The organism is Spirillospora sp. NPDC127506 (assembly GCF_040302145.1).
GTDB lineage: Bacteria > Actinomycetota > Actinomycetes > Streptosporangiales > Streptosporangiaceae > Spirillospora.
In genome coordinates, this window is sequence record NZ_JBEORG010000008.1 from 55,410 (window position 1) to 168,579 (window position 113,170).

Genomic DNA, 113,170 nt, shown 5'->3' on the forward strand with positions numbered 1-113,170 from the left:
CAGCCCGAACCCGCGGTACCTCGTCGTCAACGCCGACGAGTCCGAGCCGGGCACGTGCAAGGACATCCCGCTGATGATGGCGAACCCGCACGTCCTCATCGAGGGCGTCATCATCAGCGCGTACGCCATCAAGTCGAACCAGGCGTTCATCTACGTGCGCGGCGAGGTCCTGCACGTGATCCGCCGCCTGCAGCAGGCGGTCGCAGAGGCGTACGAGGCCGGGTACATCGGCAAGGACATCCTCGGCTCCGGCTACGACCTGGACGTGGTCGTGCACTGCGGCGCCGGCGCCTACATCTGCGGCGAGGAGACGGCGCTGCTGGACTCCCTGGAGGGGTTCCGCGGCCAGCCCAGGCTGAAGCCCCCCTTCCCCGCCGTCGCGGGCCTCTACGGCGGACCCACCGTCATCAACAACGTCGAGTCGATCTCCTCGGTTCCCTCGATCGTCGAGAACGGGCCCGAGTGGTTCGCCTCGATGGGCACCGAGAAGTCGCAGGGCTTCGGGATCTTCTCGCTGTCCGGGCACGTCAAGCGGCCCGGCCAGTACGAGGCGCCGCTCGGCATCACGCTGCGGGAGCTGCTCGACATGGCGGGCGGCATCCGCGGGGGGCACCGGCTGAAGTTCTGGACGCCCGGCGGGTCGTCCACCCCGATCTTCACCGACGAGCACCTGGACGTCCCGCTGGACTTCGAGTCCGTCGGCGCCGCCGGGTCCATGCTCGGCACCCGGGCGCTGCAGATCTTCGACGAGACGACCTGCGTGGTGCGGGCCGTCCAGCGCTGGTCGGAGTTCTACGCGCACGAGTCGTGCGGCAAGTGCACGCCGTGCCGCGAGGGCACCTACTGGTACAAGCAGATGTTCGCGCGGCTGGAAGCGGGCGAGGGCACCGACGAGGACCTGGAGACCCTGCTGGACATCTCCGACAACATCCTCGGCCGCGCGTTCTGCGCCCTCGGCGACGGCGCCACCAGCCCGGTCGTGTCGTCCATCAAGCTGTTCCGGGACGAGTACCTCCAGCACTTCGAGCAGGGCGGCTGCCCGTTCGACCCGGCCAAGTCCACCCTCTGGGGAGGTGCCAAGTGACCGTCACCGACGACAAGTCGGCGGTGGAGAAGCGTGAGGAGATGGTCTCCTGCACCATCGACGGCTTCGAGATCGAAGTGCCCAAGGGCACGCTGATCATCCGGGCCGCCGAGCTGCTCGGCATCCAGATCCCCCGGTTCTGCGAGCACCCGCTGCTCGACCCGATCGGCGCGTGCCGGCAGTGCCTGGTGGAGATCCCGGACGCGGGCAACGGCCGCGGGATGCCGAAGCCGCAGGCGTCCTGCACCACCGCCGTGATGCCGGGCATGGTCGTGAAGACCCAGCTCACCTCGCCGGTGGCCGACAAGGCCCAGCACGGCATCATGGAGTTCCTGCTCATCAACCACCCGCTGGACTGCCCGATCTGCGACAAGGGCGGCGAGTGCCCGCTGCAGAACCAGGCCATGTCCAACGGGCGCGGCGAGACCCGCTTCACCGGGACCAAGCGGACCTGGCCGAAGCCGATCCCGCTGTCCAGCCAGGTGCTCCTCGACCGGGAGCGGTGCATCCAGTGCACCCGCTGCACCCGGTTCTCCGAGCAGATCGCCGGCGACCCGTTCATCGACCTGTTCGCGCGCGGCGCGAAGGAGGAGGTCGGGACCGCCGACGGCAACCCGTTCCACTCCTACTTCTCCGGCAACACGGTGCAGATCTGCCCGGTGGGAGCGCTCACCGGCACCGCCTACCGGTTCCGGTCCCGGCCGTTCGACCTGGTGTCGCAGCCGAGCGTCTGCGAGCACTGCGCGTCCGGCTGCGGGCTGCGCACCGACCACCGGCGCGGGAAGGTCACCCGCCGGCTGGCCGGGGACGAGCCGCAGGTCAACGAGGAGTGGAACTGCGACAAGGGCCGCTGGGCGTTCACCTACGCCACGCAGCCGGACCGGCTCACCACCCCGCTCGTCCGCAACGAGGACGGGGTGCTGGAGCCTGCGTCGTGGCCCGAGGCGCTGACCATCGCGGCGCGGGGCCTCGCCGCGGCGCGCGGCTCGGCCGGGGTGCTCACCGGCGGCCGCGTCACCCTTGAGGACGCCTACGCCTACGCCAAGTTCGCCCGGGTCGCGCTCGGCACCAACGACGTCGACTTCCGGGCCCGGCCGCTGTCGGACGAGGAGTCGCAGTTCCTCGCCTCGTCGGTCGCGGGACGCTCCATCGAGGTCTCCTACGCCGACCTGGAGAAGGCGCCCGTCGTCGTCCTCGCCGGCTTCGAGCCGGAGGAGGAGTCGCCGATCGTGTTCCTGCGGCTCCGCAAGGCGTTCCGCAAGAACGGGCTGCCGGTGTACGCCGCCGCCCCGTTCGCGACCCGCGGGCTGACCAAGGTCGGCGGCACGCTGCTGCCGACCCCGCCCGGCGCGGAGGCCGAGACGCTCGGCTCCCTCATCGGGGACGCCGACCGCGCCGACGTCCGGACGCTGCTGGAGACGCCCGGCGCCGTCATCCTCGTCGGCGAGCGGCTCGCCACCAGCCCCGGGGCGCTGACCGCGGCGGTCCGGCTCGCGCAGGTCACCGGCGCCCGGCTGGCGTGGGTGCCGCGCCGGGCCGGGGAGCGCGGCGCGCTCGAGGCCGGGGCGCTGCCCGGCCTGCTGCCGATCGGCCGCCCGGTCACCGACCCCGCCGCGCGCGCCGAGGTCGCCCGCACCTGGGGCGTCGCGGAGCTGCCCGCCGGGCCCGGCGAGGACACCGCCGGCATCATCGCGGCGGCGGCGCAGGGCCGGCGCGGCGCGCTGCTCGTCGGCGGCGTCGACCCCTACGACCTGCCCGACCCGGAGGCGATGCTGCGGGCGCTGGAGGCCACCCCGTTCGTGGTGAGCCTGGAGCAGCGCCCGTCCGCGGTCACCGACCGAGCCGACGTGGTGCTCCCCGTCGCGGCCGTCGCGGAGAAGTCCGGGACGTTCGTCGACTGGGAGGGCCGCGGCCGCCCGTTCGACATCGCGCTGAAGTCGGCCGGGAAGCTGCCGGACCTGCGGGTCCTGGACGCGCTCGCCGACGAGATGGACGTCCACCTGGGCCTGCCCGGCCCGGAGGCGGCCCGCCGCGAGCTCACCGAGCTCGGCGCCTACCGCGGCGAGCGCCCGGAGCCGCCCAACGTGGCGCAGGAGCTGCCGCCGCACCCCGAGCAGGGCGAGGCGCTGCTCGCGACGTGGCGGCTGCTGCTGGACCGGGGCCGCCTGCAGGACGGGGAGCCGTTCCTCGCGGGCACCGCCAAGCCGGCGGTCGCCCGGCTGTCGCCCGCGACGGCCGCGGAGATCGGCGCGACCGACGCGGTGACCGTGTCGGGGGCGCGCGGCGAGGTGACGCTCCCGCTGGAGATCACCCCGGACATGCCCGACCGGGTGGTGTGGCTGCCGACGAACTCGGCCGGCTGCGCCCTCTACCGGGATCTGGGCACGGCCGCGGGCGACGTCGTCAAGATCGCGAGCGGGGTGCTCGCGACCGCGACCGAGATCGCTGGAGGCACCGAATGAGTCCCCTCGCCGCTGCCCCGGCGGCCGACCCGTCGCTGCAGGACTTCGGCAAAGACCCGTGGTGGCTGATCGGCGGCAAGGTCGTCGTCATCTTCGCGTTCCTCGTCGTGACCGTGCTGCTCACGATGTGGATCGAGCGCCGCGTCATCGGGCGGATGCAGCTGCGCGTCGGCCCGAACCGCGCCGGGCCCTTCGGCCTGCTGCAGGGCCTCGCCGACGGCGTCAAGCTGGCGCTGAAGGAGGACATCATCCCCCGCCAGGTGGACAAGGTGGTGTTCATCCTGGCACCGGTGATGGCGGCGGTGCCGGCGTTCATCTCGTTCATCATCATCCCGTTCGGGCCGACGGTGTCGATCTTCGGGCACCAGACGGCGCTGCAGGGCACCGACCTGCCGGTCGCGGTCCTGCTGGTCCTCGCGATGTCGTCGATGGGGATCTACGGGGTGGTGCTGGCCGGCTGGTCGTCGATGTCGCCGTACTCGCTGCTCGGCGGGCTCCGCTCGTCCGCGCAGATGATCTCCTACGAGATCGCGATGGGGCTGTCGTTCGTCGCGGTGTTCATGTTCGCCGGCTCGATGTCCACCTCGGAGATCGTCGCCAAGCAGCACGACACCTGGTTCGTGGTGCTGCTGGCCCCGTCCTTCGTGATCTACGTGATCACGATGATGGGCGAGTCGAACCGCATCCCGTTCGACCTGCCCGAGGGCGAGGGCGAGATCGTCGGCGGCTTCCACACCGAGTACTCGTCGCTGAAGTTCGCGATGTTCTTCCTCGCCGAGTACATCAACCTCACCACCCTGTCGGCGCTCGCCACCACGCTGTTCCTCGGCGGCTGGCGCGCGCCCGCGCCGATCTCCACCGTCTGGGCGGGGGCCAACTCCGGCTGGTGGCCGGTGCTGTGGTTCCTGATCAAGATCTTCCTGTTCATCTTCTTCTTCATCTGGCTGCGCGGCACGCTGCCGCGGGTCCGCTACGACCAGCTGATGCGCCTCGGCTGGAAGGTGCTGATCCCGGTGTCGCTCGGCTGGATCCTGCTGGTCGCGGCGATCCGCGCCCTCCGCGGCGAGGGCTACGACACCCGGGAGATCGCCATCGCCACCGCGGTGGTGGCGGCGGTCGTGCTGGTCGCGACGGTGCTGTGGGAGATGCTCCGGGGCGGCGAGGACGAGAAGGAGATCGTCCCCGGCGCGGCCCAGGGCGAGGGGACCGACCCGGCCGCGGGCGGGTTCCCGGTGCCGCCGCTGGACGCGCCGCACTACCACGGCCGCGCCCGCGAGCCGGCCGCCCGGCCCGCCACGATCGAAACGTCCTCCGAGGAGGTCACCAGTGGGTCTCACTGATTTCCTGAACCCGGTCAAGGGGTTCGGGGTCTCGTTCCACCAGATGTTCATGAAGAGCGAGACCGTCCAGTACCCGGAGGTGAAGAAGCCGACCGCCCCGCGCTTCCACGGCCGGCACCAGCTGAACCGCTGGCCGGACGGCCTGGAGAAGTGCATCGGCTGCGAGCTGTGCGCGTGGGCCTGCCCGGCGGACGCCATCTTCGTCGAGGGCGCCGACAACACCGAGGACGAGCGGTACTCGCCCGGTGAGCGGTACGGCCGCACCTACCAGATCAACTACCTGCGCTGCATCCTCTGCGGGCTCTGCATCGAGGCGTGCCCCACCCGGGCGCTCACGATGACGAACGAGTACGAGCTCGCCGACGACAGCCGGGAGAGCCTGATCTACACCAAGGAGATGCTGCTGGCGCCGCTGCGCGAGGGCATGGAGGCGCCGCCGCACGAGATGCGGCTCGGCGACACCGAGGAGGACTACTACCGCCTCGGCCTCCAGTCCGACGAGGCGGCGGGCTCCGCCGAGACGCCCTCGGCCCCGAGAGTGCCGTCCGAGGGCGGCGGCCGGGCGAGCGCCGACAACGCGGTGAAGGCGGAGAAGCGCCGCAAGGGCGGTGAGGGCGAATGAACACCGCCGTCATCGCCGCCGAGGTCGCGGACAAGCAGTCCGGCGAGCCGTTCTTCTTCTGGCTGCTCGCCGTCGTCTCGGTGCTCGGCGCGCTCGGAATGATCTTCATGCGGAAGGCGGTGCACTCGGCGCTGCTGCTGGCGACCGTGATGCTCTCCCTCGCCGCGCTGTACGCGATCCAGAACGCGCCGTTCCTGGCGTTCGTCCAGGTGATCGTGTACACCGGCGCCGTGCTGATGCTGTTCCTGTTCGTGATGATGGTCGTCGGGGTCAGCTCCACCGACTCGCTGGTGGAGACGATCCGGGGGCAGCGCTTCTGGGGCGTGATCGCCGCGATCGGGTTCATCGCCCTGCTGACCGCGGGCATCGGCAACGCCGCCCTCGACGACTCGGCGGGCCTCGCCCAGGCCAACGCCGAGGGCAACGTGTTCGGCCTGGCGCAACTGCTGTTCTCCAAGTACGTGTTCGCGTTCGAGGCGACCAGCGCGCTGCTGATCACCGCGGCGCTCGGCGCGATGGTGCTGGCGCACCGGGAGCGCACCGAGCCGAAGAAGACGCAGAAGGACCTGTCCAAGGGCCGCTTCCTCACCGGCGAGCACCCGGGCCCGCTGCCGGGCCCCGGCACCTACGCCCGGCACAACGCCGTCGACATGCCGGCGCTGCTGCCGGACGGCACGCCGTCGGAGCTGTCGATCAACCCGGTCATCGCGGCCCGCACCGACACCGCCGAGCGGCACGCCGACCTGTACGGCGGCACCGAGGAGGAGGCGCTCGAACAGGACGTGGCCGCGGTCAAGGCGGTCACCGCAGAGGCCGAAGAGGCCGACGCCGAGTCGCGCTCCGTGAAGTCGGGGACGCCGGCCGCGGGCGGCGGCGCGAACGAAGGCGAGGCTGGTCAATGAGTCCGGGGCACTACCTGGCGCTCTCGGCGATCCTGTTCACCATCGGAGCGCTCGGCGTCCTCGTGCGCCGCAACGCGATCGTGGTGTTCATGTGCATCGAGCTGATGCTGAACGCGGCGAACCTGGCGTTCATCTCGTTCTCCCGCATGCACGGCAACCTCGACGGCCAGATCATCGCGTTCTTCGTGATGGTGGTGGCCGCCGCGGAGGTCGTGGTGGGCCTGGCGATCATCATGACCATCTTCCGGACCCGCAGGTCCTCGTCGGTCGACGACGCGAACCTGCTGAAGTACTGAGAGGTCGGGAATGCAAGCGGAAGGCATCCAGGCCGCGTCCTGGCTTCTCATCGCGCTCCCGCTCGCGGGCGCCGCGATCCTCCTGCTCGGGGGGAGGCGCACCGACCGGTGGGGACACCTGCTCGGCTGCGCCACGGCGGTCGCCGCGTTCGGCGTGGGCGTCGCGATGCTCGTGCAGATGCTCGGCTACGACGCCGCGGAGCGCGGCCGGACCGTGCACCTGTGGGACTTCATCGACGTCGGCTCGTTCAAGGTCGGCATGAACCTGCTGGTGGACCCGCTGTCCATCAGCTTCGTCCTGCTGATCACCGGGGTCGGCTCGCTGATCCACATCTACTCCATCGGCTACATGGCCGAGGACCCCGAGCGCCGCAAGTTCTTCGCGTACCTGAACCTGTTCGTCGCGGCGATGCTGCTGCTGGTGCTCGGTGACAACTACCTGGTCATGTTCCTCGGCTGGGAGGGCGTGGGTCTCGCGTCCTACCTGCTGATCGGGTTCTGGCAGCACAAGCCGACCGCGGCGACCGCGGCGAAGAAGGCGTTCGTCGTCAACCGCGTCGGCGACATGGGGATCATCATCGCGATCGCGCTGATGTTCGCCACGTTCGGCACGATCGACTACGGGCCGATCCTCGGCGGCGAGCAGGCGGGCATGGCGTCCCGGCTGAGCACCGGCACCGCGACCGCGATCGGGCTGCTCCTCCTGCTCGGCGCGTGCGGCAAGTCGGCGCAGCTGCCGCTGCAGTCGTGGCTGCTGGACGCGATGGAGGGCCCGACCCCGGTGTCGGCGCTCATCCACGCGGCGACGATGGTGACCGCCGGCGTCTACCTGATCGTCCGGTCCGGGCCGATCTTCGAGATGTCGGAGACCGCGCAGCTGGTCGTCACGATCGTCGGCGCGGCCACGCTGCTGTTCGGTGCGATCATCGGGTGCGCGAAGGACGACATCAAGAAGGCCCTGGCGGGCTCGACGATGTCGCAGATCGGCTACATGACGCTGGCCGCCGGGCTCGGCAAGGCCGGGTACGTGTTCGCCATCGCGCACCTCATCGCGCACGGCTTCTTCAAGGCCGGGCTGTTCCTCGGCGCCGGGTCCGTCATGCACGGCATGAAGGACGACGTGAACATGCGCCACTACGGCGCGCTCCGCGCGGTCATGATGACCACGACGGTCACGTTCGGGCTCGGGTACCTCGCGATCATCGGGTTCCCGCTGCTGTCCGGCTGGTTCACCAAGGACGCGATCATCGAGGCGGCGTTCGACAAGGGCGGCACGTCCGGGGCGGTCCTCGGCGCCTGCGCGGTCATCGGCGCGGCCGTCACCGCCTACTACATGTCGCGCGTGATGTTCATGACGTTCTTCGGCGAGAAGCGCTGGGCGGACGACGTCCACCCGCACGAGTCGCCGAAGGTCATGACGGTGCCGCTGATGCTGCTCGCGGTCGGCTCGGTCGCCGCCGGCGGGCTGCTGATCCTCGGCGGGTTCTCCGGCTTCCTCGAACCGGTCGTCGGGGCCCCCGAGCACGAGCACGAGTTCAAGTGGCTCACCGCCCCGGGCGCGGCCGTCTTCGTCCTGATGATCATCGGCGCGGCGATCGCGTGGCGGCAGTACGGCGCCCGCAAGGTGCCGCGTGAGGCGCCCAAGGGCTCGTTCGTCACGGTCGCGGCCCGCAAGGACCTCTACGGCGACGCGTTCAACGAGTCGCTGCTCATGCGTCCCGGGCAGTGGCTGACCCGGCTCGCGGTCTGGTTCGACGGACGCGGCGTCGACGGCCTCGTCAACGGCACCGCCGCCGGCGTCGGCGGCAGTTCCGGCCGCCTCCGCCGGGTGCAGACCGGCTTCGCCCGTTCCTACGCCCTCTCGATGCTGGGCGGCGCGGCCCTCGTGGTCGCGGCGCTCCTGGTGGTGAACGTTTCATGAGCGACTTTCCCTGGCTGAGCGTCCTCATCGGACTGCCACTGGTGGGCGCGCTGCTGCTCATCGCCATCCCGCGCGAGCGGGAGACGCTGGTCAAGCAGTTCGCGCTCGGCGTCTCCCTCGTCGTCGCGGCGCTCACCGGCGCCGTCGCGGCGGGCTTCGACGCGGGCGGGGCGCGCTTCCAGTTCGAAGAGAAGTACTGGTGGATCAAGGAGTTCGGGGTCCACTGGGCGCTCGGCGTCGACGGCGTCGCGCTGACGCTGATCCTGATGTCGGTGATCCTCGTCCCGCTGGTCATCCTCGCGTCCTGGCACGAGGCCGACCGCTCCGGCGGGTCGGACGTCCCGGCGAAGCGGTCGGTGAAGACGTACTTCGCGCTGCTGCTGACGCTGGAAGCGGCCATGATCGGCGTCTTCGCGGCGACCGACGTGTTCCTCTTCTACGTCTTCTTCGAGGCGATGCTGGTCCCGGTGTACTTCATCATCGGGTCCTACGGCGGCGCCCAGCGCTCCTACGCCGCGGTGAAGTTCCTGCTGTACTCGCTGTTCGGCGGGCTGCTGATGCTGGTCGCCGTCATCTGGCTGTACCCGCTGTCGGCCAAGTCCGCCGCGGACGGCGGCGTCGGGCACGGGACGTTCATGTTCGACGAGCTGTCGAAGATGAACATCGACCCGACGACGGCGAAGTGGCTGTTCCTCGGCTTCTTCGTCGCGTTCGCGATCAAGGCGCCGATGTTCCCGGTGCACACCTGGCTGCCGGACGCCGCGCAGCAGTCCCCGGCGGGCGCGCTGGTGCTGATCGTCGGCGTGCTGGACAAGGTCGGCACCTACGGGATGCTCCGGTTCTGCCTGGAGCTGTTCCCCGGCGCGTCGAAGTGGGCGACGCCCGCGGTGCTCGCGTTCGCGGTGGTCAGCATCATCTACGGCGCCATCCTCGCGATCGGGCAGGTCGACATGAAGCGGCTGATCGCCTACACGTCGATCTCCCACTTCGGGTTCATCGTGCTCGGCGTCTTCGCGATGACGTCGCAGGCGCAGTCGGGCGCGGCGCTGTACATGGTGAACCACGGGTTCTCGACCGGCGCGCTGTTCCTGATCGTCGGGTTCATGATCGTCCGGCGGCGGTCGGCGAAGATCTCCGACTTCGGCGGCATGCAGAAGGTGGCGCCCGTGCTGGCCGGGACATTCCTCGTCGCCGGCCTGTCGAGCCTGTCGCTGCCCGGCCTGTCGCCGTTCGTGTCCGAGTTCCTGGTCGTGGTCGGCACGTTCAGCCGCTACGAGTGGGCCGCCGTCGCGTCCATCATCGCCATCGTGCTCGCCGCCATCTACATCCTGTGGATGTACCAGCGGACGATGGGCGGCCCCACGGTCCCCGCGGTCGAGGGCATGAAGGACCTGTCCGCCAGGGAGAAGTGGGTCATCGCCCCGATCATCGCGATCATCGTGGCGATGGGCTTCTTCCCGCAGCCGGTGCTGCACGTGATCAACCCGTCGGTGGACCACACGCTGGCCCGGGTCGACCGGCACGATCCGGCGCCGGACATCACCGGTAACGTCGCCGAGAACGGAGCCCGTCCATGAGCACCCCTGACCAGGTGATCGCGGTCCTCGCGCAGCAGGACGACATCACCGCGCCGCACATCGAGTACGGCCAGATCATGCCGCTGCTCCTGGTGCTCGGCATGGCCGTGGTGGGCGTGCTCGTCGAGGCGTTCGTCGGCCGCGACGCGCGCTACTACGTGCAGGTGCCGCTCGCGTTCCTCGGGCTCGCCGGCGCGTTCGCGTGGACGGTCGCGCTCGGGTGGAGCGAGGACCCGCACCACGTCGCCGCCGAGGGCGCCCTCGGCGTGGACGGCCCCACGCTGTTCATCCAGGGCACCATCCTGGTGCTGGCGCTGGTCAGCCTGCTGCTGATCGCCGAGCGCGGCGGCGCCCGCGCCGACGGCGCGTTCACCGCGCAGGCGTCCGCGCTGCCGGGCAGCGAGGCCGAGCAGCGCACCGCGGAGGCCGGGGTCGTGCAGACCGAGGTCTTCCCGCTGATGATGTTCGCCGTCGGCGGCATGATCATGTTCCCGGCGGCCAACGACCTGCTCACGATGTTCGTGGCGCTGGAGGTCCTGTCGCTGCCGCTGTACCTGCTGTGCGGGCTCGCCCGCCGGCGCCGCCTGCTCTCCCAGGAGGCGGCGGTCAAGTACTTCCTGCTCGGCGCGTTCTCGTCGGCGTTCTTCCTGTACGGGATCGCGCTGCTGTACGGGTACGCCGGGTCGGTGCGGCTGTCGGACATCTCCGCGCAGATCAGCAAGGACACCGGCAGCGAGACCCTGCTCCTCGCGGGCGTCGCGCTGCTGTCGGTGGGGCTGCTGTTCAAGCTCGGCGGCGTCCCCTTCCACATGTGGAAGCCGGACGTGTACCAGGGCGCCCCCACCCCGATCACGGCGCTGATGGCGTCCTGCACGGTCGTCGCCGCGTTCGGCGGGATCCTGCGCGTCTACTACGTCGCGTTCGAGACGCTCCGGTGGGACTGGCGGCCCTTCATGTGGGGCGTGGCGATTCTCACGATGGTCGCCGGGTCGATCATCGCGATCACGCAGACCGACATCAAGCGGATGCTGGCCTACTCGTCGATCGCGCACGCGGGCTTCCTGCTCATGGGCGTGATCGCCAGCTCCCCGCACGGCCTGTCGAGCACCCTGTTCTACCTGCTCGCGTACGGTTTCACCTCGGTCGGCGCGTTCGCGGTCGTGACGATGGTGCGGGACGCGGCCGGCGAGGCCGGGCACCTGTCCCGGTGGGCGGGGCTCGGCAAGCGGTCCCCGGTCGTCGCCGGCGTGATGGCCTTCTTCCTGCTGGCGTTCGCCGGCATCCCGCTCACCAGCGGGTTCACCGGGAAGTTCGCGCTGTTCAAGGCGGCCGTGGAGGAGGGCGCGACGCCGCTGGTGATCGTCGCGGTCGTGTCGTCCGCCGTCGCCGCGTTCTTCTACGTCCGTGTGATCGTCGTCATGTTCTTCAGCGAGCCGGACGTGGACGGGCCGGTCGTGGTGGCCGGGCCGGCGACCGCGGTCGCGGTCGCCCTCGGCGTGACGGCTACTGTGGTACTCGGCGTGCTCCCGCAGCCGGTTCTGGACCTCGCGGGACAGGCCACGACCCACATGTTCGTCCGGTAGGGAGTCTTGGGTGAGCAACCCATCCGCTGAGAGGTCCGGCGGGCCGGCCATCGAGGAGACCGGCCCGTTCGGGCTTCCCATCGACGCCGCGCTCGCGTCCAGCGCCAAGGCGCGGCTGGCCGAGGTCGAGGCCCTGCTGCTCGACTGCGTGCGCGGCGAGGACCCGCTGCTCACCGAGGCGTCGGAGCATCTCGTCGAGGCGGGCGGCAAGCGGTTCCGGCCGATGCTGGTGCTGCTCGCCTCCCACTTCGGCGACCCGGCCGCGTCCGGCGTGGTCCCCGCCGCCGTCGTCGTCGAGCTGACCCACCTCGGCACCCTCTACCACGACGACGTGATGGACGAGGCGACCGTCCGGCGCGGCCAGGAGTCGGCGAACTCCCGCTGGACGAACACGGTCGCGATCCTCACCGGCGACTACCTGTTCGCCCGCGCGTCCGACCTGCTCGCCGACCTCGGCCCGGAGGCCGTCCGGATCCAGGCTCGCGCGTTCGCCCGGCTCGTCCGCGGCCAGATCCAGGAGACCGTCGGCCCCGGCGCGGGCGCCGACCCCCTCAAGCACTACCTGGGCGTCGTGGCCGACAAGACCGCGTCCCTCATCGCGGTGTCCGGCCAGTTCGGCGCGCTGCTGTCCGGCGCCCCGTCCCACGTCGTCGACACGGTCACCTCCGCCTGCGAGAAGATCGGCATCGCGTTCCAGCTGTCCGACGACATCCTCGACATCGACTCCGAGACGGAGGAGTCGGGCAAGACCCCCGGCACCGACCTCCGCGAGGGCATCCGGACCCTCCCGATGCACCACGTCCTCGCCGGGACGGGGTCGGGCCCCGACGACGCCCGCCTCCGCGAGCTGCTCGTCCAGGACCTCACCGACGACGCCCTGCACGCCGAGGCGCTCGCCCTGCTGCGCGCCCACCCGGCCATGGACCGCGCCCGCGCCGACCTCCGCCGGTGGGCGGAGGACGCCCGCGCCGAACTCCTCACCCTCCCCGACATCCCCGCCCGCGACGCCTTCACCAACCTCTGCGACTACGTCGTCTCCCGCACAGGCTGACCCTCCTTCACCGCCGCGCATTGGCAAGCCGGTAGCGGCCGCCGGCGCTTGCGGCGTGGTGCGCCTGTCCGTGCGCCGGAGGAGATTCGGCCCCCGGCGCACGGGGTGCTTCAGGCGTTCTGGGGTTCGGCTTTCTCGGCCAGGCCGCGGTACTTCATCGCGTGCAGGACGAGGTCGATGAGGACCTCCTTGCAGGATTCGAGGCTGCGCGCGTCGCAGAGCATGACGGGGACCTTGGGGCCCAGGTTGAGGGCCATCTGGATCTCCCCGAGGTCGTACTGCTTGGCGCCCTCGAAGCAGTTGACCGCGACGATGAAGGGTGTGCCGCGGCGCTCGAAGTAGTCGACCGACGGGAAGCAGTCGGACAGGCGGCGGGTGTCGGCGAGCACGACGGCGCCGAGGGCGCCGAGGGAGACCTCGTCCCACATGAACCAGAAGCGCTCCTGGCCGGGGGTGCCGAACAGGTAGAGGACGTACCCGTTCCGCATCGTGATGCGGCCGAAGTCCATCGCGACCGTGGTGGTGTCCTTGCGCTCCACGCCGGAGATGTCGTCGACGCCGACGCCCTGGTCGGTGAGGAGTTCCTCGGTGCGCAGCGGCTGCGTCTCGGAGACGGTGCCCACCATGGTGGTCTTGCCGACCCCGAAGCCGCCCGCGATCACGATCTTGACCGCGGTGGGGAGCCGGCGGGCGCGCACGCCCCTAGAGGGCCCGGAGACCATCGATCACCGCCTTGTAGAGCCTGATGTCGTGCATGTCCGCCTCCGGTTCGGGTTCCTGCATGGAGACGAACCCCTTGTCGAGCAGGTCGCCGAGCATGACCCGCACCGTGGCGACCGGCAGGTCGAGGTGCCCGGTGAGCTCGGCGACCGACATGACGTTCTGGCAGAGCCGGATGATGGCGAGGTGCTCGGGGCCGAGGCCGATCGCGCCCTCGGGCTCCGGGCCGTCCGCGACCACCAGGGTGATCAGGTCGAACTTGCCGCGGGTGGGCTCGATCCGGCCGCTGGTCATCACGTACGGCCGCACCATCGGGCCGGCCTGCTCGTCGAGGTACCGGTCGTGGTGGGCGGGCGGCGGCGCCGGGTCGTCCGTCCAGGGCTCCGGCGCGGGATCCTCGGGGGGCATCATGCCTGCCGTCCCTCCCCGGCGGACTCGGACCGCGCGGGCGAGGTCAGGTGGTGGCCCATGGCGGTGACGAGCATCGCCATCTCGTAGGCGATCAGGCCGACGTCGGCGTCCTCCTCGGCGAGGACGGCGAGGCAGGCGCCCTTGCCGGCGACCGTCACCAGCAGGAACGCCGACGCCATCTCGACGATCGTCTGCCGGACGGGCCCGCCGCCGAACCGGGTCCCGGCGCCCTTGGCGAGGCTCTGGATGCCGGCGGCGACGGCGGCGAGGTGCTCCCCGTCGTCCTGGGACATGCCCTCCGAGGACGCCATGAGCAGGCCGTCCGCCGACAGCACCACCGCGTTGCGGGCGTGCGGCAACCGGTGGACCAGGTCGTCCAGCAACCAGCCCAGATCGGATGCGGAACCGGTCTTCTGCGTCACTGCTCTTCCTCGCCTTTCGCTGCGTTGTGGCCGGCGTCGGCGCCGCCCTCGTCGGCGCGCGCCGCCTCGGTGCGGGCCGCGTCGGAGCGGCCCTGGCGGGTGCCGCGCTGGTAGGAGCCCATGATCCGCTGGATTTCTTCGGGGGAGCGGCCCAGGTCCTCCGGCTCGTCCGGCTCCTCGGCGGCGGCGGGCTCGTCGGCCCGCAGGGGTTCGGCAAGGTTCGCCTGCGGCACCCGGACGGGCAGGCCGGACGGTGTGGTGGAGATCTCGGGCACGGGTGGCTGGTCCTCCGGCTCGGTGGGGTGGGGACGCTCGCCGTCCGCGGGCACGTCGTCGTGCGGCGCGGGCGGTTCGGTCCTCGGGGCCTCGGGGTCCGGCTGGGGTGCGGCGTCGCCGCCTGGAGTCGGCGCGGTCGGCGCGGCCGACGCGGGCGGTTCGGACGCGGGCGGGGGCACCGCCACGAGCGCGGGCCCGGCGGCCGGCCGGCCGGTGCTCGCGGGGGGCAGCGTCGCGGTGGCGGCGGCCGCGCGCCCGGGGGCCGGGGCGCCGGCGCCGACGGCGGTCGGGCGGCGCACCTCCAGCCCGTTCTGCGTGGTGGCGCCGGCGGGCACGGGCGCCGGGCCCTGCTCGACGATCAGCTCGCGCGGGATGACGACGACGGCGGTGGTGCCGCCGTACGCGGACCGCTTCAGCGAGACCTGGAGGCCGTACCGCTCGGCGAGCTTGCTGACCACGAACAGGCCGAGCTGCACCGAGCTCTGCAGGTTGAAGTCGGGCGGGTTCGCGATCCGCTCGTTGATCTCGGCGAGCTTGTCGTCGGTCATGCCGAGCCCGCGGTCCTCGATGTCGATCGCGAAGCCGCTGGCGACGAGGTGCCCGCCGACCTGCACGACGGTGTCGGGCGGGGAGAACGACACCGCGTTCTCGATCAGCTCGGCGAGCAGGTGGGTGACGTCGCCGACGGCGCGCCCGGCCAGCTCCACCGGGCCGAACGGCAGCACGGTGACGCGGGTGTAGTCCTCGACCTCGCCGACCGCGGCGCGGACGACGTCCACCATCGGGACCGAGTTGCGCCAGCCGCGGGCCGGGAGGGCGCCCGACAGGACGATCAGGTTCTCGGCGTTGCGCCGCATGCGGGTCGCGAGGTGGTCGAGCCGGAACAGCTCCTCCAGCTCCTTGGTCTCGATGTCGCGGCGGCGCTCCATGGTGTCCAGCATGGTGAGCTGCCGGTGCACCAGCGTCTGGGTGCGCCGCGCCAGGCTCAGCAGGACGTCCCGGATGCCGCGGCGCAGCTCGGCCTGCTCGACGGCGGTGCGGATCGCGGTCTCCTGGACGGCGTTGAACGCGCGCCCCACCTGGCCGATCTCGTCGGTGCCGAACTCCAGCGGCGGCGCCTCCAGGGCGACGTCCACCTTCTCGCCGTGGCCGAGCCGCTCGACGACGCCGGGCAGCCGCTGCTCGGCCAGCTCCCAGGCGGCGTTGCGCAGCCGCTCCAGCTGGCGGACGAGGGCGCGGGCGGTGGTGATCGACACGATGATGGACGCGATGACCGCGATGAGCCCGAGACCGCCGGCCAGCAGCAGCCGGATGATCACGCCCGCGGCGATCGGGGTGGCGCGGTCGACCAGCCGGTCACCGGACGACTGGATCTGGTGGCGCATCTCCGCGAGGGCGGGCTCGGTCGCGGAGTTCCACTGGTCGGCGGTCACCGGGGGCCGGTAGGCGCCGCGGGCCTGCTGCGCGGTGAAGGTCCGGCGGTTCTGCATGATCTCGTCTTCGAGCGGCTGGACCTTGGTGATCCGCGCGTTCTTCGTCAGGCCGGTGTACAGCGTGGGGTCCGAGTCCTGAATGGTGATGAGCGCCTGCGCGGTGTTGTGCCGGCGGGTGCCGACCGTCTGGGTGAAGGTGACGAGTTCCTGCGGGGTGATGCGGCCCGCGGCGAGCGAGCCCGCCATCAATGCGTCTTCCTGGGAAAGCAGTTCCCACATGCGGTTCAGTTCGAGGAGCGTCCGGGTGTCGCGGGCGAAATCCTTGTCGTCCAGCGTGGCCAGCGAATCGTAGACGCGGAAAATTGACTCGACGACCTCGGAATACCCGGCGGCGACCCGGGCGCGGTCGGTGCTCCCGGCGTCGACCGCGCGGCGGGTGCCGTCCACCGCCTTCAGCCGGTCGAGCATCTGGTCGACGCGCCGTTCGAGGGTGCCGCCGCCGAACCGCCCGACGTTGCCGCCGCGGGCGAGGCGGACCGCCTCCGCGCGCGTCTTGTCGGTCTGCTCGCGCTGCGCGTTCAACGCCGCCCGCGCGGTGGCGCTCGGCCTCGCCATCTGCACCATGGTGAGCCGGCGCTCACGCTGCAGGTCGGCGAGGAGCGGGTCGGTCGGCTGCGCGAGGGCCTTGTCCAGCGTGCTGACGGTGAGCAGGTTGACGCCCTCGCGCAGGGTGACCCACGCGGCGAAAACCCAGAGTGCCACGAGGGAGAGCAACAGGGCCGTGATCTTGGTCCTCAGGCGCGAGTTGCGGAAACGCATTACTATCGCCCCAACAATATGTGAAATGGCTCGCAACCCGCTTCGGCCAGGATTAAGCCGGGCGGGTGGCGCGTGTGGTGGGTGCAAGGGCGACGGTGGTCCGCCGTTCCATACGGCTTAGAAGACTAGCAACATGACCATAACGCCTCAAGGTGAATCGTCAACGCCGAACACTTTGTCGTATTTGACGGACGTGTCGGGTTGCGCGGGTGTGGCCGATTTCACCTCACCGAAACATTGCGTCCGGCGCGGAAACGGTGCGGGCGAGGTGCAGCGCCGCCAGCACCCCGGCCCGGACGATCGCCGCGGGCCTGTAGAGGTCCTTGTCATGCCACAGCGCGGGCTCGTCCGCGCCGCCGCCGTCCGCCCTGTTCAGCGAGCGGAGCAGGTGCGGGACGGCGCGCGCGACGGCGTCCCGCACGTCCGCGCCGGGCGACGGGTCCGTCAACAGCAGGAGTTGGACCGCGTACGAGGTCTCCTCGGGCGTCCCGCCCCAGCGGCCCCAGGAGCCGTCTTCGCGCTGCGACCCGAGGACCCACGCGCGCGCCGCGCCGACCGCGGCGGCCGAGCCCGTCCCGCCGAAGCCCGCCAGCGCGATCGCGGCGCACGCCGTCGCGTAGAAGGGGGAGGCGTGCCAGCGGTCGTCCCAGCTGCCGTCCGGCCGCTGCTGCCCGCGGAGCCAGCCCGCGACCTTCGCGACGGCCGCGGCGTGCCGGGCGACGTCCGCGCCGGGCTCGGCGGCGGTGCGGCCGCGGGCGGCGATGTACTGGCCGATCGCCTCCAGCACGTGCGCGTTCGTCGTGACCGACGCGCCCTCCTCGCCGCGCCACGTGCAGAAATGGGTGTCGGTCTCGTAGGCGTAGAGGGGGTCCGGGCGGTGCTGCGCGCCGAGCAGCGCCAGCGCGTACAGGGCGCCGGCGGTGGTGTCGGCGTCCGCCGGCAGGCCCTCCGCCGCCGGGGTGCCCGCCGGGCCGAGCGGCGCGGTCAGGCTGAGGACCAGCTCCGGCGGGACGGCGACCGGGATGCCCGCGCGGACCAGCCACGCCAGCACCCAGCCGCGCTCGAACACCGTCAGCGGGAAGCCGCACGGCACGGGCCCGCCGTGCTGCGCCACCACGGTCTCCAGATACCAGCGGGCGGGGCTGCTCGGGTCGCCGGCCGCCCGCGCGCCCAGCCACGCGGCGGTCGCCGCGGGCGACGCGCCGATCGTGCCGGTCGGCTCGGGGCGCAGCCGCGGCGGCCCGGCCGTCCCGTCGCCGACCTCCAGGGCGTGCAGCAGCTTCTGCGGCACGTCCGCGCCGGAGGCGAGCAGCCCCCGGACGAGCGCCAGCTTCGCCCCGTCCAGCCCCGCCGGCGGGCCGAGCTCCCGTCCCGCCCACTCGGCCAGCCCGGGGACGGGGCGCTCGCGCAGCCGCGCCAGCGAGGCGTTGATCCGCTCGGTCAGGGCCGGCGCGATCAGCTCGATCGCGGGCAGGTCGGGCAGCTCCATGTCCGCGGCGGACGGGCCGCACATGCGGGCGGCGATCGCGCGCAGCCCGGCGGCCGCCGACCGCACCAGCAGACCGGTGTGCACCGCTCCGCCGTCGCTCGCCGCGCGCCGCTCGCCGGTCAGCTCGGCGAGGAGGGCCTCGACCGCGCTCAGGGTCGGGACGAGCGCGTACCCGTCGACCGGCGCCCCCCAGGCGCCGTCCGGCCGCTGCGACTCCACGAGGTAGGCGAGGCGCCGGTCGTGGTCGCGCAGCCAGGGGGCCAGCGTGACGATCCTGCCGGTCTCGTACACCGACGGGGAGACCTGCCCCCACGGGTGCGCGACGAGCCCGCCGATCAGCTCGCGCGCGGCGCCGGCCACGTCGACGCCGCCGGTGGACGGGGACCGGGGGGACGGGACGGTTCGCGGAACAGGACGGTCGTCGACGCTCACAACGTGCCCCAGAAGTCGGTCACTCCGTAGAAGCCCGCGCAGAAGTCCATCTGCCGCTCCATGTAGCGCGCCAGCTCCGGGACGCCTTCGGCGGCGTCCTTGAGCAGCGTCCGGGCCTCGGTGGTCAACTCCCCGATGCGTTCCTCGACCTCTGCGCGCGTCTTGTCGAGCAGCAGGCCGTTCAGGTCGCCCCACTGGACGTCCCGCTCGTACGTGCCGAGGTCGTTCAGCAGCCGGATGACCCGCTGGACGGCCCGGCTCGCCTCGCGCACCAGCGGAACGTTCCCACCGCCGCCCGACGCGATCCAGTGCGAGGCGAACACGAAGGAGAAGCCCAGGTTGTCGGCGTTCGCGAGGTAGCCGTCGAACGACGGGCCGGGCTCGCCCTTCTCCCGCGCGCTCTTCCAGTCCCATTCGAGGGCCATCGCGTCGAGCACGCGCTGCAGCTCGTCGCGCCACACGTCGCGGAGCTCCGGGTAGGCGGGCTCGGCCGCCAGCTCGTCGCGGACGTCGGCGAGGAACCGCGCCAGCTCGTCCTCCGCGGTGGTCCCGTCTCCGGGAGGGGCGCCGTCGGCGACGGCCGCGCACCGGCGCACCAGGCCCGCGACCTCGGCGCGGGACGACGCGGCGTAGTCGATCAGCCAGTCGAGGCCGAAGCACCACAGGCAGACGCGGTTGGCCATGCGCAGCCGGTCGGCGGTGAGCCCGGGGCCGCTGAACGCGGCCGCGAGCGCGAGCGTGCTGAACAGCGCCGGATCGAACGCCTTCGCGTCGTACAGCGCGGGGTGCTCGGCGGCCCAGGCGCGCATCTGCCGCTGCGCCTGGCCCGCGACGGCGCAGACCGTCCCGGCCTGGAGAGCCGTCAGGGGCGCCTCCGCCGTCCGGTGGCCCGGATGCGGAGGCTCGGTCACTTCGTCGGGAACGGCCTCCGTCATCGCGCCGGCTCCAGCTTCAGGTAGAGCGGCTGGTCGGGCCGGAGGGTCGCGCCGATCCGCGCCTCCACGGGGCCGTCCGTCGGCAGCAGCGACGGGCGGTACCGGCTCAGGATGGCGGTGAGGATCAGCTCGGCCTCCATGTGGAAGACGTGCCGCCCGATGCACTGGTGCGGGCCGCCGCCGAAGGGGTAGTAGGCGTAGCGGTGCCGGGTGCGGTTCGCCTCGGGGGTGAACCGCCCGGGGTCGAACTCGAGCGGCCGGTCCCAGACCGATTCGAGGCGGTGCGTGAGGAACGGGCTGGTCAGCACCGTCTGCCCGGCCTTGATGGGAACGCCTTCGATGTCGGTGTCGGCGAGCGCGATCCGCGGGAAGATCCAGCCGACCGGGTACAGCCGCAACAGCTCCTGGATGACCTGCTTCACGTAGGGCAGCCGGTGCAGATGGTCGGGCCGGACCTCCTCGTCCCCCACGACCTCGGTGACCTCCGCGCGGAGCCGGTCGATCACGTCGGGGTGCTGGGCGAGCATCGGCCACAGCCAGGTCAGCGCCACGGTCGTCGTCTCGGTGCTGGTGGCCCACATGGCGAGCAGGTTGTCGCGGACCCACTCGTCGCCGAGGCCGCTGCCCTCGGTCATCCGGGCCTGGCACAGCACGGTGAAGATGTCGTAGCCCTCGCCGGCGTCGTAGCGGAACCGCTCGACGAGCTCGTAGAGGGTCTCGTCCATGACGCGGAGCCCCTCGGCGAACGCGCGGTCTCCGGGCAGCGGGATCGACTTCGGGACGAACGGCAGCAGGAAGCGGAACGCGATGGAGGTGGCCAGCCGCTCCATCGCAGGGATCATCCGGTCGGCCTCCGCCTGCCGGATCTTGTTGCCGAACAGCACCTTGATCACGGTGTCGTGGACGATGCGCCCCATCTCCGGCAGCACCTCGATGGGTCGGTCCGCGCGGGCCGGCTCGTCCAGCTGCCGGACGGCTTCGTTGATCGCCTGCGCCATGTGGTCGCTGAGGGACCTGATGGTGCGGGTCGAGAACGCGGGCTGCAGGATGCGCTTGCTCAGCTCCCACTCGTCGTATTCGGACATGATGCTGTCGCCGAAGAGGCCGTGCAGGGGGCGCCAGAACGTCCCGTCCCGGACGAAGTTCTGCGACTGCTTCCGGAGCACCTGCTGGACGTGGTCCGGGTGGGTCACCAGGTAGGGATGGGACGCACCGAGGTCCAGCCGCGCGATCTCGCCTCCGGCGGCGGTGCTGATGCGGAGGATCTCCCGCAGCGGGTCTCGCACGAGCCTGGAGACCGTGCGGTAGAGCGGGAAGTTCTTGGCTCTCCTGACGGGAACGGCGGCACCAACGTCGACGGACACTTCCGACTGCCCCCCATGTGGGTGAAAGCAAATCGACCCTCCACCGTGACCGCCGCACCGGGTGTGCGGCAGGGGAGCAGAGGGCGATACGAGTTCTCTGTAGACGTCTGCGAGACTTGGGCGATTTGGTTATTTTGGGGGAAGTATCACATGATCAATTAACGCGATCAAGGGGATCGGCGTAAGAAATATCAGCCTGTTTCGAGTGACGTCTATCACTTGCTGGACGCGTTGTCTCGTTTGTTGAGATGTTCTGACAGTGTCCGCCCAGGTGGCAGGGCTAAAAGTCCGTTATGTCAGGACCTCAATACGTATGGTGACGATCACCGAGCGTGGTGATCGGTGGGCAGAATGTCCGGCCATGCCAGCCGGCCCGCCACCCGCACCTCGCCGGTCGCCTTCCTCGTCCCGCACCGCGCCACGACCGAGTAGGTGCTCGGCGCGGCGTCCGCCTTCACGGTCGCGGTCCCGCCCGCGGGCCGCCCGTCCAACACCTCGGACGTCACGCGCGCCCTGCCCCGGCACCCCGGCATCGAGACCCGGACCTGCTCGCCCGGCCGCGCCACGCCCGGCTCCACCACGACGTCCCCGTGCCCGGTCGCCTCACCCGGCGCGGGCGCGAGCATCCCCGCCACGACCAGTGCCGTTCCCAACACACTGACGGTGACCAGACGCAACAGGACTCCTCGAATCCGGCATTTGACGTCCCGGCACTTTAGCCCTTCAGCGCGGCTCCGGACACCGCTTCCCGCCGTCCCGGGCGCAGCCCCTCCCGCGTCAGCATCATCAACGCCAGCCACACCAGCAGGAACCCGGCCCAGCGGCTCGGCGGCATCTCCTCGTGCTGCACGAAGTACCCGATGAGGAACTGCAGCACGGGCGTCAGGTACTGCAGCATCCCGATGACGCTCAGCGGCAGCCGGATGGCCGCGGCGTTGAACAGCATCAGCGGCACCGCGGTCACGACCCCCGCCCCGACCAGCAGGGCCGCGTGGCCCATCCCGTGGTGCCCGAACGCAGCCTCGCCCCTCCCGTCCAGCACCAGCACGAACGCCAGGGCGGGCACGAACAGCACCGCCGTCTCGACCGCCAGGCTCTCCGCGGACGGCATGCCGGCGAACTTCTTGAGCAGCCCGTACGTGCCGAACGCCAGGGCCAGCACGAGCGCGATCCAGGGAGGCCGCCCGTAGTCGACCGTGAGCACCGCCACCGCCGCGGCCCCCATCCCGACCGCGCCCCACTGCCAGGGCCGCAACCGCTCCCGGAAGACGGCGACGCCGAGCACCACGCTGATCAGCGGGTTGATGAAGTAGCCGAGCGCGCACTCGATCGTCCGCCCCGTGTTGACGGCGTAGATGTACGTCCCCCAGTTGACGCTGATGACGACCGCGGCCAGGGCCAGCAGCAGCGCCTGACGCGCCCCCAGCCGCCGGATCCACCCCCGGCTCCGCCTCACCGCGAGCACCGCCGCGACGGCGACCAGCGACCACATGATCCGGTGCGCGAGGATCTCGCCGGCCCCCGCCGGCTTCAGCAGCGGCCAGTACAGCGGGAACAGCCCCCAGATCGCATAGGCCGCGACCCCGTACGCCACCCCCCGCTTCGCCACGACGAGCAACCTATCAGCCCGTAATCAGCCATCCACAAGCACGCTCATGACGCCATCGAGTTAACCTAAAGCCATGTTCGGCTTTGCGAAGACCCAGATGGTCTCTCCGGAGAAGGCACTCCCCGGCAGGGACGAGCCCATCCCGGTGCCGCCGCGCCACGAGGTCCTCGACGCCCCGCTGGCCCCGCCCTACCCGGACGGCGCCGAGATCGCGGAGTTCGCCCTCGGCTGCTTCTGGGGCGCCGAACGCAAGTTCTGGCAGACCCCGGGCGTCATCTCCACGGCGTCCGGCTACGAGGGCGGCTACACCCCGAACCCCACCTACGCAGAGGTCTGCAGCGGCCTGACCGGCCACGCCGAGACCGTCCGCGTCGTCTACGACCCCGCCAAGGTCACCTACGACGACCTGCTCCGCGTCTTCTGGGAGTCCCACGACCCGACCCAGGGCATGCGCCAGGGCAACGACGTGGGCACCCAGTATCGCTCGGTGATCTTCGCCCGCACCGACGTCCAGCAGAAGGCCGCCGAAGCCTCCCGCGACGCCTACCAGAAGGTCCTCACGAACGCCGGCTACGGCCCCATCACGACCGAGATAACAAGGGCCGCCGACTTCTACTACGCCGAGGACTACCACCAGCAGTACCTGGCCAAGAACCCCGACGGCTACTGCGGCCTTGGCGGCACCGGCCTCACCTGCCCCGTAGGCGTAGCCTCCGCTGAGTGACCTCGCGCGGCGTCCTCTATCACGTCGTCTGCGCCGCTCCAGCGGCGTCCGACGCCGAGACCTTCGTCGACTTGGCCCAGGCTGCGGGGTGGCGTGTCTACGTGATCGCCACCCCCATGGGCCTGCGCTTCATCGACGCCCCCCGCCTCGCCGAATTGACGGGCACACGGGTGCGGAGCGAGTTCCGCATGCCCGACGAGCCGGACGAGTTGCCGACCGCCGACGCCGTGGTGGTCGCTCCGGCGACGTTCAACACGATCAACAAGTGGGCGGCGGGCCTCTCTCCCAAGTAGTGGTGGCCGGTCTGGTCGGACGCTCGGAGAGCCGGCTCAGTCGGGTCGAACGCGGGCGGCGCTCGATCGACAGCCACTCGGTTCTCCTCCGCCTGGCCGAGGTGATCGTAGGTCGTGATGGCCGCCTACGACGGGATCGGCGGGGGTTGAGTCGGTGACGTGCAGGAGGACGGTAAGGCGGCGGCGCGGGGGCGATCTACGTTGCCCATGGAGGGCGGTTCAAGGAGGGCCAGGATGCCTCTTGACCGGCCGGCGCAGAGTTTCATGCGACTCGCGGCTTGAGCGGCAGGTGTGACCTCGGGCGTGTACTCATGGACGCATGGAACTCAAGGCGGGGCTGCGCGGCCAGGTGTCCATCGTCGTCGGGGACGACGACACGGCGATCGCCATGGGAAGCGGCGACGTGCCCGTTCTGGGGACTCCCCGGCTGCTGGCGCTCGCGGAGGCGGCGACGCTTGAGGCGCTCTCGGGGCGTCTCCCGGGCGGCAGGACGTCCGTGGGGACGCGGGCGGAGGTGGAGCACCGCGCCGCGAGCCCGGTCGGCGCGCGGGTGACCGTGGAGGCCGAGCTCGGCGAGGTCGACGGGAAGCGGCTGGTGTTCGGGTTCAGGGCGGTCGACGAGCGCGGTTCCGTGGTGGGGGCCGGACGCGTCGAGCGGGTCGTCGTCGAGCGGGAGCGGTTCCTGGCGCGGCTTCAGTAGGGGAGCAGGCGGCCCGAGGGGGTCCTCAGGTCGGGTTGGCTCGGGGGACGCGGGGGCTTGGGGCGTTTGATGAGCTGCTGCCGTGCCATGGTGATCATCTCCCCCCAACGGGGCGGGCTTAATCGTCGTCACCCCGTACGACGTGGCGGACGCGTCCGAGGTTCGCTGAGCTTATGCGACGAACACCGCCGTTTCGACCGATTTTTAGGAACGGTACATCAGCGGAGAGTTACTTTACGATTGCAGAATGTCGTCGAATTTCAGGAGACAATGTCGCGGGTTCGGAAGCGGCGGAACGCCGCGGCGAACAGAATCAGCGCGTAGGAAACGGATATCGCGGCGCCCTTCGCCATGCCCGTCCATTGGATCTGGGGCTGCAGGGCGTCCATCCAGGAGTACATCCAGTGCGTCGGGAGGAAGTCGCGCCAGGAGCCGAGGGCGGTGACCGCGTCCAGGATGTTGCTGACGATGACGAGGCCGACCGCGCCGCCGACCGCGCCGAGGGGCGAGTCGGTGGTGACGGAGAGCAGGAACGCCAGGGCGGCGACGACGAGCTGGGCGATCAGCGAGTAGCCGATGATGATCGCCATCCGGCCGAGCGCGGTGCCCACCGGGACGGTGCCGCCGGTGGGGAGTTCCACGTCGCCCCAGCCGAAGCCCACCGCCCCGGCCGCCAGCGACATCAGCGGCAGGCCGACGACGGCCACCACCGCGTAGGAGAGCGCGACGATCAGTTTCTGGCGGAGCAGGCGGGCGCGCGGCACCGGCGCGGCCAGCAGGTACCGCAGCGACGACCAGCCCGCCTCGCTCGCGACCGTGTCGCCGCAGAACAGGGCCACCGCGACCACCAGCAGGAAGCCCGTCGAGACGAACAGGGCGAAGAGGGCGAAGTTGAGCGCGGACGACGTGGCGACGTCGACCAGGCTGGGGACGCCGTCCGGGCCGGGGTCGCCGCCCAGCTTGAACGCGAGCACCAGCACCCACGGGAGGACGAGCAGGATCCCGAACGCGATGAGCGTCCGGCGGCGCCGGAACTGGCGGACGGCCTCGACGCGCAGCGGCAGCGTCCGCCGGACGCGGTAGGTCGTCATGACCCCTCCCCGATGATCTCCAGGAACGCGTCCTCCAGGCGGCGGCCGGAGCCGGTGATCTCGCTGACCGGCCCGGCGGCGACGCGGCGCCCGCCCGCCATGACGACCGCGTGCGTGCAGGTCTGCTCGACCTCGGCCAGCAGGTGGCTGGACACGATCACCGTCCGCCCGGCCGCGGCGTACCGGACGAGCACCTCCCGCATCTCGCGGATCTGCGGCGGGTCGAGGCCGTTGGTCGGCTCGTCCAGGACGAGGAGGTCCGGCAGCCCGCGCATGGCCTGCGCTATGGCGAGCCGCTGCCTCATCCCCTGCGAGTAGGTGCGCACAGGTCTGTCCAGAGCGGGGCCCAGGGCGGCTATCTGCAGCGCCTCGTCCAAGTGGGCTTCGTCCAAGGGGCGCCCGGTGGCGCGCCAGTACAGGTCCAGATTGTCGCGCCCGGACAGATGAGGCAGGAACCCGGGCCCCTCCACGAAGGACCCCAGGCGGGAGAGGACGGGTGCTCCGGGAGTGACGCGCTGCCCGAAGATGCGGATCTCGCCCGAGTCGGGGTGGATCAGGCCCATGAGCATGCGCAGGGTCGTCGTCTTGCCTGCGCCGTTCGGCCCCAGCAGCCCCAGCACCTGCCCCTTCTCGACACGGAACGACAGGTCGGCCACGGCCAGATGGCCGTTCTTGTAAGCCTTCGTCAGTCCCGTTATCTCCAGGGGGACGTCGCTCTCCGTGGACGACCCGCGCCTACGGCGTCCAGAGATGAGGATTCCGACGGCGACGACCGACGCCGCCGGAGGCAGAGCCCACACCCAGGCGGGCAGCGGGGCGGAGGCGGTGGCCAGTGAGGGCACCGTGGGCACGCTCAGCGGCGAGACCACCTGCACCTTGTAGGACGAGGGCGAAGCCGGCGTCGCGAACCCCATGTCGGTCGTCGCGATGACGAGGCGCAGGCGATGGCCGCGGTCGAAGCGGTAGTCCATCGCCGGGAGCGTCACCGTGACCTCGCCGTCCGACACCCGGAACGGCGCCGCGAGCCGCCGCGCCGGAGCGGCGCGTCCGCCGGGCGCGACGTCGTAGAGCTTCGCGAACAGCGGGCCGTCCCCCCGCACTTTCAACCGGACCGTCGCCGCACCGGTGAGCCGCACCGGATGCTCCAGCGGAGCCGTGTCGAATGCGGCGGCCTGCCCCGGCATGTCGGACGGCGCCGACCCGCCGAGCGCGCCGAGGGATCCCAGCGCGCCCAGCCCCGGCATCGCCGAGACCGAGGCCGGCGACCCGCCCGCCGGGTTGAAGATCGTCTGCTCGCCGCCGGTGAGCCGCATCGCCGCCGGGTCAGCGGAGAGCCCCGGATACCGGGACGTGGTCGCCTCCTCTACGACGACCTCCTGCGTGGACGAGTCGAGCCCGCCCGCCCGCGTCACCGTGAACCCGTCCAGGGCGGGGCCGGACCCGCGGAGCCGCGCGTCGAAGAAGTCGCGCACCAGCCCCTCGACTCGCTCCGTCTCCTGGTCGCCGCCGTCGTGCCCGCCCTGGAACCACACCACCGACACCGGCGCGCCGTTCCGGGCGATCGCGCGCGCGTTGGCGTCCGCCTGGTCCAGCGGGAACAGCGAGTCGGCCTGCCCTTGGACGAGCAGCGTCGGCACCGTGATCCGGTCGGCGACCGAGGCCGGGCTCGACCGCCGCAGCGTCTCGATCGCCGCCTCCGTCGGGCGGCCCTTCTCCGCCACCTCCTGGTACATCTCGCACAGCGACGGCAGGAAGCGCCCGCACGCCGTCCGCCCGGCGCCGCTCGTGAAGAACAGCCCCGCCCACAGCTTCTTGAACACGCCCTCCGCCGGCCCGGCGCCCGCGGCGGCGGTCGGGAACAGCGCGTCCGCGAGGCTGTTCCACGTGATCCGCGGCGCGATGGCGTCCACCCGCCGGTCGTACGCGGCGGTCATCAGCGCGATCGCGCCGCCGTACGACTCGCCCGCCATGCCGACGCGCGGGTCGCCCGGCCCGTCGAGGACGACCTCGGGGCGCTTCGCGAGCCAGTCGATGAGCTGCCGGACGTCCTTGACCTCGTAGTCGGGGGAGTTGAGCGCGATCTCCCCGGTCGACCGCCCGAACCCGCGCGCCGACCACGCCAGCACCGCGTACCCGGCGCGGGCCAGGTCGCGCGCCTCGCCCGCGACGTCCCGTTTGGAGCCGCCGAAGCCGTGCCCCAGCAGGACCGCCGGGCCCTTGGAGCGCCCGACGGGCCGGTAGAACGTCGTGTCGAGCGTGACGTGCCGGTCGTCCTTCGGGCCGTCCACCACCGCGATGCGCTGCTCGGACGCCCGGACGCCGGGCGCGTCGCCGGCCCCGGCGCCCCAGGCCGCGCCGCCGCCCGCCAGCACGAGCGCCGCGCCCGCCGCCGTCCAGCGGGCCGTCCGCCCCGTCCTGCCCCAGCGCGCCCGGACGGCGCCCCCCAGCCTCATGGTCAGCAACCCTATGCGCGGCGCGCGGCGCATCGCTCCGACCGGAAGACGATCCCGGCCGCGCCCGCTACGCCTCCCGGCGTACGGGCGCCTCCCGGTGGACGGGCGCCTCCCGGCGGACGGGCGGGGCGAGCGCGGCGGTGAACATGGCGGTGAGCCGGTCGGTGACCTCGGCCGGGTCGGCGGCGCGCAGGTCCTCCAGGCCGAACAGCCGCCGGACCGGGCCGCCGCCCATGATGATCGTGGACGCGAGCAGCGCGCGGGCGCGGGCGTCCGGCCCCTCCAGCTGCGCGATCATCGGCTGGACGATCACTTCCTCCAGGTACCGGAGCAGGATCTCCTTGACCTCGGGGTGGCCCGCCGACCGGTCCAGCATGCGGGACATGGCGGTGACGGGGCGCTGGTCGATCTGCCGGACGAAGTGCTCGGCGAGCCGCCGCGGCAGCCCCTCCGGGTCGCCCGCGATGACGCCGCGGATCACCGACTCCCCGGCCAGGACCTCGCCGAACAGCGCCGCCTTCGACCCGAAGTACCGGTTGACCAGGGCGACGTTCGCCTCCGCCCGCGCCGCGATCATGCGGACGGTGACGCCGTCGTAGCCGTGCTCGCCGAACAGGTCGCGGGCGGCCTCCAGGATGCGGCGCTCGGTCGCCTCGCGGTCCCGTTTGGGCCGGCGGTCCGCGCCCGCGCCGGCGGGCCCCGCGCGCTCGTCCTCGACCCGCATTCCCATCCCCGGCCTGTCGGTAACGGTCAGTGTCCAGTATCCAACGAGTTGCAAGTAAACAAGCGTCTACCTAGGATACATGCACGGCACAGGTAATACCCGTACGTATGGGGGCAGGGTGGCACAGACCAGCGTGACGTCGCACGACCCGGCGGCGTCCGGGCCGGCGAGGCCGCAGTACACGCACCGTCAGATCCTGGAGATCCTCGCCGGCCTGATGATGGCGATGCTGACGTCGATGATCTCGACGTCGGTCGTCGCCACCGCGCTGCCGACGATCGTCGGCGACCTCGGCGGCCAGGACCAGCTCGCCTGGGTCGCGAGCGCGTCGCTGCTCACGATGACCGCGTCCACCCCGCTGTGGGGGAAGCTGTCGGACATCGCCGGGCGCAAGCTGATGTTCCAGACCGCCCTGCTGATCTTCGTGCTCGCCTCGGTGGGCGCCGGGCTGTCGCAGAACATCGGCCAGCTCATCGCGGCCCGCGCGTTCCAGGGCCTCGGCGTCGGCGGCCTGTCCGCGCTCGCCCAGGTCATCCTCGGGGACGTCGTCGAACCCCGCCAGCGCGGCCGCTACGCCGGCTTCATGGGCGCGGTGTTCGGCGTCTCGACGGTCGCCGGGCCGCTGCTCGGCGGGTTCATCGTGGACGCCGACGGCCTCGGCTGGCGCTGGTGCTTCTACGTGTGCGTCCCGCTCGCCGTGGTCGCGTTCCTCGTCATCCAGCGGGTGCTGAAGCTCCCGAAGGTGCGCCGCGACACCCGCGTGGACGTGTTCGGCGCGTTCACCATCACCGGCAGCGCCGCGCTGCTGATGCTCGTGCTGTCCATGGGCGGGACGGAGTTCGCGTGGAGCTCCCGGTGGACCTACCTCCTGCTCGGCGGCGCGGCCGTCCTGCTCGTCCTCGCGGTCGTCGCCGAGCGCGCCGCGCACGACCCGATCCTGCCGCCCCGGCTGTTCCGGAACCGGATGTTCCTGCTGACGTCGTTCATCTCCATCTGCGTCGGCATGGCGATGTTCGGCGCGATGATCTACATGCCGCAGTACCTGCAGATCGCGAAGGGGATGAGCCCCACCGCATCCGGCCTGATGACGCTGCCGCTCGTCCTCGGCATGCTGGTCACCTCGACCGGCTCCGGGCAGGTCGTGACGCGGACGGGCCGCTACAAGCTCTTCCCCGTGATCGGCATGCTGTGCGTCGCGGTCGCGATGTACCTGCTGTCGCGGCTGCACACCGACTCCTCGGACCTGATCGTCGGCGCCGACCTCGCGCTCCTCGGCATCGGGATGGGCCTGACGCTGCAGATCCTGATCCTCGCCGCGCAGAACGCCGCCGCGCCCGCCGACCTGGCCTCGACGACGTCCGGTGTCTCGTTCTTCCGCAACCTCGGCGGCGCGATGGGCGTCGCCGCGTTCGGCGCGATCCTCACCAACCGGGTGGCGCACGAGATCACGGCGGGCTTCCGCGCGGCCGGCATCCCGCTGCCGTCCGGCAAGTCCGGCGGCCTCGGGTCGCCGGAGGAGATCCAGAAGCTGCCCGAGCCGGTGCACGGGATCGTCCAGGACGCGTTCACCAACGCGATGGAGGCCGTGTTCCTGGTCGGCGTCCCGGTCGCGGTGATCGGCTTCATCGCGGTCCTCGCGCTGAAGGAGCTGCCGCTGCGCGGGTCGGCGGGCCGCGGCAAGCCCGCCGCGCAGCCGCCGGACGGCACGCGCGCGGCGACGGCCACGTCCCCGACGCCGGGCTGACCGCCGTCGCCGCGCCCGACCGGGCGGCGCACGCGCGGGACGCGGAGAAGCCGCCCCGGGGTGAGCCCTACCGGCCCTTGAGGTCGCGCACGAGCTGGTTCGCCGCCGCCTTGGTCGGCGACCCCGTCACCACGACCTTCCCGTCCGTGATCGCCATGTCGACGCGGGGCAGGGTGACGAGCTTGTCGCGGACGACGAACGCGAGGTCGCGGCCGACCGTCGCGCGGGTCAGGTCGGCGAACGCCTGCCGGTCCACCGGCCGCAGCGTCACCGCCACGTCGTACCCGCCTGGCTTCACCCGCGACTTCTGCACCCGCAGGTCGGCGACCTTGTGGATGGCGATGCCCTGGGTGAGGTGGTAGCACGTCGGGCCGGTCGCGGCCTGCCCGGTGATCCCCTTCGTCCCGGTCGGGCACGGCCCCGGCGTCGCCTGCGCGACGGGGTAGATGTGCAGCGGCGCGGCCAGCGTCACCGGCCGCGTCCGCATCGAGGACGCGATCAGCCCGCCGGTCACCGCGACGGCCGCGATCAGCAGCCCCAGCGTGAGCACCATGACCAGCAGCGCGGACCGGTGCTGGTCGGCGGCCCTGGCCGGCGCCGGCGCCCGCTGCACCCGCGGCCTGCGCCGCCCCGCCCGGCTCCGCTTGACCTCCTGGGCCCGCCGGTGCCGCTCCGCCGCCCGCGCCCGCCGCCGCGCGGCCTCGCCGCCCGCGACCGGCAGCACGGCCGTGGTCGCCTCGGGCCTCGCCCCGCCGCGGAAGCTCTCCTGCCCGAGCGCCTCCGCCGGGTCCCGCCCCGCCGGCATGGGCCGGGTATCGCCCTCCGCGGGGACGTCTCCGCCCGGCCGGCCCGCTCCGCCGGGCACCGCCGGCGGCGTCCTGCCACCGCCCGCACCGGCCGGGGCGCCGAGCCCAGCGGTGGCGCCGGGCTGGCCGGTGGCGCCGGGTTCAGTGGGGCCGCCGGGCTGAGCGGCGGCGCCGGGCTCGGCGGGGGTGCCTGGGTCTGCGGCGGCGCCGGGTTCAGTGGTGGCGCCGGGTTCAGCGGGGGTGCCGGGCTGAGCGGGGGTGCCGGGCTCGGTGGCGCCGGCGGGCCGGGTGGCCGCGCCGCCCTCAGTGCGGGCACCGGGCTGTGCGGCGGCCCCGGGCTCGGCGGGCGCGCCGGGCTCGGCGGCGCCGGGCTCGGCCGGGGCGCCGGGGTCTGCGGGGGAGGGGGTGGGCGCGGGTGCCTCGTCGCGCGGACGATCCTTGCTGCGGCGCGGAATGACCCGCATCGTCACCTCCCCGGCTTCGTGATCACCGTCAGTCTTTCAGGATGAGACGCCGCCCCGCATGGCGTCTCGTCCGAAGACCGCCGCGAATCCGGCCCCTTGGTCATCATGTCCAACCGTGCCCCGTTCGCGGGCGTTCAATACGCGCGAAAAGGCCCGGCCCCGGGCGGACCGGGGCCGGGCCTGCGCGAAGGCGATTAATCGATTCGCCAGGTGTCTCCGGAGGCGAGCAGCGCGGCGAGGTCGCCCTCGCCCTGCTTCTCGACGGCCTCGTCGAGCTGGGCCCGCATCAGCTCGTCGTAGGACGGGCGGTCCACGTCCCGGAAGATGCCGATCGGGGTGTGCTCGAACGCCGGCTGGTCCAGCCGCGACAGCGCGAACGCCTGCGACGGGTCCGGGTTGTGGGCGTCGTGCACGGCGATCTCGGACGGGTCGACGTCCGCGACGCCGACCACCTCGAACGCGCCCGTCGGGGTGCGGCGCAGCGCCTTGTCACGGTCCGCCCCGAAGACGATCGGCTCGCCGTGCTCCAGCCGGATGGTGACGTCGTCGCGCACGGACGCGTCCTTCAGCGGCTCGAACGCGCCGTCGTTGAAGATGTTGCAGTTCTGGTAGATCTCCACGAGCGCGGTGCCGCGGTGATGCGCCGCCGCCCGCAGCACCGACTGCAGGTGCTTGCGGTCGGAGTCGATCGTGCGGGCGACGAACGTGCCCTCCGCGCCGATCGCGAGCGACAGCGGGTTGAACGGCGCGTCCAGCGACCCCATAGGCGTCGACTTGGTGATCTTGCCGAGCTCGGACGTCGGCGAGTACTGCCCCTTCGTCAGCCCGTAGATCCGGTTGTTGAACAGCAGGATCTTCAGGTTGACGTTGCGGCGCAGCGCGTGGATCAGGTGGTTGCCGCCGATCGACAGCGAGTCGCCGTCGCCGGTCACCACCCACACCGACAGGTCCGGGCGGGACGTGGCGAGGCCCGTCGCGATCGCGGGCGCGCGGCCGTGGATCGAGTGGAACCCGTAGGTGTTCATGTAGTACGGGAACCGCGACGAGCAGCCGATGCCGGAGATGAACGTGATGTTCTCCCGGCGCAGCCCGAGCTCCGGCAGGAAGGACTGGACGGCCGCGAGGATCGCGTAGTCACCGCACCCGGGGCACCAGCGCACCTCCTGGTCGGTCTTGAAGTCCTTCAGCGTCTGCCTCTGGTCGGTCTTCGGGACGAGGGACAGCAGCGACTTCCCGTTCCCGTTGACGGCGCCGTTCCCGTTGGAGGAGCCGTTCTCACTCACTGTCGATCACATCCTGGATGACGCCCTGCAGCTCGTCCGCCTTGAAGGGCAGGCCGCGGACCTGGTTGTAGCCGATCACGTCGATGAGGAGCCGGCCGCGCAGCAGCAGGGCGAGCTGCCCGAGGTTGATCTCAGGGACGATGACCTTGTCGTAGGAGCGCAGCACCTCGGGCAGGTTCGCGGGGAACGGGTTGAGGTGGCGCAGGTGCGCCTGCGCGACGTTCCGGCCGGTCGAGCGGACCAGCCGGGCCGCCGCGGAGATCGCGCCGTACGTGCCGCCCCAGCCGAGCACGAGGACGCGGGCCGCGCCGGACGGGTCGTCCACCGCGAGCGGCTCGATGTCGTTCGCGATGCCGTCCACCTTGGCCTGGCGCAGCCGGGTCATGGTGTCGTGGTTGGCCGGGTCGTAGGAGATGTTGCCGGACCCGTCGGCCTTCTCCAGCCCGCCGATCCGGTGCTCCAGCCCCGCCGTGCCCGGGATCGCCCAGGGGCGGGCGAGGGTCTCCGGGTCGCGCTTGAACGGCTGGAACCCGTCCTGCTGCGCTTCCGCGAAGTTCGGCTCGATCGTCGGCAGCTTCGCCACGTCCGGCAGCTTCCACGGCTCGGAGCCGTTCGCGAGGTAGCCGTCCGACAGCAGGATGACCGGCGTGCGGTACTTGACCGCGATGCGGGCCGCCTCGATCGCCGCGTAGAAGCAGTCCGACGGGGACTGCGGCGCGATCACCGGGACGGGCGCCTCGCCGTTGCGGCCGTACATGACCTGCAGCAGGTCGGCCTGCTCGGTCTTGGTCGGCATGCCGGTGGACGGGCCGGCCCGCTGCACGTCGATGACCAGCAGCGGAAGCTCCGTCGCGACGCCGAGGCCGATCGTCTCGCTCTTCAGCGCGATCCCCGGGCCGGACGTCGTGGTGACGCCGAGGGACCCGCCGAACGAGGCGCCGAGCGCCGCGCCGACCGCGGCGATCTCGTCCTCGGCCTGGAACGTCCGCACGCCGAACCGCTTGTGCTTGGACATCTCGTGCAGGATGTCGGACGCCGGGGTGATCGGGTAGGAGCCGAGGAAGATCGGCAGCCCGCTCTGCACACCCGCGGCGACCAGCCCGTAGGCCAGCGCGAGGTTCCCGGTGATGTTGCGGTACAGGCCGGGCTCGTGGTCGGCCGGCTTGACCTCGTACTGCACCGAGAACGCCTCGGTGGTCTCGCCGTAGGACCAGCCCGCCTGGAAGGCGGCGATGTTCGCCTTCATGATCTCGGGCTTGCTGGCGAACTTCTTCTCCAGGAAGCCGAGCGTCCCCTCGGTGGGACGGTGATACAGCCAGGACAGCAGCCCGAGCGCGAACATGTTCTTCGCGCGCTCGGCGTCCTTCTTGGAGATGTCGAAGTCCTCGAGGGCCTTCACCGTCATCGAGGTCAGCGGCAGCGCGTGCACGCGGTACTCGGCGAGCGAGTCGTCCTCGACCGGGTTGGCGTCGTAGCCGACCTTGGCGAGGTTGCGCTTGGTGAACTCGTCGGTGTTGACGATGACGTCGGCGCCGCGCGGCAGGTCCGCGAGGTTCGCCTTGAGTGCGGCCGGGTTCATCGCGACCAGCACGTTGGGCGCGTCCCCGGGGGTCAGGATGTCGTGGTCGGCGAAGTGCAGCTGGAAGCTGGACACGCCGGGCAGCGTCCCGGCGGGGGCGCGGATCTCGGCAGGGAAGTTCGGCAGCGTCGACAAGTCGTTGCCGAACGCCGCGGTCTCCTGGGTGAAGCGGTCACCGGTCAGCTGCATGCCGTCGCCGGAGTCGCCGGCGAAGCGGATGATGACGCGGTCGAGTCGCTGGACCTGTTTGGTCACAGAGGAAGACCTCCTCGACGGGCAGCACCGTCCCGGGGGAGGCACCCGGGATCGTGATGCTACTTAGGCTTGCCTTCATGGTATGTCCGGGATCGGGTGGTGTTATCGGGACGACCGCTCACCGGAAGGTACGACCTGGGGCGGTGCCCTAGTTCATCCCGGAACACAGGCTGCTGCGCTGCCGGCACAGGTCGACGTGCAGGCGCCGGACCAGCCGCGCGGCGCTCGTCGACGAGCCGCGGCTCCCCAGGGGCGTGGAGTTCACGACCCGAAGTGTAGACAGCGTCGGTTTCCGCCGCTGGCACCGCCCCTGGAACGCGCCCGTCACGATCTCCCAGGTGACCGGGACGCGGCGACCTCGGGGCCGTCCGTCCGCTCCGCCGAAGGCCCCTGCGTGCCGGACGGCGCGGACGTGGCCGGATCCGGCTTGAGCACCGCCTTGCGCTCCCGGTCGAGCCGCGCGAGCAGCTCCGGGACGTCCGCCGGGTCGAGCGCCTCGCCGTTGACGCGGGCCGCCGCCTCGTACGGGTAGGAGCCGGGGTGGTCGAGCGCCTTCTGCATCCAGTCGCGCCAGAGCCTGCTGGTGACGGTGCAGCGCAGCACCACCGACCGGTCGGCCTGCACCGGCGCCGACGCCCTGCACGAGCCGAGCGGCTCGCCGCGGGACGAGATGGACGCCCGCAGCGCCGCCCGCGCGCCGTCCGGCACCGAGCCCTGCGGCGCGGTCAGCGTGGCGGGCAGGCTCACGGTGCAGCCGTTGGTGTTCTGGTCGCAGTTCCTGAACGTCAGCGTCCCCGGCCGGAAGGCCAGGTTGGGGTCGGGCGCGCCGCCCAGCGCGGCCACCCTCGGCCGCAGCTCGGTGAACAGCGTCGCGGGCGCGGCGACGGGCGCGGCGGTGAGGCGCGGCGCGTTCTGCCCGGCGACCCGCACCGCCAGCAGCCGGTACGGCGCGGCCGCCGCGACCAGGTAGTCGGCGGCGGACGTCCTGACCCGGTAGGCGCGGACGCCGTTCACGTTCTCGGTCGGCGGCTCCCCGGACGTCTTGCGGAGCGCCGCGGCGATGGCGTCGGGCCCGAGGACGTCCGGCACGTCGAAGCCCGGCACCGACGCGGGCGCCTTCGACCAGCGGTCCGCGTAGTACTCGGGGTGCGCGATCTCCCCGGCGAAGTCGCGCCAGAACGCGAGGCCCGCCTTGAGGTAGGTGGTGCCGTCGATCGCTACGACGTCCGCGGCGAGGGCGCCCGCGACGATCCGCCCGCTCGCCGCCCCCGCCGGCGTCACCCGGATGTGCGCCTGGACGGGCCGCCCCTTCAGCGTCATCGCGCCGTCGTAGCGCAGGCCGGTCCCGGACTTGAGCCGGCGCCCGAGCGCGACCGTCCACGCGGGCGGCGGCGCCGACACGGTGGGCGTGGGCTTCTTCTTCGCCGGCTCGCCCTCCCCGCCGAGCGCGACCGCGGCCACCGCCCCGGCGGCGACCACGGCGACGGCCGCCGCCCCGGCGACGGCCACGGCCCGGGCCTTGCGGCCCTTCCGCTGCCGCCCGCCCTTCCCCGGCGCGACCGGCCCACCCGGCGGCATACCCGGCGGCATCGCGGCACCCGGCGGCATGGCGGCACCTGGCGAGACGGTGCCGCCCGGTGGAGTGGAGCCATGCGGCGGGGCGCCGCCGTTCGCCGAGCTGGGGCCGCCCGGCTGGGCGGGACCGTTCTGCCGGGCGGGACCGTTCTGCCGGGCGGGACCGTTCTGCGGGGCGGGGGGTGTTCCGCCGGTCGCCTGGCGTGGCGGGCCCGAGGCGACCTCGACGTCTCCGGTGTGCGGGCCGGGCCGCGGCTGGGCGGCGCCCGGCCCGGGTGGGAACGCTCCCGGGTCTGCCGGGGTGCCGTGCGGGGTGGAGGACGCCGGTGACGGATCGTCCTGTTCAGCGCTCACTGGGGGCTCACTCTGCTCACTTCCGGGGCCCTGTCTCGGCCCGACCGTCAGACACAAAGCAAGGGTTCGGGAGGCGTCCCCAGAGGGTGCCGGCGAGGCTCGGGACCGGTCCGGGAGGTGAGGGGCGGCCGCCGGGGCCCTGGAGGGCGTCTCCACAGAGCATAAGGGTGCCCGGCGGCACTTTCCCCGGACGGGGAGGAGCGCCACCGGGCACCCGGGTGGCCGAGGGCCGGCGCGCGGGACCGCGCGCCGGGCGCCTCACCTGCGCGTCATTCGCTGTCCAGGCCGTTCTGCAGGGCCTGGACCTCGGCGGACGTGGCGCCGATCACCTTGTACTGGGCGTGCTTGTAGAACGTGCCGCCGGTGGACTTGGCCCAGCTGCGCCAGGCGCTGGTGCTGACCCGGCAGCTCGCCCACTCCGAGGCGGAGGTCCGGATCGTGACCTTGGTCGTGCAGTTGCCCAGGTCGCGACCGGTCAGCGTGCCGGCGGTGAGCCGGTATCGCACCTCGATCGTGACGGGCTTCTCCACGCCGAACGGCGGGCGGATCTTCGCCTGGACGGTGCAGCCGGAGTCGCTGTTGCAGCCGCCCTTCTTCCACTCGTCGACCGAGGGCCGGGCGGAGCTGTTGAAGGAGTCGGTCAGCTCGCCCATGCTCTTGCGCATGTCCGAGATGAGGGTCGAGGCGTCACCGGAGTCCTTCGGGGTGACGTCCAGCGCGACGCGCGGCGTGGTCGCCTCGTAGCGCAGCAGCTTCGCGTCGTCCTCGTCGGTGATGTAGATCGTGGAGGAGAAGGTGCTGAACTTGAGGGCCTTCTTGCCCTGCCACGTGGTCTCGGCCGGCTTGACCCGCAACGTCCGGGCCGAGCGGATCTTGGACGCCAGCGCGGAGGGCGACAGCTGCGTCTTGAAGTCGAGGTTCAGCTCGTCGTCGTCCAGCCGGCCCCACTGCTCACCCGACTTGAGGTAGTACGGGTCGTCGATACTGATCTCCTTCTCCCAGTACGACTTGTCGGCCTTCACGAACAGCTTGCCGTCCGCCGCGAGGACGGTGACGTTGTCGCCGCCCCAGGTGACGGGCCCCATCGCGCGGCCGCCCTTGGTGACGTTCAACTCGCCGCGCAGCGTCTGCGCGCCGCCGAAGGTGCCCTTCAGCTCCACGGCGCGAGCCGTGTCCATGTTCGACGCGGCGGCGGTCAGCTTCTCCTCGGGGGACTTGCCGCCGCTCACGGTCACCGCGTACACGACGACCGCGATGATGATGAGGAAGACGAGGCCGCCGCCGATCAGCCCGATGATGAGGCCGCCGCCTCCGCCGCGCCTCGGCGGCGGCATGGGCGGCCCCATCGGGGCGCCGGGGGGCGGGGGGAAGAAGGGCGGTGGGGTTCCCGGGCCGCCGGGGCCGGGTCCGGTGCCTCCAGGTCCGCTCGGACCGGGGCCGCCCGGCCCCGCTGGCGGCGGCGGAGGCGGCCAGGAGGCGCCGCCCGGGGATTCCCAGCCCGGGGGAGGCGGGGGGTTGCTCATCCGGTCACGTCCTTCCAGGTCAACTTGACCCAATGAAAACCTAGTGTGCAGTAAAACCATGACATTGTGATCCTCCGGGGTGGAGGTACAAGGTCACACTCCCCTGACTCCGCGGCCGGGGATACTGGATCAGACGCACGCGAGGAGGACATGGTGCATAACTATTTCGACACGTATGTCGTTGTGGTCGTGCTGCTCCTCGTGGGCGCGGGGATCGTCGCCGGAGCGCTCGCCGCCAACCGGATGCTGCGTCCGGATCGTCCCACGGCAGAGAAACTGACCACGTACGAATGCGGCGTCGACCCGGTCGGCGAAGGCTGGGCCCACTCCTACGTGCGCTATTACGTCTTCGCCTACCTGTACGTCGTGTTCGCCGTGGACGCGGTGTTCCTGTTCCCCTGGGCGACGATCTTCTCCGCGCCGGGCTACGGGCTCACGACGCTCGTGGAGATGTTCGTGTTCCTCGCGTTCCTCGCGACCGGGCTCGCATACGCGGGGAAGAAGGGCGTCCTCTCCTGGGTCTGAGCCGCCCGCCGCTGTAACAATGGCGCTGTGGGCACCATCGATCTACCGCCGCCGAGCGTGGGACCGCTGTCGCGGCTCGCGCCCAAGCCGATCAAGTTCGTGCTCAACTGGGGCCGCCGCTACTCGCTGTGGGTCTTCAACTTCGGCCTGGCCTGCTGCGCCATCGAGTTCATCGCGACGTCGATGAGCCGGCACGACTTCATCCGGCTCGGCGTCATCCCGTTCGCGCCCGGCCCCCGGCAGGCGGACCTGATGGTCGTGTCCGGCACCGTCAGCGACAAGATGGCGCCCGCCGTGCGGCGCCTCTACGAGCAGATGCCCGAGCCGAAGTACGTCATCTCGTTCGGCGCCTGCTCCAACTGCGGCGGGCCCTACTGGGACTCCTACTGCGTCACCAAGGGCGTCGACCAGATCATCCCGGTGGACGTGTACGTGCCCGGCTGCCCGCCCCGTCCCGAGGCGCTGCTGCACGGTATCGTCCACCTGCAGGAGAAGATCGCCGCCGAGTCGCTCGGCGACCGCTACGACGGCGGCGACGCGCTCAGCCCGCCGCCCGCGCCGCGCCCGCTGTCGGCGACGGTGCTGCGCCGCCCGCTCCAGCCGCCCCCGCCCCCGCCGGACGAGGACGAGACGTTCGAGCACTGGGACGTCATGGGCGAGGAGGCCCGCCGGGAGGGCGCGGGCGCCGACGACGAGACGAAGCCCGTCCGGCACCTCGGCGACGCCCCCGCCGGATCCGCCGAGCCGGAACCGGCGCCCGTCCGGCCCGACGACGAGACGCGCCCCGTCCAGGCGGTGCCGGACGCCGAGGAGACCCGTCCCGTTCCCGCGGCCGGGGACGAGGAGGCCACGCGCCCGGTCCCGGCCGTGGAGGACCGGACGGCGACGCGGCCCGTCCGGCACGTCGAGCACGATCCGTCGATCATCCCCGGGCTGGTCGACGACGACGAGGACGACGGGCACGACTCCGACGACCACGACTCCGGAAATCACGACCACGGCCACAACGACCCCGACGACCACGACGACCGGATCGGGCGCGACCGGTGAGCGCCGAGCTGGCGGACGCCTGGACGGGCCGGTTCGGCGACGAGGTCACCACCGAGGAGACGTTCGGCGGCCTCGCCGTCGGCGTCCCGCCCGACCGCTGGGTGGAGGCGCTCACCTTCGCGCGCGACGACCTGGCCTGCGGCTTCTTCGACTGGCTGACCGGCGTGGACGAGCTGGAGGACGGGTTCGCCGTCGTCGTCCACGTGTACTCGCTGGAGCGTCGCCACCACCTGCTGGTCCGCACGCGCGTCCCGAAGCGGGCCCCGGTGCTGGCGACGGCCACGGGCGTCTACCGGGGCGCCGCGTGGCACGAGCGCGAGACGTCGGAGATGTTCGGGATCCTGTTCGAGGGCCATCCGAACCTCGTCCCGCTGCTCCTGCCGGACGGTTTCGAGGGCCATCCGCTGCGCAAGGACTTCGTGCTCGCCGCCCGCGTCGCCAAACCGTGGCCGGGCGCCAAGGAACCGGGCGAATCGGGCCACGGCGCCCCGAGCCGCCGCCGCGTCCGCCCGCCGGGCGTCCCGGAGGAGGGGCCGTGGGCCGCCGCGGCGGAGCGCCGCCGGCCCCCCGGCGCCTCGGAAGGGCGGGCGCCCGATGCTTGAGGTCGCGGTCAAGCTGGCCCTCGTCGCGGCGGCGTTCGCGCTGCTGCCGCTGCTGGTGGGGCAGGCCGAGCACAAGGTGATGGCGCACATGCAGGGCCGCCTCGGCCCCATGTACGCGGGCGGGTTCCACGGCTGGGCGCAGCTCGTCGCCGACGGGGTGAAGTTCGCGCAGAAGGAGGACGTGGTCCCGCGCGACGCCGACCGGTGGGTGTTCAAGCTCGCGCCGGGCGTGGCGCTCGTCCCGTACCTGCTGGTCCTGTTGGTGATTCCGGTCGGGCCGGGCGGGCAGGTCGCGCTCGACCTCGGGCCCGGCGTGTTCTTCGCGCTCGCCGTCATGGGCGTCGGCGTGATCGGCGCGATCATGGCGGGCTGGGCGTCGGCGAACAAGTACTCGCTGCTCGGCGGGATGCGGGTCGCGGCGCAGCTGATGTCCTACGAGCTGCCGATGGTGTTCGCGGCGTCGTCGGTGGCCATGGCGGCGGGGACGCTGTCCCTGCAGGGCGTCGTGGAGGAGTGGCGCTGGTGGTGGCTGCCCTGGCAGGCGGTCGGCGGAGTGGTGTTCTTCGTCGCGGGCCTCGCCGAGCTGCGCCGGCCGCCGTTCGACATGCCGGTCGCCGACTCCGAGATCATCTTCGGCCCGTACACCGAGTACGGCGGGCTGCGGTTCGCGCTGTTCCTGCTCGCCGAGTACGCCGGGATCGTGGTGCTGTGCGCGCTCACGACCGTGCTGTTTCTCGGCGGCTGGAAGGGCCCGTTCCTGAACACCGAGCTGGGCTGGCTGTGGACGCTCATCAAGATCGGCGTGCTGGCCTTCTGCGTGATCTGGCTGCGGGTCAGCTACCCGCGCATGCGCGAGGACCAGCTGCAGAAGCTCGCCTGGGCGTGGCTCGTCCCGCTGTCGCTCGCCCAGCTCGCGCTGACGGGCGTCGTCAGGGTCGCGCTCTGAGCGCCCGCGGCGTCTCAGGAAGCCCGTGTCACTTCAGGAAGATCGTGAAGTCGGCCATCAGCGGGAGGACGTCGGGCGGGATGTCGGCGTCCACGGCCATTTCCTCGGCGGACACGAACCCGCCCGTCTCCGCGCGGCGCCGCAGGACGCGGTCGGCCATCTCCGGCGTCATGCCGGGCAGCGCCTCGATGATCTCGCGCGGCGCGTGGTTGACGTCCACCAGGCCGCCGTCGTCGTAGGTGCGGGGCGCGTCGGGCCGCCCGATCCGCAGCTCGCGGGCGAGCGCCGGGTCCTCGGCGGCGAGCGCGCGGGCCTGCTCGCGCAGCGTCCGCCGGTACTTGGCGTACTCGACGGCGCGCTCGTTCTGCCGGTTGCGGGGGGTCTCGCGGGGGAAGACGGTCGTCCGGACGGCGAACGCGTGCCCGGTGCCGGCGAGCCACAGCATCGTCCCCGCGAACATCCCGAGCACGGTGAGGACCGGGTTGCCGGACTGCATCAGCGCCACGACGGCGGCCGTCGCGGCGCCGTATCCGGCGGCGGTGGCCCCGAGGCCCCACGATCCGCGCTTGATCGCCGCGTAGAGGAACGAGAACGGCGTGCCGTAGCCGAGTGTGATGAACGGCACGAAGGCCCACAGGACGCCGCTGGTGGCGTCCGCGGCCGGCATCGGCGCGGGCGGCGGCACCGGGGGCGGCGGGACGGGCGGCCCCGGAAGGTAGGGCGGGCGCCATCCGGCCGTCCCGTACGGGCGCGGCGCCGAGTGCCGGCCCGGCTGCGTGCGGCCGGGTTGCGGGCGGCCCGGCGGCAGGTGGCCGGGCGATATGCGGCCCGGCTGGGCGTGGCCCGGGGAGGGGTGCGGCGGGCGGCCCGGCTCGGGCTCGTGCGGGCGCTCTGCGTGATGAGTCACATGCCCTCCCTGCCCGTAAGCGCGCCACATACCACACGGCCTACTCCTGGTAGGACGAATGCCGGGCCCATCGCGTTCCCCCGGGGCGCAACGTGCGCAATCATGGGGCGCGTGGGACGGCTACCAGGAGGCGGGCTGGCCAAGGGGCTGGCGGTCACGTTGCGGACGATGACGCGGCGGTCCATAACGCGTCAGTACCCCGAAGTGAAGCCCGATCTGCCACCGCGCAGCAGGGGCGTCATCGCCCTGTTCGAGGAGAACTGCACCGTCTGCATGCTGTGCGCCCGCGAATGCCCCGACTGGTGCATCTACATCGACTCCCACAAGGAGACCCTCCCGGCGGAGGGCGGCGGGCGCCCCCGCACCCGCAACGTCCTCGACCGGTTCGCGATCGACTTCGCGCTGTGCATGTACTGCGGGATCTGCATCGAGGTGTGCCCGTTCGACGCGCTGTTCTGGTCGCCGGAGTTCGAGTACGCCGAGTACGACATCGCGGAGCTGACGCACGAGAAGGAGCGGCTGCGCGAGTGGATGTGGACCGTCCCGCCGCCGCAGGCCCACGACCCCGGCGCCGAGCCGCCGAAGGAGATCGCCGCGGCGGAGAAGGCGGCGGCGCGGGCCGCGCGCCGGTCTCCCGGGACGCCCGGATGAGCGGCCAGGAGATCGTGTTCACGCTGCTCGGCGTGGCCGCGGTCGGGTCGGCGGTCCTGGTGGTGACGACGCGGCGGCTCGTCCACGCGGCGCTGTGGCTGGTGGTGTCGTTCGGGGCGCTCGCGGGCGGCTACCTGGTGCTGACCGCGGAGTTCGTCGCCTGGGTGCAGGTCCTGATCTACGTCGGCGCGGTCATCGTGCTGCTGCTGTTCGGGATCATGCTGACCCGGGCGCCGATCGGCGAGTCCGCCGACCTCGACTCCGGCAACCGGTGGGCGGCGCTGGCCGTCTCCGCGGCCACCGCCGCCGTCCTGGTCACCGTGATGGTCATGGGGTTCCGGGACGAGCGGATGCCGCTGCGGGCGGGCGGCGGGTCGGCGGAGGAGCTGGGCGCCGCCGTGTTCCGGACGTGGGTGCTCCCGTTCGAGGTGCTGTCGGTGCTGCTGCTGGCCTCGCTGGTCGGCGCCATCGTCCTGTCGCGCTCCGACATCGGGCCGGGCGGGGACACCGCGCCGGGCGACGGCGTCAAGCCGGGCGCGGAAACCGCGTCGGGCGGGGACGGCGTGCGGGGCGCGGACGTCGCGCCGGGCCGGGACGTCGCGCCGGGCCAGGGGGAGGACTGATGCATCTCGCCTATCCGACGGTCGTCGCCGCGCTGCTGTTCTCCGCCGGCGTGTACGGGGTGCTCGCGCGCCGCAACGCGATCCTCGTGCTGATGTCGGTCGAGCTGATGCTGAACGCGGTCAACTTGAACCTCGTCACGTTCGACGTCTGGTACCGCGACAGGCTGCACGGCGGCCAGGTCCTCACGCTGTTCACCATCGTGATCGCGGCGGCCGAGGTCGGGCTCGGGCTGGCGATCGTCCTGCTGGTGTTCCGGAACCGCAAGATGATCGACATTGACCGGCTGCGGACGCTGGCCGAGGAGGAGGACGCCGCCCGGCCGCGTCCCGCCGAGCCGGAGGCCGAACCCGAGGCGGTCGACGCGCGATGATCTGGCTCGCCTCGACGGCGGCGCTGCTGCCGTTCCTCGCCGCGTTCGCCGGGATGTTGTCCGGGCCGTCGCTGACCCGCGTCCTGCGCGGCGTGCCGGGCGGCGGCCCGGCCGCGATCGCGTGCGCGCCGGTCGCGGTGTCGCTGGTGCTGTCGGCGATCGCCGCGTTCGCCGTGTGGCGCGACCCGGGCGCGCGGACCGGCGTCCTCACGCTGGTCGACACGGGGTCGGTGCCGATCCGGGTCGGGCTGCAGGTGGACGGCCTGTCCGCCGTGGTCGCGCTCATGGTGTGCTGCGTCGCCCTCGCCGTCCAGGCGTACTCGGTCGCCTACATGCGCGGCGACCGCCGGTACTCGTCCTACGCGGCGTTCATCTCGCTGTTCACGTCCGCGATGCTGCTGGTCGTCTACGCGGGCGACCTCCTCCTGCTGTACGTGGGCTGGGAGGTCATGGGCATCTGCTCGTACTTCCTGATCGGGCACCACTGGGAGGACCGGGCGAACTCGCGTGCGGCGGTCAAGGCGTTCCTCGTCACGCGGCTCGGCGACGCCGGCTTCCTGATCGGCGTGATCGTCCTCGGCGTCGGCGCCGGGACGTTCGAGATCTCCGCGGTCGCCGCGGCGGCGCCGGACCTGCCCGGCCCCACCGTCACCGCGGCGGCGCTGCTGCTGCTCGCCGGCGTCGCGGGCAAGAGCGCGCAGTTCCCGCTGCACACCTGGCTGCCGGACGCGATGGCGGGCCCGACGCCGATCAGCGCGCTGATCCACGCGGCGACCATGGTCGCGGCCGGCGTCTACGTCGTCGCGCGGGTGTACGGGGTGTTCGCCGCCGCCCCGGCCGCGCTCGCCGTCCTCGGCGTCGTCGCGGTCGTCTCCATGGTCGGCGCGGCGTGCGCGGCGCTCGCGCAGGACGACCTGAAACGCGTCCTGGCGTACTCGACGATCAGCCAGCTCGCCGTGATGGCCGCCGGGCTCGCGGTCGGCGCGGAGTCCGCGGCGGTCTTCCACCTGCTCACGCACGGCGCGTTCAAGGCGCTGCTGTTCCTCGCCGCCGGATGCGTCATCGTGACGGCCGGGTCGAACATGCTCGCCGACTACGGCGGGCTCCGGCGCGGCATGCCGATCACGTTCTGGTCGATGACGGCCGGGCTGGCGGCGCTCGCGGGCGTCCCCCCGTTCAGCGGCTGGTTCAGCAAGGACTCCGTCATCGAGGCCGCGCAGCACTCGGCGCTCCATGGGGGTGAACCGCTGGTCCCCTCCGCACTGGCGTCCGCGTCTCCCGCCGTCGCGTGGCTGGTGTATCTCGGCTTGCTTGCCACGGTCGTGCTGACGGCCGCCTACGCGATGCGCACGTGGCTGATGACGTTCTTCGGCGAGCAGCGCGGCTCCTACGAGGTGCGCGACCCGTCGCGGATCATGACATGGACGGTCGCGGCGCTGGCCGTCCCCGCCGCCATCCTCGGCTTCTTCGGGCTCGGCGCTCCAGAACTGCGTCCCCACCTCGGCGCGTCGCTGGCCGGCGTCCTGCTGGCGGCCGCCGGGGCGGGGGCCGCCTTCCTGGTGTGGAACCGCGACCCGGCACTGGATCCCGCGCGCGCGCTCGGCCCCGCCCGCCCCGTCTTCGCGCGGGCCTTCTTCGTGGACGAGCTCTATGCGGCGGCGATCGTCCGTCCCGTCGTGGCGCTGGCGCAGTACGTCGTCACCTTCGACAGGACGCGCGTGGACGCCGCCGTCGTCTGGACCGGACGCGGTTCGCGCCGTCTCGCCGAACTGCTCCGCGTCCCGCAGAACGGCAACCCGCAGGCGTACCTCACCGGCCTGCTCGCCGGCGTCGCCGCCATCGCCGCCGGGGTGGTGATCTTCCTGTGATCTTCGTGCTGATGACGGCGATCCCGCTGTGCGGGGCGCTGGCGCTGCTCGTCCCGGCGAACCGGTTCCTGCGCACGGACTTCGCCGTCCGCGCGTTCGGCGCCGCCGTGTCGGGCGCGACGCTGCTGGTCGCGGTGTCCGCGCTCACCGCGTTCGACTTCGGCGCCACGTCCCGCATGCAGCTGGAGGTCGACCGGGCCTGGGCGCCCGCCATCGGGCTGCGGTTCCACCTCGGCGCCGACGGGATCTCGCTGCCGCTGGTCGTCCTCACCGCGCTGCTGACGTTCCTGTGCTTCCTCTACACGCTGCGGCACCCGCCGGAGGGCGGGCGGACCAGGCTGCTGACCGCGCTCCTGCTCGTCCTGGAGATCGGGATGCTCGGCACGTTCGTCGCCCTCGACCTCGTGCTGTTCTTCGTGTTCTTCGAGACCGTCCTCGTCCCCATGTACGTGGTGATCATGCTGTGGGGCGGGGCGGGACGCCGCGCCGCCGCCTACAAGTTCATCCTCTACACCCTCCTCGGCTCCGGCCTCCTCCTCGCCGGGATGCTGCTCGTCGGCGCGACGTCCGGCACGCTCGACATGACCGCGCTCGCCGAGCGGCACGGGTCCGGGCTGACCCGCGGCGTCCAGATCACCGCGTTCGCGCTGATGGGGATCGGGTTCGCGGTCAAGGCGCCGATGTGGCCGCTGCACACCTGGCTGCCGGACGCGCACACCGAGGCGCCGACCGTCGGCTCCGTCCTGCTCGCCGGCGTGCTGCTGAAGATGGGCACGTACGGGCTGGTCCGCGTGGCGCTGCCGCTAGCCCCGGACGGGGCCGAGTTCTGGGCGCCCTGGCTCGGCCTCCTCGCCGTCATCGGCATCATCTACGGGGCGCTCGCCTGCCTCGGCCAGCGCGACCTCAAACGAATGATCGCCTACTCGTCCGTGGGGCACATGGGCTTCGTCCTGCTCGGCATCGCCACCCTCACACCGGTCGGCATCAACGCCGCGCTGTTCGGCAACATCGCGCACGGCCTCATCACCGGCCTGCTGTTCTTCCTCGCCGGGTCGGTCAAGGAGCGCTGGTCCACCACCGACATGGCCGCGATCGGCGGCATGCTCGGCACGTCCCCGCGGCTGGCCTCCATCCTGACGTTCGCGGCCGTCGCGTCGCTCGGGCTGCCGGGGCTCGCCGGGTTCTGGGGCGAGGTGCTCGCCCTCGTCGGCGCGTACCGGCCGCACGCCGGCCTGCCCCGCGAGACGTTCGTGACGTTCATGGCCGTCGCCGCGCTCGGCACCGTGCTCACCGCCGCCTACTTCCTGCGGATGCTCGCCAAGCTCACCCACGGGTCGCCCGGCGACGCCGGCCGCGGGCCCGTCGCCGCCGTCTCCGCCCAGGAGTACGCGGCGTGGGTGCCGCTGATCGCGCTCACGCTGCTCGTCGGCCTCTGGCCGAAGACCCTGCTGGACGTGACCACCGGGCCGGTCCGCGCGCTGTTCGGAGGCGGCTGATGATCCAGGGCATCGACTACGCGGCGATCGCGCCGCCGCTGATCCTCGCCGCCGCCGCGATCGGGCTGCTGCTCGCCGACGCGTTCGACGTCCCGCGGCGCGTCCTGTCCCTGCTCTCGGCGGGGTCGCTGCTGGCGGCGCTCATCGCCGTGGCCGCGCTCGCCGCCGGGGAGCGCCGCGCCACGTTCTGCCTGCCGGACGGGCTGCGCTCCGGCGGCCCGCCCTCCTGCTCCTACGTCGCGGACGGCTTCACCCTGCTGTTCCAGGGGATCGTCCTCGGCGCCGCCGTGATCGTCGTCCTGCTGTCCCTGCGGGAGATCACCGACTCGAAGATGCCGGCGGGGGAGTACCACTTCCTGCTGCTCGCCGCCGTCACCGGCGCGCTGGCCCTGGTCGCCGCCCGCGACCTCGTCCTGCTGGTGGTCGCGCTGGAGACGCTGTCGCTGCCGGTCTTCGCCCTGGCGGCGCTGCGCCGCTACGACGGGACGGCGTCCGAGGCGGCGCTGAAGCTGTTCCTCGTCTCCGTCGTCTCCACGGCGATCATGCTGTTCGGGATCAGCCTCGTGTACGGGGCGACCGGCGCCATGCACCTGGACCGGATCGCGCCCGCCCTGTCCGGGCTGGACGCCGGCCTGGACCCCGTCGCGTCGGTGGGCTCCGTCCTCGTCCTCGCCGGGTTCGCGTTCAAGGTCGCCGCCGTCCCGTTCCACTTCTGGGCGCCGGACGTCTACCAGGGCTCCCCGCTGCCCGTCGCCGCGTTCCTGTCCGTCGTGTCGAAGGCCGCCGGGTTCGCCGGCCTCGCGATCGTCCTCGCCCTCGGCCTGCCCGCGTACGGGCACGTGTGGGGGCCCGTGATCGCCGTCGTGGCCGCGCTCACCATGACGCTCGGCAACGTGCTCGCGCTCCGGCAGCGCACGCCGATCCGGCTGCTCGCCTGGTCGTCGGTCGCCCAGTCCGGCTACATGCTCGCGCCGCTGGCCGTCGGCTCGCACCGGCTCCCCGAGGCCGTCGCCGCCACCACCGCCTACGTCGCCCTCTACGCCGTCATGAACCTCGGCGCGTTCGCCGTCGTGATCGGCTTCCACCGGCGCACCACGCTGGACGACTACCGCGGCCTCGCCCGGCGCAGCCCCGCCGCCGCGACCGCGCTCGCCTTCTTCCTGATCTGCCTCGCCGGCCTGCCGCCCGGCGTCATGGGGCTGTTCGCGAAGGTCGTCGTGTTCCGCGCCGCCGTCGCCGGCGGCGTCACCTGGCTGGCCGTCGTGATGGCGATCAACACCGTCATCGGGCTGTACTACTACCTGGCGTGGGCCGTGCGCCTGTTCACTCCGTCCCCCGCGGGGGAGCACCCCGAGGAGGGACCCGGCCTGCCGGTCCGCGCCGCGATCGCGGCCACCGCCGCGGGCGCGGTCGTCCTGTCCGCCGCGCCGCAGATCGTGCTGCAGACGGTGTCGCAGGTCAGCTGACCGGGGGAACGTTCACCCAGGTCAAACCGTTGATGTTCATGCCGGAGTCGACGGGGAGGCAACGGAAGTGCGAAGCAACGGCGTCAAGACGGCAGCACTGATCGCCGCGCTGTCCGCCCTGATGCTGGTCGCCGGATGGGCGTTCGGCGGCGGAACCGGGCTGACGGTCGCGCTGATCATCGCGCTCGGCACCAACGGGGTCGCCTACTTCTTCAGCGACCGGATCGCGCTGCGCTCCATGCGCGCCCACCCGGTCGGCGAGGTCGAGGCCCCGGCGCTGTACCGGCTCGTCCGGGAGCTGTCCACCGCGGCCCGGCAGCCGATGCCGCGCCTCTACATCTCCGAGACGCGCCAGCCCAACGCGTTCGCCACCGGCCGCAACCCGCGCAACGCCGCCGTCTGCTGCACTCGCGGCATCCTGCACATCCTGGACGAGCGCGAACTGCGCGCCGTCCTCGGCCACGAACTCTCCCACGTCTACAACCGGGACATCCTGATCTCCTCGGTGGCCGCCGCCATCGCCACGGTGATCACGTACCTGTCCCACCTGGCGATCTTCCTGCCCATCGGCCGCTCCGAGGACGACGACGGCCCCGGCGTCCTCGGCGCCCTGCTGATGCTCGTCCTCGGCCCGATCGCCGCCGCGGTCGTCCAGATGGCGATCTCCCGCACCCGCGAGTACTCCGCCGACGCCGCCGGAGCGCTGCTCACCGGCGACCCGCTCGCCCTCGCCTCCGCGCTCCGCAAGATCGACGCCGGCACCCGCGCGATGCCGCTGCCCCAGGACCCGGAGCTCGCCACCACCAGCTCCCTGATGATCGCGAACCCCTTCTCCGGCGCCGGGATCGGGAGGCTCTTCTCCACTCACCCGCCCACCGCCGACCGGATCGCCCGCCTGGAGCGCATGGCCGGCCTCCGCTAGGACGCCGTCAGGACCACCGGCCCGTCGCCCGTGATCACGATGCTGTGCTCGAAGTGCGCCGCCCGGCTCCCGTCCCTCGTCGCGACGGACCATCCGTCGTCCAGGGTCACCGTCGCGTCGCGCCCGCTCTCGGTCACGAGCGGCTCGATGGCGATGGCCAGCCCCTCCCGGAGCCGCATCCCGCGCCCCCGGCGGCCCGTGTTCGGCACCGGCGGGTCCTCGTGCATCTCCGTCCCGATGCCGTGCCCGCCGGACCCGTCCGCGATGCCGTAACCGGCGTTCCTGGCGGTCTCCTCCACCGCCGCCGACACGTCGCCCAGCCGGTTCCCCGGCACGGCGCGGGCGATGGCCCGCTCCAGCGCGACCCGCGTCGTCTCGACGAGCCGCATGCCGGCCTCGTCGCCCGTCCCGACCATGAACGACACGGCCGCGTCCCCGCAGTACCCGTTGAGCCGGGCGCCGCAGTCGACGGTCACGAGATCACCCTCCCGCAGAACCCGCCCGTCCGGGATCCCGTGCACCACGACCTCGTTGATCGACACGCAGATGTTCGCCGGATACGGATAGGGCGCCCAGGACGGCTTGTAGTGCAGGAACGGCGACGTGGCCCGCTCCTCCCGCAGCACCCGCGCGGCAACCGCGTCCAGCTCCCTGAGCGGCACCCCGGCCTCGGCCGTCTTGCTCACGTCGCGCAGGATCCGGGCGACGACCCGCCCCGCGTCCCGCATGCGCTCCCACTCCCGTGGGCTCCGGTAGGTCACCATGGCGAAGATTCTAATACCAGTATTAGAATGCCAACATGGTGCGCACCCCACTGACCGACGAGCAGCGCGACCGGGGCAGGGCCCTCGGCCAGATCCTCCGCGCCGCCCGCGGCCCCCGCCCGGCCGCCGCCGTCGCCCACGAGGCCGGCATCTCCCTCGACACCCTCCGCAAGATCGAACGCGGCGCCATCGCCGTCCCCGCGTTCTTCACGGTCGCGTCCCTGGCCCGCGTCCTCGACCTGGACCTCACGACCCTCGCCGAGACTCTGTCCGAATTCGACCGAACCACTCCGGACGCGGCCGCGTCATAGAACACGAGAGCGCGCCGGCCCCTTCTGCGGGGGATGGGGCCGACGCGCTCCTCGAAACGAGATCACCGGTAGTTCACGAACTGCAGCGCCACGTCGAGGTCCTTGCCCTTGAGCAGCGCGATGACCTGCTGCAGGTCGTCCTTCTTCTTCGAGCTGACCCGCAGCTCGTCCCCCTGGATCTGGGCCCGCACACCCTTCGGCCCCTCGTCCCGGATGATCTTCCCGATCTTCTTGGCGTCCTCCTGGGAGATGCCCTCCTTGAGGCCGACGCCCAGCTTGTACAGCTTCCCGGACAGCTTCGGCTCGCCCGCGTCGATCGCCTTCAGCGAGATCCCCCGCTTCACGAGCTTGTCCTTCAGCACGTCCAGCACCGCGTTGGCCCGCTCCTCCGTGTTCGCCTGGATCTCGATCGACTCACCCGACCACTTGATCCCCGCGTCCACGTTCCTGAAGTCGAACCGGTTGGCCACCTCCTTGGCGGCCTGGTTCAGCGCGTTGTCGACCTCCTGCCGGTCGAGCTTCGACACGATGTCAAACGACGAGTCGGCCACGGCCCACACATCCCCTCAGCAGCAACATCCGGATCCCCCGAGCGTATCGATCAACCCCGCCCGCCTCGATGTCACACCCACTCCCACGGTCCGCTATCCTTTCCAGTGCCATCGCGAAGGCGGGTTGCCCGAGTGGCCAATGGGAGCGGACTGTAAATCCGTCGGCTTAGCCTACCCAGGTTCGAATCCTGGACCCGCCACCCCAGCAGAAACAGCCCCTGACCAGGCATGACCCGGTCCGGGGCTGTTCTCGTCATGTCCGGCTGTCTCTGGCTGTGAGTGGCGCTCTACGACCCTTCGGGCCAAATACGCGCCGAAGCCCTAAGGCGCCTTCAGCCTGGTCGCTTCACTGATTCGGCGCTTGGCGTCCTCCTCCTGACCGGCCACGCACTTGGCGTAGACGCGCAGCAGGACCGCCACACTGTGCCCTGCCCACTCGGCCACCTGAGCCGGAGGGACGCCCGCGCCGAGCCACGTCGACACGGCCTCGTGGCGGAGGTCGTACGGCGTCTTGGCCAGCGGCGAGGCCGCCTCACGCTCGCTCAGCGCCGCCGCCCTCGCCTTGTGCCAGGCCCCGAGATACGTCCGGTCAGTCATGATCCCGCCCCGCGGCCCGACGAACAGCCGGCCCCCGGCCGGGATGTGCGCGTGGGGAACCTCCGAGGTTCATCGAGCCACCAGGCCGTGCGTGAAGCGGGACCCGGCCCCCGCGGGTCGGAGGGTACGCCCGCGCAACTGTCTGTCACACTGTCTCGCTGCTCATGCGGGGCGTCCCCTCCGAACGGGGGGTGCTAGCAACGGGGTCGAACGACCTTGGACGGCTGTGTACGGGCGGAAGGTTGCCGCCCTGGTCAGGTGACCTGTGGGGACGTCCGTGGACGCTCCTGATCTGGTCGGACATCCCCACCGTGGTGTGGGCAGGTGGCAGTCCGCACACACCCCTTCATGAACATTGAGATCAGACGGGCTCACAGCCCGCCCCAGCCGAAGAACATTTCACGCCGTCGCGGCGTCCTCCAGGTTCCGCGTGACTTGCTACGGATAGACGGCGATGGTTTGCGCTCTACGATCGCCACTGCGTGGCCGAGGTGGGCTGAGTGGTTGGGGGCGATCGCTGCCGCGCGGCTTCCGGTGCTCGGGCCGTAGCCGGCCCTGCGCTGCGGGTCCAATTGCCCTCGGACGAGTGGGTGCTGTCGCCTTCCGAGCGGGCTGAAGACGCGCAGCTCAGAGGCGGCGGTGACGTGCAATTAGTCAGGGTGATCAAGGGGCAGTTTGCGGTCACTGGCGGTACGAGCGGAGGGCAGGTCAGGCGCTATGAGGGGCGGGATCGTTTGATTCCCAAGCTGAAGGTACGGGTTCAGTCATCGTCCTTGATCCTCGTACGGATGTACGTGATGAGGTGTTCTGGACATGTGGCGATCGACTCGCCCTCCGAGTACACGATTGTGAACTCCGCTTCACGCCCGCAGACCTCAGAACCTCCTTGGGCACATTTGCGCGCCCGGCTCTTCTCTGCCCTCGGTGTGTAGTGGTCGGCACTCCACCCCTTGACCTCGATCTGTGCCATGGCGCGTCCTTCAGCAGGTTGGCCGCTTCGAGACTCACGGTAGACCGCATCGGCTGAAGAGCGTAGAGCCAAAGGGAAGGTCGCCTTGCCACATACGGGCCGAAGTCCGGGGACTGTTTGACGTTGCTACAGGTCAGGAACGTTTGGCGGTGGGACTGTAAGTCAGCCGGCTTAGCCTACCCAGGTTCGAATCCTGGAGCCGCCACTCCAGCAACGACAGCCTCTGACCAGCGTGTTCGTGGTCAGGGGCTGTCTCGTTGCATCCGGTAGGTCCCGGCTCTCCCCGGCAATTGCCGGGTGTTCATGGAACAGGCGCGGGACACCGCCTTGTCGCCGATCTGGTATATCTGGCCGACGCCCAGCCCTCAGCGACTACGTCCAGGGATGCCCTGCCGTCGGATGGCGGGACGACTGCCTCGTCCACCGGGGTGGCAGGCCCGTCAAGCCTGGCCTGGGTATCTTGCCTAACCCTTTCCGGAACTCTTCATTACCAGGGTTGCCACGGCTGCAAGGCTTGACACGACTCCAGCCAGCCCGGCCAGGGTGGTCATCCCTTCACGTGGGGTTGCCCATAGGCCGCGGTTCAGTTCTGCCCAGGCGCGAGGAAAGAAGACCAGTTTGATCTTCTGCCATTTATGATGTCGATAGCTGCAGCCCATGAGTATGCCGTTGGCGTTCTTGCGACAGAGCCTGTTCTCCCTGGTCATGGCACCACACCAGACGGGTGCTCGGAAGAAGAAGTAGAACACTGCAGCGACTGATAGGACGATCAGGATGACAGGTGCCACGCCTCCCTTCCACCAGGCTAGTGCTAGGACGATGAGCAGGAGGTAGCCCCAGAACTGTCCGAGAAGTTTCATGCCGTGGAAGGTAGTTCGGCGGCGCCATGATTTGAAGCTCCAGGCCATTCTTGGACATGTGTGTCTGTGGTCACAATTTGAACGTGTGTGACTCGGGGTGTTGTTTCTAGAACTACTGCCGGGATCGGTTGGGGGGATGTCTAGGCTTACTGCTGCGAGTGACAAGCGGTAGGAAGAGCGTTTCTGAGAGGTAGTTGGTGCGAATCTTGGGGGCTTTGGTGCGGTTTGCTTTATGTTGATGCCGGTAACCGACGATCGTTTGGAGGTTCTGATGCCCGCGAGTCTGAAGCGGATCCGGGAGACCATGGACGTTCGGCCCACTCCACGGGACAAGGGGCTGACGCTCACCCTGAAGCTCACCGCCTACGACAACGGCATGCTGGAACTCGACACCGTGCCGCTGAACGATCATAAGAACGACGATGACGTCACCGGTTGGCTGGCGGCGGCGGAGGTCATCACGGCGACGCTCAACGAGTTCCATCGGCAGGTCGCGGCCCGGAACCGCGCAGCGGGATAGCCCGCGCCGGCGGAGGGGTGTTGAGTTCGCCGCCCGGCGGTGTGGTGAGTGCGACCTCCCTCGACCAGGAAAACTCTGGTCGAGGGCGGTCCGGTCGAAGCGCGGTGTGGCGCCGCAGGCCGTGCGGATGGCTGGTCTCGTAGGGCGGTGCGGCCGTCCTTCCCATGTTGATCTGCGTGCAGTCGGTGTAGCCCTGGCAGAGGAGGATTCGCTCGGCGCGGTGTCGGAGGGGTCTCAGTGAGAGCAGAGGCTCCTGTGCGCGGGCGGGTGCCGGCGGGAGGGCCACGTCACAGCGACGGGGGGTGGTTTTTTAGTTTTTACTAGTGCAAACTGGATAAATAGAGCGACGGCATCGTCGAGGAGGGATGCGCGATGAGGTATGTCGTCTACGGGGACTTCAACTGCCCCTACTCCTACCTGGCGAGTCTTCGCGTGGACGAGCTCGTCCGGCGGGGTGCTGCCGAGGTCGAGTGGCGGGCCGTCGAGCATGATCCGAAGCTGCCGCTGACCGGTGTGCCGAGCGGTGCGGCTCAGGACGAGTGGGCCCGTGAGCTGGGGGAGATCGCTGACATCTCGCGGCCCGGGGAGCGGGTGCCGGACGCGCCGCCGGCTCTTGTCAGCAACACCGGCTCGGCCGTGGCCGCCTACGCCGAGGCGCTGACCGACGGCATGGCCGACGAGGTGCGCCGCGCGATCTTCCGCGCGATCTGGGTGGAGGGGCGGCACGTGAGCAGCCCGTACGAGATCCGCCGGATCGTCGCCGAGCTGATGTACCCGCGGACGCCGCCGGACGTCCACCGGTACGGCCCCGACCTTCCGATGGCGATCGATACCGGACGGGTCGCCCTCGGGACGGAGCGGCGCTTCGGTGCCACGGTCAGCGTGCAGGGCGGGCCTCTGACGCTGGCGGGGCAGCGGCGGGTCGAGCAGTGGCGTGCGGAGTGGCAGAGCCGCACGCAGGTCGTCCCGGCCGTCGTCAGCCCGGACGGCGAACTGCTCCCCGGGCTCGCCGGCCTGGCCCGGCTGGCCGAACTACTGGACGGGCCGCCGCCCGCCGCGGCGGACGCGCGCGGCGATCGCGAACTCGCCAGGGCCGCCTGAGCGAAAGAAAGGCCGGGGCCGCGCGCCCCGGCCTTCCTGGAAGGTCAGCCCTTGCGGGCGGGGAGGATCCGCTTCACGGCCAGGCCCGCCGAGACCAGGGTGAACAGGGCCAGGCCGAGCCAGAGGGCCTGCATGCCGAGCCACGGGGAGGCCGCGGCGGCGCCGCCGAAACCCGCGGCGATGCCTCCGATGGGGGGTGTGTTGTACATGACCTACCATTTCCTTTCTTTGCGCCAGGCGGCCTGCCAGAAGGCGCGGGCCTGGACGATCTGGAGGAAGACGTCGAAGACCATTTCGACGACGATCGTGGCGGCGAGGGCCATCTGGAACTTGCCTCGCTGCCGGACGGTCACGACGCGCTCCACCATGAAGATCACCGTGACCGCGGCCCAGATGGGGCTGATCGTGATGCCGCCCAGCCAGATCGCCGAGTAGACGAGCGAGGACAGGTAGGCAGTGATCACCAGGATGCCGATCAGGGAGAGCAGCTGCCGTCCCCAGTAGGGGCGGGTGATCGGCGTCCAGCCGTAGTCGACGAGGTTCTCCAGGGCGCCGCGCTTCCAGCGGAGGCGCTGCTGGGCCAGTTCGCGCCAGGTCGGCATCACCTCGGTGGTGAGCGTGCATTCGGGCGGGCAGAGGATGCGGAAGCCGAGGTGGAGGATGGCCAGGGTGAGCTCGTTGTCCTCCGTCAGGACCCGGACGTCGTAGACGTGGGGCAGACCGGGGAGGCGCTTTGAGCGGCGGGCCGCGACCACTTCCTGGAGGGTCGTGGCGCGGAAGATGGTGGCGGTGCCGCCGCCCGGCTTGCCGGTGAACGTCCCGCCGACGGCCGCGTAGCGCCCGTCCGCCAGGTAGTCGATGCCGTGCCGGATGAAGCCGGGGTCGAGGGCCGAGTCGGCGTCCATCACCATGATCGCGTCTTCCGGGCCCAGGATCGGCAGCAGCCGGTCGAGGACCTGGTTCAGCGCCCCGGCCTTCTTGTGCTCGTTGCCCCGCGTCCCGACGATCTCCACGCCGCAGAGCTGCGCGAACGCGGCGGTGGCGTCGGTGCAGTTGTCGGCGATGACGACGATGTGGTCCGGAGGACGCTCCTGGCGGCGCAGCGAGGCGATCGTCTCGGTGATCTGCTTGGCCTCGTTGTGCGCCGGGATCAGGACCGTCACGCGCATCGCGTCCGCGGGGATGCGCGGCAGGTTCCGCTTGCCGTCCCGCCCTTTGGGGAGTGGCTCGGCGGCGGGCGCCGGCCGGGGCCGGGGAGGGGCATGCCGGACGGGCGGCATGGCGCGTCGGGGTGGGGTGGCGTGCCTGGGACGTGCCGGCGGCGCGATCAAGTGAGCCGCGTGGTCGGGCAGGGTTTCTGCCGGGGACGGGGCGTGTCCTGTCCGGTGCGCGCTGACCGGTCGCCCGGCTCCGGGGTAGGCCACGCGGTGGTGTCCGGCGCGGACGGCCCGGTCGGGGATGGTCACCGTGCATTCGGAGCCGGCGAACGCGGCGGGGTCGAACGTCGCGGGCATGTCAGCGTCCCCCCTCGGACCGCACCAGGTGACCGAAGGCGATGACGTTGTCGGTGTAGTGGCCGCTGCCGCGGTCGAACCGCCCGCCGCAGGTGATCAGGCGGATCGCCGCGTAGCCGGGGTCGCCGTAGACGCGCTGCGTGGGGAACCGGTCCTTGCCGACGCGTTCGACCGAGTCGATCCGGAACACCGCCGTGCGCCCGTCGGCGCGGAGGACGCGGGCCTGGTCGCCGGGACGCAGTTCGCCGAGCCGGTAGAACACGGCGGGCCCGCGGGTCGTGTCCACGTGCCCGATGACCACTGCCGCGCCGCGGCTGCCGGGGGCGGCGCCGAGCCGGTACCAGCCGGCTTCCTGGGCGCGGCTCAGCGGCGGGGTCTCGACGGTCTGGTCGGGGTTCTTGGCCAGCTTCATCAGCGGCGTCCGGACGTCGATCCGCGGCACCTCCAGGCGGACCGGCGCCGAGCGGGGGAGCGCCGGAGCCGCGGAGGGCGTCGCACGGCCGGACGCGGTGGACGCGGCGGGCGCGGGCATCGGCGGTGCGGCTGTGGCCGGATGCCCCTGGAACGCCTGGAACGCGAGGAGCGTCGCGACGGCGACCCCCGAGAGTCCGGCGGCGGCGGCCGCGAGGGCGCGCGAGCGCCGCGCACGACGTTCCACAGACGGCCCCCCATTCGCCGCTCGACCGGTGGTGCATCCGCCGCGAACGGCAGCGGACGGACGGCACGGTAACGCGTTGACGAGGGCTTTTGCGTCATCAGAGAGGTAACGGCCAGATGGGCGACATGTGGTGGATGAGGCGGGAGAGGACGTCTCCGCCGGCCCGCTGGATCCCTCGCCGGGCAGGTCCAACACGCTCCGTCATGGACCAAATTTCCTGGCCCATGCTGCGACCAGACGCCTCTGACCTGCAGATATGCGCTCTTGGGCCATGGTCTGCCGCGGCGGCGGCCCGTGGGAGGGCGAGGGCCGGCAGTCCGGTCGGAGCCGGGTGTGGATACAAAGATCGCTGACCGGAAGCGGTCATAATGATCAGCCCGAAACGGCGCTGGATCTGGACGGAGTATCCGCTTTTCCGCCTCTGATCAGCTATCTAGCGCCCCAACGTCCGTCCGAACAGAGGGCGCGAGACCGTCCGCTCTCGTTGTTCGGATGTCCAAAATTCGGCATCGGACGACCGGCCCTTCAGAGGACCATCGTGACGGACGGTGATCAGCGGCCGGTGTGTCAGGCGGCGCGAGCATCCCGGCGAGGCCCGTGCCGCCACCGTTCACACCCGTCCGTGCCTGAGCCGGGGCGCCTGCCGGGTCGTGCCCTGGGACGCGGTGGCTCACAGGGGTATTTGACCTTGACGTTGCGTCAACGTTTGTAATGAGCGCATGCGGATCGGCGAACTCGCCGCGCTGGTCGGGGTGTCGACCCGGACCGTGCGGCACTACCACCATCTGGGGCTGCTGCCCGAGCCGGAGCGGCGCGCGAACGGGTATCGGGAGTACCGGCTCCGGGACGCGGTGGTGCTCGCGCGGGTGCGGAGGCTGACGGAGCTGGGCCTCTCCCTGGACGAGGTCAAAGACGTCCTGGCCGACGAGCAGGGGCGCGAGCTGCGCGAGGTGCTCGCCGAGCTGGACGCCGACCTGGCCCGCCAGCAGAAGGCGATCGAGGCCAGGCGGGCGCGGCTGGCGGAGCTGCTCGCCGAGGCGGAGCTGCACCCGGATTCGGCCGTGTCGCCGCACATGGCGGAGGTCTTGCGGGGGCTGCCGCGCGGGTCGCGGTTCGCCGAGTTCGATCAGGAGCTGCTCGCGCTGGTCGACACCGCCGCCGGGCCCGCCGAGCGGGCGAGGTTCGCCGAGATGCTGCGTCCGCTGGCCGAGCCGGAGGCGCGCGGGAGGAGCGCCGAGATCTACGCCCGGCTGGACGAGATCGCGGACGCGCCGCCGGACGATCCGCGGGTCGCCGCGCTCGCCGAAGAGCTCGCCGACCACCTGCCGGAGGAACTCGCGGCCCTCATGGTCGAGCAGAACGCGGACGCCGGATGGATGCAGGAGATGTCCCCAGCGCAGCGTGAGGTCTTCCGACTGCTGTTGAGCATCGTGCGGGAGCGGACGTGCTGAGGGCGGCGAGGGCCGTCCTGTACCTGATAGCGCCGGCGGACCTGGTCGTCTTCGTGTTGCTCGCGTCGGGTGCGGTGTTGCCGCGTCCGCTGGTCGTCGCGGCGGAGGCCGCGGTTCTCGCAGGGCTTCTCGTGAATCTCGCGGCCGCAACCCAGTTGGTCATCGCCGCGCGGCGCGGCGGCGCGGGCCGGTGGGCGGCGTTCCGCAGCGTTGAGAAGCTGCTGCCCGAACGGGTGCGCCGGCTCGTGGGGTTCGACACGAAGGGACTCGTCAGCCTCGGGCTGCTCGCCGCGCGGAAGCGGCACGGGGTGCCGGCGGGCGCCGTGGCGGTGACGTATTCGGGCGCGCAACTGACGCTGCAGTTGTCGTTCCTGTTCGCAATGGTCGTGGAGGCCGGCGTCGTGGAGATGCTCCTCCGGGGCATCGGCGCGCCCGAGGGGCTTCGCATGGTGATCCTCGTCGTCGACGTGTACTCCATTCTGATCGTCCTGGCGATCATCGCTGCGTGCGTGACCAGGCCGCACGTGCTGTCGGACGAGGAGCTCCGCATCCGGTACGGGGCCTTCTTCGACCTCCGCGTGCCGCGCGACCGGATCTCCTCGATACGGGTGGCGCCCAACTTCAACGGGAAGGGCATGGTCAGGATCGAGGACGGCCGGCTGTCGGTGGCCGTGGCGTCCCAGACCAACGTCGTCGTGGAGCTGGACGAGCCGGTCACGGTCGTCCGCCCGCTGGGCAAGCGGGCCGAAGCGCGGACGCTCCGCTTCTTCGCCGACGATCCGCATCTCCTCGTCCCGCGGGGAGCGCGCTCGCGGGCTTGAGGCGCGCCCTGGTGCGAATCGCCCGACCTTGTGCGGATTCGTCGGTCAGACCTGCGGCCGGCGTCCGATACAGCAGTCCGGCGGGGCGCCGGGACGGGGAGTGCGGGATTGGTCTACCGGTGCCGACCTGGCCGTTCACCGGGTAGACCTGCAACTGTGCAGGTGAGTTATGTGAGCGAGCCGACGCCGGGACGGGAGAACGAGGACTTCGTGGCGGCCGGCCCCGGCTGGGTCGTGCTGCTGGACGGGGCGACGGCGCCGCCGGGGGTGGACAGCGGGTGCCGGCACGACCCGGCGTGGCTGGTGCGCAGGCTCGGCGGCCGGATCGCGGCGCTGCTCGCGCTGGAGGACGGCAAGCCGCTGCCCGACCTGGTCGCCGAGGCGATCAAGGTGACGGGGGAGGCGCACACCGCGACCTGCGACCTGCGGAACCCCGACAGCCCGTCCGCGACGGTGTCGCTGCTGCGGCGCCGCGGCGCGGCCGTCGAGTGGTACGTCCTCGCCGACTCCCCGATCGTGGTGGACGTCGGCGAGATCCGGGTCTTCCGGGACGACCGGGTCGACCACCTGCCCAGCTACACCCTCGAAGGCGTCCGCAGGTCGCGGAACAGCCCCGGCGGGTTCTGGGTGGCGAGCACGAAGCCGGAGGCCGCGTACGAGGGGCTGACCGGGGAGGTCCCGGTCGACGGCCTGAAGCGGGCGGCGGTGCTGAGCGACGGCGCGTCCCGGCTCGTGGAGCGGTTCGGCCACCTGGGGTGGGACGAGCTGCTCCGGCTCCTCGACGAGGAAGGCCCGAGGGAGCTCGTCCGGCGGACCAGGGCCGCCGAGGCGGCCGGCACCGGGCCGCGGGGCAAGCAGTACGACGACGCCACCGCGGTCTTCGTCCGGTTCTGAGGGCGGGGCCTCAGCGCGCCGCCGGCCTGATGTGCGGCCACCAGCCGGCGAGGTCCTCCGGCAGGTGCGCGCCCTCGACGCGCATCGTCGCCGGCATCAGCGGGAAGCGCCGCCCGGCCGGGAACGTCCGCTGGTAGGCGGGCGGGTCGATGACGACGACGCGGGTGCCGTTCACCACCGGGATGTCGGCCGGCACACCCTCGTTCCATATCCACTCGCCGTGCGCGTCGACCAGGTTCCACGGGCTGGACACGACCGGCGGCCCGGGCGGGGTCTCGGCGTCGAGGAAGCAGGCGAGGATCTCCGGCGCCGGTCGCTCCCCGGGCAGCCCGCCCGGACGCCCGATGAGGGCCCCGCCGAGCAGCACGTGCAGCTGGAAGTTGTCGCCGATGCCGCTGATCGCGACCGTCCAGCCCTTGCCGCTCGCGCGGTCGAGGACGAGGAGGCGTTCGCCGTTCAGGACGCGCAGCAGCGCCTGGTAGTGCTCCATCTGCCCGAGGTGGCGGGCGGCCTGCCCGGCGGCGCGGGCGCGGAGGTCCCGGTCGTCCAGCGAGGCCCGGAGGAGCGGCGCCATCTGCAGCACCGTGCAGCCGGCGAGCGCGTACTTCGGCAGCGCGAACCATGCCATCATCGCGGCCGCCGCGCCGTCCCCGAGGCCGGGTGCGACGGTGTCGAAGACCCGCTGGGACGGCTGGTCCTCCATGTCGGGCGGCGGCTTGCCGCCGGTCGCCTCCTCCCACGCGTTCGCGAACGCCAGCGCGGCGGCGGTGACCTCGCCGGTCCGCTGGACGACGGCCCGGCCGACCGGCGCGGGATCGGCGCCGCGCTCGATCCAGGCGCCGGAGATGACGGCGAGGAAGCCGCCGAGGTTCGGCGGCGCCTCCGCGATGCCCTCGGCGAGGCGCGGCAGCGCGGCGTCCATCTCGGCCGGGCCGGCCGTCTGGGACGCCCGCATGAGCCGGGGGAGGAGGTCGCTGAACGCCCGGTCCTCGGCGATCGCGGCACGGACGGTGTCGTCGACGACATGCTGGAGCGGCATGGTCGATCACCCTGGCACAGCGGTACGACACTCGCACACCCGCGGAACCCGCCCCCATCTTGGAATGTGATTCTAGAATGAATGCCATGGAGCCACAGGATTTCGCCGACGTGCTCAAGGCCGTCCGCAGCTTCGTCCGCGAGCAGGTCGTCCCCCGCGAGGACGAGATCGAGGAGACCGACGCGATCCCGGAGGCGCTCCGCCGCACGTCCCGGGACATGGGCCTGTTCGGGTACGCGCTGCCCGAGCAGTACGGCGGCCTCGGCCTGTCGCTGAGCGAGGAGGTGCGGCTCGTCTTCGAGCTCGGCTACGCCAGCCCCGCGTTCCGCTCCATGTTCGGCACCAGCAACGGCATCGCCGGGCAGGTCCTGGTGAACTCCGGGACGGACGCGCAGAAGGACGCCTGGCTGCCGAGGCTCGCGTCCGGCGACGTCATCGGCGCGTTCGCGCTCACCGAGGCCGAGGCCGGCTCCGACCCCAGCACGCTGACCACGACCGCCGCGCGCGACGGCGACGACTACGTCATCAACGGGGCGAAGCGGTTCATCACCAACGCGCCGGAGGCGGACGTCTTCATGGTGTTCGCCAGGACGGGCGGCTCCGGCTCCCGCGGCATCTCCACGTTCCTCGTAGAGAAGGGTGCGGACGGCCTGAGCGTCGGCCCGCCCGACCAGAAGATGGGCCAGCGCGGAGCCCACACGGCCGAGGTCTTCTTCAACAACGTGCGCGTCCCCGCCGACGCCATGGTCGGCCCAGAGGGGACGGGCTTCCGCACCGCCATGGCATCGCTCGCCCACGGCAGGCTCAGCATCGCGGCCGTCTGCGTGGGTCTCGCCCAAAGAATCCTGGACGAGACCGTGGCCTACGCCAAGGAACGCACCCAGGGCGGCAGGACGATCGGCGAATACCAGCTCGTCCAAGGGCTCATCGCCGACTCCCAGACCGAGCTGTACGCCGGACGCTCGATGGTGCTGGAGGCCGCCCGCGCCTACGACGCCGGCGAGGACACCAAGCAGGGGCCGTCCTGCGCCAAGTACTTCTGCTCCGAAATGGTCGGGCGTGTCGCCGACCGCGCCGTCCAGGTCTACGGCGGCATGGGCTACATGCGCGGCGTCGCCGTCGAGCGCTTCTACCGCGACGTCCGGCTGTTCCGCATCTACGAGGGGACGAGCCAGATCCAGCAGCTCGTGATCGCCCGCAACCTGCTGCGCTGACCAGCGCGGACGCCGGCGCCTCAATCCGGTTCGCAACACCCGCCGAGGCCGTGTATGGTTTCACTGCGCGAACGACGCAAGCCCCTTTAGCTCAGTCGGCAGAGCGTCTCCATGGTAAGGAGAAGGTCTACGGTTCGATTCCGTAAAGGGGCTCACGGCATCCCGGCCGCCATCCGGCACCATCGGACGGCGGCCTTCGTCGTCCTCCGGGGCGGCCCGCGCCCCGGACCCGGATCGCGTTGATTCGCTCCGTACAGGGCGCTGTGGTACCGTCCCACCGGTTCCAGCAGGACGTTTCGCAGCTCACCGGCACACCCGGTAACCTGAGAGGCGGTCACGCGGAACCCGCGAAGCCGAATCCCGATCTCGATCCGGGTTTTCGCGTTTCCAGGGTTCGGTGAGCATCCGGTATCCTGCAAACCGGTCACACCGACCATCACGGCGGGGTAGCTCAGTCAGGCAGAGCAAGCGGCTCATAATCGCTGTGTCGCCGGTTCAAGTCCGGCCCTCGCTACTACCCAGGTCTCTCACCCCCGTCCCCGGGGGTGAGCAGGCTGGGTCGAACCACCGGCCGCCCGACTCGGGCGGCCGTGGTCCGAAGGATCCATGTCCCTTACCCAGAAAGGCACTCCATCGTGGCTGCCACTGACGTCCGGCCGAAGATCACGCTGGCCTGCCAGGAGTGCAAGCACCGCAACTACATCACGCGGAAGAACCGGCGCAACGACCCGGACCGCCTTGAGATCAAGAAGTACTGCCCCAACTGCCGGACGCACCGTCCGCACCGGGAGACCCGCTAGCCGAGGCCCCGGACGGTGGAAGCGCTGCGCCTCCCGCCGTCCGCACCGGAGCATCCGAGGCGCCGCGAAGCCGGCGAAACAGCGACTTCTTGGCACGCTTGCCCTGACGACGTTCAGCCCGCCCACGCCACCGAGACCCGGCGAGGGCGGGCTGAACGTCGTTCTGTTACCGTCCGAGCGAAGACGGAACAGGCGTGCTCAGGCGGGCGCCCGGGCGACGCGGCCCCGTTCGACCTGGAGAGGGACGGATTGCATGGCACTCAACCGTGATTTCATCGGGCGGAGCTTCCCGCCCAGCGAGCCGTACGAGGTCAGCCGGGTGAAGATCCGCGAGTTCGCGGACGCGATCGGCGACCCCAACCCGATCTACCGGGACCAGGAGGCGGCGAAGGCGGCCGGGTACCCCGACGTCATCGCGCCGCCCACCTTCCCGATCGTGGTGTCCCTCGGGAACGCCGGCCTCGCCGACCCCGAGCTCGGGCTGAACTACGCGATGGTCGTGCACGGCGAGCAGCGCTTCGAGTACACCCGCCCGCTCCGCGCCGGCGACGTCGTGACCTGCACCGCGACGATCACCGAGATCAAGTCGATCGGCAGCAACGAGAAGATGGTCGTCGAGACCGACGTGAAGACCGTCGAGGGCGAGCTGGTCTGCAAGTCCTACAACACGATCGTGGAGCGGGGGGCCTGATGACCGCCAACGTGAAGTACGCCGACGTCGAGGTCGGCACCGAGATCCCCGCGCAGACCTACAAGATCGACCGGGCGAACCTCGTCATGTACGCGGGCGCGTCCGGCGACTTCAACCCGATCCACTGGCGCGAGTCGTTCGCGAAGGCCGTCGGCCTCCCGGACGTGATCGCGCACGGCATGTACACGATGGCGCAGGGCGGCCGGTTCGTCACCGACTGGGCCGGCGACCCGGGCGCCGTCGTCGACTACGGGGTACGGTTCTCCTCTCCGGTCGTCGTCCCCGACGAGGGCGGCGCGACGCTGGAGATCAGCGGCAAGGTGGAGGAGAAGCTCGACGACAACAAGGTCGTCGTGGCGCTCACCGCCAGGTCGAACGACCAGAAGGTCCTCACCCGCGCCAAGGCGGTCGTCAAGCTCGCCTGACGAGCCGTGCCGCACCGGCCGGGGCCGCCCCGGCCGGTGCGGAGGCCGGGGGCACGTACGGGAGGGAAACACGACGTGGCGGTGTTCGCCGAAGACGTGAACCTGGCGGGATACACCACGCTGCGGCTGGGCGGCCCCGCCCGCCGCTTCGTCGAGGCGACGACCGAGGCGGAGCTGGTCGCCGCGGTCCGCGGGGCCGACGAGGAGGGCGAGCCCGTCCTCGTGCTCGGCGGCGGCAGCAACCTGGTCGTCTCCGACGACGGGTTCCCCGGCACCGTCGTGCACGTCGGCACCCGCGGCACCGAGCGCACCGCCGCCGAGGGCGGCCGTATCCTCGTCCGCGTCCAGGCCGGCGAGGACTGGGACCAGTTCGTCGCCCGCTGCGTCTCCGACGGCCTCGCCGGCGTCGAGTGCCTGTCCGGCATCCCCGGCCGCGTCGGCGCGACCCCGATCCAGAACGTCGGCGCCTACGGGCAGGACGTCAGCGAGACGATCGTCGAGGTCCGCGCCTACGACCGCGAGGCGGGCGCCGTCGTCGCCCTCGACCGCGACGCCTGCGGCTTCACGTACCGGAACAGCGTCTTCAAGGGCAACGACCGCTACGTCGTCCTCGACGTGACGTACGCGCTCCACGAGGCCGAGGAGTCGCAGCCCATCGCCTACGCCGAACTGGCGCGCAAGCTCGGCGTCGAGCAGGGCGACCGCGTCACCCTCAAGGAGGCCCGCGACGCCGTCCTCGAACTGCGGCGCGGCAAGGGCATGGTGCTGGACCCGGCCGACCCCGACACCCGCAGCGCCGGATCGTTCTTCACCAACCCCATCCTCGACCCCGCGCGGCTCGCCGAACTCGAACGCCGCGTCGCCGAACGCCTCGGCCCGGACGCGGCGTTCCCCCGCTACCCGGAGAGCGGCGGCCGGGTCAAGACGTCCGCCGCCTGGCTCATCGACCGCGCAGGCTTCTCCAAAGGCCACGCCCTCGGCCCCGCCCGCATCTCCACCAAGCACACGCTCGCCCTCACCAACCCGGGCGGCTGCACCACCGCCGACCTCCTCGCCCTGGCCCGCGAAGTCCGCGCCGGCGTCCACGACGCCTTCGGCGTGACCCTCGTCAACGAACCCGTCATGGTCGGCGTCACCCTCTAGGACGGCGCGGCCGCCGGATTCTTTCGGCGCATCCAGCCCGCCGAGGGGCATCGCCGCCCGGCGGAGCGGGAACCATGGGGGCAGGGGTCCTTGCCACCCGCGAGGCGCGTCGCGGAAGGGCCCGGACTGGAGTACGACCGTGGCCCTACCCGCCCCCCTTCCCCCGCCCCGGCGGGCACTCGGCGCCCGGCCCCAGTTGAGCGACGAGGCCGCCGCCCGCATCCGCGAGCTGATCCTGGACGGCCGGCTCCGGCCCGGCGACTACCTGCGGCTGGAACGGCTGGCCGTGCGGTTCGGCATCAGCGTCACACCCGTCCGGGAGGCGCTGAAGTCGCTGCGCAGCGAGGGCTTCGTCGTGCTGGAGCCGCGCCGCGGGTTCGTCGTCGCGCCGCTCTCCGAACGCGACGTCCGCGACCTGTTCTGGGTGCAGGCGGGCATCGCCGCCGAACTGACCGCCCGCGCCGCGCCCCGCATCGGCGCCGCCGCCCTCCGCGAGCTGGACGGCCTCCAGCGCGCGCTGGAACGTGCCATGGCCGCGCGCCGCCCCGACCTGATGGAGGAGTACGACCACCTCTTCCACCGGGAGATCAACCTGGCCGCCGACTCCCCGAAGCTCGCCTGGTCGCTCGCGACGGCCGCCCGGTACGTCCCGCGCGGGCTGTACCGGAGGCTGGACGACTGGCCCGGCCTCGCCGTCCGCGACCACGCGCGGATCCTCGCGGCGCTCCGGGACGGGGACGGGCGGACGGCCGGCGCCGAGATGCGCGGCCACATCGTGCGCACCGGGGAACTGCTGACCGCGCACCTCGAACGCCGCGGCCTGTGGCGCCCGCCGGACCACTAACTTGGACGGCATGAGCCCGAGGATGAGCGCCGCGGAACGCCGCGAGCTCGCGGTGCGGGCCGCGATGGCCGAGTTCGCCCACGGCGGCTACGACGGCACGTCCACCTGGACGATCGCCCGGCGGATCGGCGTCTCCCAGCCCTACATGTTCCGGCTCTTCCCGTCCAAGCACGACCTGTTCCTCGCCGCCGCCGAACGCTGCTTCGACGACATCGAGGACGTCCTGCGGAAGGCCGCCGGCGGGTTGCGCGGCGGCGAGGCGATGGCCGCGATGACCGAGGCGTGCGCCCGCCTGCCGAGCGACGCGCCCACGCTGCCGCGCCTCCAGCTCAAGATCTACGCGATCGCCGTGCGGGACGAGGACGTCCGCAGGCTCGGCGGCGCCCGCTGGGCCCGGCTGTGGCGCGTCGTCAGCGACCTCTCCGGCGAACCGCCCGAGGAGGTCGCCCGGTTCCTCGCCGCCGGCCTGCTCGCGAACGTCCAGGCCGCCTTCGGCGCCCCCACCGGACCCGACCTGCCCCGCGCGGCGGCGCTCTGGGCGGAGAACCTGCGCGGCGCGGAGACCGCCGCCGACCGCCCCGCCGGACCGGACCGCTAGCCGCCGGCTAGCCCGCGAGCCACGCGTCGACCCCCGCCAGGAGGCGCTTGCGGACGTCGTCGGGGGCGGCCGACGCCCTGATCGACTGCCGGGCCAGCTCCGCCAGCTCGGCGTCGGAGAACCCGTGCTCGGTGCGGGCCAGCTCGTACTGGCGGGCCAGCCGCGACCCGAACAGCAGCGGGTCGTCCGCGCCCAGCGCGATCGACGCGCCCGCCTCGAACAGCCGCCGCACCGGGACGTCCGACGCCGTCGCCGCCACCCCGAGGCCCACGTTCGACGCCGGGCACACCTCCAGCGCCACGCCCCGGTCGATGATCGCCTCCAGCAGCCGCGGGTCCTCCACGGCGCGGACGCCGTGCCCGATCCGGTCGGCGCCCAGCGTCTCCAGGCACTCCCGGACGCTCGCCGGGCCGAGCAGCTCGCCGCCGTGCGGGTCCGACAGCAGCCCGCCGCGCTTGGCGATCCGGAACGCGCCCTCGAAGTCGTAGGCGCGGCCGCGCCGCTCGTCGTTGGACAGCCCGAACCCGACCACGCCCCGGCCGGCGTACCGGACGGCGAGGCGCGCGAGCGTCTTGGCGTCCAGCGGATGCCGGGTCCGGTTCGCCGCGATCACCACGCCGATGCCGACGCCGGACGCCTCCGACGCCTCCCGCGCCGCGTCCAGCACCAGCTCCACGGTCGGGGTCAGCCCGCCGAACTTCGACGCGTAGCCGCTCGGATCGACCTGGATCTCCAGCCAGCCCGACCCCTCCGCCGCCTCGTCCTCCGCGGTCTCGTGCAGCAGCCGGCGCAGGTCGCCGGGCGTCTGCAGCACCGAGCGCGCGATGTCGTACAGGCGCTGGAACCGGAACCAGCCCCGCTCGTCGGTCGCGTGCAGCTTGGGCGGCCAGTCCTCGACGAGGGCGTCCGGCAGGTGGACGCCGTGCTCGCCGGCCAGCTCCACCATCGTGGAGTGCCGCATCGACCCGGTGAAGTGCAGATGCAGGTGCGCCTTCGGGAGCAGGGCCACGTCCCGGCGGACGGAGCCGCGCGCGGCTGCGGGCTCGCGGTCGTCCGGCGGGGAGCAGCGCTGGGCCGGACGGGCTGAAACGGTACTGGCCTCCATGACCCAATGCTGCCGGATCGGCGGCCCGGCCGAATCCTCGTACGCGAAGGATCACCACACCGGACTACCTCGCATGACACGCGGTGGCCATCCGCCCCATGGCACCTCGGAAAAAAACTTCGGAACCGCGTGCAACCCCCTCCGGGCACCGTGCGTATACGAGGGGCGCCAGAGAGATACGGGCCATCCCCGCAGACGACCCCCGCAGAGAGGGAACACCATGATCACGCTGAAGGCCGCCTTGATCGCCGCGTCCGCCGTCGGGACCGTCGCCGTCGGCGGCGGCGCGACCTGGGCGATGACCGGCACCCACCACGAGGCGGGCCTCCAGTCGAACGGCGCCAAGGTCCCCGCCGCCGCGCGCCAGGACCCGGCCCCGGCGCCCAAGACGCTCCCGACGTGCCTCCCGGCCAAGGGCGACCTGCCCGGGACCGGCCTGCCCGAGGCGAAGCTGCCGGAGGCGAAGCTCCCCGAGACCGGCGCGAAGAAGCAGGTCGAGGGGCAGCTCAAGCAGAACCCCGTCACCAAGGACCTGCCCGAGACCGGCATCCCCGCCCAGGACCTCCCGAAGGCCGGCCTGCCCAAGACCGGCGTGCCCAAGACCGACGTGCCCGCGAACCTCAAGGGCAAGGTCCCGGCGGACCTGCCGGCCTGCGCGCCGTCCCCGGACCTGAAGAAGAGCGCACCGGCGGCCGCGCCGTCCGCGCGCGTCCCCGCCAAGCCGGGCCTGCCCGCCGTGCCGGAGCTCGACTGCAGCAAGCTGCGGCCCGCGGTCAAGGTCGGCGGCGCGGTCGAGAAGGCCGTCATGCTGCCGAAGGGCCTGCGCTACGCGTCCACCGTCCCCGGCTCCGCCGACCTGCGCAAGCGCGAAGTCTGCGCCGTCGTCCAGAAGTGGACCGGCAAGGCCGGCCGGTGGCTCACCGTCGAAACGCTGAAGACGCCCTCCGGCATGACGCAGAATCAGCTCCGGCAGGCCCTGCGGCTGCCCGAGGGCGGCACCCCGGTGACCGTGGCGGGCGCCGCCGGCTGGCAGGCCCCGAACGGGGGCGGCGTGCTGCTGTTCGACCCGAACGGCTACTCGCTGCTCGTCAACGGCAGCCCCGTCCTCGCCGGCGGGCTGCAGGACGTGGCCACCGCGCTGCGGCAGGCGCGCTGACGGCGCGGGCGGGCGGCTCCGGCGCGGGGGCCGCCCGCCCTCGGCAGCAAACGAACCGGAACCGCACCAGCCGGGACGGAGCACAGTGGGGCGTCGAGACGACGAGTCGTTCGTGGAGTTCGTGGCGGCACGCGGCGATGCCCTGCTGCGCACCGCGTCGCTGATGTGCGGGGCCCGGCAGGACGCCGAGGACATCCTGCAGACCGCGCTGGAGAAGGCCTACCGGCACTGGGGGCGGCTGGAGGCGGGCAGCGACCCGGAACCCTACGTCCGCCGCATCCTGGTCAACCTCGTGATCAGCCGGGCCCGCCGCTGGAAGGTGCTCCGGGAGATCCACATGGCGCGGCTCCCGGAGACGCCGTCCGCGTCGCCGAACCACGCCGTCGAGCTGCGCGGGACGCTCATGGACGAGCTGCGCAGGCTCGGCCCGCGGCAGCGCGCGGTCCTGGTCCTGCGCTTCTGGGAGGACCTCTCGGAGGCGGAGACGGCGCAGGCGCTCGGCTGCTCGGTCGGCACGGTCAAGAGCCAGGCGTCCCGGGGGCTCGCCAGGCTCCGGGAGCGCCTCGACACGAACCTGGCGCCACTGGGGAGATGAGCGATGGACCTGGAGAGCGAACTGCGCAAGGCCATGGCCGAGCGCGTGGCCGGGACGTCCGCGCCGCCGTCGCTCGTCGCCGACGTCAAGCGGCGGCACCGGCGCCGGAAGGCCCGGCTGCACGCCGCCGCGGGCGCGGCCGCCGCATCCGTCGCCGCGCTCGCCCTCGTGCCCGCCTACCAGTCGTTCCGGGCCACACCGGTCGGGAACTCCGCGACGGCGCGCCCCACCGCGTCCGTCCCGGCGTCCCGGCCGCCGGAGCGACCTCCCGCCGCGGGCCTCCCCGCGTCCCCGCCGTCCAAGGGGAGGCCCGGGGCGGGAGCCCCCTCGGAGCCGGCGGCGCACCCGTCGTCCGGCGCCGGGACGGAACCGAGCGGCCCCGGCGCGGCCGGCGCCGCCGGCGCGCTGCCGGACTGGATCACCTACATCCCGGGCGGCCTCACCGCCACCGGTCCGTGCCGCGTGGCCCGCGACCCCGGACGCGAGACGACGACGTGCGCCTGGCGCGGCGACACCGGATGGGTGGAGATCGCCCTGGTCAAGGGCGGCGGGCTGACCGGCCCGCGCGATCTCATGCGGACACCGGGCGTTCCCGGCCACACTTCCGTGCGGGGGATCCCCGCGCTGACCGGCGACCGGCCGGACTCGGCGCGCCAGATCTCGTGGCTGGCGCGGCCCGGGGTCGGCGTCACCGTGACCGCGAAGGGATCGGCCAAGGACCGGATCATGCGCATCGCCGAAGGAGTGCGCCCCTGAGACCCCGCCCCGGCGGGACGTTCCACGGCGGAAGAGGGGCCGCTGCGGACCGTCCCTCCGGGGCACTCCGGGACGGGGCCGGGCATGCCCCGTCCATAGAGAACCGGCCCCGGGCAGTGTGCGGCCCGGGGCCGGTTCTCATGCGCGTTTCATGCGCGCGGACGTTCCAGCGCGCGGACGGTCAGCTCGCCTCGGACAGCAGCTTCGCGACCCGCGAGACGCCCTCGGCGAGGTCGTCGTCGCCCAGCGCGTACGACATGCGGAAGTAGCCGGGCGTGCCGAACGCCTCACCCGGCACCAGCGCGACCTCCGCCTCGTCCAGGATCAGCGACGCCAGCTCCACCGACGTCTCCGGGCGCTTGCCGCGCAGCTCCTTGCCCAGCAGCGCCTTCACCGACGGGTAGGCGTAGAACGCGCCCTCCGGCTCGGGGCACACGACCCCGGGGATCTCGTTCAGCATCTTCACGATCGTCCGGCGGCGCCGGTCGAACGCCTTGCGCATCTCCGCCACCGCCGACAGGTCGCCGGACACCGCGGCGAGCGCGGCGGCCTGCGACACGTTCGCCACGTTGGACGTCGCGTGCGACTGGAGGTTCTGCGCGGCCTTCACCACGTCCGCCGGGCCGATCAGCCAGCCCACCCGCCAGCCCGTCATCGCGTACGTCTTCGCGACGCCGTTCAGGACGAGCGTCCGGTCGGCCAGCTCGGGCACCACGACCGGCATCGAGTGGAACTCGGCGTCCCCGTACACGAGGTGCTCGTAGATCTCGTCGGTGACGACCCAGAGGCCGTGCTCGTCGGCCCAGCGCCCGATGGCCTCGATCTCGTCGCGCGAGTACACGGCGCCGGTCGGGTTGGACGGCGACACGAACAGCAGCACCTTCGTCCGGCCGGTGCGGGCCGCCTCCAGCTGCTCGACGCTCACCTTGTAGCCGGTGGTCTCGTCGGCGACGACGTCGACGGGGACGCCGCCCGCCAGCTTGATCGACTCGGGGTAGGTCGTCCAGTACGGGGTCGGGACGAGCACCTCGTCGCCCGGGTCGAGCAGCGCCGCGAACGCCTCGTACACCGCCTGCTTGCCCCCGTTGGTCACCAGGACCTGGTTCGCCTCCACCGAGTAGCCCGAGTCGCGCCGGGTCTTCTCCGCGATGGCGGCGCGCAGCTCCGGCAGCCCGCCCGCCGGCGTGTACTTGTGGAAACGCGGCACCCTGCAGGCGGCGACCGCCGCCTCGACGATGTAGTCCGGAGTCGGGAAGTCGGGCTCGCCCGCGCCGAACCCGATGACCGGGCGGCCCGCCGCCTTCAGCGCCTTGGCCTTGGCGTCGACGGCCAGCGTGGCGGACTCGGATATCGCGGCGATGCGCTTGGAGATGCGAGGACGGTCAGTGCTCATGCCCCCATCGTTCCAGATCACCGTTCACGACCCGAGCGATATAACCGCGGCCGAGCGGAGCCCGTCCAGGTAGACGGGGTGGGCGGGGGCCGCAGGACGGCCCGCCGGATCGGCTTCGCCGCCGCACCGTGGACGATCCGTGGGTATCGGTTCGACGCGGGGCCGTCGGCCACGTAGACTCACCCTCCAAGTGACGCGTCACCGGTATACGAGCCTGTCCGCACGCGGGCATGCAGCGCGAGGCCGTAAGCTGGGACCCGGCACCGTCCCGGCCCCGTGGCCGGGTGTTCTCCTTAGCCGGAGAATGAAGGGCAGTGGCTCAATTGGTAGAGCTCCGGTCTCCAAAACCGGCGGTTGGGGGTTCGAGTCCCTCCTGCCCTGCGAGGTGCGGTGCGCGCACCCGTGCCGGTCGCGTCACGGCGGGCGCCGCGGCGGGCCGCGGCACGGGCCGCGCGGCAACCACGTGGTGGTTGGATCACGACCTATGAGGTGAACGGCGGCAAATGGCGACTGAGACTCGCGACGAGCCCGAGGCCAAGGATGAAGGCAAGGGCAAGGGCAGGAAGAAGTCCCCGTCCAGGCGGACCTCGCCCGTGCTGTTCGTGCGCCAGGTCATCGCCGAGCTGCGCAAGGTCATCTGGCCCACGCGCCGCGAACTGATCACCTACACGACCGCCGCGCTGGTATTCGTGCTGATCATGGTCGGGATCGTCTCCGGCTTCGACTACGGGCTGCAGAAGGGCGTCTACGCCATCTTCGGCTGACGCCGCGGCCGCCGGGCCGGCGGCCCGCCGCACCCTTGCAAGTCCATCACCGCAGACCGAGAGAAAGAGTCACCGTGTCCGAGCCCTCACAGCCCTACGACGAGGCCGTTGAAGAGGCCCAGTCCGCTGCGGCTGCTGCGGCCGACCAGGCGGCCGAGCCCGCCGACGAGACGGCCGAGGCGGTCGTCTCCGCCGGCGACGCCGAGCCGGCGGACACGAAGCTGGAGGGCGAGGGCGTCCCGGGCGACGCCGCCGAGGGCGCCGCCGACCTGGCCGAGGCCGTCGAAGGCGAGGACGAGGAGGAGGCCGAGCCCGAGCAGCCGGCCGACCCGTACGCCGACTTCAAGATGCAGCTCCGCCTCCAGCCGGGCGACTGGTACGTCGTGCACTCCTACGCGGGCTACGAGAACCGGGTCAAGACCAACATCGAGACCCGCACCCAGACCCTCAACATGGAGGACTACATCTTCCAGATCGAGGTCCCGCAGCACGAGGTGACCGAGATCAAGCAGGGCAAGCGGCAGAAGGTCAACGAGAAGGTCCTGCCGGGCTACATCCTCGTCCGGATGGAGCTGACCGACGAGTCCTGGGCCGCCGTCCGCAACACCCCGGGCGTCACCGGGTTCGTGGGCCTGCTGAACAAGCCGTCCCCGCTGAGCCTGGACGAGGTCGCCAACCTGCTGGCGCCCGAGCCCGAGGAGGGCGCCGCCAAGACCGCCAAGACGGAGGCGAAGGCCCCGGCCGCGGTCGACTTCGAGGTCGGCGAGTCCGTCACCGTCATGGACGGCCCGTTCGCCACCCTCCCCGCGACCGTCAACGAGATCAACGCCGAGCAGCAGAAGCTGAAGGTCCTGGTGTCGATCTTCGGGAGGGAGACCCCGGTCGAGCTGAGCTTCAACCAGGTCTCCAAGATCTGACCGAGCCGCTCCTGACAGGCCGTATCCTGGACGGGTTGTCCCTGCGGACGCGGGGATGGTCCAGTGCTCGCCTCGATCTTCGGGTGCGGGGCACTGGTGGGCCCCGCGCATGGGGGATGGTCCAAGCCGTCGCGCTCGTCAAGGTGCGGCTGCAGCGCTCCCCGCGCACGCGGGGTCGAGGCAACAAGGGTCCCAACACGGCGGTTATGTTCCGCCCGCCGTGTTGCCCGGACGTCCGGGAGTCGGGACCGCAGTGAAACGGAACACCGAGGGAGAGGCATGCCTCCCAAGAAGAAGATCGCGGCCTTGGTGAAGGTCCAGCTGCAGGCCGGGCAGGCGACGCCTGCGCCGCCCGTCGGTACGGCGCTCGGCCCGCACGGCGTCAACATCATGGACTTCTGCAAGCAGTACAACGCTGCCACGGAGTCCCAGCGCGGCAACGTCATCCCCGTAGAGATCACCATCTACGAGGACCGGTCGTTCAGCTTCATCACGAAGACCCCGCCGGCCGCGCAGCTGATCCTGAAGGCCGCGGGCGTGGAGAAGGGCAGCGGCGAGCCGCACAAGAACAAGGTCGGCTCGGTGACCCGCGACCAGATCCGCGAGATCGCCACGACCAAGATGCCCGACCTGAACGCCAAGGACCTGGACGCCGCCGAGAAGATCGTCGCCGGCACCGCGCGTTCGATGGGCATCGACGTCAAGTAGCACCCACCTGTGGGAGGGCCGGCGCTGGCCCGCACCACGAGTTCCTGGAGGAACGCACATGAAGCGCAGCAAGGGCTACCGCGCCGCGGCGGAGAAGATCGACCGCGATCGGCTGTACAGCCCGGCCGAGGCCGTGAAGCTCGCCAAGGAGACCGCGGTCACCAAGTTCGACGCGACCGTCGAGGTCGCGCTGCGGCTCGGCGTCGACCCGCGCAAGGCCGACCAGATGGTGCGCGGCACCGTCAACCTGCCGCACGGCACCGGCAAGACCGCCCGCGTGCTGGTCTTCGCCGTCGGCGCCAAGGCGCAGGAGGCGGAGGCCGCGGGCGCCGACCTGGTCGGCTCGGACGACCTGATCGAGCGGATCCAGGGCGGCTTCCTGGACTTCGACGCGGTCGTCGCCACGCCGGACCAGATGGGCAAGGTCGGGCGGCTCGGCCGGATCCTCGGCCCGCGCGGCCTGATGCCGAACCCGAAGACCGGCACGGTCACCATGGACGTGGCCAAGGCCGTGACCGACATCAAGGGCGGCAAGATCGAGTTCCGCGTCGACCGGCACGCGAACCTGCACTTCATCATCGGCAAGGCGTCCTTCGACGAGCGCCAGCTGGTGGAGAACTACGCGGCGGCGATCGACGAGATCCAGCGGCTCAAGCCGTCCGCCGCGAAGGGCCGGTACGTGAAGAAGGCGTCCCTGACGACCTCGATGGGCCCGAGCATCCCGGTGGACCCGAACGCGGTCCGCAACCTGACGGCGGAGCTCGAAACCGCCTGATCGCCTCACCGGAAGGGCGTCCCCGCGGCGGCGGGGGCGCCCTTCCGCCTTCCCGCCCGGCCGCTCCGTCCCACCCGGCGGTACCGGCGGCCCCGGCCCGCCGGGCCGGCGGTACATTCGCCCGCGTGGCGAGGAGGGCGATGCGACGGCTTCATGACGTGCTCGACGCCGCGGCGGCGGACGCGCCCGGCGCCCCGGCCCTGTCGGTGGACGGCACGACGTGGACGTTCGGGGAACTGCGCGGCAGGGCGGACGCGCTGAGCGCCTTCCTCTCGGCGCGCTGCCCGCGCGGCGCGCGGGTCGCGCTGCTGGCGCACAACCGCCCGGAGTACGTGGCCGCCTACTACGGGGTTCCGCGCGGCGGCCGGATCCTGGTGCCGCTCAACCAGCGGCTGCATCCCCGGGAATGGGCGGACCAGATCGCCCGCAGCGGCGCCGAGCTCGTCCTCGGAGAGCCGGACCTCCTCGCCCGCCTCGCCGCCGAGGGCGGCCTGCCGCCGGACCGCCCGTCCCTGACCGGCATCACCGACCTGCCCTGGGACGGCCCGGCGCCGGAGTCGGAGTCGGACCCGTCCGACGTCGCATGGCTGCTGTTCACCAGCGGCACGACGGGCCGCCCCAAGGGGGTGCGGCTCACGCACGGGAACCTGCTCGCGGGCCTCGACGCCTCCGCGCACGGCCGCCCGGTGCGGGCGACCGACGTGTTCTGCACGCCGTTCCCGCTCTGCCATGTGGCGGGCTACCAGGTCATGCTGCACCACCTGTTCCGCCGCCACGCCGTCGTGCTGCGCAGGTTCACCCCGTCCGCCCTGGTCGCGGCGGCGCGCAGGCACGGGGTGACGGGCCTGTCGCTGGCGCCGACGATGCTGGAGGACCTCCTCGCGCTTGACCCGGCGGAGCTGGACGTCCTGCGCGGCACCCTCCGCGTGGTCTACTACGGCTCGGCCCCGATGCCGGTCCCGCTGCTGCGCCGCGCCGCCGAGACGCTCGGCTGCGACTTCAACCAGGGCTTCGGCATGACAGAGCTGTCCGGCAACGCGACCTTCCTCTCCCCGGACGACCACCGCGCCGCCCTCACGACGCGGCCCGGGCTGGCGGCTTCGGCGGGACGCCCCGCCGGAGGCGTCGAGATCGCGATCCTGGACGAGGAGGGGGCGCTCCTCCCGCCCGGCGCGCTGGGCGAGGTCGGCGTCCGCGGCCCGCAGGTCACGACCGGCTACTGGGACGATCCGGCCGCGACGGCCGGCGCGTTCGCCGGCGGCTGGTTCCGCACCGGCGACGCCGGCCGCGTCGACGAGGACGGCTATCTCTACCTGGTCGACCGCCTCAAGGACGTGATCATCACCGGCGGCGAGAACGTCTCCTCGCGCGAGGTGGAGGACGTCCTGCGCACGGTCCCCGGCGTCGCCGAGGTCGCCGTCGTCGGCCTGCCCGACCCGCGCTGGGGCCAGACGGTCTGCGCCGTGGTCGTCCCCGACGGCGCCCGCCCGGCCGAGCGGGACCTGATCGCCGCGTGCCGCGCCCGCCTCGCCGGCTTCAAGACGCCCCGCCGCATCGAGTACGCCGACGCGCTGCCGCGCACCGGCACTGGCAAGATCCAGAAGTCCGCCCTCCGCGCCCGCCTGCGTGCCGGGCGACCGGGCTAGCACGGAACGCGGCGGATACAAACATCGCAGTCCGGATCTGGACAATCCGTTCCCTGGTTGCTTTGTTACCTGCGGGGAACTTGGTGTTGAATTGTCCTCGTGAAGCGTCGTACCGACCGGGCCATCGCCATCTCCGCCGTGGCGGCGGTGGCCGTCGTGCCCACGGCGATCCTGATGGTCGTCAAGGTCGGCGGTGACTCCGCCAAGGACGCGGGGGACATGCCCCCGGCCGCCGCCATGGCCCAGCAGGACGGGGCCAACCCGAACGGCTCGACGGCCGGCACCGTCACGCCGGGCGCGCCCGCCGCGCCGGGCGGCCCCGCGGGCGCCACTCCCGGACCCGGCGCACCGGGCGCCGGCACCGGCGGCGCGCACGGCCTGCCCACCGCACCGCCCCAGCCCGGCCCAAGCCTGCACTCCTTCACCCGCAAGACGGACATGAAGGTCACGATCGGGGCGAACGGCGACTACCAGCACGCCGTGGAGACGGCCTCGTTCACCCTGTGGCCGAAGTTCGCGATGAGCGCCACCGGCGTCACGACGACGGTGCAGAACGGCGAGGAGAGCAAGGTCACCCAGAAGGTGATCGTCAGCGGCACCACCCTGAAGGGCTTCGACGGGGAGAAGTGGACGCAGTCCACGCTCACCGCGGCCCAGCTGGGCAAGCTGCAGAACGACTCCGACCCCCGGCAGTTCACGTTCATGATCGGGACGCTGCCCGGGATGACCGCGAGCGAGCCGGACGCGTCCGGCAAGACCCACTTCTCGGCGCAGGCGCTGATGGGCAGCGTCTACGCGCTGCTCCCGCAGGACGCGGCGACCCGCTTCCGCACCTGGATCCCCGACTCCACCGGCTGCGGGCTCGACCTGTGGGCCGACAGCAAGGCCCGCCCCACCTCGATCCAGCTGAACGCGCAGGCCCCCGGCGCCGTGTTCGACGGCTCGATGACCTTCGCCTCCTACCGCTGAGCCGGCCCCCGCGCGCCGCCGTCCGGCAGTGCGCGGGCTACGCCGATGGTCGTACCGGCCGGGCGCCCATTCGTACCACCGGGGGATGCCCCTGATGTTGGCGCCCCGGAACACTGGGAACACCAGAAGGGCGACAAGGGAGGCTCAACCCTCATGAACCGACGACTCGTGGTGGCGGCCGGCGGCACCGCCGTGGGTGCCGCGCTCGTCCTGTCCGGATGCAACGGGGACGGGTCGGCGAACACGGAGAACATGAAGCTCAGCGCCGCGCAGGCGCTGGCCAAGACGTCCCAGAAGGCGGAGAAGGCCGACACGTTCAAGGCCGACCTCACCGTCGCGGGCACCGGCGGGGACGGCGCCGGCAAGATCCACGCCGACGGCCAGTTCCAGCTGCGCCCGTCGCTGAAGTTCAGCGCGAAGCTGGACGAGTTCAGCCGGAACGGGCAGAGCGTGCCGGGCGCCAAGGGCCAGGCCGTCTTCACCGACAACGTCCTCTACGCGAAGGTCCCGCAGCTCGCCCAGTTCGTCAGCAACGGCAAGCCGTGGGTGCGGATCGACGTGAACCGGGTCGCGCAGCGCACCGGGTTCGACGTCCAGGGCCTGGTCGGCCAGGTGCAGAAGGTGGACCCGGCCGAGCAGACGAAGATGTTCACCGGCTCCAAGGACGCCCGCCGGGTCGGCGCCGAGAAGGTCGACGGCGTGCAGACGGTCCACTACACCGGCACGGTCACCGTGCAGGACGCGCTGAACCGCCTCGACCCCGAGGCGCGCGCCAAGGTGAGCAAGTGGCTGCCGAAGGACCGCGGCAACGCCAAGATCAACTTCGACCTGTGGGCGGACGGCGACAACCTGCCCCGCAAGATCGTCTCGAAGACGAACGGGACGCAGGGCGAGAGCGGCTCGGTGACCGTGCTCTACAGCCACTACGGCGAGTCGTTCACCGTGAACCCGCCGCCGTCCGACCAGGTGGGCCAGTTGACCCTCGGCGCGCTCCTCGGCGGCGGCTGAGCGCGGCGCGCCGGCCGGAGCGGTGGAACCGAGTGGGGCGGCGCCGCGTCTGATCGGTCGTCCGGCCCGTGCGTGTCCGGCCCGCGCGCCCGGGCGACCAGACGCAAGAAGGAGAACCCCCACGATGATCCGCCGTTTCGCCGCCGGTACGGCGCTGGCCACCGGCCTCGCCCTGTCCCTGACCGGCTGCCTCGGAGACGCCGGCAAGAAGGTGGACGAGGCCGGCAAGAACATCAAGATGACGGCCGCGCAGGTGCTCGGCAAGGCCGCGGAGAAGACCGGCCAGATCGACTCGTTCAAGGCCGATCTGGCGATGCGGACCTCCGGCGCGGCCGGCGGCGACATGACGATGAACGGCACCATGCAGTACCGGACGAAGCCCGACGTCGCCTACAGCATGAACTTCACCGACATGACCATCGGGGGCAAGTCGGTGGGCGCCATGGAGCAGCGCCTGGTGGGCGGCAACATGTACATGAAGATGCCGGTGCTGTCGCAGCTGCCGGGCGGCGGGTCGCGCAAGCCCTGGATCAAGATCTCGCTGGACGAGCTCAGCCGGAAGTCCGGCATGAACATCGACGAGATGCTGCAGCAGTCCCGCCAGATGGACCCGGTGCAGAACACCAAGATGCTGACCGCGTCCAAGGACGCGCGCGAGGTCGGCGAGGAGACGATCGACGGCGTCAAGACGACGCACTACACCGGCACCTACCGGATGGAGGACGCGATCGCCAAGCTGCCTCCGAAGCAGCAGGAGGCGTACCGCAAGACGCTCGGCCAGATGGGCTTGGACAACATGCACTTCGACCTCTGGGTGGACGGGCAGCAGCTGCCCCGCAAGATGACGATGAACACCCCCCAGGGCGCCGAGGGCGACCTGACCGTGACGACGAAGTACCGCGACTTCGGCAAGCCGGTGCAGATCGTGGCCCCGCCGGCGAGCCAGGTCGCCGACTTCGGCGAGCTGATGAGCGGGCTCGGCTCCGGGGTGCCGCGCACCTGACCCGGGCACCGGCCGGACGATGGAGGGGCCGCGCACCCGCGAGGTGCGCGGCCCCTCCGCCGTTCCGCCGATTTGGTAAGTGCGATCGCGAGCACGTACTCTGTTCGATGCCGAAGACCGCCGGTCGTCGCCTCTGCGAGGCGACCGAAGGACCCGACTCCGTTCGGGCGGCCTGCGTAGGCGAGACGAGAGCTTCCGCATGGCCTCCGTGCCGTGCCTGGACGCCCCGTGCGCCTGCGCCGGGGCGTTTTTTGGTGGATCGGCGCCCCTCTCCCGCATCGCGCGGACGGGCGCGGATCGGACCACCCAGGTAATCGGAAGGAGGGCTATGGCCAAGCCCCACAAGGACGCGGCGATCGCCGAGCTCAAGAACGAGTTCGAGAGCTCCAGCGGCGCCGTGCTGACCGAGTACCGCGGGCTCAGCGTCGCGCAGGTCAAGGAGCTGCGCGACAACCTCGGCGAGAACGCGCGGTTCCGCGTGGTGAAGAACACGCTGACCAAGCGCGCCGCGAACGAGGCCGGCGTCGACGAGCGGTTCCGTGACCTGCTCGTAGGCCCGTCGGCCATCGCGTTCGTGCGCGGCGACGTGGTCGAGGCCGCCAAGGGCCTGCGCGACTTCGCCAAGGCGAACCCGATGCTGGTGATCAAGGGCGGATTCATCGACGGTCAGGCGATGGACGCCGCCGAGATCACCAAGCTGGCGGACCTCGAGTCGCGCGAGGTCCTGCTCGCCAAGCTGGCCGGTGCGATGAAGGGCTCGATGGCGAACGCCGCCGCGCTGTTCAACGCCCTGCCGACGCAGGCGGCCCAGCTCGCCGAGGCGCTGCGCGCCAAGCGCGAGTCCGGCGGCGAGGCCGCCGACGCGCCCGCCGCCGAGTAGGCACACCCGCGGTTCCCGTACACCCGAGATTTCAAGCCATAGCGGAGGAAACATCATGGCGAAGCTCAGCACCGACGAGCTGCTCGACGCTTTCAAGGAGATGACCCTTCTCGAGCTCTCCGAGTTCGTGAAGCAGTTCGAAGAGGTCTTCGACGTCAAGGCCGCCGCGCCCGTCGCGGCCGTGGCCGCCGCGCCGGGCGCCCCCGCGGCCGGCGGCGGCGAGGAGGCCGCCGCGCAGGACGAGTTCGACGTCATCCTCGAGGGTGCCGGCGACAAGAAGATCCAGGTCATCAAGGAGGTCCGCGCGCTGACGAGCCTCGGCCTCAAGGAGGCCAAGGACCTGGTCGACAGCGCGCCGAAGCCGCTGCTGGAGAAGGTCAACAAGGAGACCGCCGACAAGGCCAAGGAGGCCCTGGAGAAGGCCGGCGCCTCGGTCACCGTCAAGTAGGACGCTCCAGAGCTCCGGAGCCCGCGGCTCCACCGCTCTCCAAGGAGGCGGTCATCCCTTCGGGGGTGGCCGCCTCCTTCGCGTCCGCGCCGGAGTGCTCAAGCCCGCTCAGCCGGCGGCCGGTTTCCTGTGCGGGAGTGATAAAGGTCCGCGGAAAAGCGTGTGCCGCGGCGGGTTGTGTGGTCATCGGCGGGCGGCGTACCGTCCCGTTCTGACGCTGTGGTCACACTGGGCGGCTCCCGTCCCCGCCGCCCGGCCCGCCGGACGGCGGCCGGACCCGGTCTTGAGGCGCTGGTTCTTGGACCACTAGTCTCATAGGTGTCGTAAGTAACGATTGTCTTACGACGTCGCATTTAGCCGCTGATCTGGATCGGAACCCCTTCCATTTGGACGGCGGGCCGCTACGGTAGTGAAACCCGGCGCGGCTACCGGACGGTAGCAACACGGCGGACACGCCGTGTGACGACAGCAAGAGCCTGAGTGCTACTCGCTCATTGGTTCGGGATTCCCCCGGCCTGGACGAAAGGTGACGAGTGGGCGTCGAGATCAGAGTCGAGGGCCTGACGAAGTCCTTCGGCCGCCAGGTGATCTGGCAGGACGTGTCGCTGACCATTCCCGCAGGTGAGATCTCCGTTCTTCTGGGCCCGTCCGGTACCGGCAAGTCGGTCTTCCTGAAGTCGCTCGTCGGGCTGCTCAAGCCCGACCGGGGGCACATCTGGATCGGCGACAGGGACCTCCCCTACCTCCCCGAGTCGCAGCTCTACGAGACCCGCAAGCTGTTCGGCGTCCTGTTCCAGGACGGCGCGCTCTTCGGCTCGATGAACCTGTTCGACAACATCGCCTTCCCGCTGCGCGAGCACACCAAGAAGTCCGAGTCCGAGATCAAGCGCATCGTGCTCGAGAAGATGGAGATGGTCGGTCTCCTCGGCGCCGAGCACAAGCTCCCCGGTGAGATCTCCGGCGGTATGAAGAAGCGCGCCGGCCTCGCCCGCGCGCTCGTGCTGGACCCCGAGATCCTCCTGGTGGACGAGCCGGACTCCGGCCTCGACCCGGTCCGCACCGCGTTCCTCAACCAGGTGTTCATCGACCTGAACGCGCAGATCGGCGCGACGTTCCTCATCGTCACCCACGACATCAACACGGCGCGGACCGTCCCGGACAACATCGGCCTGCTGTACCAGCGCAACCTCGCCATGTTCGGGCCCCGGGAGATGCTGCTGTCCAGCGAGGAGCCGGTCGTCCGGCAGTTCCTCAACGCCAGCAAGGTCGGCCCGATCGGCATGTCGGAGGAGAAGGACGCCTCCGAGCTGGAGGCCGAGGCGAAGATGGGCCTGGACGCCGGCAAGCTGCCGCCGATCCCGCCGCAGCAGATGCCGAGCAACGGGATGATCCGGGCCGGCATGCACGCGCCCGGCGCGTGGTGCGCCGCGCACGGCGTCACCCCGCCGCCCGGCTCGTTCATCGACGACCTCGGCCGCAACTGGGTGGAGGAGTGGCCGCGGTACGTGGCGTCCATGACGCCGGTCGGCGCTCCCCCGCAGGGCGGCCCCGGCGGACCGCCGCCCGGCCCGCCCCCCGGCGGCTCCGGCGGCCAGTTCCCCGGCAACCCGCCGCCCGGCCGGCACGCGGGCGGTGCGAAGTACTGATGTCCACTCCTCAGGAATCCGGCATCGGCGCGGGCCGGCGAGAGGGGAAGGGCGGCGGCTCGGCGGCGACGTTCCGCAAGGTCGGGGACGGCGCGGCGAACGTGCTCGTCAAGGAGCCCGGACGGTTCTTCGCCCTGTGCCTCGACACCGCCCGCGCGACGTTCCAGTGGCCGTTCCAGTGGCGCGAGTTCGTCCAGCAGGCCTGGTTCATCGTCAGCGTCACCGTCGTCCCCACCATGCTGGTCGCCATCCCGTTCGGCGGCGTGCTGTCGCTGCAGGTCGGCGGGCTGATCCGGCAGCTCGGCGCGCAGTCCTTCACCGGCGCGACCGCGGTCGTCGCGATCGTCCGGGAGGCCAGCCCGCTGGTCACCTCGCTGCTGGTCGCCGGCGCCGCCGGGTCGGCGATGTGCGCCGACATCGGCTCCCGGAAGATCCGCGAGGAGATCGACGCGATGGAGGTGCTGGGCATCAACCCCCTGCACCGCCTGGTGGTCCCGCGGATGTTCGCCTGCGCGTTCGTCGCGCTGTTCCTCAACGGCCTGGTGTCGGTGGTCGGCCTCATGGGCGGCTACTTCTTCAACGTCATGCTGCAGGGCGGCACGCCCGGCGCGTACCTGGCGTCGTTCAACGCGATCGCGCAGCTGCCCGACCTGCTGCAGGCCGAGTTCAAGGCGTTCGTGTTCGGCATCACCGCCGGCCTCGTCGCCGCGTACAAGGGGCTGAACGCCAAGGGCGGGCCGAAGGGCGTCGGCGACGCGGTCAACCAGACCGTCGTCATCACCTTCATGCTGCTGTTCCTGGAGAACTTCTTGATCTCCACGCTGTACTTCCAGTTCGTCCCTTCGAAGGGGATGTGATGGCTACCCCCGGCAAGACGGGCAAAGCGGTCTCCCGCGCGGTGAGCGCCCCGCTGGAGCGCCTGGACGACTTCGGCCACCAGATGTCGTTCTACGCCCGCGCGTTCGCGTGGGTGTTCCGGGTGCTGCACCGGTACCGCACCGAGGTGCTGCGGCTGCTGGCCGAGGTGAGCCTCGGCACCGGCGGCCTCGCGGTGATCGGCGGCTCGGTGGTGATCGTCGGCTTCATGACGTTCTTCACCGGCAGCCAGGTCGGCCTGCAGGGCTACGAGTCGCTGAACCAGATCGGCACCGCCGCGTTCACCGGGTTCGTCGCGTCCTACTTCAACACGCGCGAGATCGCGCCGCTGGTGTCGGCGCTGGCGCTGTCGGCGACGGTCGGCTGCGGCTTCACCGCGCAGCTCGGCGCGATGCGGATCTCCGACGAGATCGACGCGCTGGAGGTCATGGCCGTCCCGTCGATGCCGTTCCTCGTCACGACCCGGATGCTGGCGGGCCTGATCGCGGTCATCCCGCTGTACATCGTCGGCCTGCTCGCCTCCTACGGCGCGACGCGGGTGATCGTGACGATGTTCTACGGCCAGTCGACCGGCACCTACGACCACTATTTCCATTTGTTCCTACCGCCGATCGACATCTTGTGGTCCTTCGGCAAAGTGATCATCTTCGCGGTGCTGGTGATGCTGATCCACTGCTACTACGGCTACCACGCGAGCGGCGGCCCGGCGGGCGTCGGCGTCGCGGTGGGGCGCGCGGTGCGCACCAGCATCGTCGTGATCAACGTGGCGGACCTGCTGCTCGGCATGGCCATCTGGGGCACCACGACGACCGTGCGGATCGCGGGGTGACGGCCGTGAGCGCAGCGAACCGGGGGGCGCCCGGGGCCGTCCCGGCACAGGGGGTGCGCCGATGAGCGAGCGCGTTCGTTACCGGCTGCTCGGCATCGGGATGGTCCTGGTGATCGTCCTGCTGCTCGCGCTGACCGTGGCGCTGTACAACAAGGCGTTCAAGCCCGTGACCGAGGTGACGGTGAAGACCGAGCGGGCCGGGCTGCAGCTGCTGCCGCACTCGGACGTGAAGGTCCGCGGGCTGATCGTCGGCGAGGTGCGCGGCGCCGACGCCACCTCCGACGGGGCGACGCTGCACCTCGCGCTCGACCCGGGCAAGGCGAAGCTGATCCCCCGGAACGTGCAGGCGCGGCTGCTGCCGAAGACGCTGTTCGGCGAGAAGTACGTGGACCTGCAGATCCCCGCCCAGCCGGCCCCGCTCGGGCTGCGCGAGGGCCAGGTCATCCAGCAGGACCGCTCGCAGGCCGCGGTCGAGATCGACAAGGTGCTGAACGACCTGCTGCCGCTGCTGCAGGCGGTCAAGCCCGCCGAGCTGAACGCGACGCTGAACGCCCTCGCCACCGCGCTGCAGGGCCGCGGCGACCAGATCGGCCGGAACCTGGAGCAGGCGGACGACCTGCTGCGCAAGATCAACCCGCAGCTCGGCACGCTGGTGCACGACCTGCACGGCCTGGCCGACGTGTCCGACATCTACGCCGCGGCCGCGCCCGACCTGCTGCAGACGCTCCGCAACCTCAACGTGACCAGCCGCACGATCACCGACAAGCGCGGCACGATCGAGCAGCTGATCCCCGCGACGACCGCGCTGGCGCAGGACGGCGACGTGTTCATGCGGCACAACGGGCCGAAGATCATCGGCGTGAACATCGCGAACCGGGACGTCGCGAGCCTGGTGGCGCGGTACTCGCCGTCCCTCCCGTGCGTGTTCGCCGGGCTGATGAAGCTGAAGCCGGAGGCCGAGCGGGTGGCCGGCGGCGGCGGCTCCAAGACCTTCAACCTGACGGTCGAGATCGTCAAGCCGCGGCCGGGCTTCAAGTACCCGCTGGACCTGCCGGAGGCCAAGGACCACCGCAACCCGCGCTGCTACGGCCTGCCGAACCCGAAGGTGCCGTCCCCCGACTACCTGGCGCTCGACGGCACGCAGGACGACCTCTGGTGGAAGAACCCCGACGACCCCAACGGCAACGGCGGCAGCCGCGGCCGGGCGCTGTCGAACGTGTTCGTCGACACCGGGTCGCTGACCCCCGAGCAGCAGATCAAGAGCGTGCTCGGGCCGCTGACCCGGACCAACGCCGATGACCTCTCCGACGTGTCGGCGCTGATGTTCGGGCCGCTGCTGCAGGACGGATCGGTGGTGACGATCAAGTGAGGACGACGAGTGCGGCGATCAAGCTGGGCATCTTCGTGGTCGTCACCACGGTGGCCACCGGCATCCTCGCGATGACGATCGCCAACGTCCGGTTCCGGGAGACCCGCGAGTACAAGGCGATCTTCACGGACGTGACCGGGCTGCTGGACAACGACGACGTCCGCGTCGCCGGCGTCCGCATCGGCCAGATCGAGGACATCAAGCTCTACAAGGGCGACAAGGCCGAGGTGACGTTCAGCGTCGAGAAGGACGGCCCGTTCAAGGCGGGGCTGCCGGCGTCGACGCAGGCGCAGATCCGCTACCGGAACCTGATGGGGCAGCGGTACCTCGCGCTGACCGACGGCGCAGGGCAGGCCAACGACTACCTGAAGCCCGGCGGGACGATCCCGGTCTCGCAGACCAAGCCGGCGCTGGACCTGACGACGCTGTTCAACGGCTTCCGGCCGCTGTTCCGCGCGCTGGAGCCGAAGGACGTCAACACGCTGGCCATGCAGATCATCCAGGTGCTGCAGGGCGAGGGCGGGACGATCAACAGCCTGCTCGCGCACGTCGCGTCGCTGACCAACACGCTCGCCGACCGGGACCGCGTCATCGGCCAGGTGATCGACAACCTGAACACCGTGCTCGGCACCATCGACGAGCGGCACCAGCAGGTCGACCAGCTGGTGCGGGACCTGCGCGCCTTCATCAGCGGCGTCTCCGGCGACCGCAAGGCGATCTTCGACTCGGTCGCCGCGATCAACGAACTGACCGGCACGACGCAGGACCTGCTCTCCGACGCGCGGCCCGGCATCAGGGACGACATCGCGGGGCTGCGCAAGCTCGCCGGGACGTTCGACGCCAACGGCGCCGTGATCGACAAGGGGCTGAAGCGGTCGCCGAAGCGGCTGGAGGGGCTGGTGAACATCTCCTCCTACGGCTCCTGGTTCAACATGTACATCTGCGGCCTCGACGCGCGGGTGCGGCTGCCGGGCGGACCGGTCTACCAGACCCCGGCGATCGTGAACGAGAACGCGAGGTGCAAGTAGATGAGGATCCCGTTCCGGGAACGCAACCCGGTCCCCATCGGGCTCTCCGCGTTCGCGATCATCGCCGTCCTGGTGGTCCTGGCGATGAACCTGGAGAACATCCCGTTCATCTCCGGCGGCAGGACCCACACCGCCGCGTTCAAGGAGGCGGCCGGGCTGAAGGCCGACGAGGAGGTCCGCATCGCGGGCGTCAAGGTCGGCAAGGTCACCGGCCTGGAGCTGGACGGCGACCACGTCAAGGTCACCTTCCGGGTCGACGACGGCGTCCGGCTGGGCGACCGCACCGAGGCCGGCATCAAGATCAAGACGCTGCTCGGCGCGCACTACCTGGAGCTCACCCCGCGCGGGAAGGGCCGGCTCGGCCGCAACATCCCGATCGAGCGGACGCACACCCCGTTCGAGGTCGTCCCGGCGATCAGCGAGCTGAGCCAGCGGGTCGGCGCGATCGACGTCCAGCAGGTCGCGAAGTCGTTCGACGTGCTGTCGGAGACGTTCAAGAACTCGCCGGAGGAGGTGCGGGCGTCGCTGCAGGGGCTGCGCCGGCTGTCCGACACGATCGCGTCGCGTGACGACGAGCTGCACGAGCTGGCCGGCAAGGCCAAGGACGTCTCGCAGCTGCTCGCCGACCGCAACCAGGACTTCGCGAAGCTCGTCCAGGACGGCGACAAGGTGCTGCAGGCGGTGCAGGCGCGCCGCGCCGTCATCCACCAGCTGCTGATCAACACCGTGACCCTGTCGCAGCAGGTGAACGCGCTGATCAAGGAGAACGAGAAGCAGCTGCGGCCGATGCTGGACAACCTGGCGAAGGTCAACCGGATCCTGCTGAAGAACCAGAACAACCTGGACCGGATCCTGCAGCTGTTCGCGCCGTTCGCGCGGCAGTTCTCGGACGTCACCGGCACCGGGCGCTGGTTCGACTCGTGGATCCAGAACCTGCTGCCGATCCCCGCCTCGATCCAGGACGCCCCCGGCGGGACCGCGACGAAGAAGCAGGGCGGCCAGAACGGCAACCAGACGCAGACCGGCAACAAGAGCGACAACCCGTTGCCGTTCCTCCCGTGAGCAGGCAGGTCACAGTGCGCAACTCAGCAACCGTCCTCCGCATCGGCGGCGCGATCCTCGCCGTCGCCGTGCTGGTGGCCGCGCTCCTGCTGATCCTCCAGGAGCCGAAGCAGCGCCACCTGACGGCGTACTTCACCAAGACCGTCGGCCTGTACAAGGGCGCGGACGTCCGCATCCTCGGCATCCCGGTCGGGGAGGTCACCAGCGTCGAGCCGGCCGGCGACTCGGTCAAGGTCGAGCTGAAGTACGACGCCAAGTACAAGGTGCCCGCCGACGCGCAGGCCGTCATCATCAACCAGACGCTCGTCGCCGACCGCTACATCCAGCTGACGCCGGTCTACAAGGGCGGCGCCGTCCTCGCCGACGGCGCGACGCTCACCACGAGCCGCACCGCCGTCCCGGTCGAGGTGGACGAGGTCGGCGGCAGCCTCAACGACCTCACCAAGGCCCTCGGCCCGCAGGGCGCGAACGCGCCCGGCGCGGACGGCCAGCAGGGGTCGCTGTCGCGGCTGCTGCAGGTCGGCGCCGCGAACCTGGAGGGGCAGGGCGACGACATCCGGCAGACGATCGCGGACGCGTCCAAGGCGCTCAGCACGCTGAGCACCGACCGCGGCGACGTCGCCGAGACGATCAAGAACCTGCGGATCATCACCGACGCGATGAAGGCGAACGACCAGCAGATCAAGTCGTTCACCGGGCACCTCAACGGGGTGTCGGCGCAGCTCGCGGGGGAGAAGGAGGAGCTGAGCGCGGCCCTCAACACCCTCGCCCCGACGCTGCGGAACGTGCAGCGGTTCGTCAAGGACAACCGCACCGAGCTCGCCGCGAACGTCCGGCAGCTCGCGCAGATCACCGGCGTGCTGGTCAAGGAGAAGGACGCGCTCGCCGAGATCCTCACCGCCGGCCCGCTGGCGGTCAACAACCTGGCCCGCGCCTACGACCCGATCAGCGGCACGATCCACACCCGCGACAACTTCCGCCAGTTCCACGACCTGGCCGACTGGATCTGCTCGCTGGCGTACTCGGTCGGCACGCCCGCCAAGGAATGCCTCGACTTCGTCAAGCCGTACAACGGCATCGGCAAGGCGCTGACCGGCTTCAGCCTCGACCTGTCGTGGATCACGGCGCTGACCACGCACTACGACCCGGTGCCGATCCCGCCGGACGCCTACGGACCGGGCGCCGGGCCCGGCAAGCCGGGCAAGACCGCGAAGACGAGCACGACCAAGAAGACCGCGACGGCCGGGACCGGCAGCAGGCCCGGCGACCTCAGCGCGCTGCTGCCGGGAGGTGGCCGATGAGCAGGACACGGCCGAAGCGCCGCGCCCGCCTGCTGGGCGCCGCCGTGATCGCCGCGGCGACGGCCCTGTCGGGCTGCTCGTTCAACGGCGTGTCGTCGCTGCCGCTGCCCGGCGGCCCCGACCTCGGCTCGCACCCCATCACCGTCAAGATCGAGTTCGCGAACGTGCTGGACCTCGTCCCGCAGTCCGCGGTCAAGGTCAACGACGTGTCGGTGGGCAAGGTCGAGGACATCGAGCTCGCCGGCGGCGTCCCCGGCCAGCCCGGCTGGCACGCCCTCGTCACCGTGAAGATGCGCGGGGACGTGAACCTCCCCGACAACGCGATCGCGACGGTCGGCCAGACGAGCCTCCTCGGCGAGAAGTTCGTGCAGATCGAGCCGCCGAGGTACGAGGCGCCGAACGGCAGGCTCGGCACCGGCGACCTGATCCCGCTGAACCGCACCTCCCGCGGCACCGAGATCGAAGAGGTGCTGTCGGCGATGTCGCTGCTGCTGAACGGCGGCGGGCTGGAGCAGGTCTCCACGATCAGCCACGAGCTGCAGGCCGCGATGAACGGCCGGACGAGCACGATCCGGTCGGTGCTGGAGCGGGTCGACACCTTCGCCGGCACGCTGGACCGCAACCGCGCCGCGATCACCCGCGCGCTGGACAGCATCGACCGGCTGACCGGAAAGCTCGCCGACGAGCGCAAGACGATCCAGGACACCATCGACGAGACGGGCCCCGCGATCGACGTCCTCAACCGCAACCGCGCCGACCTCACCAAGATGCTGGTCGCGCTGAACAAGCTCAGCCGCACCACCACCAACGTGATCGACCGGTCGAAGGCCGACCTGCTGGCCAACCTGCGGGACATCGACAAGATCCTGCAGAACCTCAACAAGGCCGGCAACGACCTGCCGCGGTCGCTGGAGAGCCTGATCACCTTCCCGTTCCCCGCGACGTTCGAGAACGTCATCGCGGGCGACTACGGCAACGTCCGGCTGACCGTCGACCTGGACTTCGAGTCCATCGCACGGAACCTGCTCGGCGGCACCGACCTGGAGGGGATGCTCGGCAGCGGCCGGCAGATGCGCAACATGCTGCAGGTCCCGAACGTCACGCTGCCCGACTCCCCGCTCGGCGTCCTCCCGCAGTCGCCCGGGGGCGTCCCCGGGCTGCCCGGCCAGTCGACGCCGGCTCCGAAGACGACGCCGACAACGAAGAAGACGTCCGGCACGCCGGCGCCGCAGCGGACCGGGGCGCTCGGCTCCGATGACGGCGGCCTGCGGGCCCTGATGACGGGGGGCCTCTCGTGATCCTCAAGCGCGGCGTCATCGTCCAGCTGATCGCGTTCGCCGTCATCACGGTCGTCGGCGTGGCGATCGTCTCGGTGAACTACATCGGGCTGGGCCGCGACCTGCTCGGCAAGGAGTACGTCGCCTACGTCGACCTGACCGACTCCGGCGGCGTGTTCACCAACGCCGAGGTCACCTACCGGGGCGTCCCGGTCGGGCGGGTCGGGCCGATCGAGCTGACCAAGGAGGGCATCCGCGTCAAGCTGATCCTCGACCGCGGCGAGCGGATCCCCCGCGACGGCACCAAGGCCGTCGTCGCGAACCGGTCCGCGGTCGGCGAGCAGTACATCGACCTGGAGCCCACCAAGAAGAGCGGCCCCTACCTCGACGAGGGCAAGCCCTACACGATCCCGAAGGAGCGCACCACGCTGCCGGTCTCCACGGCCGAGCTGCTGCGCAACGTCGACGCGCTCGTCGGGTCGGTCAACACCAAGGACCTCGGCACCATCGTGGACGAGCTGGACAAGGCGTTCTCCGGCTCCGCCGAGGACCTCCAGTCGATCCTGGACGACACGGACCGGCTGCTGAAGACGGCCGACCAGGCGTACCCCGACACCAAGCAGCTCCTGGACAACAGCGTCACCGTCCTGGACACCCAGCGCGGGCAGGCCGCCAACATCCGGGGCTTCGCCCGCAACCTGAACGAGCTCACCGCGTCCCTGCGCAACGACGACCCGGCCCTCCGCCGGACCATCGACGGCGTGCCCGGCGCGGTGGACCAGACGCACCGGGCCATCAAGCAGCTCGCGCCGACGCTGCCCGTCCTGCTCGCGAACCTCACCACGACGGGGCAGGTCATCACGTCCCGCCAGGCGGGCCTCCGCTCGCTGTTCATCCTGTACCCGGTGACGGTCGCCGGCGCGTTCACCGTCACGCCCGGCGACGGAACCCAGCACCTCGGCCTCGACCTGAACATCGACTCGCCGCCGCCGTGCACCAAGGGCTACGAGAAGGTCAAGCACCGCTGGCCGCAGGACACGTCCCCGAAGAAGCCGCGCCTGGACGTCGGCTGCAAGGCGCCGCACAACGCGCCCACCGCCGTCCGCGGCTGGCGCAACTTCCCCAAGGACGAGATCCTGCCGTACCCGCAGGTCCCGGCGGGCGCCACCGCGGGCGCCGGCTTCCCGGACGGCGGCGCGACCGCGACCGGCGGCGGGAAGTCGCAGGCCGCGGGCAAGAGCGACGCGGGGACGAAGGCCGCCGCGGCGGCCCCGACCGGCCAGATCGACGACGGCCGGCTGATCCTTTCCTATCCGTCCGATTCAGTGGAGTTCGCTGGATACGATCCAACGACCGGTGCGGTCTACGGGCCGGACGGCAAGCGATACGTCATGCCGCGCAGCGCCGGAACCCGTCAGTTGGGAGAGGAATCCTCGTGGAAGTGGCTCCTGCTCGGACCGTTGAGCCAGTGAGGCGGACCCGATGAGGCGCCGGCTGCCCCTGGTCACCGCCATCACGCTCAGCGTCATCGTGGTCGGCCTGGCCATCGCGTCGGGCTGGCTCGGCGTCGTCTCCCTCCGCAACAAGGACGAGGCCGACCAGCGGGCGAAGGCGATCCAGTCGGCGCGGCAGATGGGCGTCAACCTGATGTCGCTCGACGCCGCGACCGCGCAGCGCGACCTGGACCGCATCGTGGCCGGCACCACCGGAGACCTGAAGAACAAGCTGGCGAGCCAGTCGAACGCCTTCATGCAGCAGGTGACCAAGGCGAAGGCCAAGTCGACGGTCAGTGACGTCGACGCCGCGCTGGTCTCCATGGACGGCGACTCCGCCGAGGTGATGGTCTCCCTCAACGGGACCGTCACCAACGACAAGGTGAAGAACGGTACGCCGCAGGGCTACCGCTACCAGATGGACCTCACGCGGGTCGACGACCGCTGGCTCGTGTCCGGACTGGAGGTTGTCCCGTGACGATGCTCGGCCGGGGCAAGCGCTCCGCCCCCGACAAGGACGCGAAGGGCAAGAAGGACAAGAAGGCCAGGGCCGAGGAGGCGGCGAGGGCCGCCGAGCTGGCTGAGGAGGCCGCCAGGAAGGCCCGCGAGGCCGCCCGCCTGGCCCAGATCGCCGCCGAGGAGGCCGCCGCGGCCGAGGCGGAGGACGCCGAGGAGGCGGAAGAGCCCGCCAAATCCGCGGAGAAGCCCCGCAAGCCGAAGAAGGCCTCCAAAGCCGACCCCACCCCCGAAGACGCCGCAGAGGACGGTTCAGGGCCGTCCGACGACGCCTCAACGCCCGCCGAGGCCGCAGAGGCCGCCGGAACCGGCGTCGAGACCCTCGAAACCGGCGTTGAGAGCGACGCCGAAACCGGCGAGGCCGAGGACGAGGAAGAAGACGGGGCCGCCGAGGCCGGCGAGGCCGTGAAGGCCGGCGACGAGGCCGACGGCGAGGACGACGAAGACGGGGACCGGAAGCCGGCGAAGGCGAAGCGCCTCAAGCTCACGAAGACGCCCAAGGCGGACGCCGAGGACGCTGAGGACGAGGCCGAGGACGAGGACGACGGCGAGCCGCGGAGTGCCCGCCGCCTCGGCATCTCGACGGTGATCGCCGTCCTGGCCGTCCTGACGATCGCGCTCGGCGCCGGCACCACCGCCCTCTACCTCAAGGTGCGCGAGCAGAAGGCGACCGAGCAGGCGAGCAAGGAGGCGGCGATGGCGTCGTCCCGCGCCGCCCAGAAGCTCTCGTCGTACGACTACCAGACGCTCGACGCCGACCTGAAGGCCGCGTCCGCCACCACGACGGGCAAGCTGCACAGCGACTACGAGAAGCTCGCCCAGGAGCTCAGGACCGTCGCCGTCCAGCAGCAGGCCGTCTCCAACACGACGGTGATGAAGGTCGGCGTCGTCAGCGCGACCCCCGACAAGGTCGTCACGCTGATCTACGCCAACCGGTCGTCCGTCACCAAGAACGACAAGCAGCAGCGCCTGCCCGAGCCGCTCCGCATCAAGATGACGATGGTGAAGAAGGACGGCAAGTGGCTGGCCTCCGAACTCACCGTCATCTCCTAGGGCGGCCCGTCCACGGAACCGTCCGGCGGACCCCGCGACCTCGCCCCGAGGCCGCGGGGTCCTGTCGTTTCCGCAGGCTCGCGTGTCCGACGCACCCTGCTCGGGGCCTAAACTGTTACGTTCCTCACTGCAGGTCAGGGCCTGAAAAGTCCAAGTCCGCTCTTGACTGAGAGGCGCTGAGGGGCGATGCTCCATGGCAACGTGATGCATACTGCGGCGCTAGAGTTGCAAGCGGTGTACCAGTCGGCTACACTGCCCCTTTGCGCTGCCCTCTGACTATCCACGTGTGAGTGCACCCCTGCGGGGGTCCTTCGTAGACCCCGAAAGAGCAGGTCTCGGACGTGGATCGTCTGGCGTGCGTGTCGTCAGTTACGCCGCGAGCCCTCGGAAGGACCACTCTTGGCAGCCTCGCGCAACGCCTCGAATACCGCAACCGGTCCGCACCGCGTCTCCTTCGCGCGCATCAAGGAGCCGCTCGAAGTCCCGGACCTCCTTGCACTGCAGACCAACTCCGTTGACTGGCTGCTGGGCAACGAGAGGTGGAAGGCCCGGGTCGAGGCGGCCCAGAAGGCCGGAAGTAAGAGCGTCCCGACCCAGTCGGGGCTGGAGGAGATCTTCGAAGAGATCAGTCCGATCGAGGACTTCTCCGGAACCATGTCCCTGTCGTTCCGCGACCACCGGTTCGAGCCGCCCAAGTACTCCGTCGAGGAGTGCAAGGACAAGGACATGACCTACTCCGCCCCGCTGTTCGTCACGGCGGAGTTCATCAACAACACCACCGGTGAGATCAAGAGCCAGACGGTCTTCATGGGCGACTTCCCGCTCATGACCCCGAAGGGCACCTTCATCATCAACGGCACCGAGCGCGTCGTCGTCTCCCAGCTGACCCGCTCGCCCGGCGTCTACTTCGACCGCGCCCTCGACAAGGCGTCCGACAAGGACATCTACGGCTGCCGGGTCATCCCGAGCCGCGGCGCCTGGCTCGAGTTCGAGATCGACAAGCGCGACAACGTCGGCGTGCGCATCGACCGCAAGCGCAAGCAGCCCGTCACCGTGCTGCTCAAGGCGCTCGGCTGGGACGAGGCGCGCATCCGCGAGCGCTTCGGCTCCTACGAGTCGATCAACGTCACCCTGGAGAAGGACCACACCTCCGGCCAGGACGACGCCCTGCTCGACATCTACCGCAAGCTGCGTCCCGGCGAGCCGCCGACGCGCGAGTCCGCGCAGACGCTGCTGGAGAACCTGTACTTCAACCCGAAGCGGTACGACGTCGCCAAGGTCGGCCGCTACAAGATCAACAAGAAGCTCGGCCTCGACCTGGACATGCGCCAGGGCACCCTGACCGAAGAGGACATCGTCGCCACGGTCGAGTACCTCGTCCGGCTGCACGCCGGCGAGGAGGAGGCCACCCTCGGGGCCGTCCCCGTGCCGATCGAGGTCGACGACATCGACCACTTCGGCAACCGGCGGCTGCGCACGGTCGGCGAGCTGATCCAGAACCAGGTCCGGCTCGGCCTGGCCCGGATGGAGCGCGTCGTCCGCGAGCGGATGACCACCCAGGACGTCGAGGCGATCACGCCGCAGACCCTGATCAACATCCGGCCGGTCGTCGCCTCCATCAAGGAGTTCTTCGGCACCAGCCAGCTCTCCCAGTTCATGGACCAGACCAACCCGCTGGCCGGGCTGACGCACAAGCGCCGCCTGAACGCGCTGGGTCCCGGTGGCCTGTCGCGCGAGCGGGCGGGCATGGAGGTCCGCGACGTCCACCCGTCCCACTACGGCCGCATGTGCCCGATCGAGACGCCGGAAGGCCCGAACATCGGCCTCATCGGCTCGCTCGCCGCGTTCGGCCGGGTCAACCCGTTCGGGTTCGTCGAGACGCCGTACCGCAAGGTCGTCGACGGCGTGGTCACCGACCAGATCGACTACCTCACCGCCGACGAGGAGGACCGCTACGTCATCGCGCAGGCCAACTCCCTGCTGAACGACGACGGCACCTTCGTCGACGACCGCATCCTGGTCCGCCGCAAGGGCGGCGAGGTCGAGCTGGTCCCCGCCCGCGAGGTCCAGTACATGGACGTCTCGGCGCGGCAGATGACCTCGGTCGCCACCGCGATGATCCCGTTCCTGGAGCACGACGACGCCAACCGCGCGCTCATGGGCTCCAACATGCAGCGCCAGTCCGTCCCGCTGCTGCGCAGCGAGGCGCCGCTGGTCGGCACCGGCATGGAGTACCGCGCCGCGGTCGACGCCGGCGACGTGATCACCGCCGAGAAGGCCGGCGTGATCGAGGAGGTCTCCGCCGACTACGTGACCGTCATGAACGACGACGGCACCCGGACGACGTACCGGGTCGCCAAGTTCAAGCGGTCCAACCAGGGCACCTGCTTCAACCAGAAGCCCATCGTCGACGAGGGGCAGCGGGTCGAGGTCGGCCAGGTCATCGCCGACGGGCCGTGCACCGACAACGGCGAGATGGCGCTCGGCAAGAACCTCCTCGTGGCGTTCATGCCGTGGGAGGGCCACAACTACGAGGACGCCATCATCCTCAGCCAGCGCCTCGTGCAGGACGACGTCCTGTCCTCGATCCACATCGAGGAGCACGAGGTCGACGCCCGCGACACCAAGCTCGGCCCCGAGGAGATCACCCGGGACATCCCGAACGTCTCCGAGGAGGTCCTCGCCGACCTCGACGAACGCGGCATCATCCGCATCGGCGCCGATGTCGTCCCCGGCGACATCCTGGTCGGCAAGGTCACCCCGAAGGGCGAGACCGAGCTCACCCCCGAGGAGCGGCTGCTCCGCGCGATCTTCGGCGAGAAGGCGCGCGAGGTCCGCGACACCTCGCTGAAGGTGCCGCACGGCGAGCAGGGCAAGGTCATCGGCGTCCGGGTGTTCTCCCGCGACGACGGCGACGAGCTCCCGCCCGGCGTGAACGAGCTGGTCCGGGTGTACGTCGCGCAGAAGCGCAAGATCACCGACGGTGACAAGCTGGCCGGCCGGCACGGCAACAAGGGCGTCATCTCCAAGGTGCTCCCGGTCGAGGACATGCCGTTCCTGGAGGACGGCACCCCGGTCGACATCGTCCTGAACCCGCTGGGCGTCCCCGGGCGCATGAACGTGGGCCAGGTCCTGGAGACCCACCTCGGCTGGGTCGCGTCCCGCGGCTGGAAGGTCGAGGGCGACGACGCCGAGTGGAAGCGCGCCCTGAAGGCCATCGGCGCCGACCAGGCCGAGCCCTGGACGAAGACCGCGACGCCGGTCTTCGACGGCGCCCAGGAGAGCGACGTCACCGGCCTGATCGAGAGCACCCTGCCGAACCGCGACGGCCAGCGCCTGGTCGGTCCCGGCGGGAAGGCGCGGCTGTTCGACGGCCGCACCGGCGAGCCCTACAAGGACCCGATCTCGGTCGGCTACATCTACATCCTCAAGCTGCTCCACCTGGTCGACGACAAGATCCACGCGCGCTCGACCGGCCCGTACTCCATGATCACCCAGCAGCCGCTCGGCGGTAAGGCCCAGTTCGGCGGCCAGCGCTTCGGTGAGATGGAGGTCTGGGCGCTGGAGGCGTACGGCGCCGCCTACGCGCTCCAGGAGCTGCTGACCATCAAGTCCGACGACGTCCTCGGCCGCGTGAAGGTGTACGAGGCGATCGTCAAGGGCGAGAACATCCCCGAGCCCGGCATTCCCGAGTCCTTCAAGGTGCTCATCAAGGAGATGCAGTCGCTGTGCCTCAACGTCGAGGTGCTCTCCAGCGACGGCATGTCCATCGAGATGCGCGACACCGACGAGGACGTCTTCCGCGCCGCGGAGGAGCTCGGCATCGACCTCTCCCGCCGTCCGAACGAGGGCGCGATGAGCGTCGACGAGGTCTGAGAACTCAAGGGGAAAACAGTTGCTTGACGTCAACTTCTTCGACGAGCTTCGCATCGGTCTGGCGACCGCCGACGACATCCGCCAGTGGTCGCACGGCGAGGTGAAGAAGCCGGAGACGATCAACTACCGGACCCTCAAGCCGGAGAAGGACGGGCTCTTCTGCGAGAAGATCTTCGGCCCGACCCGGGACTGGGAGTGCTACTGCGGCAAGTACAAGCGCGTCCGCTTCAAGGGCATCATCTGTGAGCGCTGCGGCGTCGAGGTGACCCGCGCCAAGGTGCGCCGCGAGCGGATGGGCCACATCGAGCTGGCCGCGCCGGTCACGCACATCTGGTACTTCAAGGGTGTGCCGTCCCGCCTCGGCTACCTGCTGGACCTGGCCCCGAAGGATCTCGAGAAGATCATCTACTTCGCGGCCTACATGATCACCAGCGTGGACGCGGAGCGGCGCGACCGCGACCTGCCCACGCTGGAGGCGCACATCTCGGTGGAGCGCCAGCAGATCGAGCAGGCCCGCGACGCGCAGATCGAGGCCCGCCAGCAGAAGCTGGAGGGCGACCTCGCGGAGCTGGAGGAGGCCGGCGCGAAGGCCGACCAGAAGCGCAAGGTGCGCGACGGTGCCGAGCGGGAGATGAAGCAGCTGCGCGACCGCGCGCAGCGCGAGCTCGACCGCCTCGACGAGGTGTGGAGCCGGTTCAAGAACCTCAAGGTCCAGGACCTGGAGGGCGACGAGCTGCTCTACCGCGAGATGCGCGACCGGTTCGGCAAGTACTTCGAGGGCGGCATGGGCGCCGCGGCCATCCAGGCGCGGCTGCAGAACTTCGACCTCGACGCCGAGGCCGAGAAGCTGCGCGACATCATCCGCACCGGCAAGGGCCAGAAGAAGGCCCGCGCCCTCAAGCGGCTGAAGGTCGTCTCGGCGTTCCTCAACACCCGCAACAGCCCGCTCGGCATGGTGCTGGACTGCATCCCGGTCATCCCGCCGGACCTGCGTCCCATGGTCCAGCTGGACGGCGGCCGCTTCGCGACCTCCGACCTGAACGACCTGTACCGCCGGGTCATCAACCGGAACAACCGGCTCAAGCGCCTGCTCGACCTGGGCGCGCCCGAGATCATCGTCAACAACGAGAAGCGGATGCTGCAGGAGGCCGTCGACGCGCTGTTCGACAACGGCCGCCGCGGCCGCCCGGTCACCGGGCCCGGCAACCGTCCGCTGAAGTCGCTGTCCGACATGCTCAAGGGCAAGCAGGGCCGGTTCCGGCAGAACCTGCTGGGCAAGCGCGTCGACTACTCCGGCCGCTCGGTCATCGTCGTCGGCCCGCAGCTGAAGCTGCACCAGTGCGGCCTGCCCAAGCAGATGGCGCTGGAGCTGTTCAAGCCGTTCGTCATGAAGCGGCTGGTCGACCTCAACCACGCGCAGAACATCAAGTCCGCCAAGCGGATGGTGGAGCGCGCGCGTCCCGTCGTGTGGGACGTCCTGGAAGAGGTCATCACCGAGCACCCGGTGCTGCTGAACCGCGCCCCGACCCTGCACCGCCTGGGCATCCAGGCGTTCGAGCCGCAGCTGGTCGAGGGCAAGGCCATCCAGATCCACCCGCTGGTCTGCACCGCGTTCAACGCGGACTTCGACGGCGACCAGATGGCGGTGCACCTGCCGCTGTCCGCCGAGGCGCAGGCCGAGGCGCGGATCCTGATGCTGTCGACGAACAACATCCTGAAGCCGTCGGACGGCAAGCCCGTCACCATGCCCACCCAGGACATGGTCATCGGCCTGTACTGGCTGACGACGCAGAAGGACGGCGCGCTCGGCGAGGGCCGCGCGTTCGGGTCCGTGGCCGAGGCGATCATGGCCTACGACCGCGGCGAGCTGGACCTCCAGGCCAAGATCCAGATCCGGCTGAAGGACGTCCCGCCGCCGCGCGACTGGATCGCGCCGGAGGGCTACGAGCCCGGCCAGCCGTACCGGCTGGAGACGACGCTCGGCCGCGCCATGTTCAACGAGACGCTGCCGGACGACTTCCCGTTCGTGGACGACGAGATCGGCAAGAAGCAGCTCTCGGCGATCGTCAACGAGCTGGCGGAGACGTACCCGAAGGTCGCCGTCGCCAACGCGCTCGACGCGCTCAAGAGCACCGGGTTCCACTGGGCGACCAGGTCCGGTGTCACGATCGCGATCGACGACGTCATCACGCCGCCCAACAAGCAGGAGATCCTGGCCGGCTACGAGCAGCGCGCCGAGAAGGTGCAGCGGGAGTTCAACCGCGGCCTGATCACCGACGACGAGCGCAAGCAGGAGCTCATCGAGATCTGGAACAAGGCCACCGCGGACGTCGCGGTGGACATGGAGAAGGCGTTCCCGAAGGCCAACCCGATCTGGATGATGATCCAGTCGGGCGCCCGCGGCAACCCGCTGCAGCTCCGCCAGATCGCCGGCATGCGCGGCCTGGTCTCCAACCCGAAGGGCGAGACCATCCCGCGCCCGATCAAGTCGTCCTTCCGCGAGGGGCTGTCGGTCGTCGAGTACTTCATCTCGACGCACGGCGCCCGGAAGGGCCTCGCCGACACCGCGCTGCGCACCGCCGACTCGGGTTACCTGACCCGGCGTCTGGTGGACGTCGCGCAGGACGTCATCGTCCGCGAGGAGGACTGCGGCACCGACCGCACGATCCCGTTCGAGGTCGCCGAGCGGCTGCCCGACGGCACCCTGGTCAAGCTGGCCACCTCGGAGACCAGCCTGATCGGCCGCACCATCGCCGAGGACGTCGTCGTCGACGGGACGGTCATCTTCCCGGCCGACACCGACCTGTCCGACGCGGTCGTCACCCGGCTGGTCGAGGCGGGCGTGGAGCGGGTCCGCACCCGCAGCGCCCTGGTCTGCGAGGCCAAGATCGGCGTCTGCGCCGCCTGCTACGGCCGCTCGCTGGCCACCGGCAAGCGGGTGGACGTCGGCGAGGCCGTCGGCATCATCGCCGCGCAGTCCATCGGCGAGCCCGGCACGCAGCTGACGATGCGCACCTTCCACACCGGCGGTGTGGCCGGCGGCGACATCACGCACGGCCTGCCGCGCGTCCAGGAGCTGTTCGAGGCCCGCATCCCCAAGGGCGTGGCCCCGATCAGCGAGGTCGCCGGCCGCGTCAAGATCGACGAGACGGAGAAGGCCCGCAAGGTCGTCATCGTCCCGGACGACGGCTCCGACGAGATCGCCTACCAGGTGCCGATGCGGTCCCGCCTCCTGGTCAAGGAGGGCGAGTCCGTGGGCGTCGGGCAGCAGCTCATCGCGGGTGCGATCAACCCGCACGAGGTGCTGCGCATCCTCGGCCCCCGCGCCGTGCAGCTCCACCTGGTCCAGGAGGTCCAGGAGGTCTACCGGTCGCAGGGCGTGTCGATCCACGACAAGCACATCGAGATCATCGTCCGCCAGATGCTGAAGCGGGTGAACATCCTCGAGTCGGGCGACACCGAGCTGCTCCCGGGCGACCTGGTCGAGCGTCCGATCTTCGAGGAGACGAACCGGAACGTCGTGGCCGAGGGCGGCACGCCCGCCGCCGGCCGCCCCGTCCTGATGGGCATCACCAAGGCCTCGCTCGCGACCGAGTCGTGGCTGTCGGCGGCGTCCTTCCAGGAGACGACCCGGGTGCTCACCGAGGCCGCGATGCACGCCAAGAGCGACCCGCTGCTCGGCCTCAAGGAGAACGTCATCATCGGCAAGCTCATCCCGGCCGGTACCGGCATGCCGCAGTACCGCAACGTCCGGGTCGAGCCGACCGAGGAGGCGAAGGCCGCGGTCTACTCCGTCGGGTCCTACGACGACGGCGCCGAGTACGCCTTCGGGCAGGGCTCCGGCGAGGCCGTGCCGCTGGAGGAGTACGACTTCGGCCAGTACAACCGCTGACGTCCGCCGGGGCCGCCGCGCGAGCTGCGGCCCCGGGCAACGGACACCCGACTGACGACACGCAAGAGGCCCCTCCCACCCGGAGGGGCCTCTTCGCGTCGGATCGGCTCCGCGGCGGGCGTCGACCAGGGCGAGGACGGCGACCGTCCCGACAGCCAGCAGGGCCGCCGCGCACGCGGCCGCGACGCCGTAGCCGTGGACGGTGGCGGTATCGACCGGTGCGTGCGAGGCGGCGGCGCCGGTGGCGGCGATCGTGTTCAGCACGGCGATCGACCTCACCGCGGCCGCTCTCCTGCCGGAGACGGCCACGCCCACTGCCTAGCGTCCGGGGCGCGTCGAGGCGATCGGCTGCACCTCCCCGCCGGCCGCCGTCGCCCGCCTTGACGGAGCACGACCAGGACTTATCGTCGAAGTACCGCGGGATGACGCCGTCGGACCGGCCGACGCCGGCGGCGTCCCGGAGGAGGGAACGACGATGAGCCGCACGATGCCGGCGCCGTTACGGGCCGCCTATGATGACGAAATGGCCGCCGCCCGCGCCGCGACCGCCCCCGAGGACCGCTGGCGGCATCTGGAACGGGCGCACATCCTGTCGCAGCCCTGGCCATGGCCGCATACCCGCAACCACATCGCGATGCTGGCCCTGGCCCTGGCCCAGCGCGACCGCCGCGAAGCGTTGGGGCAGGTCGTACGGATCATCGTGGCCGCGCCCGGCTCCGCCCTTGGCCGCTATCCGGAGGGCAACACCGGCCGCGCCCGCGTCGGCCTCACCCAACCCATGCCCGTCCCCGACGACCTGGCGCCCCTCCTCGCCACGGCCGGGCAATAGCGCACGGACGGACCTGACCGGGGTCGCGCCCAAGGTCCGCCCGCTCACGCGCCACGCCCACCGCCCAGGGCTCCTTGTCGCCGACGCGGTGCGCGCGAGGTCGGGTGGCCGGAAAAATCTGTCGCCTTTGGGTGAATCGGCCCATAGCGTCGCCTCCACGAGGCTGCTCTCCGTCAATGTCGGCCGGCCCCGCAGCAATCCTTGGAGGGGCCTCAGGGCCACGGGCATCGACAAGCGGCCCGTGGAAGGGCCGGTCGCCGTCGTCGTTCCCGGGCCCAAAGGCGCCGGCGACGTCGGCCTTGCCGGTGACCGGGCCTATGACGTGAAGAACCACGGCGGCGCAGACTACCGCGCCCGCCGCAGATCGCGGTCGACGTGACCGGACGGGCGCCGGCCTAGGCGAAGTCGGCGGGGGAGAGGCCGTCGGCATGGCCGGGCGGCCACTGCACCAGCTCGATCCGGTAGCCGTCGGGGTCCGTTATGCACGAGACCCGCAACCCTTCTTCGCCGCCGGGCAGCTCCACGGGGCCGGGGTCGAGCCCCGCGTCCGACAGTGTCTGCCGAGCCCGTGGTTGGCGTGCGGTGCATGTGTCTACAGTCGGCGCATGGGACGGCGGAGCGCGGAAGATGTTCGGGATGTGCTGAGCGTGCATCTGCCCGGTTATCGGGTCGAAACCGTCGTGCTGCTGGGGGAAGGCGAGGACAACGTCGCCTTCGAGGTGAACGACGAGTTGATCGTCCGGCTGGGCAAGGAGCCCGATGCCGCGAGCCGGGCCGCGCGGGTGAGCGGAGAGGCCCGGCTTCTCGCCGCCGTCTCGGACGTGTCGCCGCTGCCGGTGCCCGAGCCGGCTCTCACGGCCGCCGAGGAAGGCTGCCTCGCCTACTTCAAGCTTCCGGGCGTCCCGCTGATCGACGTCGCCCCGGCGCAGCGTGCGGCACACGCCGACTCGATCGCCGTGGCGCTCGGAAGGTTCCTCGGCGCACTGCACGCGCTGCCGGTCGCGCGGATGGGCGGCCTGGTGGAGGTCGATGACGAGCCGGCGGCGGTGTGGCTGGAGGAGGCGGCGGAGATCTACTCGGAGATCGGCGAAGCGGTGCCGGCGGTGCGCCGCGGGGCCGTCGAGGCGTTCCTGAGCGCTCCGCCGCCGCCCGGCGGGCATGATCGGGTGTTCTCCCACAACGACATGGGGATCGAGCATGTCCTCGTCGACCCGGCCACTGGCACGGTGACCGGGATCATCGACTGGAGCGACGCCGCGATCACCGACCCCGCCTGCGACTTCGGCCTGCTGTACCGCGACCTCGGCCCCGATGCGCTCGATCTGGCGCTGCGCGGCTACGAGGCCGGGCCGCGGGAAGCCGGGAAGATCAAAGCGCGTGCCGGGTTCTACGCCAGGTGCGGCCTCCTGGAGGACATGGCCTACGGGCTTCAGGAGGGGCACGCCAAGTATCTCGACAAGTGCCTGCCCGCGCTGAGGTGGCTCTTTCCGGCCGGCGTCCGCTGAGCGCTTCGGCTTCTGCCTCCGGCAACGTCCAGCAGGGGTTGGGGACGCCGCGCCAGTACGCGGCGGAGATCCGGGGCGTGAACCCCTGGTCGTTCTGGTGGGGACTGAGCTTGACCTGCGTGTATCTCCGTTTCCTTGACCTTTTGTCTGGTTTTGTCGCTCTGTGGGCCGGGGAGGAAGGCAGGCGTTGCCTGATGTACGCGACGGGGGAGAACACCAGATGAAGAGGGTCATGACCGGTGCGCTGATCGCCGCCTTCGCGGGGATCGCCGGAGTGGGCAGCGCCGCCGCCGCGCAGCCGTCCGACGACCAGGGCACGCGCCAGGACTGCCGCACGTACTCGAGCGTCACCGAGTGCGGCAAGCCCAAGCTCGATGAGAAGCAGCAGGCGTGCGTGACCGCGGCCGTCCAGCAGGGCATGACCGAACGCCGCGCGGCGGTGGAGTGCCGCGCTTTCGCCTGAGCCCGCCGCTCACCCGAAGGGGCCCGTCCGAACCCGGACGGGCCCCTTCGCATCGGGTGCGCGGCGCCGTCAGCCGGCCTTGGCGCCGGCCGGCGGGGCGGTGAGCGCATAGATCAGCAGGACGCACAGGGCGATGGTCAGCACCGACCAGATCGGGAACGCCAGCAGGAACCCCAGGTGCCCGATCGCGACGACGACGGCGAAGAAGACGCCGACCGCGCGAGCCCACATCTTCCCGGAGAGGATCGCCGCGCCGACACCGACCTGGACGATGCCGAGGATCAGCCAGATCCAGCCCCACGTCGTGTAGTCGAACACCAGGATCTGGTTCTGGCCCACCAGGTAGTACTCGTCCTTGAACAAGCCCACCAGGCCGTCGATGATGTTGAACGCGCCGATCACCATCGCGAGCGTGCCCGCGAAGGCCAGCCATCCCGATGTCTGCGGCCGCGTCATGGCCGACGCGGTTCCGCGGGCGGTCTTGGTCGTCATGCGAACCCCCCTCCCGTCGCGGCGGAACCCGCCGCCGACTTGGTGCCCGAAGACTGCCCTTCCGCCCTGGGCCGCAACCGTGGCAAATCCCCTCTTAGATGCAGCTTTGCGGAAAAGTAGACCTCCGATGAAGAGCCGTCGCGCCCGGTTCGGCCTCCCGAGTTGCCTGTCGATCCTCTAGAAAAACATACATACGGTATGTATGCTTTTGGGGAGCCGAGAGGAGAGACGGCATGGCGCGCAGTGCATCGCTCGGGGAGGCCAAGAAGGTCGAGTTGCCGCAGGGAGTCCTCGCCTACCGGGAGGCGGGGGAAGGGCCTCCGGTGGTGTTCGTGCACGGCCTGCTGGTCAACGCCGACCTGTGGCGGAACGTGGTGCCCGCGGTGGCGCGGGCGGGCCACCGGTGCCTGAGCCCCGACTGGCCGCTGGGGTCCCACGAGATCCCGGTGCGGCCGGACGCCGACCTGAGCCCGGCGGGAGTGGCCGACCTCATCGCCGACTTCCTGGAGGCGCTGGACCTGACGGACGTGACCCTCGTGGCCAACGACACCGGCGGCGCCCTGGTGCAGGTGCTGATCTCACGGCGCCCGGAACGGGTCGGGCGGGTGGTCCTCGCCTCCTGCGACGCACTGGAGCGGTTCTTCCCGCCGATCTTCCGGTTCCTCCCGCCCGGCGCGCGGCTGCCGGGCTCGGCCTGGGTGCTCGCCCAGGCGCTGCGCCCCCGCATGTTCCGGCGGCTGCCGTTCACCTTCGGATGGCTGTCCCGGCGGCCGGTGCCCGAGCCGGTGATGGACTCGTATCTGCGGCCCGCGCGCACCGACGGCGGTGTACGGCGTGACCTGCGGCGCTTCCTCGCCGGCGTCCACCGCCGGTACACGCTCGCCGCGGCCGGGACGTTCGGCGCCTTCGACCGGCCGGTGCTGCTGGCGTGGGCGGAGGACGACCGGCTCTTCCCGATGTCGCTGGCCCGCCGCCTCGCGGACCTGTTCCCCGACGCCAGGCTCGTCCCGGTGGCCGACTCCGCGACCTTCGTCCCCGAGGACCAGCCGGCGGTGCTCGCCGGCCTGATCACCGAGTTCGCGGGGGTGCCGCGGCGATGAGCCCGCGCCGGACGCAGGATCGGGCGCGCCGCACCCGGGAGGCGCTCGTCTCCTCCGCGCGGCGGCTGTTCGCCGAGCGCGGCTACGCCGGCGTGTCCGCGGAGGAGATCGTCGCCGCGGCCGGCCTCACCCGCGGCGCGCTGCACCACCATTTCGGTGACAAGAAGGAGCTGTTCCGGGCGGTGCTGGAACAGGTGGAGACCGAACTCGTCGCCCGGGTCGGCGAGGCCATCGGCACCGCCGCCGATTCCTGGCAGGCCGCGACCGCCGGCCTGGCCGCGTTCCTGGACATCTGCGAGGAGCCCGAGGTGCTCCAGATCGCGCTGCGGGACGCGCCCGCGGTGCTCGGCTGGGCCGCCTGGCGGGAGATCGAGGCCGCCCACGGGCTGGGCCTCATCAAGGCGGGACTCCAGCAGGCCATGGACGAGCACGTCCTGACGGCGCAGCCGGTGGACGTCCTCGCGCACCTGGTCCTCAGCGCCGTCAACGAGGCGGCGCTGCTCATCGCGCACGCGCCCGACCGCGGCGCCGCGCGCGCCGAAGCGGAGCGGGCGATCGTCGCGCTGCTGGCCGGTCTCCGGGTGACGCCCCTCAGCCGAGGGGGAGGGGACGGCGCGGGACGGGCGCCGACTGGAGGATCGAGGTCGTCGTCCGGGCGTACGGGGTGAAGCGGTCGAGGATCGGTTCGAGTTCCTCGACCGCGCGCAGGTGGGCGATGAAGAAGAAGCAGTCGTCGCCGGTGATGCGGTGGCACTCGGTGATCTGCGGGATCTCGTCCGCGATCTTGGGGATGCGGCTCAGCTCCCGCGGGCTCGGGTTGACCCGGACCAGGATCGTGATCGGGAAGCCGAGCGCGGTCGGGTCGACGGTCGCGTGGTAGCCGGTGATGACCCCGGTCTCCTCCAGGCGCTGCACGCGCTCGGCGACGGCCGGGGGGGACAGCGACACCCGGCGGCCGAGCTCGGCGAGCGACGCGCGGCCGTCCCGCTGCAGCTCGGTGAGGATTCTGAGGTCGGTCGCGTCCAGCGGTTTCGGTTCGTAGGCGCGGCCCGGCCTGCTCCGTCGGTTCGCCATTCCTCCAACTTACGGAGCGGCCGACGATACGGCCATGACATATCCGCCCTGGACGTACTTCGTCGGGAGCGCGGTCTTCCACTATCTAGGACCGTCGTTCGCCGTGCTGCTGTTCCCCCGGGTCGGGCCTCTGGGCGTGGCCGGGATCCGCATCTGGAGCGCGGTCGCGGTGTTCGCGCTGTGGCGCCGCCCGTGGCGGACGTTCAACGGCGGCGGCCGGCGGACGATCCTGCTCTGGGGCGCCGTGCTCGCGGCCATGAACTCGTCCTTCTATATGGCGATAGCGAGGCTGCCCCTGGCGACCGTGGCGGCGATCGAGTTCCTGCCCGTGATCGCTCTGGCCGCCCTGGGGGCAAGGACGAGGCGCAACATCGTGGCGCTCATCGCGGCCGTGGCGGGCGTGTACGTGCTGACGGAGGTGCGGCTTGAGGGAGAGCCGCTCGGGTTCTTCTTCGCCTTCGCGAACGCGGGCCTGTTCGCCCTGTACGTCGTCGTGGCGCACAGGGCGGCCCGGTCGGACGCCGGAGGCATCGACGGGCTGGCCATGGCGATGGTCGCCGCGACCGTGTTCGTCCTCCCCATCGGCGGCCTGCAGGCCGTGCCGGTGCTGGACGACCCCGCGCTGCTCGCGGCGGGCGTCGGCGTGGGCGTCACGTCGTCGGTCATCCCGTACGTGTGCGACCAGCTGGCCATGGCGCGGCTCAGCCGGGCCACCTACGCGCTGATGGTGTCGCTGCTGCCGGCGACCGCGACCGTGACCGGGCTCGTGGTCCTGCGGCAGGTGCCCGCGGCCGCGGAGGTCGCCGGGGTGGGACTGGTGATAGCCGGTGTCGCGGTGCACCGTGGAGAACGTTGAAAGGAGAAGGCATGGAACAGGTACGTCTCGGCACGGCGGGCATGAAGGTCTCCCGGATCTGCCTCGGGATGATGAGCTACGGCGACCCCGCACTGCGGAAGTGGGCGCTGGGCGAGGATGCCGCCGAGCCGATCGTCGCGAGGGCCGTGGAGGGCGGTGTGACCTTCTTCGACACCGCCGACGTGTACTCGCGCGGCGTCAGCGAGGAGATCACCGGGCGGCTCCTGCCGAAGTTCTTCCCCCGGCGCGACGACTACGTGCTCGCCACCAAGGTCTGCATACCGATGGGGGACGGGCCGAACGAGCGGGGCCTGTCGCGCAAGCACATCATGGCGAGCATCGACGACTCGCTGCGGCGGCTGGGCACCGACTACGTGGACCTCTACCAGATCCACCGGTGGGACTACGAGACGCCCATCGAGGAGACCATGGAGGCGCTGCACGACGTGGTGAAGTCGGGCAAGGCGCGCTACATCGGGGCGTCCAGCATGTACGCGTGGCAGTTCGCCAAGGCGCAGCACACCGCCGAGATGCACGGCTGGACGAAGTTCGTCTCGATGCAGAACCACTACAACCTCGTCTACAGAGAAGAGGAGCGGGAGATGAACCCGCTCTGCATCGACCAAGGCGTGGGCCTCATCCCGTGGAGCCCGCTGGCGCGGGGCCTGCTCGCCGGGAACAGGGAGCGCGGCGGCGAGCGCAAGACGGTCAGGGCCCGGAACGACGCCTTCGGTGACGGCCTCTACAGCGAGGACGACTTCGACGTCGTCGACGCCGTCCGCGAGGTCGCGGCGGAGCGGGGCGTGCCGCCGGCGCAGGTGGCGCTCGCGTGGCTGCTCGGACGTCCCGGAGTGACGGCCCCCATCGTGGGAGCGACGAAACTCGCTCACATGGACGACGCGATCGCCGCCGAGCGCCTGGAGCTGGACGAGAAGGAGGTCGCGCGGATGGAGGCCCCGTACCGCCCGCACGCGGTCGCCGGGCACTCCTGACGGGAAGACGGGCGCGGACGCCCCCGCACGGAACGGACGGGGGGCGTCCGTCGTCTATCAGGGGTGGTGATTTGCGATTCCCCGGGCGATCGGGGCAGGCTGTGGACGAGAACGCCCACGCAAGGCAAGACCGCCACGTGGTGACATGGGTGAAGGTTCGGAGGCGGTGCGGCGCGCCGTGCGCCTCCGGGCCTCCGGGAGCTGAGGAGCCCCGGGACGACGGCACTGAAGGAGCCCGACGATGACCGAGAACGACGGTACGCAGGGACCGCAGCGGCCGTTGCCCGAGGACGAGGGTCAGGCCGGCCCGGCGGAGGGCCAGGAGCCGCCCGCCCGGCCGCTGGGGGACCGCACCGTGGTGTTCGGCGCTCCGCAGCTCGGCGGCCGCGCCGCGCCGCAGCCCGAGCAGCCGCGCGAGGAGGAGCGGCCCGCGCCGCCTCCGCCGCCCCCCACGATGGTCGAGCAGCCGATGGCGCAGTTCGGCGAGCAGCCTCCGGCGCCGCCCCAGCAGCCCTACGGCGCCCCCCAGGAGCAGCAGCAGTACGGGCAGCCGCCCGCCGGCTACGGCCCGCCGCCCGCGCCGGGCGGGTTCACGCCCCCGCAGGACCCGCAGCAGTACGTCCCGCCGGGCGACCAGCAGCAGTACGGCCCGCCGCAGCCGGGCGGCTACGGGCAGCCGCCCCAGTACGAGCAGCAGCAGTACGACCCGCAGCAGTACGGCCAGCACCCGCCGCAGCAGCCCGCGTACCCGCAGCAGCCGATGCACGGCGCGCCCCAGGAGCAGCAGCAGTACGGGCAGCAGCAGTTCGGCGGGCCCGGCGCCTTCCCGCCGCCCGAGCCCGCCGCGCCCGCCGAGCAGCAGGACGCGCCGCAGGACTCCTCCGGCGACCGGACCGTGATCGTGCCCGGGCCCGCCGCCGGCTCGCCCGAGCCCGAGCAGCAGCAGCGGCCCCCGATCGACGACCAGGCGACGCTGCACTGGTCGCCCGGCACCGACGTCCCGGTCGCCACCGGACCCGAGCGCCGGCAGGACCCGCCGGCCGAGCCGTGGCAGGCGCCGACGCCGCCGTCCACGCCCGAGCCGTGGTCCCCGGAGGCGCCCCAGCAGGGGCAGGGCCGGCCGCAGCAGGGCCAGGCCGACCACGAGCGCACGATGATGGTGCCGCCGCCCGAGGCGGGCTTCGGCGCGGGCTCGACCACCTCGGGCGCCTCGCCGTCCGTGGACGACCTGTACTCCCCGCCCGGTGAGAGCGGCGTCGAGGACGCGCGTCCCACCGAGGCGTTCGACCCGTCGGCGTCGTCCCAGGGGAGGGGCTCCGCCGAGACGCCCGGCATGGCCGACAGCACGCGGCTCGACATCGGCCGGCAGCAGTGGGGCCCGCAGCAGCCGCAGCAGCCCGCCCAGGGCCAGCAGCCCGCCCCGGGGCAGCAGTTCGGCCAGCCGGGCGAGCAGCAGCAGGGCTACGGCCAGCAGCAGGCCTATGGCCAGCCCGAGCAGCAGCAGGCGTACGGCCAGCCGTACCAGCAGCAGGGTTACGGCCAGCCGGGCCAGCAGCCCGCCCCGGGGCAGCAGTTCGGCCAGCCGGGCGAGCAGCAGCAGTACGGGCAGCAGCAGGGATACGGCCAGCCCGGTCAGTACGGCCAGCCGCAGTACGGCCAGCAGCCCGCCTACGGGGCGGACGGCGGCAAGGGCGGCAAGAACACGCTCTGGCTCGTCGTCGGCGCCGTCGCCATCGTGGTGATCCTCGTGGTCCTGGTCGTGGCGTTCATCCTCTAGCGGCGCGGGCGCGGGAAGTAAAAATCGGTCCACATCTTCCCTAGCAGCGGGGATGTGGGACACAATGCCGACGGGTCCCCCGTCCGGAGCCGAGGCTCCCGGCGGGGAACATCCGTCGGCATTCTGTCGTTGACTGCTCCGGGGAGACGGCTCCCCGCCGCCCGCGGGCCCGCGCGGTACGGGGGCGCGCACGGTGGTGCGCGCTCGCTTTGCACTTTGGCCCGGCGGTCGGTAACCTTCTCACTTGGTCCCGCCATGAGCGGGCCGCTATGCGTGCGCGTTGGCAAGGCCTCCGGCCGGCCCCAGCGCCGCATCGATGAGGCTCTCCCATCCTCGGTGGGTTCGGCGGTTTCGGGCCGCGGGCACGCGCCGGATGGTAGGGGCTCGACTCCCCGGCTTGATTCGGCCCTTTGACGGGCCGGGCGGTCTGTGTCGTTTCTCGCGGTTGTATTTCCGTGGGGCGACGACACGCCCGACCGCGTGGGTCGGAGAGGTCGGGAAACCGGCAGGTCACAGCCTCGCCTGAGGTGGTGATTGCAGCAAAAGGACTTACCGGCTCGGTACGAGGAAGACGGAGACGCGGTGCCCACGATCCAGCAGCTGGTCCGAAAGGGCCGCCAGGACAAGGTGACCAAGAACAAGACGCCCGCGCTGAAGGAGAGCCCCCAGCGGCGGGGGGTCTGCACGCGCGTCTACACGACGACGCCCAAGAAGCCGAACTCCGCGCTTCGCAAGGTCGCCCGTGTCCGGCTGACCAGCGGGATCGAGGTCACGGCCTACATCCCCGGTGTCGGCCACAACCTGCAGGAGCACTCGATCGTGCTCGTGCGCGGCGGCCGTGTGAAGGACCTCCCCGGCGTTCGGTACAAGATCATCCGCGGTTCGCTCGACACGCAGGGCGTCCGCAACCGCAAGCAGGCGCGCAGCAAGTACGGCGCGAAGAAGGAGAAGAGCTGATGCCGCGCAAGGGCCCTGCTGGCAAGCGCCAGCTGATCGCTGACCCGGTGTACAACTCGCCGCTGGTCACCGCGCTCATCAACAAGGTTCTCCTGGACGGCAAGCGCTCGATCGCGCAGACCATCGTGTACGACGCACTCGAGGGCGCCCGCGAGAAGACCGGCAACGACCCGGTCGTCACGCTGAAGCGCGCGCTCGACAACGTGAAGCCGACCCTGGAGGTCCGCAGCCGCCGCGTGGGCGGCGCGACCTACCAGGTCCCCGTCGAGGTGCGGCCGGCCCGCAGCACCACCCTCGCCCTGCGCTGGCTGGTGCTCTACGCCCGGCAGCGCCGCGAGAAGACCATGACCGAGCGGCTGATGAACGAGCTGCTCGACGCGAGCAACGGTCTTGGCGCGTCTGTCAAGAAGCGCGAGGACACGCACAAGATGGCGGAGTCCAACAAGGCCTTCGCCCATTACCGCTGGTAACCCCGGCGGAACTGCAACGACGAGACGACGCGAGGACGACAGTGGCTACCAAAACCGGTGTAGACCTGGCCAAGGTCCGCAACATCGGGATCATGGCCCATATCGACGCGGGCAAGACCACGACGACCGAGCGCATCCTGTTCTACACGGGGATGAGCTACAAGATCGGTGAGGTCCACGACGGTGCGGCCACCATGGACTGGATGGAGCAGGAGCAGGAGCGGGGGATCACCATCACCTCCGCCGCGACCACCTGCCACTGGTCCGTGGACGAGACCGATCACACGATCAACATCATCGACACCCCGGGGCACGTCGACTTCACCGTCGAGGTGGAGCGCAACCTGCGGGTGCTCGACGGTGCGGTCGCGGTGTTCGACGGCGTCGCCGGCGTGGAGCCCCAGTCCGAGACCGTGTGGCGGCAGGCCGACCGCTACGGCGTGCCCCGCATGTGCTTCGTCAACAAGCTCGACCGGGTCGGCGCGGAGTTCCACCGCTGCGTCGACATGATCGAGAGCCGCCTCAACGCGACGCCGCTGCCGCTGCAGCTGCCGATCGGCGCCGAGGCGGACTTCAAGGGCGTCGTCGACCTGGTCCGGATGAAGGCCCTCATCTGGAACGAGGAGGCCAAGCTCGGCGAGATGTACGACACGGTCGACATCCCCGACACGCACCTGGAGTCGGCGCGCGAGTGGCACGACAAGCTCGTCGAGACCCTCGCGGAGAACGACGACGAGATCATGGAGCTGTACCTGGAGGGCCACGAGCCCACCGTCGAGCAGCTCCACGCCGGCATCCGCCGCGC

The 113,170-nt window shown here is 71.3% G+C and carries 107 protein-coding genes and 4 tRNA genes (2 of these 111 only partly in view); 80 read left to right on the forward strand and 31 right to left on the reverse strand.

Translation table 11 applies throughout. The annotated features are described in order from the left end of the window. The 10 genes in view from nuoF to ABTW95_RS10965 are tightly spaced (at most 49 nt apart) and all read left to right on the forward strand, a layout consistent with a single transcriptional unit that may run on beyond the window. Positions 1-1,084, forward strand: the 3' portion of a protein-coding gene (gene nuoF, locus ABTW95_RS10920; RefSeq protein ID WP_500226174.1) for an NADH-quinone oxidoreductase subunit NuoF. The gene continues 215 nt to the left of window position 1, outside the view; the window shows 1,084 of its 1,299 coding nt (coding positions 216-1,299); its start codon lies off the left edge, out of view; the stop codon is at positions 1,082-1,084. Further along, positions 1,081-3,546 (forward strand): NADH-quinone oxidoreductase subunit G, encoded by a 2,466-nt coding sequence (locus ABTW95_RS10925; protein WP_500226175.1) that lies wholly within the window; start codon positions 1,081-1,083, stop codon positions 3,544-3,546. Before nuoF ends, ABTW95_RS10925 begins: the two co-directional genes overlap by 4 nt. Next, positions 3,543-4,886, forward strand: coding sequence for an NADH-quinone oxidoreductase subunit NuoH (gene nuoH / locus ABTW95_RS10930; protein ID WP_396446299.1), 1,344 nt, complete (start codon positions 3,543-3,545; stop codon positions 4,884-4,886). Before ABTW95_RS10925 ends, nuoH begins: the two co-directional genes overlap by 4 nt. Continuing rightward, positions 4,873-5,508, forward strand: a complete 636-nt coding sequence (gene nuoI, locus ABTW95_RS10935) for an NADH-quinone oxidoreductase subunit NuoI (protein WP_396446300.1) — start codon at positions 4,873-4,875, stop codon at positions 5,506-5,508. The genes nuoH and nuoI overlap by 14 nt, the downstream gene beginning before the upstream one ends. Continuing rightward, complete coding sequence (locus tag ABTW95_RS10940) at positions 5,505-6,410, forward strand: NADH-quinone oxidoreductase subunit J (RefSeq protein ID WP_500226176.1); 906 nt, start codon at positions 5,505-5,507, stop codon at positions 6,408-6,410. The genes nuoI and ABTW95_RS10940 overlap by 4 nt, the downstream gene beginning before the upstream one ends. Beyond that, positions 6,407-6,706, forward strand: coding sequence for an NADH-quinone oxidoreductase subunit NuoK (gene nuoK, locus ABTW95_RS10945; RefSeq protein WP_396446302.1), 300 nt, complete (start codon positions 6,407-6,409; stop codon positions 6,704-6,706). The genes ABTW95_RS10940 and nuoK (ABTW95_RS10945) overlap by 4 nt, the downstream gene beginning before the upstream one ends. 10 nt (positions 6,707-6,716) lie before the next feature. Further along, positions 6,717-8,627 carry an NADH-quinone oxidoreductase subunit L gene (gene nuoL, locus ABTW95_RS10950; RefSeq protein WP_500226177.1) on the forward strand — a complete coding sequence of 637 codons (1,911 nt, stop codon included), beginning with the start codon at positions 6,717-6,719 and terminating at the stop codon, positions 8,625-8,627. Beyond that, positions 8,624-10,204, forward strand: coding sequence for an NADH-quinone oxidoreductase subunit M (locus ABTW95_RS10955; RefSeq protein WP_500226178.1), 1,581 nt, complete (start codon positions 8,624-8,626; stop codon positions 10,202-10,204). The genes nuoL and ABTW95_RS10955 overlap by 4 nt, the downstream gene beginning before the upstream one ends. Beyond that, positions 10,201-11,787 (forward strand): NADH-quinone oxidoreductase subunit NuoN, encoded by a 1,587-nt coding sequence (gene nuoN, locus ABTW95_RS10960; protein WP_500226179.1) that lies wholly within the window; start codon positions 10,201-10,203, stop codon positions 11,785-11,787. Before ABTW95_RS10955 ends, nuoN begins: the two co-directional genes overlap by 4 nt. 49 nt (positions 11,788-11,836) lie before the next feature. Further along, entirely contained in the window at positions 11,837-12,838 is a 1,002-nt protein-coding gene (locus ABTW95_RS10965; RefSeq protein WP_396446353.1) for a polyprenyl synthetase family protein, read from the forward strand. 110 nt (positions 12,839-12,948) lie between these two features. Here the strand turns inward: ABTW95_RS10965 and ABTW95_RS10970 are convergent, their stop codons facing one another. From ABTW95_RS10970 to rarD, 9 genes are all read right to left on the reverse strand, one after another. Next, positions 12,949-13,560 carry a GTP-binding protein gene (locus tag ABTW95_RS10970; RefSeq protein WP_396446306.1) on the reverse strand — a complete coding sequence of 204 codons (612 nt, stop codon included), beginning with the start codon at positions 13,558-13,560 and terminating at the stop codon, positions 12,949-12,951. Continuing rightward, positions 13,541-13,969 (reverse strand): DUF742 domain-containing protein, encoded by a 429-nt coding sequence (locus ABTW95_RS10975; RefSeq protein ID WP_396446307.1) that lies wholly within the window; start codon positions 13,967-13,969, stop codon positions 13,541-13,543. Before ABTW95_RS10975 ends, ABTW95_RS10970 begins: the two co-directional genes overlap by 20 nt. Further along, positions 13,966-14,391 (reverse strand): roadblock/LC7 domain-containing protein, encoded by a 426-nt coding sequence (locus ABTW95_RS10980; protein ID WP_396446308.1) that lies wholly within the window; start codon positions 14,389-14,391, stop codon positions 13,966-13,968. Before ABTW95_RS10980 ends, ABTW95_RS10975 begins: the two co-directional genes overlap by 4 nt. Continuing rightward, positions 14,388-16,862, reverse strand: a complete 2,475-nt coding sequence (locus ABTW95_RS10985) for a sensor histidine kinase (RefSeq protein ID WP_500226180.1) — start codon at positions 16,860-16,862, stop codon at positions 14,388-14,390. The genes ABTW95_RS10980 and ABTW95_RS10985 overlap by 4 nt, the downstream gene beginning before the upstream one ends. Positions 16,863-17,145: 283 nt before the next feature. Further along, positions 17,146-18,840 (reverse strand): prenyltransferase/squalene oxidase repeat-containing protein, encoded by a 1,695-nt coding sequence (locus ABTW95_RS10990; RefSeq protein WP_500226181.1) that lies wholly within the window; start codon positions 18,838-18,840, stop codon positions 17,146-17,148. Next, positions 18,837-19,775, reverse strand: coding sequence for a terpene synthase family protein (locus tag ABTW95_RS10995; protein WP_500226182.1), 939 nt, complete (start codon positions 19,773-19,775; stop codon positions 18,837-18,839). The genes ABTW95_RS10990 and ABTW95_RS10995 overlap by 4 nt, the downstream gene beginning before the upstream one ends. Then, the gene (locus ABTW95_RS11000) at positions 19,772-21,139 is read right to left on the reverse strand and encodes a cytochrome P450 (protein WP_500226183.1); all 1,368 of its coding nucleotides are present in this window, start codon (positions 21,137-21,139) and stop codon (positions 19,772-19,774) included. The genes ABTW95_RS10995 and ABTW95_RS11000 overlap by 4 nt, the downstream gene beginning before the upstream one ends. A gap of 323 nt (positions 21,140-21,462) precedes the next feature. Next, complete coding sequence (locus ABTW95_RS11005) at positions 21,463-21,792, reverse strand: hypothetical protein (RefSeq protein WP_500226184.1); 330 nt, start codon at positions 21,790-21,792, stop codon at positions 21,463-21,465. Between the two features lie 62 nt (positions 21,793-21,854). Continuing rightward, the gene (gene rarD, locus ABTW95_RS11010; protein WP_500226185.1) at positions 21,855-22,748 is read right to left on the reverse strand and encodes an EamA family transporter RarD; all 894 of its coding nucleotides are present in this window, start codon (positions 22,746-22,748) and stop codon (positions 21,855-21,857) included. 73 nt (positions 22,749-22,821) lie between these two features. Between rarD and msrA the strand changes: the two genes are divergently transcribed. From msrA to ABTW95_RS11030, 4 genes are all read left to right on the forward strand, one after another. Next, positions 22,822-23,472, forward strand: coding sequence for a peptide-methionine (S)-S-oxide reductase MsrA (gene msrA / locus ABTW95_RS11015; RefSeq protein WP_500226186.1), 651 nt, complete (start codon positions 22,822-22,824; stop codon positions 23,470-23,472). Beyond that, entirely contained in the window at positions 23,469-23,765 is a 297-nt protein-coding gene (locus ABTW95_RS11020) for a flavoprotein (RefSeq protein WP_396446317.1), read from the forward strand. The genes msrA and ABTW95_RS11020 overlap by 4 nt, the downstream gene beginning before the upstream one ends. Next, a complete protein-coding gene (locus tag ABTW95_RS11025) occupies positions 23,738-23,923 on the forward strand; it encodes a helix-turn-helix domain-containing protein (protein WP_396446319.1) in 186 nt (61 codons plus the stop codon). The genes ABTW95_RS11020 and ABTW95_RS11025 overlap by 28 nt, the downstream gene beginning before the upstream one ends. A 161-nt stretch (positions 23,924-24,084) precedes the next feature. After that, on the forward strand, positions 24,085-24,465 hold the full coding sequence (locus tag ABTW95_RS11030) for a thioesterase family protein (RefSeq protein ID WP_396446320.1): 381 nt from the start codon (positions 24,085-24,087) through the stop codon (positions 24,463-24,465). 260 nt (positions 24,466-24,725) lie between these two features. Here the strand turns inward: ABTW95_RS11030 and ABTW95_RS11035 are convergent, their stop codons facing one another. The 3 genes from ABTW95_RS11035 to ABTW95_RS11045 form a co-directional block, all read right to left on the reverse strand. Continuing rightward, a complete protein-coding gene (locus ABTW95_RS11035; protein WP_396446321.1) occupies positions 24,726-25,556 on the reverse strand; it encodes an ABC transporter permease in 831 nt (276 codons plus the stop codon). Next, positions 25,553-28,009, reverse strand: a complete 2,457-nt coding sequence (locus ABTW95_RS11040) for an alpha/beta fold hydrolase (RefSeq protein ID WP_500226187.1) — start codon at positions 28,007-28,009, stop codon at positions 25,553-25,555. Before ABTW95_RS11040 ends, ABTW95_RS11035 begins: the two co-directional genes overlap by 4 nt. A gap of 67 nt (positions 28,010-28,076) precedes the next feature. Then, positions 28,077-28,733 (reverse strand): TetR/AcrR family transcriptional regulator, encoded by a 657-nt coding sequence (locus ABTW95_RS11045; RefSeq protein ID WP_396446323.1) that lies wholly within the window; start codon positions 28,731-28,733, stop codon positions 28,077-28,079. Between the two features lie 79 nt (positions 28,734-28,812). Between ABTW95_RS11045 and ABTW95_RS11050 the strand changes: the two genes are divergently transcribed. Beyond that, positions 28,813-30,477, forward strand: a complete 1,665-nt coding sequence (locus ABTW95_RS11050) for an MDR family MFS transporter (RefSeq protein ID WP_500226188.1) — start codon at positions 28,813-28,815, stop codon at positions 30,475-30,477. A gap of 67 nt (positions 30,478-30,544) precedes the next feature. On the opposite strand, the gene ABTW95_RS11055 is transcribed toward ABTW95_RS11050, so the two are convergent. The 5 genes from ABTW95_RS11055 to ABTW95_RS11075 all read right to left on the reverse strand — a co-directional run bounded on the left by ABTW95_RS11055 (position 30,545) and on the right by ABTW95_RS11075 (position 38,127). Beyond that, positions 30,545-31,747 carry a SecDF P1 head subdomain-containing protein gene (locus ABTW95_RS11055; RefSeq protein WP_500226189.1) on the reverse strand — a complete coding sequence of 401 codons (1,203 nt, stop codon included), beginning with the start codon at positions 31,745-31,747 and terminating at the stop codon, positions 30,545-30,547. 194 nt (positions 31,748-31,941) lie between these two features. Further along, the gene (locus ABTW95_RS11060) at positions 31,942-33,030 is read right to left on the reverse strand and encodes a 2-oxoacid:ferredoxin oxidoreductase subunit beta (protein ID WP_396446326.1); all 1,089 of its coding nucleotides are present in this window, start codon (positions 33,028-33,030) and stop codon (positions 31,942-31,944) included. Next, positions 33,023-34,864, reverse strand: coding sequence for a 2-oxoacid:acceptor oxidoreductase subunit alpha (locus ABTW95_RS11065; protein ID WP_396446327.1), 1,842 nt, complete (start codon positions 34,862-34,864; stop codon positions 33,023-33,025). Before ABTW95_RS11065 ends, ABTW95_RS11060 begins: the two co-directional genes overlap by 8 nt. 324 nt (positions 34,865-35,188) lie before the next feature. Continuing rightward, complete coding sequence (locus ABTW95_RS11070) at positions 35,189-36,472, reverse strand: LolA-like protein (RefSeq protein WP_500226190.1); 1,284 nt, start codon at positions 36,470-36,472, stop codon at positions 35,189-35,191. 590 nt (positions 36,473-37,062) lie between these two features. Next, positions 37,063-38,127 (reverse strand): hypothetical protein, encoded by a 1,065-nt coding sequence (locus ABTW95_RS11075; protein WP_396446329.1) that lies wholly within the window; start codon positions 38,125-38,127, stop codon positions 37,063-37,065. A 339-nt stretch (positions 38,128-38,466) separates the two neighbouring features. Here ABTW95_RS11075 and ABTW95_RS11080 point away from each other — a divergent pair, with 339 nt between their 5' ends. The 4 genes from ABTW95_RS11080 to ABTW95_RS11095 are packed head-to-tail and all read left to right on the forward strand — an operon-like array spanning position 38,467 to position 41,439. Then, the gene (locus tag ABTW95_RS11080; RefSeq protein ID WP_396446330.1) at positions 38,467-38,841 is read left to right on the forward strand and encodes an NADH-quinone oxidoreductase subunit A; all 375 of its coding nucleotides are present in this window, start codon (positions 38,467-38,469) and stop codon (positions 38,839-38,841) included. Between the two features lie 27 nt (positions 38,842-38,868). Beyond that, positions 38,869-39,891 (forward strand): NADH-quinone oxidoreductase subunit B, encoded by a 1,023-nt coding sequence (locus ABTW95_RS11085; RefSeq protein ID WP_500226191.1) that lies wholly within the window; start codon positions 38,869-38,871, stop codon positions 39,889-39,891. After that, on the forward strand, positions 39,888-40,493 hold the full coding sequence (locus ABTW95_RS11090; RefSeq protein WP_500226192.1) for an NADH-quinone oxidoreductase subunit C: 606 nt from the start codon (positions 39,888-39,890) through the stop codon (positions 40,491-40,493). Before ABTW95_RS11085 ends, ABTW95_RS11090 begins: the two co-directional genes overlap by 4 nt. Further along, positions 40,486-41,439: a complex I subunit 1/NuoH family protein gene (locus ABTW95_RS11095; protein WP_500226193.1), complete on the forward strand. Its 954-nt coding sequence runs from the start codon at positions 40,486-40,488 to the stop codon at positions 41,437-41,439. Before ABTW95_RS11090 ends, ABTW95_RS11095 begins: the two co-directional genes overlap by 8 nt. A gap of 28 nt (positions 41,440-41,467) precedes the next feature. Here the strand turns inward: ABTW95_RS11095 and ABTW95_RS11100 are convergent, their stop codons facing one another. Then, positions 41,468-42,346, reverse strand: coding sequence for a helix-hairpin-helix domain-containing protein (locus tag ABTW95_RS11100; protein WP_500226194.1), 879 nt, complete (start codon positions 42,344-42,346; stop codon positions 41,468-41,470). Between the two features lie 204 nt (positions 42,347-42,550). On the opposite strand from ABTW95_RS11100, the gene ABTW95_RS11105 reads away from it, so the two are divergent. The 7 genes from ABTW95_RS11105 (at position 42,551) to htpX (ending at position 49,743) form a co-directional block, all read left to right on the forward strand. Further along, the gene (locus tag ABTW95_RS11105; protein WP_396446334.1) at positions 42,551-42,997 is read left to right on the forward strand and encodes a 4Fe-4S binding protein; all 447 of its coding nucleotides are present in this window, start codon (positions 42,551-42,553) and stop codon (positions 42,995-42,997) included. Further along, positions 42,994-43,620 carry an NADH-quinone oxidoreductase subunit J family protein gene (locus ABTW95_RS11110; RefSeq protein WP_500226195.1) on the forward strand — a complete coding sequence of 209 codons (627 nt, stop codon included), beginning with the start codon at positions 42,994-42,996 and terminating at the stop codon, positions 43,618-43,620. The genes ABTW95_RS11105 and ABTW95_RS11110 overlap by 4 nt, the downstream gene beginning before the upstream one ends. Beyond that, a complete protein-coding gene (gene nuoK / locus ABTW95_RS11115) occupies positions 43,620-43,991 on the forward strand; it encodes an NADH-quinone oxidoreductase subunit NuoK (RefSeq protein WP_396446336.1) in 372 nt (123 codons plus the stop codon). Before ABTW95_RS11110 ends, nuoK (ABTW95_RS11115) begins: the two co-directional genes overlap by 1 nt. Continuing rightward, positions 43,988-45,859: an NADH-quinone oxidoreductase subunit 5 family protein gene (locus ABTW95_RS11120; RefSeq protein ID WP_500226196.1), complete on the forward strand. Its 1,872-nt coding sequence runs from the start codon at positions 43,988-43,990 to the stop codon at positions 45,857-45,859. Before nuoK (ABTW95_RS11115) ends, ABTW95_RS11120 begins: the two co-directional genes overlap by 4 nt. Next, the gene (locus ABTW95_RS11125; RefSeq protein WP_500226197.1) at positions 45,856-47,355 is read left to right on the forward strand and encodes a complex I subunit 4 family protein; all 1,500 of its coding nucleotides are present in this window, start codon (positions 45,856-45,858) and stop codon (positions 47,353-47,355) included. The genes ABTW95_RS11120 and ABTW95_RS11125 overlap by 4 nt, the downstream gene beginning before the upstream one ends. Next, positions 47,355-48,821 carry an NADH-quinone oxidoreductase subunit N gene (locus tag ABTW95_RS11130; RefSeq protein ID WP_396453965.1) on the forward strand — a complete coding sequence of 489 codons (1,467 nt, stop codon included), beginning with the start codon at positions 47,355-47,357 and terminating at the stop codon, positions 48,819-48,821. Before ABTW95_RS11125 ends, ABTW95_RS11130 begins: the two co-directional genes overlap by 1 nt. A 67-nt stretch (positions 48,822-48,888) precedes the next feature. Further along, the gene (htpX, locus tag ABTW95_RS11135) at positions 48,889-49,743 is read left to right on the forward strand and encodes a zinc metalloprotease HtpX (RefSeq protein WP_396446341.1); all 855 of its coding nucleotides are present in this window, start codon (positions 48,889-48,891) and stop codon (positions 49,741-49,743) included. Here htpX and map read toward each other — a convergent pair. Next, positions 49,740-50,507 (reverse strand): type I methionyl aminopeptidase, encoded by a 768-nt coding sequence (gene map / locus ABTW95_RS11140; protein ID WP_500226198.1) that lies wholly within the window; start codon positions 50,505-50,507, stop codon positions 49,740-49,742. The two genes, htpX and map, sit on opposite strands and share 4 nt — an antisense overlap. Before the next feature lie 35 nt (positions 50,508-50,542). Here map and ABTW95_RS11145 point away from each other — a divergent pair, with 35 nt between their 5' ends. Continuing rightward, the gene (locus tag ABTW95_RS11145; RefSeq protein ID WP_500226199.1) at positions 50,543-50,818 is read left to right on the forward strand and encodes a helix-turn-helix domain-containing protein; all 276 of its coding nucleotides are present in this window, start codon (positions 50,543-50,545) and stop codon (positions 50,816-50,818) included. A gap of 62 nt (positions 50,819-50,880) precedes the next feature. Here ABTW95_RS11145 and ABTW95_RS11150 read toward each other — a convergent pair whose 3' ends face one another. Beyond that, positions 50,881-51,369, reverse strand: coding sequence for a YajQ family cyclic di-GMP-binding protein (locus ABTW95_RS11150; protein ID WP_396446344.1), 489 nt, complete (start codon positions 51,367-51,369; stop codon positions 50,881-50,883). 118 nt (positions 51,370-51,487) lie between these two features. On the opposite strand from ABTW95_RS11150, the gene ABTW95_RS11155 reads away from it, so the two are divergent. Beyond that, positions 51,488-51,569, forward strand: a tRNA-Tyr gene (locus tag ABTW95_RS11155). Between the two features lie 121 nt (positions 51,570-51,690). Here the strand turns inward: ABTW95_RS11155 and ABTW95_RS11160 are convergent. The 3 genes from ABTW95_RS11160 to ABTW95_RS11170 form a co-directional block, all read right to left on the reverse strand. Continuing rightward, positions 51,691-51,966 carry a hypothetical protein gene (locus ABTW95_RS11160; protein WP_500226201.1) on the reverse strand — a complete coding sequence of 92 codons (276 nt, stop codon included), beginning with the start codon at positions 51,964-51,966 and terminating at the stop codon, positions 51,691-51,693. Between the two features lie 760 nt (positions 51,967-52,726). Next, positions 52,727-52,936 (reverse strand): hypothetical protein, encoded by a 210-nt coding sequence (locus tag ABTW95_RS11165; RefSeq protein WP_500226202.1) that lies wholly within the window; start codon positions 52,934-52,936, stop codon positions 52,727-52,729. Between the two features lie 464 nt (positions 52,937-53,400). After that, on the reverse strand, positions 53,401-53,796 hold the full coding sequence (locus ABTW95_RS11170; RefSeq protein WP_396454328.1) for a hypothetical protein: 396 nt from the start codon (positions 53,794-53,796) through the stop codon (positions 53,401-53,403). A 271-nt stretch (positions 53,797-54,067) separates the two neighbouring features. On the opposite strand from ABTW95_RS11170, the gene ABTW95_RS11175 reads away from it, so the two are divergent. Both ABTW95_RS11175 and ABTW95_RS11180 read left to right on the forward strand, forming a co-directional pair. Further along, positions 54,068-54,316: a hypothetical protein gene (locus ABTW95_RS11175; protein WP_500226203.1), complete on the forward strand. Its 249-nt coding sequence runs from the start codon at positions 54,068-54,070 to the stop codon at positions 54,314-54,316. A gap of 372 nt (positions 54,317-54,688) precedes the next feature. After that, positions 54,689-55,417 carry a DsbA family oxidoreductase gene (locus ABTW95_RS11180; RefSeq protein ID WP_500226204.1) on the forward strand — a complete coding sequence of 243 codons (729 nt, stop codon included), beginning with the start codon at positions 54,689-54,691 and terminating at the stop codon, positions 55,415-55,417. A gap of 44 nt (positions 55,418-55,461) precedes the next feature. On the opposite strand, the gene ABTW95_RS11185 is transcribed toward ABTW95_RS11180, so the two are convergent. The 3 genes from ABTW95_RS11185 to ABTW95_RS11195 form a co-directional block, all read right to left on the reverse strand. After that, positions 55,462-55,626 (reverse strand): hypothetical protein, encoded by a 165-nt coding sequence (locus ABTW95_RS11185; RefSeq protein WP_396448361.1) that lies wholly within the window; start codon positions 55,624-55,626, stop codon positions 55,462-55,464. 3 nt (positions 55,627-55,629) lie between these two features. After that, complete coding sequence (locus ABTW95_RS11190) at positions 55,630-56,580, reverse strand: glycosyltransferase family 2 protein (protein WP_500226205.1); 951 nt, start codon at positions 56,578-56,580, stop codon at positions 55,630-55,632. Positions 56,581-56,932: 352 nt separating this feature from the next. After that, positions 56,933-57,589: a class F sortase gene (locus ABTW95_RS11195; RefSeq protein WP_500226206.1), complete on the reverse strand. Its 657-nt coding sequence runs from the start codon at positions 57,587-57,589 to the stop codon at positions 56,933-56,935. A 719-nt stretch (positions 57,590-58,308) separates the two neighbouring features. Here ABTW95_RS11195 and ABTW95_RS11200 point away from each other — a divergent pair. The 3 genes from ABTW95_RS11200 to ABTW95_RS11210 all read left to right on the forward strand — a co-directional run bounded on the left by ABTW95_RS11200 (position 58,309) and on the right by ABTW95_RS11210 (position 60,755). Continuing rightward, positions 58,309-59,040, forward strand: a complete 732-nt coding sequence (locus ABTW95_RS11200; RefSeq protein WP_396448364.1) for a MerR family transcriptional regulator — start codon at positions 58,309-58,311, stop codon at positions 59,038-59,040. After that, positions 59,034-59,861, forward strand: coding sequence for a hypothetical protein (locus ABTW95_RS11205; protein WP_500226207.1), 828 nt, complete (start codon positions 59,034-59,036; stop codon positions 59,859-59,861). Before ABTW95_RS11200 ends, ABTW95_RS11205 begins: the two co-directional genes overlap by 7 nt. Before the next feature lie 171 nt (positions 59,862-60,032). Continuing rightward, entirely contained in the window at positions 60,033-60,755 is a 723-nt protein-coding gene (locus ABTW95_RS11210; protein WP_396448366.1) for a hypothetical protein, read from the forward strand. Between the two features lie 10 nt (positions 60,756-60,765). Here ABTW95_RS11210 and ABTW95_RS11215 read toward each other — a convergent pair whose 3' ends face one another. Then, positions 60,766-61,794, reverse strand: a complete 1,029-nt coding sequence (locus ABTW95_RS11215) for a hypothetical protein (protein ID WP_500226208.1) — start codon at positions 61,792-61,794, stop codon at positions 60,766-60,768. 86 nt (positions 61,795-61,880) lie between these two features. On the opposite strand from ABTW95_RS11215, the gene ABTW95_RS11220 reads away from it, so the two are divergent. The 9 genes from ABTW95_RS11220 to ABTW95_RS11260 all read left to right on the forward strand — a co-directional run bounded on the left by ABTW95_RS11220 (position 61,881) and on the right by ABTW95_RS11260 (position 67,509). Next, positions 61,881-63,008 (forward strand): acyl-CoA dehydrogenase family protein, encoded by a 1,128-nt coding sequence (locus ABTW95_RS11220; protein WP_500226209.1) that lies wholly within the window; start codon positions 61,881-61,883, stop codon positions 63,006-63,008. Between the two features lie 80 nt (positions 63,009-63,088). Beyond that, positions 63,089-63,161 (forward strand) — tRNA-Thr (locus ABTW95_RS11225). Positions 63,162-63,448: 287 nt separating this feature from the next. Beyond that, positions 63,449-63,522: transfer RNA gene (locus tag ABTW95_RS11230), tRNA-Met, on the forward strand. Between the two features lie 121 nt (positions 63,523-63,643). After that, the gene (rpmG, locus tag ABTW95_RS11235) at positions 63,644-63,808 is read left to right on the forward strand and encodes a 50S ribosomal protein L33 (RefSeq protein ID WP_026404241.1); all 165 of its coding nucleotides are present in this window, start codon (positions 63,644-63,646) and stop codon (positions 63,806-63,808) included. Between the two features lie 253 nt (positions 63,809-64,061). Next, on the forward strand, positions 64,062-64,499 hold the full coding sequence (locus ABTW95_RS11240) for a MaoC family dehydratase N-terminal domain-containing protein (RefSeq protein ID WP_396448370.1): 438 nt from the start codon (positions 64,062-64,064) through the stop codon (positions 64,497-64,499). Further along, entirely contained in the window at positions 64,499-64,924 is a 426-nt protein-coding gene (locus tag ABTW95_RS11245) for a MaoC family dehydratase (RefSeq protein WP_396448371.1), read from the forward strand. The genes ABTW95_RS11240 and ABTW95_RS11245 overlap by 1 nt, the downstream gene beginning before the upstream one ends. Positions 64,925-64,999: 75 nt before the next feature. Continuing rightward, entirely contained in the window at positions 65,000-66,067 is a 1,068-nt protein-coding gene (locus ABTW95_RS11250; RefSeq protein WP_500226210.1) for a UDP-N-acetylmuramate dehydrogenase, read from the forward strand. Positions 66,068-66,206: 139 nt separating this feature from the next. Continuing rightward, entirely contained in the window at positions 66,207-66,911 is a 705-nt protein-coding gene (locus tag ABTW95_RS11255) for a GntR family transcriptional regulator (RefSeq protein ID WP_500226211.1), read from the forward strand. Positions 66,912-66,921: 10 nt separating this feature from the next. After that, positions 66,922-67,509, forward strand: coding sequence for a TetR/AcrR family transcriptional regulator (locus ABTW95_RS11260; RefSeq protein ID WP_500226212.1), 588 nt, complete (start codon positions 66,922-66,924; stop codon positions 67,507-67,509). 7 nt (positions 67,510-67,516) lie between these two features. On the opposite strand, the gene ABTW95_RS11265 is transcribed toward ABTW95_RS11260, so the two are convergent. Then, positions 67,517-68,614 (reverse strand): adenosine deaminase, encoded by a 1,098-nt coding sequence (locus ABTW95_RS11265; RefSeq protein WP_396448376.1) that lies wholly within the window; start codon positions 68,612-68,614, stop codon positions 67,517-67,519. 220 nt (positions 68,615-68,834) lie between these two features. Here ABTW95_RS11265 and ABTW95_RS11270 point away from each other — a divergent pair, with 220 nt between their 5' ends. The 3 genes from ABTW95_RS11270 (at position 68,835) to ABTW95_RS11280 (ending at position 71,121) form a co-directional block, all read left to right on the forward strand. Further along, complete coding sequence (locus tag ABTW95_RS11270; RefSeq protein ID WP_500226213.1) at positions 68,835-69,770, forward strand: hypothetical protein; 936 nt, start codon at positions 68,835-68,837, stop codon at positions 69,768-69,770. Between the two features lie 85 nt (positions 69,771-69,855). Further along, on the forward strand, positions 69,856-70,365 hold the full coding sequence (locus tag ABTW95_RS11275) for a SigE family RNA polymerase sigma factor (protein ID WP_396448378.1): 510 nt from the start codon (positions 69,856-69,858) through the stop codon (positions 70,363-70,365). Between the two features lie 3 nt (positions 70,366-70,368). After that, the gene (locus ABTW95_RS11280) at positions 70,369-71,121 is read left to right on the forward strand and encodes a hypothetical protein (RefSeq protein ID WP_500226214.1); all 753 of its coding nucleotides are present in this window, start codon (positions 70,369-70,371) and stop codon (positions 71,119-71,121) included. Positions 71,122-71,302: 181 nt separating this feature from the next. On the opposite strand, the gene ABTW95_RS11285 is transcribed toward ABTW95_RS11280, so the two are convergent. Continuing rightward, the gene (locus ABTW95_RS11285; protein ID WP_396448380.1) at positions 71,303-72,514 is read right to left on the reverse strand and encodes a pyridoxal phosphate-dependent aminotransferase; all 1,212 of its coding nucleotides are present in this window, start codon (positions 72,512-72,514) and stop codon (positions 71,303-71,305) included. A 308-nt stretch (positions 72,515-72,822) separates the two neighbouring features. On the opposite strand from ABTW95_RS11285, the gene ABTW95_RS11290 reads away from it, so the two are divergent. From ABTW95_RS11290 to ABTW95_RS11420, 27 genes are all read left to right on the forward strand, one after another. After that, positions 72,823-72,895, forward strand: a tRNA-Trp gene (locus tag ABTW95_RS11290). 122 nt (positions 72,896-73,017) lie between these two features. Then, on the forward strand, positions 73,018-73,278 hold the full coding sequence (gene secE, locus ABTW95_RS11295) for a preprotein translocase subunit SecE (protein WP_396448381.1): 261 nt from the start codon (positions 73,018-73,020) through the stop codon (positions 73,276-73,278). Positions 73,279-73,352: 74 nt separating this feature from the next. Next, on the forward strand, positions 73,353-74,195 hold the full coding sequence (nusG, locus tag ABTW95_RS11300) for a transcription termination/antitermination protein NusG (protein WP_500226215.1): 843 nt from the start codon (positions 73,353-73,355) through the stop codon (positions 74,193-74,195). Between the two features lie 279 nt (positions 74,196-74,474). After that, entirely contained in the window at positions 74,475-74,903 is a 429-nt protein-coding gene (gene rplK / locus ABTW95_RS11305; protein WP_396448383.1) for a 50S ribosomal protein L11, read from the forward strand. Between the two features lie 58 nt (positions 74,904-74,961). Further along, complete coding sequence (gene rplA, locus ABTW95_RS11310; protein WP_396448384.1) at positions 74,962-75,678, forward strand: 50S ribosomal protein L1; 717 nt, start codon at positions 74,962-74,964, stop codon at positions 75,676-75,678. Between the two features lie 140 nt (positions 75,679-75,818). Continuing rightward, complete coding sequence (locus ABTW95_RS11315) at positions 75,819-77,324, forward strand: class I adenylate-forming enzyme family protein (RefSeq protein WP_396454325.1); 1,506 nt, start codon at positions 75,819-75,821, stop codon at positions 77,322-77,324. Positions 77,325-77,423: 99 nt separating this feature from the next. After that, the gene (locus ABTW95_RS11320) at positions 77,424-78,293 is read left to right on the forward strand and encodes a hypothetical protein (protein ID WP_500226216.1); all 870 of its coding nucleotides are present in this window, start codon (positions 77,424-77,426) and stop codon (positions 78,291-78,293) included. 153 nt (positions 78,294-78,446) lie between these two features. Next, positions 78,447-79,301 (forward strand): SCO4651 family lipoprotein, encoded by an 855-nt coding sequence (locus ABTW95_RS11325; protein WP_500226217.1) that lies wholly within the window; start codon positions 78,447-78,449, stop codon positions 79,299-79,301. A gap of 124 nt (positions 79,302-79,425) precedes the next feature. Then, positions 79,426-80,304 carry an SCO4651 family lipoprotein gene (locus ABTW95_RS11330; RefSeq protein ID WP_500226218.1) on the forward strand — a complete coding sequence of 293 codons (879 nt, stop codon included), beginning with the start codon at positions 79,426-79,428 and terminating at the stop codon, positions 80,302-80,304. 328 nt (positions 80,305-80,632) lie between these two features. Next, positions 80,633-81,184, forward strand: coding sequence for a 50S ribosomal protein L10 (gene rplJ / locus ABTW95_RS11335; RefSeq protein WP_396448389.1), 552 nt, complete (start codon positions 80,633-80,635; stop codon positions 81,182-81,184). Positions 81,185-81,239: 55 nt separating this feature from the next. Then, positions 81,240-81,632 (forward strand): 50S ribosomal protein L7/L12, encoded by a 393-nt coding sequence (gene rplL / locus ABTW95_RS11340; protein ID WP_396448390.1) that lies wholly within the window; start codon positions 81,240-81,242, stop codon positions 81,630-81,632. A gap of 533 nt (positions 81,633-82,165) precedes the next feature. Further along, positions 82,166-83,278: an ABC transporter ATP-binding protein gene (locus ABTW95_RS11345; RefSeq protein ID WP_396448391.1), complete on the forward strand. Its 1,113-nt coding sequence runs from the start codon at positions 82,166-82,168 to the stop codon at positions 83,276-83,278. Continuing rightward, positions 83,278-84,135: an MlaE family ABC transporter permease gene (locus ABTW95_RS11350; protein WP_396448392.1), complete on the forward strand. Its 858-nt coding sequence runs from the start codon at positions 83,278-83,280 to the stop codon at positions 84,133-84,135. The genes ABTW95_RS11345 and ABTW95_RS11350 overlap by 1 nt, the downstream gene beginning before the upstream one ends. Continuing rightward, positions 84,135-84,983: an MlaE family ABC transporter permease gene (locus ABTW95_RS11355; protein ID WP_396448393.1), complete on the forward strand. Its 849-nt coding sequence runs from the start codon at positions 84,135-84,137 to the stop codon at positions 84,981-84,983. The genes ABTW95_RS11350 and ABTW95_RS11355 overlap by 1 nt, the downstream gene beginning before the upstream one ends. A 61-nt stretch (positions 84,984-85,044) precedes the next feature. Continuing rightward, complete coding sequence (locus tag ABTW95_RS11360) at positions 85,045-86,352, forward strand: MCE family protein (RefSeq protein WP_396448394.1); 1,308 nt, start codon at positions 85,045-85,047, stop codon at positions 86,350-86,352. Further along, entirely contained in the window at positions 86,349-87,380 is a 1,032-nt protein-coding gene (locus ABTW95_RS11365; protein ID WP_396454322.1) for an MCE family protein, read from the forward strand. The genes ABTW95_RS11360 and ABTW95_RS11365 overlap by 4 nt, the downstream gene beginning before the upstream one ends. After that, complete coding sequence (locus ABTW95_RS11370; protein WP_500226219.1) at positions 87,381-88,442, forward strand: MCE family protein; 1,062 nt, start codon at positions 87,381-87,383, stop codon at positions 88,440-88,442. A gap of 14 nt (positions 88,443-88,456) precedes the next feature. Continuing rightward, the gene (locus ABTW95_RS11375; protein WP_396454320.1) at positions 88,457-89,743 is read left to right on the forward strand and encodes an MCE family protein; all 1,287 of its coding nucleotides are present in this window, start codon (positions 88,457-88,459) and stop codon (positions 89,741-89,743) included. Continuing rightward, a complete protein-coding gene (locus ABTW95_RS11380) occupies positions 89,740-91,041 on the forward strand; it encodes an MCE family protein (RefSeq protein ID WP_500226220.1) in 1,302 nt (433 codons plus the stop codon). The genes ABTW95_RS11375 and ABTW95_RS11380 overlap by 4 nt, the downstream gene beginning before the upstream one ends. Then, on the forward strand, positions 91,038-92,492 hold the full coding sequence (locus tag ABTW95_RS11385) for an MCE family protein (RefSeq protein ID WP_396448401.1): 1,455 nt from the start codon (positions 91,038-91,040) through the stop codon (positions 92,490-92,492). The genes ABTW95_RS11380 and ABTW95_RS11385 overlap by 4 nt, the downstream gene beginning before the upstream one ends. Before the next feature lie 10 nt (positions 92,493-92,502). Further along, positions 92,503-92,991, forward strand: a complete 489-nt coding sequence (locus tag ABTW95_RS11390) for an Rv1363c family protein (RefSeq protein ID WP_396448402.1) — start codon at positions 92,503-92,505, stop codon at positions 92,989-92,991. Between the two features lie 2 nt (positions 92,992-92,993). Beyond that, on the forward strand, positions 92,994-94,082 hold the full coding sequence (locus tag ABTW95_RS11395; protein ID WP_500226232.1) for an Rv1363c family protein: 1,089 nt from the start codon (positions 92,994-92,996) through the stop codon (positions 94,080-94,082). 399 nt (positions 94,083-94,481) lie between these two features. After that, complete coding sequence (rpoB, locus tag ABTW95_RS11400) at positions 94,482-97,958, forward strand: DNA-directed RNA polymerase subunit beta (RefSeq protein ID WP_396454318.1); 3,477 nt, start codon at positions 94,482-94,484, stop codon at positions 97,956-97,958. 19 nt (positions 97,959-97,977) lie between these two features. Further along, positions 97,978-101,850, forward strand: a complete 3,873-nt coding sequence (locus tag ABTW95_RS11405) for a DNA-directed RNA polymerase subunit beta' (RefSeq protein WP_396448405.1) — start codon at positions 97,978-97,980, stop codon at positions 101,848-101,850. A gap of 475 nt (positions 101,851-102,325) precedes the next feature. Beyond that, entirely contained in the window at positions 102,326-102,679 is a 354-nt protein-coding gene (locus ABTW95_RS11410; RefSeq protein ID WP_500226221.1) for a DUF3703 domain-containing protein, read from the forward strand. 638 nt (positions 102,680-103,317) lie between these two features. After that, a complete protein-coding gene (locus ABTW95_RS11415; protein WP_500226222.1) occupies positions 103,318-104,184 on the forward strand; it encodes a phosphotransferase family protein in 867 nt (288 codons plus the stop codon). Between the two features lie 220 nt (positions 104,185-104,404). Next, positions 104,405-104,647: a hypothetical protein gene (locus tag ABTW95_RS11420; protein ID WP_396452556.1), complete on the forward strand. Its 243-nt coding sequence runs from the start codon at positions 104,405-104,407 to the stop codon at positions 104,645-104,647. A 69-nt stretch (positions 104,648-104,716) separates the two neighbouring features. Here ABTW95_RS11420 and ABTW95_RS11425 read toward each other — a convergent pair whose 3' ends face one another. Next, positions 104,717-105,139, reverse strand: a complete 423-nt coding sequence (locus tag ABTW95_RS11425; RefSeq protein ID WP_396452558.1) for a DUF7144 family membrane protein — start codon at positions 105,137-105,139, stop codon at positions 104,717-104,719. A 233-nt stretch (positions 105,140-105,372) separates the two neighbouring features. On the opposite strand from ABTW95_RS11425, the gene ABTW95_RS11430 reads away from it, so the two are divergent. Together ABTW95_RS11430 and ABTW95_RS11435 are read left to right on the forward strand one after the other, a co-directional pair. Further along, a complete protein-coding gene (locus tag ABTW95_RS11430; RefSeq protein ID WP_396452560.1) occupies positions 105,373-106,239 on the forward strand; it encodes an alpha/beta fold hydrolase in 867 nt (288 codons plus the stop codon). Continuing rightward, positions 106,236-106,907: a TetR family C-terminal domain-containing protein gene (locus tag ABTW95_RS11435; protein WP_396452562.1), complete on the forward strand. Its 672-nt coding sequence runs from the start codon at positions 106,236-106,238 to the stop codon at positions 106,905-106,907. The genes ABTW95_RS11430 and ABTW95_RS11435 overlap by 4 nt, the downstream gene beginning before the upstream one ends. On the opposite strand, the gene ABTW95_RS11440 is transcribed toward ABTW95_RS11435, so the two are convergent. Continuing rightward, the gene (locus tag ABTW95_RS11440) at positions 106,831-107,313 is read right to left on the reverse strand and encodes an Lrp/AsnC family transcriptional regulator (protein ID WP_396452564.1); all 483 of its coding nucleotides are present in this window, start codon (positions 107,311-107,313) and stop codon (positions 106,831-106,833) included. The two genes, ABTW95_RS11435 and ABTW95_RS11440, sit on opposite strands and share 77 nt — an antisense overlap. A gap of 34 nt (positions 107,314-107,347) precedes the next feature. Here ABTW95_RS11440 and ABTW95_RS11445 point away from each other — a divergent pair, with 34 nt between their 5' ends. From ABTW95_RS11445 to fusA, 6 genes are all read left to right on the forward strand, one after another. Next, positions 107,348-108,169 (forward strand): EamA family transporter, encoded by an 822-nt coding sequence (locus ABTW95_RS11445; RefSeq protein WP_396452566.1) that lies wholly within the window; start codon positions 107,348-107,350, stop codon positions 108,167-108,169. An 11-nt stretch (positions 108,170-108,180) separates the two neighbouring features. Continuing rightward, on the forward strand, positions 108,181-109,161 hold the full coding sequence (locus ABTW95_RS11450) for an aldo/keto reductase (protein WP_396452567.1): 981 nt from the start codon (positions 108,181-108,183) through the stop codon (positions 109,159-109,161). A gap of 241 nt (positions 109,162-109,402) precedes the next feature. Then, positions 109,403-110,938, forward strand: a complete 1,536-nt coding sequence (locus tag ABTW95_RS11455; RefSeq protein ID WP_500226223.1) for a hypothetical protein — start codon at positions 109,403-109,405, stop codon at positions 110,936-110,938. Positions 110,939-111,520: 582 nt separating this feature from the next. Continuing rightward, positions 111,521-111,895, forward strand: coding sequence for a 30S ribosomal protein S12 (gene rpsL / locus ABTW95_RS11460; RefSeq protein ID WP_030176166.1), 375 nt, complete (start codon positions 111,521-111,523; stop codon positions 111,893-111,895). Next, positions 111,895-112,365, forward strand: coding sequence for a 30S ribosomal protein S7 (gene rpsG, locus ABTW95_RS11465; RefSeq protein WP_067889272.1), 471 nt, complete (start codon positions 111,895-111,897; stop codon positions 112,363-112,365). Before rpsL ends, rpsG begins: the two co-directional genes overlap by 1 nt. 41 nt (positions 112,366-112,406) lie before the next feature. Further along, positions 112,407-113,170, forward strand: partial view of an elongation factor G gene (fusA, locus tag ABTW95_RS11470; protein WP_396454965.1) — the start only. It continues 1,348 nt past the right edge of the window; 764 of the gene's 2,112 nt are visible here — the first part of the coding sequence; it begins with the start codon at positions 112,407-112,409; its stop codon lies beyond the right edge, outside the window.

Coding starts and splice junctions, on each gene's coding strand:
- ABTW95_RS11175 (WP_500226203.1), top strand. CDS start 54,068: ATGCCCGCGAGTCTGAAGCGGATCCGGGAGACCATGGACGTTCGGCCC.
- ABTW95_RS11035 (WP_396446321.1), bottom strand. CDS start 25,556: ATGACGACCTACCGCGTCCGGCGGACGCTGCCGCTGCGCGTCGAGGCC.
- ABTW95_RS11040 (WP_500226187.1), bottom strand. CDS start 28,009: ATGAGGCTGGGGGGCGCCGTCCGGGCGCGCTGGGGCAGGACGGGGCGG.
- ABTW95_RS11270 (WP_500226213.1), top strand. CDS start 68,835: ATGATCACGCTGAAGGCCGCCTTGATCGCCGCGTCCGCCGTCGGGACC.
- ABTW95_RS11080 (WP_396446330.1), top strand. CDS start 38,467: ATGGTGCATAACTATTTCGACACGTATGTCGTTGTGGTCGTGCTGCTC.
- ABTW95_RS11265 (WP_396448376.1), bottom strand. CDS start 68,614: ATGGAGGCCAGTACCGTTTCAGCCCGTCCGGCCCAGCGCTGCTCCCCG.
- ABTW95_RS11220 (WP_500226209.1), top strand. CDS start 61,881: ATGGAGCCACAGGATTTCGCCGACGTGCTCAAGGCCGTCCGCAGCTTC.
- ABTW95_RS10940 (WP_500226176.1), top strand. CDS start 5,505: ATGAACACCGCCGTCATCGCCGCCGAGGTCGCGGACAAGCAGTCCGGC.
- ABTW95_RS11380 (WP_500226220.1), top strand. CDS start 89,740: ATGAGCAGGACACGGCCGAAGCGCCGCGCCCGCCTGCTGGGCGCCGCC.
- map (WP_500226198.1), bottom strand. CDS start 50,507: ATGGTGACCTACCGGAGCCCACGGGAGTGGGAGCGCATGCGGGACGCG.
- ABTW95_RS11045 (WP_396446323.1), bottom strand. CDS start 28,733: ATGCGGGTCGAGGACGAGCGCGCGGGGCCCGCCGGCGCGGGCGCGGAC.
- ABTW95_RS11160 (WP_500226201.1), bottom strand. CDS start 51,966: ATGACTGACCGGACGTATCTCGGGGCCTGGCACAAGGCGAGGGCGGCG.
- ABTW95_RS10995 (WP_500226182.1), bottom strand. CDS start 19,775: ATGACGGAGGCCGTTCCCGACGAAGTGACCGAGCCTCCGCATCCGGGC.
- ABTW95_RS11075 (WP_396446329.1), bottom strand. CDS start 38,127: ATGCCGCCGCCGAGGCGCGGCGGAGGCGGCGGCCTCATCATCGGGCTG.
- ABTW95_RS11260 (WP_500226212.1), top strand. CDS start 66,922: ATGAGCCCGAGGATGAGCGCCGCGGAACGCCGCGAGCTCGCGGTGCGG.
- ABTW95_RS11095 (WP_500226193.1), top strand. CDS start 40,486: ATGCTTGAGGTCGCGGTCAAGCTGGCCCTCGTCGCGGCGGCGTTCGCG.
- rplK (WP_396448383.1), top strand. CDS start 74,475: ATGCCTCCCAAGAAGAAGATCGCGGCCTTGGTGAAGGTCCAGCTGCAG.
- ABTW95_RS11425 (WP_396452558.1), bottom strand. CDS start 105,139: ATGACGACCAAGACCGCCCGCGGAACCGCGTCGGCCATGACGCGGCCG.
- ABTW95_RS11200 (WP_396448364.1), top strand. CDS start 58,309: ATGCGGATCGGCGAACTCGCCGCGCTGGTCGGGGTGTCGACCCGGACC.
- nuoK (WP_396446336.1), top strand. CDS start 43,620: ATGCATCTCGCCTATCCGACGGTCGTCGCCGCGCTGCTGTTCTCCGCC.
- ABTW95_RS11445 (WP_396452566.1), top strand. CDS start 107,348: ATGACATATCCGCCCTGGACGTACTTCGTCGGGAGCGCGGTCTTCCAC.
- ABTW95_RS11330 (WP_500226218.1), top strand. CDS start 79,426: ATGATCCGCCGTTTCGCCGCCGGTACGGCGCTGGCCACCGGCCTCGCC.
- ABTW95_RS11145 (WP_500226199.1), top strand. CDS start 50,543: ATGGTGCGCACCCCACTGACCGACGAGCAGCGCGACCGGGGCAGGGCC.
- ABTW95_RS11450 (WP_396452567.1), top strand. CDS start 108,181: ATGGAACAGGTACGTCTCGGCACGGCGGGCATGAAGGTCTCCCGGATC.
- ABTW95_RS11390 (WP_396448402.1), top strand. CDS start 92,503: ATGAGGCGCCGGCTGCCCCTGGTCACCGCCATCACGCTCAGCGTCATC.
- ABTW95_RS11410 (WP_500226221.1), top strand. CDS start 102,326: ATGAGCCGCACGATGCCGGCGCCGTTACGGGCCGCCTATGATGACGAA.
- ABTW95_RS10955 (WP_500226178.1), top strand. CDS start 8,624: ATGAGCGACTTTCCCTGGCTGAGCGTCCTCATCGGACTGCCACTGGTG.
- ABTW95_RS11350 (WP_396448392.1), top strand. CDS start 83,278: ATGTCCACTCCTCAGGAATCCGGCATCGGCGCGGGCCGGCGAGAGGGG.
- ABTW95_RS11430 (WP_396452560.1), top strand. CDS start 105,373: ATGGCGCGCAGTGCATCGCTCGGGGAGGCCAAGAAGGTCGAGTTGCCG.
- ABTW95_RS11245 (WP_396448371.1), top strand. CDS start 64,499: ATGACCGCCAACGTGAAGTACGCCGACGTCGAGGTCGGCACCGAGATC.
- ABTW95_RS11435 (WP_396452562.1), top strand. CDS start 106,236: ATGAGCCCGCGCCGGACGCAGGATCGGGCGCGCCGCACCCGGGAGGCG.
- ABTW95_RS11130 (WP_396453965.1), top strand. CDS start 47,355: ATGATCCAGGGCATCGACTACGCGGCGATCGCGCCGCCGCTGATCCTC.
- ABTW95_RS11285 (WP_396448380.1), bottom strand. CDS start 72,514: ATGAGCACTGACCGTCCTCGCATCTCCAAGCGCATCGCCGCGATATCC.
- ABTW95_RS11110 (WP_500226195.1), top strand. CDS start 42,994: ATGAGCGGCCAGGAGATCGTGTTCACGCTGCTCGGCGTGGCCGCGGTC.
- ABTW95_RS11360 (WP_396448394.1), top strand. CDS start 85,045: ATGAGCGAGCGCGTTCGTTACCGGCTGCTCGGCATCGGGATGGTCCTG.
- ABTW95_RS11120 (WP_500226196.1), top strand. CDS start 43,988: ATGATCTGGCTCGCCTCGACGGCGGCGCTGCTGCCGTTCCTCGCCGCG.
- ABTW95_RS11215 (WP_500226208.1), bottom strand. CDS start 61,794: ATGCCGCTCCAGCATGTCGTCGACGACACCGTCCGTGCCGCGATCGCC.
- rplA (WP_396448384.1), top strand. CDS start 74,962: ATGAAGCGCAGCAAGGGCTACCGCGCCGCGGCGGAGAAGATCGACCGC.
- ABTW95_RS11355 (WP_396448393.1), top strand. CDS start 84,135: ATGGCTACCCCCGGCAAGACGGGCAAAGCGGTCTCCCGCGCGGTGAGC.
- ABTW95_RS11315 (WP_396454325.1), top strand. CDS start 75,819: ATGCGACGGCTTCATGACGTGCTCGACGCCGCGGCGGCGGACGCGCCC.
- ABTW95_RS11420 (WP_396452556.1), top strand. CDS start 104,405: ATGAAGAGGGTCATGACCGGTGCGCTGATCGCCGCCTTCGCGGGGATC.
- nuoL (WP_500226177.1), top strand. CDS start 6,717: ATGCAAGCGGAAGGCATCCAGGCCGCGTCCTGGCTTCTCATCGCGCTC.
- nuoN (WP_500226179.1), top strand. CDS start 10,201: ATGAGCACCCCTGACCAGGTGATCGCGGTCCTCGCGCAGCAGGACGAC.
- ABTW95_RS11030 (WP_396446320.1), top strand. CDS start 24,085: ATGGAACTCAAGGCGGGGCTGCGCGGCCAGGTGTCCATCGTCGTCGGG.
- ABTW95_RS11055 (WP_500226189.1), bottom strand. CDS start 31,747: ATGCGGGTCATTCCGCGCCGCAGCAAGGATCGTCCGCGCGACGAGGCA.
- ABTW95_RS11050 (WP_500226188.1), top strand. CDS start 28,813: ATGCACGGCACAGGTAATACCCGTACGTATGGGGGCAGGGTGGCACAG.
- rpsG (WP_067889272.1), top strand. CDS start 111,895: ATGCCGCGCAAGGGCCCTGCTGGCAAGCGCCAGCTGATCGCTGACCCG.
- nuoH (WP_396446299.1), top strand. CDS start 3,543: ATGAGTCCCCTCGCCGCTGCCCCGGCGGCCGACCCGTCGCTGCAGGAC.
- ABTW95_RS11370 (WP_500226219.1), top strand. CDS start 87,381: ATGAGGATCCCGTTCCGGGAACGCAACCCGGTCCCCATCGGGCTCTCC.
- ABTW95_RS11455 (WP_500226223.1), top strand. CDS start 109,403: ATGACCGAGAACGACGGTACGCAGGGACCGCAGCGGCCGTTGCCCGAG.
- nuoK (WP_396446302.1), top strand. CDS start 6,407: ATGAGTCCGGGGCACTACCTGGCGCTCTCGGCGATCCTGTTCACCATC.
- rplL (WP_396448390.1), top strand. CDS start 81,240: ATGGCGAAGCTCAGCACCGACGAGCTGCTCGACGCTTTCAAGGAGATG.
- ABTW95_RS11440 (WP_396452564.1), bottom strand. CDS start 107,313: ATGGCGAACCGACGGAGCAGGCCGGGCCGCGCCTACGAACCGAAACCG.
- rplJ (WP_396448389.1), top strand. CDS start 80,633: ATGGCCAAGCCCCACAAGGACGCGGCGATCGCCGAGCTCAAGAACGAG.
- ABTW95_RS11185 (WP_396448361.1), bottom strand. CDS start 55,626: ATGTACAACACACCCCCCATCGGAGGCATCGCCGCGGGTTTCGGCGGC.
- ABTW95_RS10970 (WP_396446306.1), bottom strand. CDS start 13,560: ATGGTCTCCGGGCCCTCTAGGGGCGTGCGCGCCCGCCGGCTCCCCACC.
- ABTW95_RS11070 (WP_500226190.1), bottom strand. CDS start 36,472: ATGCCGCCGGGTGCCGCGATGCCGCCGGGTATGCCGCCGGGTGGGCCG.
- ABTW95_RS11325 (WP_500226217.1), top strand. CDS start 78,447: ATGAACCGACGACTCGTGGTGGCGGCCGGCGGCACCGCCGTGGGTGCC.
- ABTW95_RS11280 (WP_500226214.1), top strand. CDS start 70,369: ATGGACCTGGAGAGCGAACTGCGCAAGGCCATGGCCGAGCGCGTGGCC.
- ABTW95_RS11395 (WP_500226232.1), top strand. CDS start 92,994: ATGCTCGGCCGGGGCAAGCGCTCCGCCCCCGACAAGGACGCGAAGGGC.
- secE (WP_396448381.1), top strand. CDS start 73,018: ATGGCGACTGAGACTCGCGACGAGCCCGAGGCCAAGGATGAAGGCAAG.
- ABTW95_RS10975 (WP_396446307.1), bottom strand. CDS start 13,969: ATGATGCCCCCCGAGGATCCCGCGCCGGAGCCCTGGACGGACGACCCG.
- ABTW95_RS11240 (WP_396448370.1), top strand. CDS start 64,062: ATGGCACTCAACCGTGATTTCATCGGGCGGAGCTTCCCGCCCAGCGAG.
- msrA (WP_500226186.1), top strand. CDS start 22,822: ATGTTCGGCTTTGCGAAGACCCAGATGGTCTCTCCGGAGAAGGCACTC.
- ABTW95_RS11165 (WP_500226202.1), bottom strand. CDS start 52,936: ATGGCACAGATCGAGGTCAAGGGGTGGAGTGCCGACCACTACACACCG.
- ABTW95_RS11180 (WP_500226204.1), top strand. CDS start 54,689: ATGAGGTATGTCGTCTACGGGGACTTCAACTGCCCCTACTCCTACCTG.
- ABTW95_RS11170 (WP_396454328.1), bottom strand. CDS start 53,796: ATGAAACTTCTCGGACAGTTCTGGGGCTACCTCCTGCTCATCGTCCTA.